This is a genomic window from Sphingomonas kaistensis, from assembly GCF_011927725.1.
Taxonomy (GTDB): Bacteria; Pseudomonadota; Alphaproteobacteria; order Sphingomonadales; family Sphingomonadaceae; genus Sphingomicrobium; species Sphingomicrobium kaistense.
Genome location: NZ_JAATJC010000001.1, coordinates 2,621,415 through 2,730,878, shown reverse-complemented (window position 1 = coordinate 2,730,878; position 109,464 = coordinate 2,621,415). Strand labels below are relative to the sequence as shown.

Genomic DNA, 109,464 nt, shown 5'->3' with positions numbered 1-109,464 from the left:
CTCGACGCCCGAACGAGCATTGCCGCCGAGTCCGGCGAGCGGTTCCCACTCCTCGCCCGCGGCAATGCCGAGCGAGTCGCGGAAGGCAGCGAACTGGGTCGGGTTCATCAGTCCGGCGTGATTGTCCTTGTGACCGGCGAACGGCAGGCCGAACCCCTTGATGGTGTAGGCGATGAACAAGGTCGGCTGATCGTCGCCATTGCGGCGGAAGGCTTCGGTCAGGGTCTCGAGGCAATGGCCGCCGAGATTGGTCATCAGCCTGCCGAGCGCTTCGTCATCGAGGCCGGCGACAAGCTTCAGCGTCTCGGCTTCAGCCGCGAGATCGGCTTGCAGGCGGGTGCGCCACGCAGCGCCGCCGCCGTAGGTGAGAGCGGCATAATCGACATTGGGGCAGCGATCGATCCAGGTCCGCAGTGCCTCGCCGCCGGGTCTTGCAAACAGGTCGCGCTGGAGGCGGCCATATTTCAGCGTCTCCACCCGCCAGCCGCAGGTGGCGAAGATGTCATCGAAACGCTCGAACATGCGGTCGGCACTGGTCGCGTCGAGGCTCTGGCGGTTGTAGTCGACGATCCACCACAGGTTGCGGACGTCGTGCTTGTGGCCCTCGATCAGGGCTTCGTAGATATTGCCCTCGTCGAGCTCGGCATCGCCCATCAAGGCGACGAACCGGCCGCGCTGGTCGTCGCCAAGCGCGCCGCGGGCGGACAGCCAGTCCTGAACCAGGCTGGCGAACAGGGTGATGGCGACTCCGAGGCCGACCGAACCGGTGGAGAAGTCGACCGGGATGCGGTCCTTGGTCCGGCTCGGATAGCTCTGCGCACCGCCGAAACCGCGGAAGTTCTCCAGCGTGGCGCGGTCCTGCGATCCGAGCAGGTAATGGATGGCGTGGAGCACCGGGCCAGCGTGAGGCTTCACCGCGACCCGGTCATTGGGCCCAAGCGCATCGAAGTAGAGCGCCGCCATGATCGCCGTCATCGACGCGCTCGACGCCTGGTGCCCGCCAACCTTCAGCCCGTCCGCGCTGTCACGGACGTGATTGGCGTGGTGGATGATGTTGGCGGCGAGAAAACGAAGGCGTTCTTCGAGGATGCCGAGGGCGGCGAGATCGGTGCTCATGCACCGGCGGTTAGCGCCCTCAGGCCGTCATGGCGAGGTGGTTCGAGACCCCGATCCTTGCCGGCTCGGCGGGCGCGTTGGCGTCGTCGAACCGTTCCTGCGCCGCGCGGATGCAGGCGATGTGCGCGATGGCCCAGCTGCCGAGCGCCTCGACCGGCTCGATCAGGCTGACGCCCAGCTCGGTCAGCGCATAGGTCACGCGGGGCGGGACCGTCGGCTCGACCGTCCGGCTGACGAGTCCATCGCGCTCGAGCCCTCGCAGGGTGAGCGTCAGCATGCGCTGGCTGATCCCGTCGATCTCACGCTTCAGTTCGTTGAAGCGGTGCGGAGCGCGGGCGAGGATCATTACGATCAGCACCGACCATTTGTCGCCGATGCGATTGAGTACTGGCGTCACGTTGCGGCAGCCCGCTGCGCGCAGACCGTTTTCTTCCATCGTTCCAGTATCATGCATGTGCCCTGATACCCTCCATGTGCGTTCTTGGAATGATCCGAAGACCAGTTACCTATGGTGTCCAGGTAATCATTTGTGACTGGAGATACAATGTCAGGGAACACCATCCTTCGGGTCGATAGCTCGATCACCGGCGAGAACAGCGTCAGCCGGCAGATCACGACCCGCATCGTCGAGCAGCAGCTTGCCGCCCGTCCGGACGCGCAGGTCATCGATCGCGACCTGGTCGCCGATCCGATCGCCCACCTCACGCTCGACCAGTTCGCCGACGCGAGCGTGCTCGACGAATTCCTCGCCGCCGACACGGTGGTGGTGGGGGCGCCGATGTATAATTTCACGCTGCCCAGCCAGTTGAAGGCGTGGATCGACCGTCTGGCGGTGAACGGCCGCACGTTCCGCTACACCGCCGAGGGCAAGCCTGAGGGGTTGGCCGGGCCGAAGCGGGTGATCATCGCCCTGTCGCGCGGCGGTTACTACGGGACCGAGCAGGGAAATGCCGATTTCGAGCATCTCGAAAGCTATCTGAAGGCGTTCTTCGGCTTCATCGGCATCGTGCCCGAATTCGTCCGCGCCGACGGCATCAACCTTGGGCCCGAGGTGAAGGCCAAGTCGGTCGAACAGGCCCTGCGCGACGTCGATCTGCTGGCAGCATAGTCGGTAAGCGACGGCCTCCCGCCCGGGCGTGGAGGCCGTCGCTGCGTGCCTATTTGGCCTTTCCGCACTTGCCCTGCTTGGAGGTGTAAGCGGTCGGTGACGGCGCCGAGTAGGTCCAGCCGGCGATCTTCCAGCTGCCGGCAGCCTGGGTCATGACGAAGGTCATGTGGCCTTCGCCCGCCTTGGGTATCCCGGCTTCGGTCATGCAATAGGTGGTCGGCAGGACCACGTAGGCGCGTTCGCCGAAGCTCGATGCCTGGGTTTGGCGGCCGTGGAGCACGCGCCCATTCTCGATCTTTCGAGCCGCGGCATCCTTGGCGTAATCGTCGAGCCAGCGCTTCACCGAACCCTCGCCGCTCCACAGATAGGGCGCGAATTCGTCGGTGATCACCGCGTCGGCGGTGTGCGCGTCGATAAAGGCCTGCACGTCACCGGCATTGAACTTGTCGAGTGTGGTGGCGATGGCCTTGGCCGCCTCGTCGGCCGGAGCCGCTGCAGCGGCGCTGCCGGTAGCGGCGAGCAACGAGGTAAAAGCGATCAACTTGAGCATGGTGTGACCCCCTGGTTGAGCCGGGAAGCGCACAGGCAGGCGCGCTGGCGAAGCGCGGAGGCAGGGGATGGTGCGGCGGGAGCAGGGCGGGGTCAAGCCGCCGCCACCACTCCCGCAGACTGGCTGATCCGGCGTCAGGCGAGCAGGCGCAGCGGGTTTTCGATCAGGGGCTTGAGGCTTGCAAGGAAGCTCGCCGCGTCCCAGCCGTCGACCACGCGGTGATCGCAGGAGAGCGAGAGGTTCATCCGCTTGCGGATTTCAAGCTCGCCGTTCACCGGCACCACTTTTTCCTCGACCTTGTTGACCGCGATCGTGGCGACTTGGGGAGGAGAGATGACGGGGGTGGAGACGACCCCGCCCATCGGCCCCAAAGAGCTGATGGTGAAGGTCGGGTTGCTGAGCTCCTCCCGGGTAGCCTTGCCGGTCTTGGCGGCGTCCGACAGGCGGGCAACCTCGGTAGCAAGCTGCCAGATCGACAGTCGCTCGGCATTGCGGATCACCGGGACCATCAGGCCGTTCGGGGTCTGCGCGGCCATGCCCATGTGGACGCTACCGTGACGGGTGATGACGTTCGCCTCGTCGTCATAGGTGGCGTTGATCATCGAGAAGTCGGCGAGCGCCTTGTTCAGCGCGGTGATCAGGAACGGCAGCAGCGTCAGCTTGGGGTTCGAGCCGCGATCGCGGTTCATCATCGCGCGGGTTTCCTCCAGCGCGGTGACGTCATATTCCTCGACCAGCGCGAAGTGCGGGATGCGGCGCTTGGCCGCCTGCATGTTCTCCGCGATCTTCCGGCGCAGGCCGACGACCTTGATCTGCTCGTCCGCACGAAGGGCAGTGCCGCGGCCCGAAACCTGACCGCCGTTGTACAGCAGGTAGGCGTCGAGGTCGGCGTGGCGGATGTGCTCGCCCTGGTGCTTCACCTGGCCGAGATCGATGCCAAGGTCGCGGGCCCGGGCGCGAACGGCCGGGGTGGTCAGAACCTGGGTCTTGTGGGTGTCCGTAGTCGCGACCGCCGGGACGGGATCGGGCTGCGGCTGGGGAGCCGGTGCGGCGGGCGCGGGCGCGGGCTCGTCCGCTACGTCGAGCGTCGGATTGGCTTCTTCCTGCGCCTGCGTCGGTACCGCGGCGCCGTCGGCGAGAGGGACTTCCTCGACCTCGGCCGGAGCGGCTGCGGCAGTGTCGGCGCCTTCGGTTTCGATCTCGACCAGCACCGAGCCGATCGCGATCTGGTCGCCGACCTCGCCGGCAAGCTTGCGAACCACGCCGGCGACGGGCGATTCCATTTCCACGGTCGCCTTGTCCGTCATCATGTCGGCAAGCTGCTGGTCTTCCTCGACCCGGTCGCCGACCTTGATGTGCCAGGCGACGATCTCGGCCTCGGCAATGCCTTCGCCGATGTCGGGGAGCTTGAAGAGGTAGGTCGCCATTAGTCTGCCATGACCTTTTCTAGGGCTTGTTTCATGCGGATCGGGCCGGGGAAATAGATCCATTCGTAGGCGTGGGGGTAGGGCGTGTCCCAGCCGGTCACGCGCCCGACCGGCGCTTCGAGATGGTAGAAGCAGCGTTCCTGGATCAGGGTCGCAAGCTCGGACCCGAAACCGCTGGTCTTGGTCGCTTCCTGCACCACCAGCGCCCGGCCGGTCTTCTTCACGCTTTCCTCGATCGTCGCGATGTCGAGCGGCACCAGCGTGCGCAGGTCGATCACCTCGGCGTCGATGCCATTCTCCTCCACTGCGGCAAGCGCGACGTGGACCATGGTGCCATAGGCGATGACCGTGAGGTCGTTGCCCGGGCGGACGATCCGCGCCTTGCCAAGCGGCACGGTGTAATGGCCGTCGGGCACCTCGCTGTCAGGGTGCCTGGCCCACGGCGTGACCGGGCGATCGTGGTGGCCGTCGAACGGGCCGTTGTAGATGCGCTTGGGCTCGAAGAAGAGGACGGGGTCCGGATCCTCGATCGCGGCGATCAGCAGGCCCTTGGCATCGTAAGGGGTCGAGGGAATGACCACCTTCAGGCCGGCGACGTGGGTGAACAGCGCTTCGGGCGACTGGCTGTGGGTCTGGCCGCCGAAGATGCCGCCGCCGTAGGGGGAACGGATGACCATCGGCATGGTCCACTCGCCGGCGGTGCGGTAGCGCATCCGGGCGACCTCGGAGACGATCTGGTCGTAGCCGGGGTAGATGTAGTCGGCGAACTGGATCTCGACGACCGGCCTCAGGCCATAGGCAGCCATGCCGACCGCCGCACCGATGATCCCGCCCTCGCTGATCGGCGCGTCGAAGCAGCGGGTCTTGCCGAATTGCTCTTGAAGCCCGGCAGTGGCGCGGAACACGCCGCCGAAATAGCCGACGTCCTCGCCGAACACGACGACGTCGGGATCGGCCGCCATGGTCACGCGGTGGGCGTCGTTGATCGCCTCGATCATGTTCTTGTTGGGCATCAGCTGGCGTCCCGGCCGAGATAGATGCGGGCCTCGCCCAGCGCGGCATCGCGCTGTTCGGCGAGGTGCCACGGGGTGTCGGAATAGACGTCTTCGAACATCGAGCCGATGCGGTCGAACCCCTGGCCTGGGAGGATGCCCATGGCTTCGGCCTGCTTCTGAGCGGCGCGGACATTCTTGTCGGCGTCGGCGACGAGGGCGGCGTGGCGCTCGTCGTCCCATTCACCAAGGCCGACGAGATGCGCCTTCAGGCGCTCGACCGGATCGCCAAGGGGCCATTGCTGCGCCTCGCCGGCCGGGCGGTAGCCGGTCGGATCGTCCGAGGTGCTGTGACCCTCGGCGCGGTAGGTGAAGAACTCGATCAGCGTCGGTCCGGCGTTTGCGCGGGCGCGCTCGGACGCCCACTGCACCGCGGCGTAGACGGCGAGCGCGTCATTGCCATCGACGCGCAGGCCCGCGACGCCATAGCCGACCGCACGCGCGGCGAAGGTCGCCTGCTCGGCCCCGGCGATCCCGGAGAAACTGGAGATCGCCCACTGGTTGTTGACCACCGCAAGGATCACCGGCGCCTGGTAGACGGCGGCAAAGGTGAGGGCGGAGTGGAAATCGCCTTCGGCCGTCGCGCCTTCGCCGATCCAGCCCATCGCGATCCGGCTGTCGCCCTTGATCGCCGACGCCATCGCCCAGCCCACGGCCTGCGGATATTGGGTGCCGAGGTTGCCCGAGATCGAGAAGAAGCCGTGCGGCTTGTCCGAATACATGATCGGCAGCTGGCGGCCGTGGAGCTTGTCGCCGGCGTTGGAATAGATCTGGCACATCATGTCGACCAGCGGATAGCCGCGCGCCACCAGCAGGCCCTGCTGGCGATATGTCGGAAAGCACATGTCGTCCCGGTCAAGAGCATTGGCGGCGGCGACGGCGATCGCCTCCTCGCCAGTGCACTTCATGTAGAAGCTGGTCTTCCCCTGCCGCTGGGCGCGGTACATGCGGTCGTCGAACACGCGCACGGTGACCATGTCCGACAGCATCTTGCGCAGGATGTCGGGCGACAGCCGCGGATCCCACGGGCCGACCGCACGACCGTCCTCGTCCAGCACGCGGACAAGGTGGTTGACCAGCGGGTGACTTTCGGACGCCGGGGCGCTGCTGTCGGGACGCGGGGCGCTTCCGGCAGCGGGCACACGGACGGCGGAGAAGTCGGGCGTGTCGCCGGGCCGGTAGGACGGTTCGGGCACGTGCAGCGCAAGGCGCGGGGCGTTGCGGCGCGTCGGGGATACGGGCTCACTCATCGGCCGCAGCGCTTAGGACGGAGGGTGGCCGCGTGGCAATCCTGCACTGCGGCATGGCGGTTGACTTGAGGGCTGGGCCAAGGGCAGGGCAGTTCCATGTCCGAGATCACCGACACCCCGCCCGACCGCCTCAGCCTCGATCCGCGCAGCCCTTACTTCAAGGAAGAGCTACTGCGCCGCGGAGTCGGCATCCGCTTCAACAATGTCGAGAAGACCAACGTCGAGGAATATTCGGTGTCGGAGGGCTGGATCAAGGTCGCCGCCGGCAAGAGCCGCGACCGGTTCGGCCAGCCGATGACGATCAAGCTCAAGGGCACGGTCGAGCCTTATTACGAGCGCGCCGCCGAGGGCGATTCCGAAGCGTCGGACGAGGGCGCTGACGACAAGTAAGTTGTCATCGGGGGACCTCCCGCCTTCCTTTCCTGCACAGAAAAAGCGCCGCCCGGCACAAAGCCAGGCGGCGCTTTTTCATTGGTGCGATCAGCTCAGAGGCTGTTGGTACGGGCCGCGCGCTGCGACGGCGTGGCGCTCGCCGGATAGCTCGGGTTGGTCTTGCGCTGACGATTCCAGTCGATGAGCTTCTTGGCGCCATAGCCAACGGCGAGCGCGGTCCCGAGCGGGCCGAGGCCGCGTGAAGCGATGCGGGCTGCAGCGGCGCCGAGGACAGCGCCCTTCACTCCGTCGTGACGGCCTGCAATGCGGTTGCCGATGAAGGCGCCGGCGATCTTGCCCAGCATGATGTAACCCTTTCCTGTGTGTAATGATCTCAGTTGTTTCGAGAGACGCGCGAAGGGTCGGCGGGTTCCAGCGGCAGCAGTTGGGACGGCGCACCAACCGGCGTGGGAAAAGTCACCACCAGCCCTGCGAAAATCATCCCCAGTGCACAAGCAATGGCGGAAAACAGGGTTTGGCACACTTGCTGCAACATGAATGGCATGACCGGTTTCGGACCGGCCAACCAGATCCAAGGAGCCAGATCATGAACATCAAGACCACTCTCTTCTCCGCCGTCGCCGCCCTGCTGGTCAGTGGCCTTGCCGTCGGATCCGCCATCGCCCCGGCGAGCGTCGCTGTCGCCGCCCCGGTGAAGATCGCCTTCTATGCTTGAGCCGGTCGTCACCAAGGCCGGTGCCCGGTTCGAATATCTCGGACCGATCGGCACTGCCGCCCAGGCCGAACTCGGACCGGTCGGCCAGGTGCTCGACACCGTCGACATCTGGCTCGCCGGAACGCTGCAAAGCCTGTTCAACCTGATCAAGCGCTAGAAGCCTGATCGTTCCGCTTTCCCTCCCGTGAGGACCACGACCATGAATCGCCCCGCCTTCAGCCTCGATCGCCGCGACCGCAAGCTCATCGGCGTCTGCGCCGGCATCGGCCGCTCGCTGAACATCGACCCGACCTTTGTCCGCGTCGCCTTTGTCGCGGTGCCGCTGCTGACCTTTGTCACCTTCTGGCAGGCGCTGCTGGCCTATTTCGTCTGCGGGCTGGTCGGAGCGGCCGCGATGAGCAAGCTCAAGGGTCGGCGCAGCGAGTATGAGCGGATGGGCGAGGCGCCGCGCGCCAGCGTCAAGGACCTGCGCGAGAAGCTCGACACCACCGACCGCCGGATGATGGCGATCGACCATCACATCAACAACAGCGAAAGCGATGCGCTTGCCCGTGAGATCGAGGCGCTTCGCTCGGAGAAGGCATGATGACCGACCTGTCCCTGATCGCACTGACCGGAGCGCTGGTCCTAGCCGGACTGCTGGTCGCCGGAATGTTCGCCTCCCGCGCCTGGTCCGGCTGGCTCGAGGTCCGCAAGCTGGAACTGGCGACTGGCCGACCCCAGGCCGACGAACCGGTCGCCCCCGCCGGAGCCTCAGGCACCGACCGGATCGAGCTGGCAGACCTCAAGGCCCGCATCCGCAAGCTCGAAGCCATTGCCAGCGGGATCGACCTGTAAGGCGACCGTGGCGACGGAAAAGGGGCTCGGCATCACCGCGATGCCGAGCCCCTTTTTCGTGCCGTCTAGAATGCCAGTCGCGCGGAGAGCCGGAGGTCGCGGCCGGCGATCGGGGCGTAGTCCTTGAGCAGGCTGGTGTGGCGCCGCGCCTCGACATCGAACAGGTTGTTGGCCTGCAGCCCAAGCGTCAGCTGCGGACGTTCCCGCAGTGGGCGCCAATTCACCGAAGCGTTAAGCAGGGTGAAGCCTTTGGTTTCGGTTTCGACCGGCGCGTTGCGGTTCTGGGCGAAGCTGTGCTCGACTTCGAGGCGGCCATCGATCGCGCCGGCCTTGCCCTCGAACCCGCCGAGCAGGCGCAGCGGAGGGATTTGCGGGGCGGGCCCGAAGCCCTTCACGGTCGCCCGGACATAATCGGCCTGCGCATCGGCCGCGAGCTCCACGCCGCCAAACGTGCCGAGCCGGGCGCGGCCTTCCAGTTCGAACCCGGTGAAGCGCGCATCGCTCTGGCGGTAGAAGTAGACCGGGAGGTCGTCTTCGACCTGGTCGGTCGGCTGGAGGTAGATGAAGTCGGTGAAGCGGGTGTGATAGATGTTCGCGCCGAATGTCAGCGGGCCCGAAGAGCGGCGCAGGCTGGCTTCCAGCGACAGGCTGCGTTCCTTGCCGAAGCCGGGGTTGCCGATTTCGAAGGCCTGGGTGCCGGCATGCGGGCCGTTGGCGAACAGTTCGTCGGTCGACGGCGCACGCTCCGAATAGGAGAGATTGAGGCCGGCGCGAATGGCGGGGGCCACCGCGACGCTGCCGCCGACCGAGCCGGCGAGGCTGGTGAAGGTGCGCTTCAGCGCCGGGTTGCCGAGGTCGGAATCGGCCTCGGCGGTCAGACGGCTGCGCTCGACCCTGGCGCCGACTTCGAGGCGAACCGGGCCGGTTTCGTAATTCTGCAGCGTGAAGAGGCCGAGCTGCTTCTGCTGATTGGCAGGCAGATACTTCTCCTCGCCAACCACGTTCACGCGGCGGTCGAGATACTGGACACCGAAGCCGCCGCCCCAGCCGTTCACGGTACGCTGCACGGCCTCGATCCGGCCTTCCTCGCCGCGGCTGCGGAAGGTGGTGCCGATCTCGCCCGTGTCCTCGAGCTCGTCGTGGCGATAGCGGACCGCTCCGCCGCGAACCTTGATTTGGTCGAGGAAGCCGCCGACGGGGATTTCGGCACGGACGTCGTAGCGGGTCTGCTTCTGGTCGAGGCGAACCTCCTCCGCCTCCGCATCGGGATCGAGCGAATAGCGGACCGGGGCGCCGTAGAGATTGTCAAAGCGCGCAATCGACGCGCCGACGTTGAAGCCGCCGTCGATGTAGGCGATGCCGCCTGCGACCTCCGACGACCTAGCGGCGGAATTGGGGAGGTCGCCCTTGAGGGTGGCGAGATCGCGGATCTCGGCATCCGGATTTGCCGCTGCCTCGGCCCGGAGCGCCGGCGAAAGGATGTAGCCGCCGGTGCGGACGTCGTTGCTCCTGAACAGGCTGCCGTCGGCATGAAGCACGATATTCTGGCCGACCGGAACGTCGATGCGGGCATTGGCCGAGCGCTCGTCGGCGGCGCTGCCGAGGGTGCCGAGCGCGTCGATATGTAGCGGGCTCTCCGGCATGGAGCGCGGAATGCGGCTGTCGATGACATTGACCACACCGCCGATCGCCGAACTTCCGAACAGCAGTGCCGCAGGACCGCGCAAGACCTCGATCCGATCGGCGGTCAGCGGGTTGATCGCCACCGCGTGATCGACGCTAGAGGTCGACACGTCGAGGCTGCCGATGCCGTCGGTCAGCACGCGCACGCGCTCACCGCCGAGGCCGCGCAGGATCGGGCGCGAGGCATTGGGGCCGAAGCTGGTCGCCGACACGCCCGGCTGGCGGATCAGGGTTTCGCCGATGGTCGAACGGAGGTCGCGCTGAAGCTCCTCGCCCGACACCACGCTGATCCCGCCAAGCACGTCCTCCCGGTTGCGGCGGATACCGGTGACGACGATGTCCTGGTTCTGCTGGGCGTCATGGTCACTGTTGCGCGGCGCAGGCTGGGCGGCGGTTTCGGCCGACATCAGGACCGTCGGGGAGGTGGTGGCGGCAAGGAGGACGGCCAACGGCAATTCGAACATGGGCAAGGTTAATCCGGCTGGGAAAATCTGCGGCCCAGTTAGAGTGAATGATACAACATCGCAAGAGGAGCATGGCCGTTGGTCGCTGGACGGGGTCGTCTTGTCGAGCGGGTTGGGCTAGGCCCCGGCGATGTTCGTCACCCACCTCGAATGCTCGCTGACCGGCGAAAATTATGCCGCCGGCGAAATCCACAATCTCAGCCGCGCGGGACGCCCATTGCTGGTGCGCTACGACCTCGAGCGGGTCGGCCAGGCGCTGAGCCGCGAGACGCTGGCGGCGCGTGCGCCGGGGATGTGGAAGTGGCGCGAGCTGCTGCCGCTGCCCGCGGGCGCCGAGCCGGTCAGCCTGGGCGAGATCGAGACGCCGCTGCTCCCTCTCACCCGTCTGTCGAGCAAGGCCGGCGTGCGGTCGCTGATGGTCAAGGACGAGGGACGGCTGCCGACCGGATCGTTCAAGGCGCGCGGGCTTGCGATGGCGGTCAGCATGGCCAGGCACTTCGGGACGCAGGCGATGGCGCTTCCGACCAACGGTAATGCCGGCGCGGCGCTGGCGGCCTATGCCGCGGCGGCGGGGATCGAGGCGACGGTGATCTGTCCGGAGGAAACCCCGCCGATCAACATCGCCGAAGCCGAGGCCTATGGCGCGCGCGTGCTGGTCGCCGACGGCCAGATCGACGAGTGCGGTCGGCTGGTCGGCGAAGGTGCCGCGGCGGGGCGCTGGTTCGACGTCTCGACCCTCAAGGAGCCGTATCGCGCCGAGGGCAAGAAGGTGATGGGGCTGGAGCTTGCCGAGCAATATGGCTGGCAGCTTCCGGACGTCATCTTCTATCCCACCGGCGGCGGCACCGGCCTGATCGGGATGTGGAAGGCTTTCGCCGAAATGGAAGCCGCGGGACTCATCGGCCCCGAGCGGCCGCGGATGGTGGCGGTGCAGGCGACCGGTTGCGCACCGATGGTGCGGGCGTGGGAGCAGGGTGACGAATTCGCCGAACGGTGGGAGCAGCCGGCGACCATCGCCACCGGGATCCGGGTGCCCAAGGCGGTCGGGGACTTCCTGATTCTGCGCGCGGTGCGAGAAAGCGGCGGGTTCGCGATCGCGGTCGAGGAAGCGCAGATCGCCGCCGAGCTTGCGGCAGCGGCGCGGGACGACGGGATGCTTCTCTGCCCCGAAGGCGCCGCGGTGCTTGCCGGATGGCGCGCCGCGCTGGAGCGCGGGCTGGTCGGGCGCGACGAGCGGGTGCTGCTGTTCAATTGCGCGGCGGGCAACAAATATCCGCTGGAGCCGACCGCGCCGCACATCCGGCTGGCCGACAGCCATGGGGCCAGCGTCTAGCCGTTGATCCTCGCCTGCAGCCCGTCGGTAGAATGAGCGTGTCGCCGGTCCGGCCGATACCGCCTTTGGGCGATCGCACCTTCACAATTTGGTGCATTATCCCAATCTAAGAGAAGAACGAACGAACGGCGAGGCTGCACAGCGCAGCCAACCATCGGAAAAGCAAGCAAAAGCCTCGGGTGGCACGGTGTGTGCATCCCTGATGTCGAGCGTCGCTTCGCCGACCGCCTTGGAGAGACATGATGAGCCTGATTCCGAGCCGCGATTATTTCACCAACAATGTTGCCCTGCGCAACGACACCATTCTTGGTGTGTGCGAGGCGCTTGGCCACGATCTCGGCTTCAACCCTAATTTCCTGCGCATCCCGCTTGGCGCGGGGATCATCTTCGCGCCGCTGGCGATGGTCGGCATCTACCTCGCGCTGGGCGCGATGGTGTTCGTCAGCCGCACTTTCTTCCCGGATCGCGTGCAGCAGGTCGCCGAGCCGGCCGGCGAAGCGAATGAAGCGGCGGCGGCCAACGAGCAGGTCGAACTGGCCCGCGCGGCCTGAGCCCGCAATAAGCGAGGATCGGATCGCCCCGGCGGTGATCCGATCTCCCCCTAGCCCCGCGACGAACAAACCCCCAGAAGGCCCCTCGTAAACGGGTGCTGGAGGTTTTGATGCTGCGGATCGTTCGCGTGGGTGCGGTGATGACTGGCCTGACGCTGCTTGGCGGCTGCCAGTCGGTCGAGCCGGCTTCGAGCATCGCCATTGCTCCACCCCAGCCGGCAGCTGCCAGTGCGGAGGCGGATAAGGCGCCGGGCATCAGCATGGAGCGGATGTCGGAGATCACCCGCGTGCTTGCCTCCGACGCGTTCGAAGGCCGCTCGATGGGAACGCCGGGAGAAGCCAGGACCACCGCCTATCTGATCGAGCAGTTCAAGGCGGCGGGGCTCGAACCCGGCGGTCAGGACGGCGGCTGGACGCAGGCCGTGCCGATGATCCGGACCAAGCTGCAATCGCCGCAACTTGCCCTCCAGCAAGGCTCGACCCGGACGCCGCTGAGCTTTCCGGGCGACATCTACCTCAGCACCGTGCGCGACACGCAGGCAGCCGAAATCGCCGGCGCGCCGATCGTCTTCGTCGGTTACGGCACCTCCGCGCCCGAGCGTGGATGGGACGACTTCAAGGGCGTCGACCTCAAGGGCAAGGTCGCGCTGTTCCTTGTCAACGACCCCGATTTCGAGGCCGCTTCCGGCGAGCCGGTCGCCGGCAAGTTCGGCGGCAAGACGATGACCTATTATGGCCGCTGGACCTACAAGTTCGAGGAAGCGGCGCGGCGCGGCGCGATCGGCGCGATCATCGTCCACGAAACCGAAGGCGCAGGATATGGCTGGAACGTCGTCCAGAGCGCGGGCGGCGAGAATTTCAACATCGTCCTGCCGAGGGGCGCGACGCAACCGGTCCTGCTGCAGGGCTGGATGCAGCAGGCCGCCGCCGAGGCCATGCTGAAGCGCGCCGGCTATGACTATGCCACGCTGAAGCGGCAGGCCCGCAGCACCGCCTTCCGGCCGATCGACCTCAAGGCGAGGTTCGTCGCGAAGGCGGGGGTGGAGCTCGAGCGGATCCAGAGCCAGAACGTCATCGGCAAGCTGACCGGAAGCCGCTTCCCCGACGAAACCGTCAGCTACAGCGGACACTGGGACGCCTACGGCCTCGGGGCGCCCGACACGCAGGGTCGGACGGTGCGGCCGGGCGCCGCCGACGATGCCCTCGGGCTGGCGGCGATGATCGAGATCGCGCGCCGCTTCGCCGGCGGCAAGCGGCCCGAACGAAGCCTCGTCTTCGCTGCGTGGACGGCCGAGGAACGGGGCCTGCTGGGATCGGAATATTACGCCCAGAACCCGCTCTATCCGCATGAGAAGATGGTCGCGAACCTGACCCTCGACACCCTGCAATGGGCCGGACCGACCCGCGATACGGTGCTGATCGGGCAGGGACAGAGCGAGATGGAGCGCTATCTCGAGGAAGGCGCGCGGGCGCAGGGGCGGACGGTGACGCCCGAAAGCAAGCCCGAGCGCGGCCTGTTCTATCGCGCCGATCACTTCACCCTCGCCAAGCGCGGCGTGCCGGTGCTGCTGAGCATGGCGCTGGCCGGTGCTTACGACCTCCAGGAAGGCGGCCGGCCGGCGGGCGAGCGTTGGCTCGAGGAGTTCACCGGCAAATGCTATCACCAGACCTGCGACGCCTGGGCGCCGACCTGGGACCTGCGCGGGGCGTTGCAGGAGGCCGACCTCTATTACGCGATCGGCGAGCGGCTTGCGAACGGCCGGGACTGGCCGCGCTGGAACCGGGGGTCGGAATTCTGGAAAGTACGCGAGGACAGCGCCGGCATGCGCGGCCAGACGCCGGTGCCGCAGGGTGCCGGCGAGCGGGGCTAGATGCCGCGGCAGTCGCCGGGATGACTGGTGCCGGTTGCAGGATTCGAACCCGCGACCTTCGGTTTACAAAACCGCAGGCTATTGGCCGAAATCTGCTTCTAACACGAGCTGTGTTGCATTTATGTTGCAACTAGCCGAACAGATGAGCTTCGGCAGCGGCCATGATCGCGGCGTCCTGCTGATTGTCCTTCATCAGGTGCCCGTAACGATCTAGTGTCAGTGTCACCGTGCTGTGGCCAAGCCATCCGCTCAGCCGTTTCAGGTCTACCCGCTGGGCGATGAAGCTGCTCGCGGCGAAATGTCGCAAGGTGTGGAAGCTGTAGCGCTTGGCAAAGCCAGCATCCTTCTGGGCGGGATAGTAGCGCCGGGTGAGGACATTCTTGTGGACCTGCACGCCGCCTTTCGTATCGGGAAAGGCGAGGCCGTGCTCGCCCTTGGGACAGCGCAGCTTCCACTCACGCAGGACCTGCACGACCTTGGGCGGAATAGGGATTGTCCTGCGTCCGGCAGCGGACTTTGGCGGACCGAAGTTGCCCCACTGATCCACGCGCTGGTTCACGCTTACGGTAGCAGCCTTTAGGTCGATGTCCGACCAGCGCAGGCCTCGCAGCTCTGAGGCTCGCAAACCCGTAAGGACTGCCACCATGAGCATGGGGTGGAAGTCGGCAGGGGCGGCGGCAAGCAGCGCCCTGATCTCTTCGCGGGTCGGTATCTCTACCTTGTCCTTGTCGCGGCTAGGCCGGCTCACGCGCACCTCCGCTGCCACGTTCTGAGCTACCAGCCCACGCCGCATAGCCTCCTGCAAGATGCTAGCGAGAGCCCGGACGCCTTTAGCCGCCATGGCTCTGGATCGGCTGGCAACCAGCTCGTCACGGAATTGCTCGACCACGGGGCGGGTGAGGCGGCTAAGCTTGATGCGGCCAAGCAGTGGCACCACATGATGATTGGCAAGGCCGCGGTAGGCCTGCACCGTAGCCCTTTCGAGTCCTTCAGCCTCGGCCCGCTTCACCCAGGCATCTGCGGCGCTCTTGACTGTGACCGTGTCCCGGTCTGGTGTGTGGGTGCCTTGAGTGACCTGATAGGCCGCTTCGGTAAGCCAGGTCTCGGCAGCCTTTTTGCGGGCGAACTGCTTGGAGCGGCGCTTGCCAGCAGTGTCGCGGTAATCGACCTGCCACGCCTGTTGCGGCTCGCCTCGAGCGTTCATCCAAGAGCGCTTTCTAATCGCGGCCATTTTCGGGTCTCTTCGGACGATCAAGCAGGTCTACGAGGTCACCTACTCGCTTGTGTTCATCAATGAGGTAGTTCTCGAAAGCCTTCCCAAGATCCTCCGGCCGCAGGTCCGGTCTGACACCAAGGATGGCGCCCAACACCCGTTGCATGAAGGGGCGAAGTTGTATCACGATGTGTCTGTAGACCTCACCGATCACCGGGGTAGGGTCCGTCTTCAGCCGAGAGGGAAGTTCGGCTGTGGGGAAGACAAGAACGGCGAACATGTAAGCCGACTCATGATCACCCTCCTCGGTGAGGTCACGAAGCCCCTCAGGGCTGAGGACCCAAGCCAAGTCATTGTCCTCGACCGGAGGCTTGAACTGCGAAAGCATAGCCTTGGGGAGCATGGCGAAGAACAAGCCTCCCATCTGGTCATGCCAGCTCCAGTTGATCGTCTGCACGATCCGGACTGGGCTCATGCCGGTCTGCATCAGCTCGGTTGCGAGAGCGAGCTGCAGTAGCATTGGAAATGTATAGCGGACCCGCGTTCCCGTGCCCGTGTTTGCTCCACGCGGAAAGCCCAGGCGCTGAAGGTGCTTGATACGCCCACGAAAGGCGACGCGCTTCGACTCCGCGATCCTGTTGAGCCTCTGCAGAACCTCCTCGACCTCTCGGAAATCAAACTCGACAGACAAGCGCACCCCCAAAGAATATTTTTGTTCTTGCACCGGAGCACATGCCATGGCAAGCAAGAAGAAGAATATTCTTGTTACTTGAAGAAGGGAGTGGAAATGCTTGCCGATGATCTCTTGGCCGGTGCTGCCGCAGCGGCCTCATATGTCGGGGTTAAGCCTCGCGCCGTTTATCACATGGCGGAGAACGGCCTACTGCCAGTGACAAGAAAAGGCCGACGCCTCTTCTTTCGGAAGAGCGAACTGGATCGCGCGTTTAGCGCGGAGAGCTAACGAAAACGGCGACGGGGATGGAAGCCCCGCCGCCGCGATCCGGCAAACTGACCTAAGGAAATCAGGATGCAACTGCTACATACCGGCGCCTTTGGCGCCGATCAATCTTGCGCGCCATCTTCGTTCGCCAATATTGCAGTCTTAGGAAGCGCCAACGATCAGGAGGAGCGCTTTCCGACACTGCAGCGACACTTCTTCAGACCTGGCGAACTCGCTGCCTTCCTGGACGAGTGGATGGAGGATGCCGATGCAGCGATCGGATGATCTCGCTTACGACATTCTCTGGGGTGCCAAGGAGATCGCGAGGTTCCTTGGCTGCAGCGAGAAGTCGGTGTGGAACATGCACCACCGCGGTCAGCTGCCCACATTCACTCACGGGCGCCGAGTTTGTGCCCGCCGGAGCACATTGATCTCCGACATCGAGCAGCGCGAGCGCGCTCGGCACTGAGCAGTCCTGAGCAGAACAGCGCAGAGCAGGGCGGAGCGAGCCAAGGATTAAGGCGGAGCCGGCGAGCTACACCTTGAGCGCTGTGCTGGAGGGCTTGATACACTGGCGGCACGGCGTGGCGTTTGCCACCTGCTGCACCAGGGGGGGCCGATCTAGCAGCACCCGAGTCCGAAAGGCTGAGCGGGGATCGGCGGGTGGGGACAGCCCGTAAGCGACAGCCAACTGCGTGAGCCGCCCCGGCATCATGCAGGCCCGTTTGGCTCCGGTGGCTCCGAAGGTCATGCCAGATTGGGTTGGGACTGCCTCCACCTGAGGGTGGGGGTAGTAGTCCTATGCCCATTCTCACCAGTTCACCAAAGGTCAGGACACAGTGAAGGTAGTGAGTCTTCTCGAGACTGAGAGGTAGGATGGCGCGCAAGAACAAGGTCGAGCCCACCGAGGAGCGAGACGCACCGGCGAAGCATTTGGCTCGAGTGGTTGCAGATTCTATCTTCGCCAATTCGGCGGTCATGAGCACCTACGGCAAGCCAACCTTTGGCGGCGAGGTGGACCTAGGAGAGCTGTACGAAACACTGTCTCGCCGCGCTTTGAAGGTGCGCGAAGGTGACCTCTCAAGCGCCGAAAACATGTTGGTGGCACAAGCAGCGACACTGAACCTGCTCTTCCTCGATCTGACCCGACGATCATCCAACAACATGGGCGAGTATATCGACGCGGCCGAACGTTACATGCGGCTGGCGCTGAAGGCACAGGCACAGTGTCGGGCGACCCTTGAGGCATTGGCAGAGATCAAGAAGCCGCCAACGGTGTTCACGCGCCAGGCGAACATTGCGGCCGGCCATCAGCAGATCAACAATGCGGCAGGCACCTGCGCATGCACGCGCGCGGAAATAACAGAAGGTTCGCCAAACGAACTATTGGAGGCCAATAATGGCGCGAGCGAGTGGCTGGAGCGAGGAGCGCCGTCGGAAGCAATCGCTTGCGATCAAGACGTGGGCTCCCTGGTCCCAATCAACAGGTCCACGGACAACAGAAGGTAAGGCAATAGCCGCCCGCAATGCCGACAAGGGCGGAAGAAGAGTAAAGCTTCGGGAGCAATCTAGGCTCATGCGCGCAATGCTGATGCACCTGCAGGAAGACCTCAGGCGCGAGAGCATCGATACGCCAAGTCAAGGCGACCTTGTCAGTCCGCGCGGCAACTAGTTGCGACTGGGTGCGTGCGTTAGCTCGAAGGCTGCCTTGGCACCCTGTGTGTGTTCGATGATTTCCTGACTTAGAACAACCGGACTAGGAGAGAAGCGAAGCCCCGCGAGCTAATCGATACCGGCACTGACAAGCGCTATGTTCGGCGTGGTGAGGGGGGCGCTTCAAGGAGTTAGTCGACGTGGGCCGCAGCCTTGCTGCCGACCAGCGACAGCACGCAAAGACAAAGAGCGAAAAGGGCGAGGGCAGTCGCGGCGACCGCTAAGAGACCTGCAGCGACCTGTAGACGGTCGTGCGGCCTACCTTGAGCTGCTTGGCAATGGCGGACGGTCCCAAACCCGCGGCGTGTAGCTCTCGCACCTTTGCAGCGTCGACAGAAGGCTTACGACCCTTGTAGCGCCCGTCTGCTTTCGCCTTGTCGATGCCCTCGCGTTGCCGTTCCTTGCGGATATCCGTTTCGAACTCCGCCACGGCACCCAGGATAGCGAGAACGAGCTTCCCCATGCCGCTATCCGTGTCGACGCCGGACTGTTGGACGCACCGAAACTTGACGCCCTTGGCCGTAACCTTGGCAATGATATTGTGGAGGTCGTTGGAGGACCTAGCCAAGCGATCAAGGCGAGTGACCACCAGCGTGTCACCTTCCCGCACGAACTCCAGGGCATCCTGGAGAGCTCTCCGAGCCTCTGCCGACGTGCCGCTCTGCTTCTCGGCAAAGACCTTCTCGCACCCGGCCCGCTCCAGATCCCCAAGCTGTAAGTCCAGCGACTGTCCTGCGCTGCTTACCCGAGCATATCCAACCAGCATCGTTCGACACCCCTGTTCCAATAGGTTCTAGATGCTACGACCTTGCTGTTCCATAAACTACAAGTCAATTTAAATGGAACAACCATCCTGCCCCATGTTTTCGTGCCGCTAGGGTATACCTGTGGTGCACTCGCCAAGGTTGTCGCATGCAAGCTCTGAACTTAGGCCTGATGGAAGGCGTGCCGGCACGAAGAGTGAGGAGGGGGGAGTAGCAAACTCTCTGGCTCTTACCCTGGACACCGCGGACCATGCGCACGATCATAAACCGTAACATTCTCACGCGCGTGCGCGAAGGCTCGTCCCCGATGCTGCTGTTGGAGGGCAGCAGTGAGCTCGCGTTAGTGACTGCTATGCGCCCATTACGGTCACTCCGACCAGCGGCGCTGGCACCCGTAACCGGACGTTCGTACTGCTCGGTGACTCGATTGGCTTAACGGGATTGACCACGTCATCGCGCAAGACGAGCGAGGTTGAGCGCTTAAGTGCCTGTCGTCGTTAAGATTGGAGCCAACTCCTCTTCCCAGTATTCCTCACGGAAACTGCAATCGCGGAGATCGTCGAGTTCCAGGTGCGGGAGATCGGCACGCTGCTTTACGACCTCCCAACTCTTTGTGAGCGACTGGTAAGGTTTGCGGGTGGCCAAGTTCGGGAGAACGAACGGGCAGTCACCAAGTTGAGGCAGGTCGCCAAGCATGATTAGCGCGGCGGACGTAAGCCGATGGCGGCGCCGACCGCTGCCGTTCGGTAAGGTGATGTGCCAAGTAGCTTCTTCGAGATTGATGTCACTCCAACGCATGTTCAGGATCTCGCTGGTCCTAGCGCCGGTAAGCATCAGCAAGGCCATGATGAACTTCAGCTGCCGATTGGGACTGCTTCGGCTGGCGATCAGAAGCTGACGGCACTCTTCGGTTGAGATCGGCGCATACGCCTGCGAGCGCCGGGCGAAGACATGCTCGCTGCCCTCAGGTGCCTCGTCTGTCCCAATCAATTGCATATCGACGGCGAGCGACCACATGCGCGCAGCCTGCTTGCGCAAGTGCTGTATATCCTCCTGACGCAGCCCCGGTGAATTCGCGGCGTCGAGCGTGGCGATGAACCTGCTCACGTCTTTCCAACCACTGCCATCCGCCACGCGTTGGCCGAAGCGCGGCAGGAAATGCTGAACCATCGCTTCCTGCGCGGCTGCAAGCGCACCTTCGTCACCCGCGAGGCTCTCAAGGTATTCGCGTGAAAGCTCGCGGAATGTAGCCGGAACCGGGGGGGGTGATGCAGTGTCCGAGCCATCTGCTAAGGCGAGCGGGACAAGCCCAAGCCTCCGCCCAAGTTGGGTCAGGTCCTCTTCGAGTTTGACGCTTGTGAGAACGCGGTCGGGATCCCCTGGCTTGGGCAACTCCAGCGTCGCCATGCTGTAGGCCGAAATGCGCCGGCGCGTGCATAACGTGCCGGAGCCGTCATCCACTAGCTGCTGATCAAACCGGACGCCGATATGGCCTGACTCCGCGCGTACCACTGTCGCGAAGCTTAGCTGCCCTTCGCCGAGATCAACGATTACGAGTGACTGCGCTGGAACCTCGTTGATCCCGTCGATCAGAGCGCCAGTGCGCGACAAATTGCGGATGGTACCCGAGCGATATACGTTGCCATGCACGACGCCCGCCTTGCGGAACATTGACTGACGACTGCTTCGCTGCATGGCCGGCCCATTCGGCTCGATGGCCCATTTGCCGTCCTCAAGCCGAGCGACCAAGTCCTCGCAGGACAAGGCCTTACTGTAGACCCAGCCTTGCACATGGCTGACTCCGAGACGCCGTATCAGTGCCAATTGGTCGAGATACTCGATGCCCTCGGCTGTCGTATCCATGCCGAGCGCTTCTGCGAGGGCGACAATGGCGGCGATGATGGCGCTGTTACGCGATCCGGGAAGCGTGGCTTCGCGAACAAAGGTTTGATCGATCTTGATCTTGTCGAAGGGAGCGCTGCGAAGGTAGCCAAGCGAGGAATAACCAGTGCCGAAATCATCAAGAGCGAGTCGAACGCCTATCTTTTTGAGCGTAGCGAACATGTTCGCGGCGGCAGCCGTGTCGCCAAGGAACACGCCCTCCGTGATCTCAAGTTCAAGCTGATCGGCTGAAAGCCCGCTGGTAGCTAGAGCTGAGACGACCGTATGTGGCAACGTCCCGTCAGAGAATTGCGATGGCGACACGTTGACCGCGACCCGCAGATTGCCGGGCCAGCGCGCTGCATCCTCGCACGCCTTGCGCAGCGCCCAGTCGCCCAATCGGCCGACCAGGCCGGCTTCTTCCGCAATGGGAATGAAGACGGACGGCGATATCGGTCCTTCATTCGGGTGGTCCCAGCGCATCAAGGCTTCTACCCCCGTGATGCGGTTTGATTGGCAGTGCACGAGCGGCTGGTAGACCAACCTTATCTCGTTCCGGACGAGTGCGTCTCGGAGATCCTCCTCAAGCGCGCGCTTTCGCTCTGCAGAGGCGAGCAGGTCGGTTGAGAAGAACTTGGAACGTCCACGGCCATCAGATTTCGAAGCGTAGAGTGCCAGATCGGCATTTCGCATAAGACCGGCCCGTGAGGTGCCGTCCTCTGGGCAGACCGCCATTCCGATCGATGCGCCGATGATGCATCGGCTTCCGCCAATCGAGTATGGCTGTGAGAGCCCATGGATGATGTCGGAGGCCAGCGCGTCAATCTGCTTCCGGTCGGCACAGCTCGGAAGCACGACTTGGAACTCGTCGCCGCCAAGCCGGAATACTCGTTCCTTGTCGCCAACAATGCGAACCAAGCGTCCAGCGACCTGTTTGAGCAGCACGTCGCCTGCAGGATGGCCTAGGGTGTCATTCACTTGTTTGAACCGGTCAAGATCGACCAGCATGACCGTGCATGGCCGTAGATGATGCTCCGCGCCGTCGAGGACTTTATCTAGGAATTCCTCCATCTTCCGTCGGTTCGGAAGCTCGGTCAGCGCATCATAGTCGGAAAGGCGCGAAGCGTGTGCAGACGAGCGGCGTTGGCTGGTAGTATCGATTGCGCTGCCGCGAAAACCGACGAATTCGCCCGAGCGCTCAAACTGCGGCCGGCCTGATGCGACCCAGAAATGCTCGGCTTTGTCGCCAGCGGGCATTAGGGTCACACCGTCGAAGGCCGAACGCTTAGTCAGCAAGAACGGCAGGTTCTTCCGTCCGCTGCCATCCTCTTCGGAGACGAAAATGTCGGAGAAGCGCTCTCCGACAAGCTTCGTCGCCGTTGTGCCAAGCATCTCAGCGACATTCTCACTGATGTAGACCACGCATCCGCCGGCATCTATCGACCAGAACCAGCCCTGCGCCGACTCTTCGAAGGTCTGCATGAGGAGCAAAGCCTCCCCTCGGGGGACGCTTGGCAACTGCGTCTTACGAGCAAGGTTTCCGAACAAAGCGAGTTTCCATCCGTTCCGAAGGGCGTCGGGTGTGACACAATTTGCTTCCCGGTTGCCGGAACAAATACGGGAAGCGTTGACAGAGGATGCCTACGTGCACCTTTCCGCCGCGTTAAAATCGCGAGAACTGAGCCCACGGTAAGCAGAGTTTGCAACGCCCTCGCGATTCTAAATTAGCTTCTCCCTCGCGTTTCGCGCAGCATGCCGCATGGAAGTGCCGCTACGCGGCCGTCCAGGCGAGGCGCTCTCACCTGCACGCGAAAAGCCACGAGCAGGGACACCATCGGATTGCCCGACGCCCAAGCAAAACGGTCTAGAGGACGGTCTTCGCTTTTTGCAGAAAGCTGCCTCCAACTTCCCGACCAACTACCCATTTGACGGTGGCGGGCATACCGTCTCCGCGGCCAATGCGGAGTAACACACGCTCTCCTAGCAAAAGCTCGTCGTCAGCGACTAAGCGGAAGCCAGAAGCAGACAGATCCAGAACGCGCACAGCGACAACAACGCCGTCCTCAGTGGTCAGGTCTCCAGCGAGATTAACGCTGATGCGTTTGTCGCGGTCTAAGATCGTTACCTCCATCGGCCAATAGCGCTCCCTTCACATAGATTAACTAATTTCTAGTTTGTTTTCTGGCAATGCCTCTACGCTGCGCAGCCTTAGAGCGTTCATTGCCGGAGAGAATGTCGTGTCTGCAGATGGCCTTCAGCCCAGATCGCCAAGAGTTGCGAAACGCCTTCAGGGCTTCGCAAGCCGCAGCGGATACGGTGTGGAGCCTGCGGTGTTCGAGAATGTCTCAGAGCAGGGCTGCTGCATCATCGGCGACTTCAAGATCGGTGAGTGCTTCGTGGTGACGTTGCCGAAGATTGGCACCTTTGGAGCGCAGGTGCGATGGGCGATTGGTGGTCGAGCAGGATTACGCTTCGATTATGTGAGCTAAGCAGCTGTTTCGAATGTCCGCCAATCACGCAATGCAGAAGTCAGGAGGGCAGCGGCGCTCTCAAGCAACAGCCGCAAAGTTCTTAGCGATGGCAGCCAGTTAGACCTTCCAAGAAGCCGCTTCTTCCTTACGTGAGTGCCATGAGCCTGCGGTGCCTCTTCAACATCCATCGGCCGATGTTGACCTCGATCGTCCGCAGGGCCAATCGATTCACCGCGCTGTGTGACGACTGCGGATCAATCATCGAGCGCTCGGACGAAAGCCGATGGGCGAGATCAGAGCCATTGGCGTCCCCAAGTGGCCAGGCCAACTCGGTGCACCGCTCCTAGCTCAACTGAACAGAGCGTCGGGCTTCGAACCCGAAGGTTGGGGGTTCGAGCTCATCGGAGCGGGTGAGCCCCAATGTCTAGAATGAATGGTCGGACCTAAGCAGACAGTCCGCAGACTTTGTCCCTTTCCCCTTTTTACAACATTGCACCTACCGCCTGCGGAGACGCTTGCCATTCCTTAGTGATCGACCGCTTACGCCCTCGAAGAATTGTCAAAGAACGGAGGCCGAATGTTATCGCCTATTGATCAATATCGCGCGTTGGCGACGGAAGCTCGCGCGAAGGCAGCGGCATGCGAATTGCCACAAGTTAGATTGCGTCACCTAAGTAGTGCAGAGCATTTCGACGGCTTGGCCGCCGCTCTTGAGGAGGTCGCGCACTGCAAGGTCCGCAACGAGGCAGCCAGAACTGAATCGGTGACCTGAGGAGGGTTCAAGGTCTCAAAGGGTGGTTAGCAGACATCTGAAGCGGTCGGCTGACTCACGCGGCGTGGCCGTAAGGAGAAAAGTGGCTTGCAGGCTCGCAGGCTCCGGCGTTTGCTTGCAGTGCAATCACAGAGAAGGGCCAGTGTCATTAGGATGTAAACTAGCTCTTCCTAAAGCCCCTTTCAGCGCCGCGCTTAGCTCTGCTGCCGAGTAGGGCTTAAGCACGACAGGTATACTACCCAAACCCTGCGCTGCCTGCTCGCTGTAGCCTGTTGCCAAGACCACGGGGACAGAAGGGTGCTCACTGGCGATCTGTTTGGCCAAGTCGATACCGCTCATGCCAGGCATAACGATGTCAGAGAGTACCACATGAGTCCCGAAGCTTCGAAGGCTGCCAAGTGCCTCCTCGGCAGAGCCCACCGGGTGAACCTCGCATCCAAGATCGAGCAGCAGATCAGTAGCGAAGGATCGCACCTGAGGATTGTCTTCAACCAGCAGGACCCGCAAGCCGGACGGCAGCTGAGTCGAGCCGTCAGACAGATCGGCGGCCGTGAGCTCCTTGATCGAGGAGGGAAGAAGGATCGATATTGTCGTACCCTCGCCCTCCTTGGACAAGATCTCCGCATGGCCACCTGCTTGAGCCGCAAACCCGTGGATTTGGGAGAGACCTAGGCCGGTACCCTCACCGACACCTTTGGTGGTGAAGAAGGGCTCGAAGGCGCGAGCAATAACACGCTCAGGCATGCCGAGCCCCGTATCGGTTATAGTGATGCGAACGCGATCACCTTCGAGATAGGCTTCTCGATGAGTGGCGACAGTCAGCGTGCCGCCATTTGGCATCGCGTCTCTAGCATTCACTGCCGCGTTGAGAACCGCATTGTCTAGCTGAGCTGCGTCAACTTCAATCCTGCCGGCACCCGGATCTAGTGCCACCTTGAGGTCAATGCGACTTCCAAGGGTTCTCCGAAGGAGATCGGCAAGGCCGTCAATTGCCTCGTTGGCGTCAATCACCTCCAATTGCAGCGGGCGACGCCGGCTGAAGGCGAGTAGCTGATCAGTGAGCTTTGTGGCTCTGAGCGCCGTGGAGTGGATCGCGTTCACATACTGCTGGCGCTTAGCTTCTGGCAGATCGGGCCGACGCCGCAGGAAGTCCGCCGAGCCCACGACTACGGTCATGAGGTTGTTGAAGTCGTGTGCCACGCCTCCGGCCAGTTCACCAAGCGCCTGAAGCTTCTGGGCTTGAGCGAGGGCGCTTTGTGTTTCCTCCAGCTGCTCTTGTGACCGCTTTCTCTCGGTCACATCCCTTGTGACTTTGGCGAAGCCGACGTGCTTACCGTCATCGTCGAAGATTGGATCGATCAGGACATGCGCCCAGAAGAGCGACCCATCCTTCTTCACACGCCAAGCTTCACGCTCGTACTTGCCTTCACTCAGAGCGGTTCGAAGGGCGTGTTGAGGCTCCCCGGCAGCACGATCTTCCTCGGTGTAGAAGCGGGAGAAATGCTGACCGACGACCTCGTCGTGCGAATAACCCTTAATGAGCTCGGCACCAGAATTCCAATTTGAGATGCGACCTTCGGTGTCGAGCATATAAATGGCGCAGTCTCGAACGCCCTGAACCAAGAGCCTGAAGCGCTGCTCGCTTTCGTAGAGAGCGATTTCCTGTTCGCGGCGCCTGGTGACATCGCGAGTGACCTTGGCGAAGCCCGTCAGCTTCCCCTCATCGTCACGGATGGGGTCAACAACCACGTGCGCCCAGAAACGGCTTCCGTCCTTGCGGACGCGCCAACCTTCCGCCTCGAAGTGACCTTCGCGCGCTGCGATCCTCAAGGCTCGCGACGGGAGGTCAGCTGCACGATCCTCGTCCGTATAGAAGTTGGAGAAATGCTGACCCAGTATCTCGTCGCGGGAGTAGCCTTTGAACCGCTCCGCTCCAGGGTTCCACGTGCTCACTCGACCCTCGCGATCCAGCATGTAGATCGCGTAATCCGTGACGGCATTCACCAGAAGGCGGAGGCGTGTTTCCTCAGCGGTGCTTTCCAGATCCACCGGCAACTCGACATTAGCTGAACTAGTCAGACGACACCCACCCCACGGAGCCTGATACGGCCTTTAGGAGGTATGGCAAGGAGATCACCCTGTAATCAGATCACTTCTGACAGATAGCAGCGAACTGTAACGTGGTTCGGTTGTTTCGCAATGAGCTGCGTTGAACGCTTGGATGATAGATGGACCAGAAGCTTATCGATAACATGAAGCAGCGGTTGATACGGCTTCGCCGTGTCGCCGCCATTGCTCATGACAATTCGGTCGTCGAGCTGGTTACCCAAACTGCCGATGAGATCGAAGCAGACCTTCGTAGCATCGAGGGTGAAGTCGAAACCTCAACGACTTCTGCTATGACCCAAAGCTAGGAGAGCCCTTCCGGTCTCCTACAACTTACATTGCAAAGGCCGTGCTGCATGGGTTTATTGGTCTGCAGCCGACTCGGTCAGTAAGTCGCGTTTGTTGCACCTTTTGGGGAGCTGCGATGAGCCACAAAGATCGGGATTACCTGCTTGCTCGCGCTGCACAAGAGCAGGCCTTAGCCGCTCAGGCCTCAGATGAGGTTGTCCGGCAGATACACGCTCAGCTTGCGCACGAGTATGAGGTTCGCGCCAACGTCCAGGTGATCACCGCCCGAGCTGACAATGACGTGATCGGCCTCACTTCGGGCGGTGATCAATCTTCTTGAAGCGCTCTTGACCCGCTGCTTTGGTAGCCTCGTCGATCAGCCTGCCGCCTGTTTCTAAAGCCGCCTCGGGAGTGAGCGCGACGCCCACGTGATCTGGCCCGTCGACTAAGACCCTGCCGTCCTCTGAGACGACTTCGCTCGGCTTATCATAAGTTGGCTTTGCCATCTGCTTAGAGCGCAGCGGGATATTAAACGTTCCCGGTTGCGCCCGACGCCAATCGAAGGTTTGCTACCACTGAGCTCGAACGGCTAGATGTCCGCATCGGGTCGGAAACGGACATTAGCCCGGCAGCTGAACGAGCGGCCGCTTCCTAAGCTTCGCCACGAAGACCGGACGGTCTCCTGACGGCCATTAGCGGCCATTCGTAAGCGATATGCTAGGGCAGTTTAGAGGTTCTTGGGGACGGGTCGTGACCTAACTCGCCCCGGTGGCGCATGTTAGCTGAAACCACTGCGGAAGCTGCCAAGAGCTCGTCAGAGGCAAGTGGACGATGCAGCCCGAAAGTGCACCGTCCCCTTTTCGTAAGAGCCTGGCTTAACGGGCCTTTTGAACCGGCTGCCAGCCAGGCCGACCGGATCGCCAGAACATGAAGGAAGCTACGTCGGCCTGCAGTTCGTCGGCCTGCTTCTTAGTCGCTCCTCCGCCATGACCACCTTCGATCTCAACCCGCAGTAGAACCGGATTGGGCGAACCTGCAGCTTGCATTCGTGCCGCAGCTTTGGCCGGCTGCCAGCTGTCGACACGGGTATCGTTAAGACCGGTGGTGAACATCACCGGCGGATAGGCTTTTCCATTTTCCACCGTGTAGTATGCATCCATCGCCAGCAAGTTCTTGAAGCCGGTGGGATCCTTGATCGTGCCGAACTCCACTGTGTTGACCGGGCCATTCTGCTGGAACTCGGCGCGGATCGCGCTGGCCATGGGCACGGCCGACACAACTGCGGCGAACAGATCAGGGCGCTCAATCAACGCGCGGCCCACGGTGATGCCACCGGCCGAGCCGCCAATGATCGCAAGCTGGTCGGGCGTAGTCCAGCCATCCCGAACCAGGTGCTCGGCGCAAGCGATCAGATCGCGCCAGGTATTCGGCTTGTTCGCATCCTTGCCGCCAAGCCTCCAGGCTTCGCCAAGCTCGCCGCCGCCGCGCACGTGGCAGACGGCGGCCGTACCGCCCTCGTCGATCAGCGCCAGGCGTGATGTGGAGAAGCCCGGCAGCTGCGAGATGCCGTAAGAGCCATAAGCTTGAAGGAGCATCGGTCGCGGCGCGCGCGGACCGGCCGCGGAGACCACCGACAAGGGGACTTCCACGCCGTCCTTTGCACGGGCGCGAAGGTCATGTGTGGCGTAGCGCGAGAAGTCGATGTTGGGCCGGGCACCTGATGGAAGCGCTTTGAAAGCTTTCCGGCTTCCATCATAGCGGTACAGTGCTGGCGGGGCGGTCCAGCCGGAAACCGACACCACTGCGCCGGGACGTTGCGGATCGGTGAACAGCTCGGCGATGTTGCCCTTGATCGGCAGGTCCATCTCTTCCGCTGCGCCCCCCTTGAGGGGAATGCGCAGCAGCTTGCCGTACACTCCTTCGCGAGCGGCCACGTAAAGCCCGTCCGAAGCGGCTCCCACGAATTGTAGCACCCGATCGGCGCGGGCCGGCAGGATCTCCTGCGCAGTGGCTGCCGATCCGCTGACCGGCATCGAAAGCACCCGGAAGGTCGGAGCGGCCGAATTGGACAGGAGGTAGATGCGCTCTCCCTTGACGGTGAAGTCCGTCACACCTTCCTGACGATCGGCGACCTTTCGCCAGTTGGCCCTGCTTGCCGCCGCGTCAGCCTCTGATGCGACATAAAGATCCACCTCGTTCTTCACGCCTTCGTTCACAAGCATGACGGCCGTCCGGGAGCCCGGCGTGAGGATAAGGTAAGGAGACTCATCGGGGCGGATTTTTGGCGCGGTGGTCACCGGTCCCCCGGCAATCGGCACCGGGCTGCCCTTCATATCCCAGATCACGGCTTGGCGGTTGAGGAACGTGTCGGTCTTGGGCTGGCCAGGCTTCAACTCCTGCGAAATGGTGAAGGACAGGCCGCCTTTGCTCATAAACTGCGGGTTGGCGAAGCGAGCGTTTGGCACGGGCCCGGCAATGCGCTGCCCCGTGGTCACATCCATCACCGTAAGGTCGGCGTTTTCGTTGCCCCCGACCGAAACACCAACGGCGACCCGCTTTCCATCATCGGAAGGCCGGTAATAGTTGATGGCGTGCGGTTTGCCGGTTGATGCCAGAAGCGCGGCGACATCGACAAGGGCACGGCTGCTCCCATTTGATTCCCTGACCATCAGATTGAAGACGTCGGACCCGGGAGCACGCTCCAGGTAGAAAGCTCTGCCGCCCGCTTCGGAATAGCCATTGATGAAGCCGAATTGCGAGCCAAGCGCGCTGACCTTCTGCAGGTAGGCAGCCCTGGCCGGGATAGCGTCGAGCACCGAGCGCGTGTGCTGGCCTTGCGCCTTCATCCAGCCCAGAGTCTCCTGATCGCCTGCTGTTTCCATGTAGCGATAGTTGTCGACAAGCTTGGTCCCGAAAAAGTCTTCGGTGATTGATCGCACCTGCGCCTGTGGAGGCTTTGCTTGCCATTCGGCTGGCCTTTGCCGCTCTTGCCCGTGTGCGACCGCACCCGTGATCAACGCAGCCGATGCACCAAGAAGTGTGCCAAGCTTTCTCATAGCCGTCCCCTCGGAGCGACTCAGGAACATTCCCGCTCGGCCCCCGAACAGGTTGTGCGCTGAAAAGCAGACAAAGCCTAGTCTATTAACTTCTGTTATATTCGGGCTTTGCACGCTCGCGGACCATCGTCGTTGAGCTCCTTTGCTCGAAACGGCCCGTAAAAGCAGAGCGTCTGCTTCTAGCTTCGTCTCGCGTAATCCGGGCCAGCCGCAAACGGCCACAAGCAGTCCTAGGCAGGGGAGAACTGCTTGTCGCCAATCGTAAACCTAAAGCGTTGCTGCAGTGTCACGCAATGTTAGCGTCTGCAGATACTCAGCGCCTAGTTACAGGTGCCAATTGTCACGCCTCGTGAGCGTGAACTTGAAGCATCAGCATCGCCTGCCGTGAGCAGCGGCAGCTCAGGCCTCGACCTGAGCTTTTGACCGCCTTCTCGGCTTTGCTGCTGGCTTTGCATCTGTAGGCTCAGCGGAGGGAGTCTTCTGCCCACCTTTGCGACCCAACCCGATCTTCTTCGCCAGCTCGCGACGAGTCTCCGCGTAAGCAGGTGCCACCATTGGGTAGTCCTTCTTCAGACCGTAGCGTTCCCTGTACTCCTCAGGGGTCATGCCATGGCGTGACAGGTGCCGGCGGAGGGTTTTGTAGGGCTTGCCATCAATCAGCGAAATGATGTGATCGGGGGAGGAGAGTGACTTCCGAACGGTTACAGCAGGCTCGTGCTGCTGAGCAGGCTCAACTTCTGGCTGTTCAACATTCGCTTCACCCAGGCTCACGACCGCTTCGTGCATCGAGCGGAGGAACGCCGGGATGTCTTCTGCCTGAGCACGAGTGTTGGGGTTAGATAGCCAAGCAATCGTGAGCTCAGTTGCAAGTTCCACGGGTGAACTGCTGAGTTCGCTCTGTTCCAAGTATCATTCCAATCATGAAGTGGATCGTACTTCACTGCCCTGCAACGCCATGAGGCTTAAGGCAACAACTCTAGCCCAATTACCGTAACAACGACTTAGTGTCGTGCACCTCATTGATCGTTATCAGCCGCCTCATGTTCGTGCACAGGGTGGTACTCGAAGCCACTTTCCGACATCGTTGCTGCCATGATTTCGAAAGCCGGATCCTTGGGGCCCAGGTCAATGGCAAGTGGCAAGCCTTCAAGCTTGGTCTTAAGCCAAAGGTGCTCATACTGATCCACTACAAGCGAGAAGGTCTCCTCGAGTGAGTTCTGGTTTGTCTCGGTCGGGCTCATCAGCGATGCCTATCTAAATCGGAAACGTAGTCGTGCACTGTCGACAATAGCTTTGCACTATCACGGCAGCCGAAGGCGGACGTTATGATAGTCAGACCGCCTGTGGAAACCAGTCAGGACCCGTGCTGAGCGCCTGCTTGTGGTGGGAAGCGGAAAGGCAGCTTTCGAGCGGCGATCGGCGGAAGCGGACATTCGTTCAGTCGCGCCGCACCGGGCAGCAATGCGCCCATATCAGACTTTCAAGATGCTGGTTGTCGCGCCGAAAATCAGACATTCAACTTGACGAGGTAATGCTTTAGGGAATGCGTTACGGCCAATTGGGATCGGGCCTAGATACTGTCAGCAGTGAACGACGAGCAACTCCGATGGCTCGTCGGCGTCGAAGTCTGAGAGGCTTCCGAGCAAGGCCGCTGCATCACCGGATTGAATCACCTCTCCCTGTAGTCGGCCGCTTCCAGACAGGATGACGATATACGACCTACGGTGATCGCTATTGACCACAGCCCGTCGTTCCCCCGGCTGAAACATGATCCTCTCCACGGTCGCTGGGCTCGTCAACCGCAGGGCGGATCCAGATGCCTGGTCCGAAGCCACGGTCGTGCGGATGCTGGCGCCCGGCGATGCCAAATAGCTGCGACGCGCCGCAGCCGCGTTCGATGACTTGAGCCAAATCTCGGTAAAGATTGCATCCTCGGCTCGCCCCGCTCGCTCGCCAATCAGCGCGCCGCTTCCGGCCTGCACCACTTCGGCCGAACCTTTGACCAGCGCTTCCCTTTGTTCGAAATTGCCGGTCCGGATCAGCCTGCCGCTTTCGACAAGGGTCAGAACGTCGAAGCCGGCGTAATGAGCGGGCTCGCGTTCGCCGCCGGCGGTGAGCCGGTAGCGATGCACGGCCCTTAGCAGGCCCCATTCGATCCATCGGGGATCCTGGAAGCCAGCGAAGCTGAAATGATGAATGCCAACCAATGGGCCCTTGCAGGTTCGGCCAAGGTCGGCCGATCGTCGGATTTCGAGCAATGACCTCATCATCTTCCGTGCTTAGAGGGGGAGTGCGGCCGAACGCTTCTCACCATGATGCCAACGGCCGACCTCGGCGTCGGTCCGTCATTGCCGAGGAGGCGCCGGTGCCGACTCGGTGGGAACGATGACCTCCACCTCGACCCGGCGATTGCGGGCCTGACCGTCGGGGTCGGGCTCTCCATTGTCCTTGGTGTTGGGGGAGACGGGGCGGCCTTCGCCAATTGCGATTACGCTGATGCTGTCGGCGGGCACCCCATGTTCGACGAGATAGTCGCTCACCGCTTCGGCGCGGCGGCGGGAGGTGCGTAGATTGTCGCGGTCACTACCGGCGGAATCGCTGTGCCCCCGCAGGATATATGTGACTCCCAGCACGGGCTTGGCCTTGTCGAGCAATCGGTCGAGCGCAGCCTCGCCTGAAGCGTCGAGAGTAGCGCCGGAGGGAAAGGTGATCGTTATCGACGATGGCAGCGCCGGAGCGGCGTCGGGTTTCATCGCTTGTTCGTGTTCGACCTCGGCGATGACCTCGGGCCGGACGATCGACTGGGCGGCGGTTGCGTTGTCAAAGGTCGCGGCGGGCGGCGCTTCGGGCTCACGCTCGCGCGGCGGTGGCGCACGATTGCAGCCGATGAGCGCCAGCAGGGGCAGCAGGACAAGAAGGCGGCTCATCCGCTGGTCTCCGGGTTGCGGGCAGGTTGATCGTGGAGCAATTGCCAGCCGGCGGCTTGAAGAGCGGGCCGCGGAGCGTAGGCGAGCACCGTGTCCCCCTGGCCGGGGGTCGGCCGCGAGGCATGGGTGAAGAAGCGGGCGCGGCCGCTTTTGGCAATCAGGAGCAGGGGACCGCCCGATTGCGGCATGCCGCTCGTCCGCCGGGCATAATCGGCCGGATTGTCCACCTTCAGGCTGGCGAACACCCAGTCTTCGCGGATGCGGTGGGCGAGTTCCTGCACGCCAAATCCAGATTGGAAGATGGCGCGACCACGCAAGGTCGCGGGCAGGCTGTTTCCGGCGTCGTCGGTTTCGTCGCCGAGTTGGTAGACATTGTCGCGGCCGAGCTCGGGCGCGAATTCCGAACAGACGAGCGTATTGTAGGCTTCGTTGTCGGTGACCGCCGCAAGGATCCCGAACTGCTGGAGATCGAGGCGCTCTTCGGTGGCTTCGGCAAGGATTTCGCCATTGAAGCAGGCGATGTCGCGTGACCGGGCTTCGGCCAACCGCTGCGGGCTGGTGTCGCTGATCACGACCCCGACTCCCAGGCGCTGCAATGCGCCGGCCAGCGCCGTGCCCCATTCCGTGGCGCCAATGACCAGTACCGCCGATCCGCCGGGCGAGGTGAGTCCCAGCACGCGCGCCATCGGTGCGATGGTGAAGCCATGGGCGAGGATGGTCGCGGCAACCACCGCGAAGGATAGCGCAACGAGGGTTCCGCCATCGCCGAAGCCTAGTTCTCCCAGGCGCAAGGCGAACAGGCCGGTAATCGCCACCAGCACGATTCCGCGCGGTGCGATCCATCCGACGAACAGCCGCTCCCGCCACGGAATGCGGCTGCCGAGCAGGCTCAGGAACACGGTTGCGGGCCGCACCAGGAAGAGCAGGGCGAGAATGAACAGGCCGAAGCGGAACTCGAACTGCCGTAGCACCGCAAGGTCGAGCGAAGCCGAAAGCAAAACGAACACGCCCGACACCAGGATGACCGTCATGTTCTCCTTGAAGCGCAGGACGTCGCGGAGCGAGGCCAGTCCCATATTTGCCATGGCGATGCCCATCACGGTGACCGCGAGGAGCCCGGTCTCCTGCTCGATGGCGTTCGACCCGACAAAGGTGGCGATCACCGCGACCAGCAGGACGGGCGCCTTGAGAAATTCGGGAATGTAGCCGCGCGGAAGGGCCCAGCCGAGCAGGCGGGCGACGCCAAACCCCATCAGTCCGGCAACCACGGCCGCGGCCAGCAGCGAAACGCCAGCCTGCACGATGGTAGCGCCGCCACCGGCCTGGCGGAGCACTTCGTAGGTCACCACCGCGCAAAGTGCCCCGATGGGATCGTTGACGATCGCTTCCCACTTCAGGATCGCCCGGGTTCGCGACGACACGCTGGTCTGGCGCAGCAGCGGAATGACGACGGTCGGGCCGGTGACCACCAGGATGCCGGCGAACAGGATGGCGACCGGCCAGACCAGCCCGGCGATATAGTAACAGGCAAGTGCGCCCAGCACCCAGCCGACCGGCACGCCGATCAGCACCAGCCGGTGCACCGCGCCCTCGACGTGACGCAATTCGCGCAGGTTCAGGCTGAGCCCGCCCTCGAACAGGATCACCGCGACGGCGAGCGAGACGAGGGGTTCGAGGAGATGGCCGAAGTCCACCTCGGGGTTGATGATCCCGAAGATCGGTCCGGCAAGCAGACCCGTCACCAGCATCAATGCGATGGCCGGAAGCCCCGTACGCCACGCCACCCATTGCGAACCGATGCCAATCACTCCGATCAGCGCAAGGACAGCGGCAAAATGCTCCATGAAGGTGCGGGGCTAGTTTCGCGATGCTGGCGGTGCAAGCCTAACGCCACGGGGAGAGTTATCGCGTCGGTAAAGCGAAAATTAGCGAGCGGCTGCGTGGCTTTCGAAGTACTTCGCAGGGTTCGCAGATGCTTACTTATTCGACCTTTACGGTCCAGATCGCGACAGTAAGGGCGACGGCGCCGAGCGTGACCAGCCAGGCGAACAGGCGCAGGTTGATCCCCTTAGCGGCGACTACGACATGCGCGTCGAGCCGGCTCAGCATCGCCGCTGCGCGCCGCTCGGCAGCGAGGATGATCAGCACGGCTAGGCACAGAAATCCCGTGGCGATCGCGCGGGGAACCCAGGCCGGTTCCATGGTTGGAAACAGCCCCTTGAAGCCGACCCCAATTGCGATGCAGGCCAGGCTGGTTCGCATCCAGCTGCCGAACGTCCGCTCGTTCGCCAGGATCGTGCGATCCTCGGCGAGGTCTCCGCGCGTGGGTTCGTCGGACGAGGTCATCGGCTATGGCCTACGAAAAGGTGACGGTCGTTCCTTGTTCGACCGCCTTGCCGAGTTCGGCCGCATCCCAGTTCGTCAGGCGGACGCAGCCGTGGCTGGCCGTCTTGCCGATCAACCTCGGATCGGGGGAGCCGTGGATGCCATAGCCTTCCTTGGTGAGATCGATCCAAGTCCCGCCCACCGGATTATTGGGACCGGCAGCAATGGTGAGACGCTTGTCGGGGCCCCATTCGCGTCCCGACGGATCAAAATAATAGGTCGGCGCGGGGGCCACGGCGCGCACTTCCATCTGGCCGTCGGGCGAGGGAAAACGATCGCTGCCGATGGTGCCGGGATAGCTCGCCAGCAGCGTGCCGTCGGCGCCAAAGGCGCGGACCTCGGATCGGCCCTTGTCGATCTCGATGCGGGCGACCTTGGTTGTGATCTCGGTTTCACGCGGACGCACTACGCGGATCGTCTCCCCGGTTACGAAGCTGGCGCCCGGGTTCAGGCTGCGAAGAAAGGCCTGGCTCATGTGAAACTTCTCGGCCAGCGCCTCGGCCGCTGTTTCATAGCCAAGATGGTCGAGCGAGGCCTGCGCTTCCATTCCGCTCGGGACCTTAACAAGATCGGCAATATCCTCGGCGGCGATGGTGTGATCGACCATCAGCGGAGCGGGCGAAGCGGCACGAAGCCGCCGCATCACCTCATCGTCGAGCACGCCGTCGGCAGGGAGGCCAGCCGATTGCTCGAAGGCGCGAACGGCTCGGCGGGTGTTGCTGCCCTCTCGGCCATCGATGACTCCCGGCGACTGATGCTGCCGATCTAGCAAAATCTGCGCTTCGAGGACCCTGTTAGGAGCGCTCGGCTGGGTCGCAGCGGGACTGGTCAGGGCGGTTGCCGCAAGGGCAACGGACGGCAGGAGGAATCTCAAGGTCACGATGATCTCCGATGAGCTTGGGGGGCGCGAACAGGCGCGCCGGTCATAAGAGAACAACGCGTGAACGGCCCAACCGTTCTGCGTAAAATTAATAAATTCAAGCGCTTCCGCCGAGCCAGTCGGCTTGGCGAGAGTCGATTTCTCCGACCCCGCGAGACAGCAATCGTTGCAGCACCTCGGACCGCTCCTGCACGGACCGGCCATTGTGTCCGGCGAGCCGCACCCGAGCCAGCTCGGCGAAGCGGGCGACCTCGGTGCGCAGGGTGTCGATCTGGTCGGGTTTGCGGCAGGCGGCAGCGACTTCGCCGATCACTCGCAGGAAGTGCAGGGCGGCGATGGTGTCGGCGGCGGCATATTGGCGCAGGCGACCGAAGCTGCGATCGACAAAGTGTGGGAAGTCGTCGGGTCTGGCGATCAGCCTGGGGGTGCCTGTATCGTCGGAGCGCACCGCGCCGGGCAGCTCGCGGGTGGCGAATTCGGTGCCGCCGGCGCCAATCCAGTCGAGGCAGGTAACCGCCGTCATCGGATCGTTGACGCCCGGCGACAGGGCACGGGCGGCGATCTCGACCAGCTCGCTGACGAGGAACATGAGGTCGCTGGCGGGGGTGCGCTTGGCGCCCACGGTGAAGCAGTCGCGGAGCCCTTCGTCCTGTTTGTCGGACCAGCGGGAACGCGGTGCGACATCGACCAGTCCGCGGCCTTCCATGACGAAGTCGCCGGGACGGTAGCGAAGCCGGATCAGGACGTCGGCTTCCCTGGCGATGTCGAGCAAGGTGTCGCCGTCCAGGGCCTGGATGTAGCCTGTTCGATCGCTGGTGGTGACGGCAATCTCGCCGCTCAATTCGGTCGACCGAGCCGTTTCCTCCGGTGCATCTTCCCCGATCAGCCTCGGGAAGCGAGCGCGAGCGTCGTCGACGAGCTGGCGGCCGATGCGCTCCACCACATGGTTGATGTGGATGCTCTGCAGCACGTGGTGGATGAAGTAGATCAGCACCCCGATCGAGCAGACCGCGAGCAGCATCGCGACGATGACCGAATATTGCGGGACGAAATCCTCTTCGCCGCCGCGGATCGTGCGCAGGACCATCAGGCTGTAGAGGAAGGTCGCGATGAAGGTGCCGAGGGTGACGGTGTTGCCGCGATCGTCCATGAAATTGGTAAGCACGCGCGGGCCGTATTGGCTGGACGCGTAGGACAAGGCGACGATGGTGATCGAGAAGACCACGCCGGCGACCGTCACCATCGATCCGGCGATCGTGGAAAGCACTTCGCGGGCACCGTCGGTGCGAACCTGCTGATACCAGCCGAGCCCTTCGATCCAGCTCGCGCCGAGGCTCGCGTCGACCCAGATCATGATACCGCCGAGCAGAATTCCGGACAGCGCCATGAGGCTCGGCACGAACCAGTAGCTCGAACGTACGGCGCTGAGGTGGGCGCGAAGCCGGTTCATCCCGCCAGCTGCAGCAAGGCTGCGCCAGAAAATAAGCTGCCCGCCGCGTCGGCTGCGACCAAGCAAGGGCCGCTGATCAGGAAAGCAAAATAATTGGGCGGAAATCCGACCAGCGTGATGCCAACGATTTCGGGCGCGTTACTTGCTGCCAAATTGCTTCTCCTGAATGAAGGAGACGGCCAGGGACGGCGATTGGTTTCATGGCTGAGCGCCGCGTACGCCTTCGAGGAGGCGGGGATCGACATGATCCCCGGTCAAGACGCTGATGTCTCCGGTGGTTTCGAGCACCAGCGCCCTCACATCGGCGACCGAGCTTGCTGGTGATTGACGGATCTTGCCCAGGAGAGTGGCACGAGTGATCCGCGCGTCCCGCATGGCGTCGTCGAGGAAGCGTCCGTCCTGCATCAGGAGGCGCGGCTCATTGTCGATCACTTTCTGGAAGCGAGCGGACAGGAGGCGCCCTCTCGCCAGGATGTACTGAATCAGAAAGACAGCGCCGATCGCGGCCATCGCCTGAAGATATTCCGACCAAACACTGCGGGTCCCGGCCTGCGCGATCAGTGAGCCGGTTGCGATTGTTGCTGCAAAATCGAAGGCGGTCGCTTTGCTGAACGCCCGCAGGCCGATCAGCCTCGCCAGAAGCAGGGTCCACCCGACCGCGCTGGCTGTCAGGACAAGTGCACGGGCGACGGGAGCAAAGCTGCCAAGGCTTTCGAAGAGGGCCATCAACGCTGCTTCGTCAACTGGAAGGCGCGGCCAAGGTCAGGCCGCATCGGCCTGCCCGTTGCTGCGCATTCCCAATCGGCCCGGCAGGTCGGCCGCGATCCGCTCGCTTTCATCCGGATGCTCTGCGAGGAAGCGCTCGAAGTTCCGGCGCAGCGACCGGATCCCCGATTCCTCTGGCTCGAGCCGACGGCGGCAATAGGGTCCGGCCACACCCGCGACGGCAACCGTACTTCCGTTCCTCCGCAAAGGGACGAACAGCCAGTCGGAAGCGCCATGCTGGCTCGATCCGATGCCGGCCGGCTCTCCGGTCTTCATGCAGGCGTCGATCGCCATGGTGTCGATGATCTCGAGATGGACCGGCCATGGCACGCCGGCCACCGGTTTCATGCCGTCGCCGGTTCGTTCGAGGTAGACGACGTGCACGTCGAGCTTGGCTGCGGCCTGACGGCAGATTTGCTGGACGCTGACCAGTCGGCGTCCGGCGAGCCCCAGACGGGCCTCATCGGCGCAGTCGTCGTCACGCGCTTTGAGGTATCGCCAAGAGAAGGAGGCGATGGCCACGGCCAACAACAGTAGGGCGACGAGAGGAAGAGTCATTGCGTCCTTTCTTCCGACGACCAACGCTTTAGGTGTCGGCAAGTTCGGAATTGCGAGAAGCGCGGCTCGAAGGTGAGGACAACGGCAATGGAGTTTGACTGCCACGTTCGTTTGCCCGGCGCCATCGCATGCATCTGACGATCTTCGATGCGGCTGCGATCCTGATCGTCCTGACGGCGCTGTTCGCTTACCTCAACCTGCGTTTCGTGAAACTGCCGCGATCGGTGGGCCTGACGATCATGGGCGCGCTGGGCGCCTTCGCGGTGATCGGCCTCGACCGCCTCCTTCCCGAAAGTCGTCTCGGCGAGGAAGTCATCGGGTTCATCGCCGGCATCGATTTTCATCGCACCCTCATGGAGGGCATGCTGTCCTTCCTGCTATTCGCCGGGGGGCTACACGTCTCATGGAGCGATCTCAGGCGGGCGCGGTGGCCAGTGCTGGGGCTCAGCACCATCGGGGTCCTACTTTCCACCGGCATCGTCGGCGGGGGCTTTTATGCGCTGGCCCAGCTGGTAGGCATTCCGATCTCGCTGATCTGGTGCCTGGTGTTCGGGGCGCTCATCAGCCCGACCGACCCCATTGCGGTGATGGACGTATTGAAGCGCGCAGAGGTCGGCGATACGCTGAAAGCAACCGTAGCTGGCGAAAGCCTGTTCAACGACGGCGTCGGCGTGGTGGTGTTCGGCATCCTGCTGGCGGCCGCGGTTTCCGGCGAAACGCTGTCGCTCGCAAGCGCCGGCGGATATTTCATGCGCGAGGCGGTTGGCGGCCTGGTCCTCGGCCTGCTGACGGGATGGATCGCCTTTCGCGCGATGCGGAGCATCGACGATTACCAAACGGAGGTGCTGATCAGCCTGGCGCTGGTCATGGGCGGCTATGCCCTTTCTCACTGGATCGGGGTCAGCGGTCCGGTGGCGATGGCAACCGCCGGGCTCGTGATCGGCAATGCGGGCGTCGCCCATGCGATGAGTGACACGACGCGAGACTATCTGCTCAAGTTCTGGTCGCTGATCGATGATATCCTGAACGCCATCCTGTTCTTGCTGATCGGCCTCGAGGTGGTGACCATCGATCTCGAGTCTGGCTCGCTCCTCCTGGGATTGCTTGTCATTCCGCTTCTGCTGGCCGCCCGGACACTTTCGGTGCTCGGCCCGCTTACCGCGATGCGCCCGCTGCTCGATCTTGGTCGCCTCGCCCCTCCGATCTTGATCTGGGGCGGCCTGCGAGGCGGGATCTCGGTTGCGCTTGCGCTGAGCCTTCCCTTCACCGAGCAGCGCAGCCCGCTCCTGGCCGCGACCTATTTCGTCGTCCTCTTTGCCGTAATTGTCCAGGGCGGCACCATTGCCTGGCTGATCGAATGGCAGAAGCGCAAGGCGGCCGGCTGAACCCCGAACCGAACCATTCGCGCCCGGCGCCGTCGGCACGGGCAAGGAGAAACAGAATGGATCAACATGCCAGCGGCCGCATGGGACGGGGCCAATTCGCGGCGATGACTCGCAAGCACTGATTGGCGACGTCGATTACATGAAGTCGATGATCCCGCATCATTCGATCGCCATCAACAACTCACGCGAGGCCGACTTACGCGATCCGCGCGTGCGCTACTTCGCTGACCGGATCAGGCGCGATCAGGCCAAGGAGATTGCCGAGATGAAGCTCCTGATCGCCGATATCGAGCAGAACGGGCGCCGCGGCGACCAGCCGCTGCCCGCCGGTCCCGCCGAGTTGCTTCCTGCAGGACGGGACGAAGCAGCGAGCCTCCTGAAAGGGCAGCTTCTCGAACGCGAACCGCTCTGACGAACCGCGTCGCACCGGCAAACTGGCCAAGACGACTATCGACGGCTAGAGCGCTTCCATTCGCATGGACCCGGTGCAAATCCGGGTGGCTATTCCGGCCGCCGATCCGCCGGACAACATCACGCATGCAGACAGACCAAGCGCCCTTCGGGCGCCATGCGTTGTGATGTGGACTTTCAATGACTGATTTCTCTGTTCGCCTTCGCCAGCAATGGCTGGGCGAGAATGGCTCTCCTCGCCACGAATTGCTTGCCGGGATCGTGGTTGCGCTTGCCCTCATCCCCGAAGCGATCGGCTTCTCGATCATCGCCGGTGTCGATCCTCGCGTCGGCCTTTACGCCTCCGTCGCGATTGCCATGGTAATCGCGTTTACCGGCGGTCGACCCGGCATGATCTCAGCGGCGACTGCCGCCGTTGCCGTCCTCGTCGTCCCGCTCGTTCGGGACCACGGCGTCGAATATCTGTTTGCCGCCACCATCCTCATGGGGCTCATCCAGATCGTCGCCGGCTATGCCCGGCTCGACCTCCTGATGCAGTTCGTCTCGCGCTCGGTGATCACCGGCTTCGTCAATGCGCTGGCGATCCTGATCTTCATGGCCCAGCTGCCGCAGCTCACGAATGTCACATGGCAGGCCTATGCGATGATTGCCGCGGGCCTTGCGATCATCTACCTGCTGCCGCGACTGACCAGGGCCGTACCCTCACCCCTGGTCGCGATTCTGGTGCTGTCCGCGATTTCGATCTGGACAGGGGCGCCAGTGAACAGCGTCGGTGACATGGGCCAATTGCCCGAGGGCCTGCCGAGCCTCGTTTTGCCCGATGTGCCCCTCACGCTTGAGACGTTGCAGATCATTCTGCCCTACTCGCTGGCGATGGCAGCGGTCGGTCTGCTCGAGTCCCTACTGACGGCACAGATCGTCGACGACATGACCCACACCGACAGCGACAAGCGTCGCGAATGCGCCGGCCAGGGCGGGGCGAACATCGCCGCCGCGCTGGTCGGCGGCATGGGCGGCTGCGCAATGATCGGGCAGTCGGTGATCAACATCACCTCGGGCGGTCGCGGGCGGCTGTCCACTTTCACGGCGGGCGCGTTTCTCCTCTTCCTGCTGGCCGTGCTCGGACCCTTCGTCGGGCAGATCCCGATGCCCGCGCTGGTTGCGGTGATGATCATGGTCTCGATCGGCACCTTCAGCTGGAACTCGATCCCCAACCTCCGCCACCATCCCTGGCCCTCGTCGGTGGTAATGCTGACAACCGTGGTGGTGGTGGTCGCCACGCACGACCTGTCGATGGGCGTGCTTGCGGGCGTGCTGCTGTCGGGCATCTTCTTCGCCGGAAAGGTGCAGCGGATGTTCGCCGTCGAGCGCTTGCTGTCGCTCGATGGCGCACAGGTAACCTATCGCGTCACTGGGCAGATCTTCTTCGCCTCCGTCGACCGCTTCGTTCGCGCCTTTCAGGACGATGCGGCCGCTAGCAACGTCCTTATTGACCTAACCGCTGCGCATTTCTGGGACATTTCGGCGGTGGCCGCCCTCGACAAGATCGTCGCCCGGCTCCGCCGCGAGGGACGGACGGTGGAGATGGTCGGCACCAACCGCGCCAGCGCCGACCTCGTCGACCGCTTCGCTCTTCACGACAAGACCGGTGTCGAAACCGGTTTAGTCCCGCACTGACATCGCCGGTGTCCGGACTGTCTTAGATGCCATTTGCCGGGCGCGCGCCCGTGCGGTCGCGCAAACCGATTCTACTTCTGGGCCTGGGCCGATAGCGTTTGAAGTTCAGCCGCGCTGACTCCTAGCACAGCGCCCTTGGGCCCAGGCGCAATGCCGTTGCGCGGAATTCGGACCAGCGATCCCGACGTGAGCTTGAGCGTCACTGTTTTGTCGTCGATCGCGTCGATCGTGCCAGCCAGCGTTCCAGCCTGTCCGTAAACGGACGTTCCGGCGACGAGCTTCGCATTGGCCTCGGCGATCGCCTGTTCGGTTTGCGCATTCAACTGCGCTTGGGTGAGCGCAAACAGCAACTTACCCTCGCTCGGCGTAAACGACGTAGCCGGAAGAAGGACCTCGTGCTTGTCCGTCTTCACGATGAGATCCTGGCCATTGACGCTGTAGACCGTTCCGACCGCAGCGCCGCTCGGATCGACAATCTGCATGCCCGGCACAATGGCGCTCGGTGTTTGGGCCACGGCCACCGAAGGGCTTGCGGCGAACATCGCAGCAAAGAAAAGAACAGGCGTAGCTCTGTGACAGGTCATGTCCGGGATATCCTCGCGCATTGTTGGGTCCATGACATAACGCAGGGGGGCCGCCGATGGTTCTGTGGACCTGGAATGATCATCCGGCTGCTTCGTCTGCGTTTTCGCGCAGACCGGACGGTCCGGATACGGCCAATTGCGGACACTAGCTTGCATGAGGAAGGAATCGTTCCCAAGGCCTCAAATAAACCTTCAGACCCATGCGCTCCCATTCGGCCACTGCGCTTTCCTGACCATTCAGAACGCGGGCCACGTGCCAGCGGACAAACTCCTGCTGCTGATCGGGCAAGAGCTTGGCGAAAGCCGCAGGGTCAAAGCCAATGCGGAGAATGGAAGGGCCGCTGGCGATAAGGCTGGGTCGCTTTTCGTCTCTGCTCACCCCGAGAGAGTAAGCGACAGCGAACGATTCGTGAACAAAGATCCTGCGCTGTGTTGCATCTGTGTTGCACGGAGTCGCCGGGAGCGAATTGAATTCGGCGGAAAACTGCCGAACAACACGACCATGGGTCGCAACACGGTTTAACCGCATACCTAGGCCAAGTCGTTGAAAAGATTGGTGCCGGTTGCAGGATTCGAACCCGCGACCTTCGGTTTACAAAACCGCTGCTCTACCAACTGAGCTAAACCGGCCCACGCCAGGGCGTGCGGGGGGCCTCTTGGCTTAGACGATGCCGAAGGTCCAGCCCTCGGTGCGTGCGAGCTCTGGCGACAGGCCAGGTGGAGTGAAAGCGTGCGGATGCCGCAGATGGGCCCGCATGCCGGCGGCGGTGACCAGCGCGTCGGTCTGGTGGTCGTCCGGCTCGAAGCGAAGCCGTGCCGGCGGGCTGCCAAGCGCCTTCAGCGCCAGATTGAGGTCGGTACGGGTGCGCAGCTTGGCGCCCGAGAGGCCGGCGTTGCGGAGGTAGATGCGGGTGTAGATCTCGCTCACGGCGCTTTGCCCCGGCAGGATCGGATCCATCGGCCAGATCGCGACCCGCCCCGAAATGCGGTGCAGCAGGCGCATGCCCGCGAAGCTTGCCTTGGCGACCTGCGCCGCGCCGATCGCGTCATAGGCGCTGGCGGTCTTGCGGCCGCCGGCCTGGTTGAGGCGGTGGTCGCATTGGCGGAAGCGGACGAAGTCGGCCTTCACCCCGTCGGCGATCCCGAAGTAGAAATGGCGGCGATGGACCGCTTCCAGGAAGCTGGCGGCGCCGAGATCCTCGTCGGGCGCCTTGGCATCGACATAGGCCCAGAAATCGCGGGCGTTCTCGGGCACGCCGGTTTCACCCGGGAGATAGGCCCCGCGCTCGGCAAACGGAGGTGCGAAGGAGAAGTCGAAGCCGAACAGGGTCGGTTCGCGCGCGGCTTCGACCACCAGCCAGTCTGCGACCTCGGCACGGCTCCAGACATGGCCGGGACGAACCAGCCGCGGCGGGCCCTCCGGCCCGCAGGCGGCGATGGCAATGCCCTTGTGGCGGCGGCCCTTTGCGCCCGACCAGTCGATCGCGACGGTGCGGGTGAAGGCCGTCAGATCAGCGATCCGCCGTCGCCGGTCGGGGTTTCCTTGGTCCCTTCGAGCCGCGCCGGGCGCCGCGGGGGTGCGGTCGGCGGGCGCGGGCCGGTCACGCGGTCGGCGTAGTGGTTGAGGATACGGCCCGCCGCCTCACGGCCGCCGAGCCCGAAGGCCAGCGCGGTGGCGATCGCCCCGGCGCCGAGGATCAGCCCGAACGCCATGTAGACGATGACATCCGCCAGACCCATGAAGGTGAGGCCGATGGCGGTGAACAGGGCGATGATCGCATAGCGGATCATGGTCTGGGCGAAGCCGCCTTCGCCGGTCGACGAGCCGACCAGCTTGGAGAGGATCCGCGCCAGGAAGATGCCGGCGACGATGATCAGGGTGCCGAAGATCACCTTGGAGCCGAGTTCGGTGACCTGGATCAGGAAGACCGCGACAGTGTCTCCGCCGAGCTGGTGGGCGGCCTCGATCGCGGCCGCCAGCATGATCGCGACAAAGGCGATGTTGGCGACGATCCGGCTCGGGACGGTGGTGACCGGGAGGACGCCGGTCGAGCGCAGCGCATCGTCGAAGCCGGTCGGGGGCAGGATGGCTTCGATGATGGTCTTGAGGAACTTGGCCGCGACGAAGGCGATGCCGAGCCACAGCGCGGCGGTCAGCAGGCGCGGAATGGCCGCGCTGATCTCGTCGAGCATGTTGATGGCCGGGCCGCTGATCGCCTCGATCCCCAGCACCTGAAGCGCGGCAATCGCGACCGGAATGATGATCAGTGCGAAGACCAGGATACCGGCCGCGCGGGCGAGGCTGGCACGGGTCGCGCCCGGTGCAGCGCCCGGGGGCACGGCGGCGGGGTCCTGACGCACCGTGGGCGGATGATCGCCGAGGCCGGCGCGGGCCATGAAGCCGTCGATGTTGGCGGCCGTCAGCACCGTTTCGACCAGCCGGCGGACGATGCGGGCGACGATCAGGCCGACGAAGAAGATGAGGCCAGCGCCGATCAGGCGCGGCAGGAAGGCGAAGATCTCGCTGGTGAGGGTGTTCACCGGGGCGAGGATCTGGCCGATCTGCAGGAAGTTGAGCGCGGCCATGATGCCGACCAGCCAGACCAGCAGCTTGGCGATGGTGCCGATCTGCTGGCCGACCGTCTCATGCTCGCTGCCGGACGTATGGCGTTGCAGCGCGGGCGAGCGGCTGATCGCCTTGGCCAGCGCCCATTTGACCGCACGTGCCACCGCCCAGGTGGCGAGGATGATGACGAGCGCAATGGCGATGCGCGGAGCCCATTCGATGAGCTCGGCCCGCCAGGTGTCGGTGGTGGACGGTGGATACATCAGCCTTGCTCCCCTTGGGCTTCCTGTCGCTTCTCGTTCCACCACGCGAGCCGCTCGGCAAGCCGTTTCTCGAAGCCGCGGTCGGTGGGGCGGTAATAGGTCTTCGGCGTCATCTCCTCGGGCCAGTAATTCTGGCCGGAAAAGGCGTCGGGCGCGTCATGGTCATATTCGTAGCCCTTGCCGTAGCCCTGCTCGCGCATCAGCTTGGTCGGTGCGCCGAGGATGTGCTTGGGTGGGGAGAGCGAACCATGCTCCTTGGCGCTCTTCCACGCATCTTTCTGCGCCATGTAGAGCGCGTTCGATTTGGGCGCGGTGGCGAGATACAGGCAGGCCTGGACGATCGCCAGTTCGCCCTCGGGAGAGCCTAGGAAGTCGTAGGTGTCCTTGGCCGCCATGCATTGCACCAGCGCCTGCGGGTCGGCGAGCCCGATGTCCTCGACCGCCGCGCGGGTCAGGCGGCGCAGGAGATAGAGCGGCTCCTCGCCGGCAGTCAGCATCCGCCCAAGATAATAGAGGGCGGCATCGGGATCGGAGCCGCGGATCGATTTGTGAAGCGCGGAGATCAGCCCGTAATGCCCCTCGCGGTCCTTGTCGTAGACCGGCAGGCGGCGCTGGATGAGGTCGCGCAACGCGGCGGTGTCCAGCGGCTCCGCGATCCCGGCGGCGAACAGCATCTCGGCCTGGTTGAGCAGAAACCGTCCGTCGCCGTCGGCGCTGGTGATCAGCGCGGCGCGGGCGTCGTCGGTCAGGGGAAGGGGAGCTTCCGAAACCGCTTCGGCCCGCTCGAGCAGCGTGCCGAGCGCCGCCTCGTCCAGCCGGTGGAGGACCAGCACCTGGGACCGCGAAAGGAGCGCGGCGTTCAGCTCGAAGCTGGGGTTTTCGGTGGTGGCGCCGACCAGGGTGACCGCGCCCGCCTCGACATAGGGCAGGAAACCGTCCTGCTGGCTGCGATTGAAGCGGTGGATCTCGTCCACGAACAACAGGGTGCGCTTGCCCGAATGGGCCTGCATCTCGGCCTCGGCGAACACCTTCTTGAGGTCCGCGACGCCGCTGAAGACCGCCGAGATGGCCACGTAGCGGTAGCCAACCGCGCCGGCGAGCAGGCGGGCGATCGTCGTCTTGCCGGTGCCGGGGGGGCCCCACAGTATCAGGCTCGACAGGCGTCCGGCCGCGACCATCCGGCCGATCGGTCCCTCGGGACCGGTCAGATGCTCCTGGCCGATGACCTCGTCGAGGCTCGCCGGCCGCAGCCGCTCGGCCAGCGGGGTGTCGGCGGGGGCCGCGGGATCGGGCTCGGCTGCAAACAGATCGGCCATTCTTCGGCTCGTAGAAAGAAGCGGGGCCAAGCGCCATGCCTCTCTTGACGAAAGTCTTCCAAGATATATCTTGAGCGCATCAGACAGGAGACGAATATGCGCTTTCACTTTCACGGCCGGCGGCCCGGTCGCTGCGAGCCCCCGGTTTTCCAGTTCGGCAGCCGGGACTGGAGTTTCCCGTGGGGCAATATCCACTTCGAGCATGGCGGCGGTCCCGTGGGCGGTCACGGGCGACACGGGGGCGGCCGGGATGGTCGGCGGCGGCGGATGTTCAGCTCGGAAGAGCTGCAACTGGTCCTGCTCAAGCTGATCGCCGACGAGCCGCGCCACGGCTATGCGCTGATCAAGTCGGTCGAGGAACTGACCCACGGCGATTACGCGCCCAGCCCCGGCGTGGTCTACACCAGCCTCGAGCTGCTCGAGGACATGGGGCTCATCGAGCGCCATGCCAGCGAAGGGTCCAAGAAGCAGTTCGCCGCCACCGCAGAAGGCCGCGCGCATCTCGAGGAACGGGCGAAAGAAGTCACTGCGCTGTTCGAGCGGCTGGAGGCGACCGGCGAGGGGCGCCGTCGCTCGGCACGGCCCGAACTTGGCCGAGCGGTCGGCAATCTGATGACCGCGCTTCGCAATCGCGCCGCCAATGGCGGCTGGAACGACGAGCTGCTGAATGAGGTGATAGACATCCTCGATGACGCCGCGCGGCGGATCGAGCGCGCCAAGTAACAACGAAAAGGCCGTCCCCGCACTGCCAGGGACGGCCTCATTTTCCTGTCGCGAAGCTCAGCGCTTCTGCGCCGGAACCGTGATCTTGATCGTCTCGCCGTTGCGACCGGGGAAGCCGGTGAACATGGCCTGGATCAGGTTGGGGACCAGCACCTGCGCATTGTCGGTGGTCGAACGCGCCTGCGCCCGGCCGTCGAACAGCTGCTGGTTGTCGACCCGGCGGCGGATGTCGAGGTCGAGCTCCGACTTATACTCGGTATATTCGCGGACGCTCGGCCCACCGAACCAGAACGGGTCGTCCCAGCCGTAGTAGAAGGGCGAGCGGTACGAGCCGTAATAGCCGAAGCGGCTGTAGTAGGGCCGGCCGAAATAGACGCCGAAGCGCGGGTCGAAACGGCTGCCGAAGCGGCCGTAGGGGCTGTAGAAGCCGCTGTAGAAGGGATCGTAGCCGCGCGGCCCGAAACGATCGACCACGCGCCTCTCGGTGCCTTGGTCGACGGTGTAGCCGAGCTGCACGATCATCGTCGCCTGGGCAGGGCTGGCGGCCGGGGCATAGCCCTGCGCCTGCAGCTGCTGGGCGACCAGCGCGGCATATTGGTTGAACTCCAGCCCGCCGCCCTGCGCCCGGCCCTGGCCGGGAACGACGAAGAAGCTCTGGCCCTGCGGAGCGGGCATGGCCTGGAAGCGGGTGACCTTGGCCGGAAGGCCCATGGCGCAAGCCGACAGGCCGACGCTGGCCGCGCCGATCATCGCGGCGGCGGCGATCTTCTTAAGGAACGTCATGATGCGGAAACCCTCGAATCGGGAAAAGTCCCGGTAAACGAAAGGGTTATAGCATGAAGCGAGTTGAACCGTCGATGAAGGGTGCGAACCGGGCGCCCAATCGAGCCGGGGTCAGCGCCCGAGGCCAAGCGCGCGCTTGGCCGCGAGCAGGGTGGGGGCGGCCAATTCGGTCGCCTTTTCCGCGCCCTTGTCGAGCAAGCGGTCGAGCTCGGCATGGTCGCCCTGCAGCGCCTCGTAGCGGGTACGGATGGGGGAAAGCGCCGCGACCAGCGCATCGGCCAGTGCCGGCTTGAACGCACCGAAGCCCTGGCCTTCGAAGCGTGCGAGGATCGCTGTCTCGCTCTCGCCGGTGACCGCAGCCATGATCCCGACCAGGTTGCGCGCCTCGGGCCGCTCCTTGAGGAGATCCGGGTCGCCCGGCAACGGCTCGGGATCGGTGCGGGCCTTGCGGATCTTGGCGGCGATCTCCTCGTCGCTGTCGATGAGGTTGATGCGGCTCATGTCCGACGGGTCGGACTTGCTCATCTTGGCGCTGCCATCGCGCAGGGACATGACCCGGGCCGCGACCCCGCCGCCGATGAACGGCTCTGGCAGGACAAAGGTGTCGGTGCCGGTATCGAGGTTGAACTTGGTCGCGATGTCGCGTGTCAGCTCGATATGCTGCTTCTGGTCCTCGCCGACCGGCACGTGGCTGGGCCGGTACAGCAGGATGTCAGCGGCCTGGAGAACGGGATAGTCGAACAGAGCGACCGACGCGCCTTCCTTGTTCTTGCCCGACTTGTCCTTCCACTGGGTCATCCGCGACAGCCAGCCCATCCGGGCGGTGCCGTTCAGCATCCAGCACAGCTCGGCATGGGCAGACACGTCCGACTGAGCGAACAGGACCGCCTTGTCGGGGTCGATGCCGCTGGCGATCAGCGCCGCCGCCATGCTGCGCACCTGCGCGCGGCGGATGTCGGCAGGAGTGTGGTCCGACAGGGAGTGGAGGTCGGCAAGGAAGAACAGGCACGGCGCTTCGTCCTGCATCCGAACCCAGCGCAGGATCGCTCCGAGCAGGTTGCCGAGGTGCAGGTTGCCGGTCGGCTGGATGCCGGACAGGACACGGGTGACGGGCGTGGCGGTGGCGTCAGGCATTGGCGGCAGGCCTCTTGCGGCGGAGGAGGTCCTTGAACGCCTGCCTATCCACGCCGCCGATCGTCCAGCACAAGGGGAAGTAGATGCCCATGCCGATACCGACCAGGGCGCCAACGGCGACGATGCGGCGGCCGGCGCTGCCGGTGAACCAGTCGGCGAACACCATTTCCAGCCCGTACAGAGCAGCGACCATGACCGCGCCCGCAAGCAGCTGGCGCAGGATCCGGCTGGCCAGCCAGCCCGGCACCCGGAAGTGCCCGCGACGGTGGAGGATGACGTACAGGATCGCGCAGTTGAGCCAGCTGGTGATCGCGATCACGGCGCTGAGCCCGGCGATCCGGAACAGGGGATCGGTCGACATGGCCTGGACCACGAAGTTCAGCACCACGTTCACCACCAGCACCACCGCAGCCGTCTTGACCGGGGTGGCGGTGTCCTGGCGCGAATAGAAGCCGGGGGTCAGCACCTTCACCAGCACATAGGCCGGCAGGCCGAGCACGATGATCGCCAGCACGGTGGCGGTGATGTCGGCGTCGCGGGCGGTGAACTCGCCGCCCTGGAACAGCGCGCCGGCAAGCGGTCCCGCGGCGACGCACAGGGCAAGCGCAGCGGGCAGGGTCAGGAACATGCCAAGGTCGAGCGCCTGGGCCTGGACGTGCGCGGCCTTGTCCGGATCATTGGCGCCGACGTGGCGGCTGATCGCAGGCAGGATGGCGGTGCCCAGCGCCGCTCCGATCACGCCCAGCGGCAGCTGGTTGAGGCGGTCGGCGTAATTGAACCACGACAGCGCGCCGGTGCCGATGCGGGCAAGGAAGAAGGTGTCGATGAAAGCACTGATCTGGTAAACGCCGGCGCCCAGCGTGGCGGGGATCACCACCACCAGGAACTGCTTCACCCCCGGCGTGATCTTCGGCCGGCGCAGGCGCAGCGACACGCCGGCCCTGACCGCGGAGATGATCAACAGCCCGAGCTGGATCACGCCGCCGATCGTCACCGACACGGCAAGCCAGAAGGCGGTGTCCGGGCCGCCCTGCGGGAACAGGATCAGCGCCAGCATCATGCAGACATTGAGCAAGGCCGGCGCGAACGCCGCTGCGGTGAACTTCGCGAGGCTGTTGAGAACCCCGGCCCACAGGGAAACCAGGCTGATCAGGATCAGGTAGGGAAAGGTGATCCGGGTGAGGTAGGTCGCAAGCTCGAGCTTCTCGCCCGAATAGCCGGATATGGCGGCGACGAAGACCGGCATGATGAGCTGGAAGACGAGGGTGAAGAGCACCAGCGTCGGAAGAAAGACGGCAAGCACTTCTTCCGAGAACTTCTTGGCCTCGGCCTCGCCATCCTCGCCCTGCAGCCGCTGGGCGTAGAGCGGAACGAACCCCGCGCTGAACGCACCCTCACCGAACAGTCGGCGGAAGGTGTTGGGAAGGCGGAACGCGACGAAGAAGGCGTCCGCCGCGGCCGATGCGCCCATGATCCGGCTCATCAGCATCTCGCGCGCGAAGCCGAGGATGCGGCTGACCAGGGTCAGCCCGCCGATGGTGCCGGTGGCCTTGAGGAGATTCATGGGCTTGCCGTTCCCTCGCCGCCTGTCCCGTTTCCGGGAAGGGATTGCTTACTGGACGGTGTCGCCCTGCGGAAGCTCACCGGCGTCGGCCATCGCCTGCGCGGCTTCGACCTGGTTCATGTAGACGCTCGCGAAATCGATCGGATCGAGCATCAGCGGCGGGAAGCCGGCATCCTGCGTCGCGGCGGCGACCACCTGGCGGGCGAACGGGAACAGCAGGCGCGGGGCTTCGACCAGGAGGAACGGCGGAAGCTGCTCCTCGGGAATGTTGCGAAGCCCGAAGATGCCGGCATAGCTGAGGTCGAGGACGAACTGCACCCCCGACGCCGAACGCGCCGAAGCGTCGATCTTGAGCACCACTTCGTGGACGTCGTCGGCGACCTTGTTCACGGCAATGTTGAACTGCACGTCGAGCTGCGGCTGCTCGTTCCACTGGAAGACCTGCGGCGACGAGGGGTTCTCGACCGACAGATCCTTCACATATTGCGCCAGCGCGGCGACCTGGGGGCCTTCGGCGGTGGGCTCGGCAGCGCCGTTGGCGCCGGTGGAAACGGGATCGGAAGCGGCCATGATCAAATGCCCTCAAACATGCTACAGTGAAAGGCACGGGAAGACGGCTGCTTCCCGCGGCTTGTTCGGGGCGGGCGACTAGCAGCCGGGCCGAAGCGGTGCAATGGCGCGAGATATGCTCAGTGCCAGGGTTTGCGGCTTGGGCACCAGTGCCTATGTTAGGCGTTGCGGTAATATACTCCCGACGGGAAAGAAGGCGACACTCTTGGTTTCGATCATCATCCTTGCGCTGGTAGCGCTGTTCGTCGGCTTCAGGCTCTACAGCGTGCTTGGCGAACGCACCGGCCATGAGCAGCAACTACCCAGCAACCGGCACGAGCCCGAGCCCCAGCTGGCACGGACAGCCGAGGTCGGGCAGCCGTCGCAGGCGCAGCCGCACGGTGCTGGGGCCGAGCCGCTCGACACGGCCTATCTCCCGACCGCCGGACCCGGCGTCCGCGCGCTGCTGGCGGCGGACCCGAGTTTCGACGTCGCCCGGTTCCTGGAGGGTGCGCAAGGCGCCTACCGGATGATCCTCGAGGCTTTCTGGAAGGGCCAGCTGGACGAGGTGCGCAGCTTCCTCGATCCCGAAATCGCGGGCGCCTTCAACGAAGCGATCGCGGAGCGCGAGTCGGCCGGACAGCGGCTCGACAACCGCCTGATCGCGATCGAGCAGGCGATCATCGCCGCGGCCAACACCAGCGGCAAGGTCGCGACCATCACCGTCCGCTTCGAGGCCGACATCGTGGCGATCACCCGCGACGCGGACGGCAATGTGCTTGCCGGAAGCGTCAGCGATGCGGTGCAGACGCGTGACCGCTGGACCTTCCGCCGCGACCTCGGCAGCAGCGATCCCAACTGGATCCTGGTCGAAACCGACGACGAATAAGGTGACCGCCGTGAAGTTCGGGCTGGGAGCGTTGCTCGCCCTGTCGCTCGCCGCCTGCGCCACGCGCCCGATGCCGCCTGTCGAGCCGGCTCCGCCCGCCTCCACTCCGGAGCCGGTGCCGACCCCGGTCCCGCCCGAGCCGCCCAAGCCGGCAACCGCGGCCCTCAGCGGGATCACCCCCGCCGCGCCGCGCCCGTTCACCGACGAGGCGGCGCTGCGTGCGCTGGCAGCCTTCCGCATATCCTGTCCGTCGGTCGTCCGCCGGCCCGACACCTCGGGCCTGACCCAGGGCGAAGACTGGCGCGCCGCGTGTGACCAGGCCCGGCTGGTGCCGAACACTGCGGCCGACGCCAAGCGCTTCTTCGAAACGGGCTTCGCATGGGTCAAGGTCGGCTCCGAACCGGCCTTCGCGACCGGCTATTGGGAGCCTGAGATCCTCGGCTCGCGCGTGCCTGGCCCGGGCTATGCGCTGCCGATCTACCGCACCCCGCCCGACCTCGTCCGCTGCACCCGGGCCGACGGCACGACCGGACGCGGACGCTTGGACGAGACGGGGCAATGCGTTCCCTACTGGACCCGCGGCGAAGTCTATGACGGGGCGCTTGCGGGGCGCGGGCTCGAGCTGGCTTATGCCGCCGACCCGGTCGACATGTTCTTTCTCGAAATCCAGGGCTCGGGCCGGCTCCGGCTGCCCGACGGGTCTGTGATGCGGATCGGCTACGACAACCAGAACGGCCGTGAATATGTCGGGGTCGGGCGCGTCCTGCGTGACCGCGGCATCCTGCCTCCGGGCGGCGCCGACATGGACTCGATCAAGCGCTGGATGCGGGCGCAGCCCGACGGCGGCATGAGCCTGATGCGCGAGAACCTGTCCAAGATCTTCTTCAAGGAACTGACCGGTCCCGGACCGCTCGGCGCGCTGGGCCTCCCGGTGACCGCGCGCGGCACGGTTGCGACCGATCCGATGTTCGTGCCGCTTGGCGCGCCGGTCTGGCTCGATATGGTCACCAACGATGCGGACGGCCTGTGGGTGGCGCAGGACACCGGTGGCGCGATCAAGGGCGCCAACCGCTTCGACACCTTCTGGGGTGCGGGCGAGGAAGCACGCCGCATCGCCGGTGGCATGTCCTCCAAGGGTGAGGCGCTGCTGCTGCTGCCCAGGGTCAGCGTCGATCGGCTGCTGAGCCAGCGTGCGTTCGCTCAGCCCTGACGAAGCGGCGCTGTGGGCGCGGGTGACCGCGTCCATCACGCCGCTCAGCAGGGAAGGGCCGGCCAAGCTTCGCCAACCGCTTGTGGCCGTGGCCCCGGTGCCCTTGCCCGCCGTCACGCCGCCCGCCCGCTTGCCCAAGGGAAGGGTGCCCCCTCCGCGAGAGATCACCGCCGCGCCGGTTCGCCGCGCCACCATTCACGGCAATCTCGATGGACATTGGGAAAGGCGCCTGAAGAGCGGCAACATCCCCGTCGACCGCACCATCGATCTTCACGGCCACAGTCTCGAACGTGCCTATGATGCGCTCGACGTAGCGCTCGAACGGGCGGTGTCGACCGGCGACCGCGTGCTGCTGCTGATCACCGGCCACCACCGTCCGGGCGAGCCGCCGATCCTGCGCGGCAAGATCCGCGCCGCCGTTCACGACTGGCTGGCGGTGTCGCGCCATGCCGATCGGATCGCCGCCGTCCGCAGCGCGCATCGCCGCCATGGCGGAGGCGGAAGCCTGTACTTGATCCTGCGCCGCTAGGGGCTCACCGGAACAGCTATACTGGTTCTTAACTCCGCATCCTTAATCCAGTGGAGGTGATGAAGGTCGGCACTGCGCAGAAGGTCAGCAACATTCTCCTCTCGGGGCTGGCTGGCGTCGCGTCTTTTGTCTTCTCGCTCTACGTCTTCGTCACGATCACCCAGTTGCCGCAGCAGATCACCGCCGCGGTGGTCGCCGGCGCCTTCTGCCTGGTCGTCTGCTACATCGCGGCCGAGCGCCCCAATAGCGAAGGCGCACGTGCCCTCGCGGCACTTCGCGACCGTCTGCTGGCGGTGGAGGAAGGCGACCTCACCAGCCCGGCGCCCGAAGCGGTGCGGCGGGTCATGCCCAAGGTCGCGGCGGCGGTGGACAGCCTGTTCGCCGAGGTCCGCAGCTCGATCGACAATGCCCAGGCGCTGGGGATGTACGACCCCGTCACCAGCCTCCCCAACCGGCTCAATTTCCGCGCCGAGGCCGAGCGGCTGCTGGCGAGGGCCGACGGTCGCACCGCGGCCATGCTGTTCGTCGACCTCGACCGGTTCAAGGCGGTCAACGACAGTCTCGGCCACGCCCGCGGCGATCAGCTGCTGGTGATGGTCGCCAATCGCCTCCGCGTGCTGATCAACAGCGAGGCCGCTGGAGCCATCCGCCGCCCCTTGCTGGCGCGGCTCGCCGGCGATGAGTTCACCTTGTTCTTCCCCGACGTCGCGGGAGAGCCCGAGGCCGAGCGGATCGCCCGCCGCGTGGTGCTGGCGATCGGTGAGCCGTTCGAGCTCCACGGCCACAGCATTGACGTCGGCGCCTCGGTCGGTCTCGCGCTCGGTCCCCGGCACGGCAACTCGGTGGAAGACCTGATGCGGGCCGCCGATATCGCCATGTATCGCGCCAAGTCGCGCGGCGGTCACCAGCATTGCCTGTTCAGCGACACGCTGGCGGCCGAGCATCAGCACCGGATCGACACCGAAAAGGCGCTGGCCGTCGCGGTCGAACGCGGCGAATTCCGGCTCGTCCTCCAGCCGCAGCTGAGCCTTGCAAGCGGCGCCGTGACGGGCGCCGAAGCGCTGCTGCGCTGGACCCACCCGGTGCGCGGCATGGTCCCGCCCAACCAGTTCATCTCGATCGCCGAGCGGACCGGGATCATCAGCGAGATCGGCGAGTGGGTGATGGCCGAAGTGGCGGCGATGCTCGCCAGCTGGAGCGAAACCGACGAAGGCTCGAAGCGGGTCGCCTTCAACGTCTCCCCGCGGCAGCTGGAGCGGCACGATTTCTTCCCCAAGCTGCGCCAGATCTTCGCGGAGGCAGGGGTCGGCCTTGACCGGATCGAGATCGAGATCACCGAAACCGCGGCGATGGAATGCTCCCAGGCGACACTGGACGAGATGGCCGAGCTGCGCCGCGACGGAGCGACGATCGCGCTGGACGATTTCGGCACCGGCTATTCCAACATCGCCCGGCTGCGCCAGTTGCCGCTCGACCGGATCAAGCTCGATCAGTCGCTGATCCATGACATCACCACCAGCGAGCAGGCACGCAACGTCGTCCAGGCGGTCATCCAGCTCGTCCGCGGGGTCGATTGCGAGTTGGTCGCCGAAGCGGTGGAAACCGTCGCCCAGGCCGACATCCTGCGCACCATGGGCTGCGAGACGATCCAGGGTTACGTCTTCGCCGAGCCGATGATGGAGCGCGAATTCCTCGCCTGGACCTCGCACGCCATCAGCGAAGACCGGAGCGCGGCCTGAACTAGGCCTCGAGGCCGCCCGCGAAGACCCGGCGGTAGATACGGGACAGCGTCTCGATGTCGTCGACGCCGGCGCTTTCCCCGACCTTGTGCATGCTGGCGTTGGGCAGCCCGAAGTCGACGACGGGGCAGAGCTTGATGAGGAACCGGCCGTCCGACGTGCCGCCCCCGGTCGATAGCTCCGGCGCGATGCCGCATTCCGCCCGGATCGCCTCGGTGACCAGCTCGTACAGCTTGCCCGGCGGGGTCAGGAACGCTTCTCCCGAAATCCGCGTCCGCACCTCACAGCCCGGGTCCACCGCCTGAGCCGTTTCCGTCAGCAGGGCGATCAATCGGTCGCCCGTGTGCAGGTTGTTGAAGCGGATGTTGCCCTGCGCGCTGGCCTCGCCCGGGATGAGGTTGCTTGCGGCGGTCGGCGTGCCGAGCGCGACGAATTCGAGGTTCGACGGCGGAAACGCCTCGGTCCCATCGTCGAGGTGCAGCGCCGACAGCGCCGCGACGATCTTCGCCAGGCGGGGTACTGGGTTGTCGGCCTTGTGGGGGTAGGCGACATGGCCCTGCACGCCCCTGGTCCTGATCCAGAAGTTGAGCGAGCCGCGGCGCCCGATCTTGACCGTGTCGCCCAGCCTGGTCTCGCTGGTCGGCTCGCCGATCAGGATCATGTCGGGGCGGATCGCCCGGTCGTTCAGCCAGTCGATGATCCGCGGCGTGCCAAAGGTCGCATAGCCTTCCTCGTCGCCGGTGATCAGGAAGGAGAGGGTGCCGCTCGGCTGTTCGATCGCCGACACGGCGGCGACCGCTGCGGCGATCGCGCTTTTCATGTCGTTGGCGCCGCGCCCGACCAGCCGTCCGTCCGCGATCCGGGCGGTGAAGGCGTCGCCCTCCCAGCCGTCGCCAGCCGGAACGACATCGAGGTGCCCGGCAAAGCCGACGTGCGGCCCCGGCCCGCGCTCGCGGATAGCGACCATGTTCTCGGTCGGGCCGTCCGGCGCCTCGCCGAGGGTGAAGCGGTGGATGGTGAAACCAAGGCCGCTCAGCGCCTCGTCCAGCACGTCGAACACCGCGCCGCTGGCGGGGGTGACCGAAGGGACGGAGATCAGCCGGGCGGCAAGGTCGACGGGATCGATGACGGGCATGGGCCGCTTGCTAGCAGCCTGCGGCGCAGTCCGACAGGCTAAGCGTCGTCCATCTCATACTTGGCCGGGGCAAAGCCCAGGGGCGACAGGTTGCAGCGGCCCGCCGCCTTTGCGACCTCGATGGCGATCCTGGGATCGCGTACCTCGCTTGCGGCACGGAGAAAGTCGTCGATGGTCAGCCGCGAGGGGTCGGGATCACGCGCGCGGGTGGCGCTGGCGACCCGCCCGAGTTCCTGCAACTGGCCGAGCGACAGGCTGCGTTGCAGCTGCGCACCGACGCATTGCGCAGGCGCTTCGGCCACCCCGTAGCCGGTCAATCCTTCGGCGATCCGGTCCTTGGGACTGGCACAGGCGGAAGCGGTAAATACCGCAGCGATAAGGAAAAGTTTACGCACACCCCGGAGACGAACGGGGAGTCAGGCGGTTCCGTGGTCGCCTTCATATTGTTCGATCACCCACGGCTCGTCCTGGGCCGCCTCGATCCACGCCGCGACGTGCGGGTGCCGCAGGACGTCGGACATATATTGCCGGGCGAAGGGCGGGACCGGGATCGAGTAGGTCAGGAAGCGGGTCACCACCGGGGCGTACATCATGTCGACCGCGGTCCATTCACCGAACAGGAAGGGGCCGCTGCCGCCGTGCCGTGCCCGGGACTGCGCCCACAGCACGAGGATGCGGTTGATGTCGGCGATCGTATCGCGCGACAGGTCGGGCTTGGGGACGTTGCGGCGCACGTTCATCGGGCATTCGCGGCGGAGTGCCGCAAAGCCCGAATGCATTTCCGCCGCCATCGAACGGGCCATCGCGCGGGCCGCGACGTCCTCGGGCCAGAAGCGCGCAATCTCGGTCAGGTCGGCGCAATATTCGATGATCGCGAGGCTGTCCCACACCACCAGGTCGTCGTGCCACAGCAGGGGCACCTTGCCCGACGAAGGGGCGAACTCGTCGCCTTCGCGCCGCTCGTTCCAGCCGCTGTCGTAGAGCGGCACGACCAGTTCCTCGAACTCAAGCTCCGACGCCTTCAGCGCCAGCCAGCCGCGCATCGACCAGGAGGAATAGGCCTTGTTGCCGAGAATGAGCTTGAGCAAGTGGGTCTCCGCCAGAGGGTTGAACTAGCTCAACGCATCTTCGAGCAAGGCTGTCCGCAGCTCGGCGATGCCAAGGCCCTTTTCGGACGAAGTGGCGATCAGCCGCGGGAAAGCGGCGGGATGCTTGCGCGCCTCGGCCTCGACCGCGATGCGGACCGCGGCAAGCTCGCTGGCCTTGATCTTGTCGGCCTTGGTCAGGACCAGCCGATAGCCGACCGCCGCCGCGTCCAGCATCGCCATGATCTCGAGATCGACCGGCTTCACGCCGTGCCTGCTGTCGACCAGCACCACCGCGCGCTTCAGCACCTGCCGTCCGCGCAGGTAGTCGTTGACCAAAAAACGCCAGCGCTTGACCATGTCCCTTGGGGCTTCGGCAAAGCCATAGCCGGGCATGTCGACCAGCCGCATGACGAGCGGGCTGCCGACGTCGAAGAAGTTCAGCTCCTGCGTCCGGCCCGGGGTATTCGACGTCCGCGCCAGCTTGTTGCGGCCGGTGATGGCGTTCAGCAGCGAGCTCTTGCCGACATTGGAGCGTCCGGCGAAGGCCACCTCCGGCGCGTCGGCACCGGGCAGGAATTCGAGCCCCGGAGCCGATTTCAGGAACTCGACCGGGCCGGCGAACAATTTGCGCGCCCGCTCCGTCAGCTCGGGATCAGGGCCGTCCATCAGGTCTTCGCCGTCGCCACACCGGCGCGCGCCGCGATCTTCTCCGCATCATATTTGGAGTAGAGATACTTCTGCTGCGCGATGCCGAGGAGGTTGGACACCACCCAGTAGAGCTGCAGGCCGGCGGCGAACGGCGCCATGGCGAACATCATCACCCACGGCATGATCGAGAAGATCTGCTTCTGGATATCGTCCATCGGCGCCGGGTTGAGGCGGAACTGCAGCCACATGGTGATTCCGAGCAGGATCGGAAGCACGCCGAGGTGAAGCAGGCCTGGCGGATCGAAGTTCAAGAGCCCGAACAGGTTGACCGGGGTCAGCGGGTCGGGCGCGGAGAGGTCCTTGATCCACAGCTCCCACGGCTGGTGGCGCATCTCCACCGTCACCGTCAGCACCTTGTAGAGCGCATAGAAGACCGGGATCTGGATCAGGATCGGCAGGCAGCCGGCGGCGGGATTGATCTTCTCGCGCTTGTACAGCTCGAGCAGCTCCTGCTGCATCTTGGTCTTGTCGTCCTTGTGACGCTCCTGCAGCTCCTTCATCTTGGGCTGCATCGCCCGCATCCCCGCCATCGAGCGGAACTGGCGGTCGAAGATCGGGTACATCAGCAGGCGGACGATGAAGGTCAGCGCGATGATCGCCCAGCCGAAGTTGCCGATGGCGTGGAACAGCCAGATCAGCAGCGCGAAGATCGGCCGCATGGCGAACTCGAACCAGCCCCAGTCGATCGAGTCGGAGATCACCGGAACCGCGCCCGAAGCCTCATAGGCGTCGAGCCACTTCTTTTCCTTGGCACCGGCGAACAGGTGGGTGGTGGCCTGCGTGGCCCGGCCCGGCGCGACAATAGTCGGCTCGAGCGCGTAGTCGGCCTGGTAGCTGGTGCCCTGGCCGCGGCGCAGGCTGGCGTTGAGCGGGGTGTTGCCGGCCGGAGCCAGCGCAGTCAGCCAATATTTGTCGGTAAAGCCGACCCAGCCGCTGTTGCCGGCGAAGCGCTTGGAGCCTTCCTCGTCGAGCGTGCCGTAATTGACGTCATAATCGGACCTGCCGTCGATCACGGTCATCGGGCCGACGTGATGCGTCCAGCCATCCGACTTGGCGTCGGGACCGGCGTTGGCGCGGCTGAGCAAGCCGAACGGACGCACCGCGACCGGAGCGCCGGCGAGGTTCGAAACACGCTGGGTGACGGTGAACAGATAGCCATCGTCGACGGCGACGATCAGCTCGAAGCGCTGACCGGTCGGGTTGGTCCATCTCAGCGTGACGGGCTTGCCCGGGGCGAGCGTCGGGGCGCTCGGGGTCCAGACGGAGTTGGCATCCGGCACCGCAACGCCCTGTCCGGTCCAGCCGAAGCGCGCGAAATAGGCGCCGTTCGCGCCGGCCGGGCTGAGCAGGCGGGCGGGTTGCGCATTCCGGCCGACTCGGTCGGTCTGATTGACCATCCGCAGGTCGTCGAACGTCGCACCCTTGAGGCTGAGCGAGCCGGTGAGATTGGGCGTGGCGATCCTGACCCGGGGGACGCCCTGCAGGGCCTGGGCCTGGGACAGCGCGGGTGCCGTCGCGGCGGCTGGAGCGCCGGGGGTCTGGGCCGCCGGAGCCGGTGCCGGAGCGCCGTTCCTGGTCGCCGTGACCGCCGGCTTGGGCGTCGGGAAGAATCGCTCGGACAGCAGCCCCCAGCCGAGCAGCACAGCGGCGCTCAGCACGATGGCGAGGATCATGTTGCGGGTATCGTCGCTCACTTCAGTCCATGTCCTCGTGTCGTTCGTCCCCGTCTCACGGGACCGGATCGTGACCCTGGCCCCCCCAGGGATGGCAGCGGCCGATCCTCCTCAGGGCCAGCCAGCTTCCGCGCAGGGCCCCATAGCGGCTCCAGGCGGTGATTGCATAGGCCGAGCAGGACGGCGTGAATCGGCAGGAAGGGGGCAGGATCGCGCTTGGGCCCAATTGCCAGCCACGCGCCGCCAGGATCAGGAGGCGCGCGATCACCGGGCAACCTTGGCCAGCGCCTTGGTCAGTTCGGAACGGAGCAGCGCATAATCGCGCTCGATCCCGCTTTGGCGCCCGATCAGCACATGGTCGGCACCTAGGATCCCCGCCACGGGCAGCAGTTCGGCGGCGAGCGCGCGCAGGCGCCGCTTCATGCGGTTGCGAACAACCGCGTTGCCGACCTTCTTGCTGACGGTATAGCCGATGCGCATCGCCTGCTCACCGTCGCCACGGGGGCGGACCAGCAGGACGAAACCGGGCATCGGAGCGCGTCGGCCGCTGTTCGCGGCCAGGAAATCGGCGCGCTTCTTGAGGGTGATTAAGCGCTGAGCTTCTTGCGGCCGCGGGCGCGACGAGCCGCCAGCACCTTGCGGCCGCCCACCGTCGCCGAACGCGTGCGGAAGCCGTGACGCCGCTTGCGGACGAGATTGCTGGGCTGGAAAGTGCGCTTCATCGCTCATGGCCTTCGAGTTAAGAACAAAAAGGGCCGCCCAATCAGGGGCAGCCGCATTGCTTGGGGGGGCCGTTACGCAAGGCGGGCTCCCAAGTCAATGCCGCGAGGCTTCGTCGGCGACGGGCGGTTCCGCCGGAACGACCTCCGAGGGGGTCGGGTCGATCGGCATGATCTCCAGCCCGGCCTTGGGCAGCGGGTCGTCGATCCGCGGGACTTCGGAAGGGGGTGGGGCCTCCTGCCGCTCGCGTTCCTTGCGCAGCGCCTCGCGGCGGCGCGCACTGCCGCGGCGCAGGCCCCAATCGAACCAGCTTCCCGCTCGTGGCTGCCAGCGCTTGAACCGGACGTAGCGGCGCTTGGCCCACAGGCTGGTGCGCAGGACCAGGGTCAGCCCGGCCGCGGCGATAACAAGCCCGCCTGGGCCGGGAAGGGGGCTGGCCAGCGGCGCGGCGACGAACATCAGGAACAGGCCAAGCCCGAACAGCAGGCTCTGCGCCAGTCGCGTATCGCGGATCGCGAGAAGGCGGGTGCCGACGGACATCCGCGGTGATGTAGGGAAGTAAGACGCCCGGGCAAGAGGCGCCTTGCCCGGCCGACGCAAACCGCATAGCCTCCGCGGTGCCGAGCTAGGGGGCCAATTGCGTCGTGCATTGCTGGTGACGGGGGCTCGCGGCTGATGGTCGCGATCGTATCCACCGTCGCCTATCTCGGGCTGGAGGCGCGCGCCGTCGAGGTGCAGGTCCAGCTCTCCACCGGCATACCCCGCTTCGTCATCGTTGGCCTGCCCGACAAGGCCGTCGCCGAAAGCCGCGAGCGGGTCCGCGCGGCGCTGACCGCGATCGGCCTCGCGCTTCCGCCCAAGGTCATCACCGTCAATATGTCACCCGCCGACCTGCCCAAGGAAGGCAGCCACTTCGACCTGCCGATCGCCCTGGGGCTGCTGGCTGCGGTCGGCGTGGTCGATGCGGAGATGCTGAGCCACTATGTCGCGGTCGGCGAACTCTCGCTCGACGGCCGGATCAACGCCTCGCCCGGCGTGCTGCTCGCCGCGCTTCATGCCGGGCAAGAGGAGAAGGGGCTGATCTGTCCTGCTGCGCAAGGGTCCGAAGCGGCCTGGGCAGGACAGGTCGAGGTGCTTGCCGCGGCCGACCTGCTGGCGCTGCTGGCGCACCTCAAGGGCACGACCTTGCTGGCCACTCCCAGACTCGGCGAAGCGGAGCCGGTCAGGGCCGGTCCCGACCTCCGGCAAGTGAAGGGCCAGGAAGTCGCCAAGCGCGCGCTGGAGATTGCCGCGGCGGGCGGTCACAACCTGCTGATGAGCGGGCCGCCCGGTGCGGGCAAGTCGCTGCTCGCCTCCTGCCTGCCGGGCATCCTTCCCCCGCTGTCACCGGCCGAGGCGCTGGAGGTGTCGATGGTCGCCTCGGTCGCGGGCGAGATGGAGGGCGGGCAGATCAAGCGGCGGCGCCCGTTCCGCTCGCCGCATCACAGCGCGTCGATGCCGGCGTTGGTCGGCGGCGGGCTGAAGGTGCGTCCGGGCGAGATCAGCCTTGCGCACCTCGGCGTGCTGTTCCTCGACGAACTTCCCGAATTCCAGCGCGCGGTGCTCGACAGCCTTCGCCAACCGCTCGAGACGGGCACGGTCAGCGTGGCGCGGGCCAACAGCCACCTGACCTTTCCGGCGCGCGTGCAACTGGTGGCGGCGATGAACCCCTGCCGTTGCGGACATCTGGGCGATCCCGCGCTGGCCTGCGCCCGCGCGCCGCGCTGCGCCGCCGATTACCAGGCGCGGGTGTCGGGGCCCTTGCTCGACCGTATCGACCTCCACGTCGAGGTCGCCGGGGTCAGCGCCGCCGACCTCTCGCTCCCTCCACCGGCCGAAGGCAGCGAGGCGGTGGCGGCCCGCGTCGCACAGGCCCGCGCCGTCCAGACGACCCGCTTCAACGGCCACGGCCCGCGCACCAATGCCGAGGCCGATGGCGAACTGCTCGATGCCATCGCAACCCCCGACGAGCCGGGCCGCAAGCTCCTCGCCGATGCCTCGGCAGCGATGCGTCTCAGCGCCCGGGGCTATCACCGCGTCCTGCGCGTCGCCCGCACGATCGCCGACCTCGCCGGTGCGGAGACGGTCGGTCGCATCCACGTCGCCGAGGCGCTCAGCTATCGCCGCGTCGCACCGCGCAACTGACGTTCCCGCCGTCTTGCTCGCTGCGCGCCCTTCGCCTACGAACCGCGCCGTTGCCCCCGTGGCGGAATGGTAGACGCGACCGACTCAAAATCGGTTGTCGAGAGACGTGTCCGTTCGAGTCGGACCGGGGGCACCATCCCTAAATCGCTGTTCGAAACAAGTAACTGCGCACGACGCCGAAGAAGTGCGTGGAAAAAGCGAGCAAGTGTCGGCGACCCGACAGTCTGTCATTAGGCGGACCGCTCCAAAATGACGCAAAGTCGCTTCGATTTCGCACAACTTCTGAAATAGCTGTCGCCAGCTACTTGCGTTAACAAGTATTCCTAACTTATGGTTAACACGCTGTTGGCGACCGGGATGCACTTGGTCCGTCGGAAGCAAGACGTTGCTGGGACATCATCCGGTTCTGGCCTTCAGGGGACCTAATCAAACATGCGTAAGATTTTGGCGGCTGCTGTTGCGGCCCTCTTCGTGACGCCTGCAGCGGCGCAGCAATACACGATCACCGATCTCGATTCGCCGGTGCCGGCGGGTGAGAACTGGGGAACGATTCCCGGCGAGAACACCGGCACTGTGTCGATCCAAGGGGCGACATCGAACGATGGCGACGGCGCGCTGATGCTGACCGGCGACCGGACCCGCGTGCAGACCGGCGTCCAATATGGTGGCGGCACGCCGACCGGTGCCACGCTCGATCAGGTCAGCGTCCTGACGTTCGAGTGGATGGTCGCCAATGGCGGTCCGAACGGCAACGCTTCGCCGGCGCTTCGTCTCCTGGTTCAGGACGGCGACCAACGCTCGGAACTGATCTGGGAAGCAGCCTACAACGACGCCAATGGTGCCGGCGCGGGCTTCTACGATCTCAACACCTGGTACGAGAGCAACCCCGAGGCCCGCTTCTGGCGGTTTGTCGCCGGGCAGGGCCCGACCTTCGATCCGGCCAGCCCTGGCAGCTACGTCTTCAACACCATCGCCGGGTGGGGCGCCTCGTCCTTCTACACCGACGCCGCATTCGTCAGCGGTGTCAGCGTCGGTAACGGCAGCGGGTCCGGTGCCAACTTCGTCGGCTATGCGGACAATGTCGCCGCGTCGGGCTCGTTCGGGTCGCGTTCGTTCAACTTCGCTGCGGTCGCGGCCGTGCCGGAGCCTGGCACCTGGGCGATGATGCTCCTCGGGTTCGGGGTCATTGGTGGCGCGATGCGTCGCCAGCGGCGTGCGGCCCATCTGCTTCAGATGGCCTGATTCGAGCCTCGATTGTTGCGTCGAAGGGGAGTGCCGCAAGGCGCTCCCCTTTTTCGTGCGCCGCCGCCCGATAGTTGATGACGCGCAACGACTGCTCACTCCCAAGCATTGGGCGAGCGACATGTTCGGATTTGAAACCTATCACATCGGCCTTGCCGGGGTCGGCCTCGCCATTCTGATCGCCTTCTGGCTCCCGCGCTTCGTCTCGGGGCGGGAGCCGGCGGCCTCCGCCTTGCTGATCGTCGCCGGGCTGCTTGCCTTTCTGCCCTTTCCCGAAGCTCGCGCCGGGCTCGATCCCGTCAGCCAACCGCGTGGGTGGGAGATCATGGCCGAGATTTGCGTCATCGTCGGCCTGTTCGGGACCGGTCTCAGGATCGATCGGCTGGTTGACCGCGGGCAATGGTGGCCGACGCTTCGGCTGCTGCTAATCGCCATGCCGCTGTGCATCGCCGCCTTGGCGCTTTTCGGCTGGTTCGCTGCGGGGATGACCTTTGCCGGCGCGCTGCTGCTGGGCGCGGTGCTGGCACCGACCGATCCCGTTCTTGCCGCCGATGTCGCGGTCGGGCCTCCCCTCGAGGGCGGCGAGCATCCCGTCCGCTTCACGCTCACCACCGAAGCCGGACTGAACGACGGCCTGGCCTTTCCCTTCGTGCACCTCGGCATCCTGGTCGCCGGCGCCGGGATGATCAGCTGGGACATGGCGGGGGAGTGGGTGCTCCGCGATCTCCTCTACCGCGTCGTGGTCGGCGGGCTGTCGGGCGCTGCGGTCGGCTGGCTGCTCGGCAAGTTGCTGTTCGACTGGCCGCGCGAGAACGCGCTCGCCCGCACCGAAAGCGGCGTGATCGCCTTCGCCGGGGTGCTGCTGGCCTATGGCGCGACCGAGCTGGTCGAGGGCTACGGCTTCATCGCGGCCTTTGTCGCGGGGCTCACCCTCCGGCGTTCGGAAAGCACCCACGACTTCCACAAGAAGCTGCACGACTTCTCCGAATCGCTGGAACATGCGCTGACCGCGATCCTGCTGGTCGGCCTGGGCGCCATCCTGCCGGTGCTGTGGCCGCACTTCACGCCCGCCAACGCGCTGATCGCCGGGGTGCTGATCCTGGTGATCCGGCCGGCTGCGGCGTGGCTGTCGCTGACCGGCACCATGCTGCGCGGGCGCGAGCGGGCGGTGGTGGCCTTTTACGGGGTGCGCGGCATCGGTTCGATCTATTATCTCGCCTACGCCGGGCACCATGTGAAGCTGACCAACGAATATGAGCTGTGGGCGACAATTGTCGGCACCATCCTGCTGTCGACCCTCGTCCACGGCCTGACCGCCGGCCTCGCCCTCGATCAGGTCACCGGGGAGGAGCCACCGGAGCCGGGCGAGGCAGCACCGGAACGGGTTGAGGGGGCCGGGGCGCGGGGCTAGTCTGCCGCCATGGCAGAGCGCAGCTACAAGACCTTTGGCGAATTCTGGCCCTATTACCTGCGGGAGCATTCGGGCCGGCGCACACGCCTGATTCACTATGTCGGAACCGCGCTGGTGCTCGCCGCCTTCGTCGCGCTGCTGGTGACCGGCAATGCGTGGTGGGCGCTCGCCATGCCGCTCGCCGGCTACGGCTTTGCCTGGTTCGCGCATTTCTTCGTCGAGAAGAACCGGCCGGCGACCTTCACCTATCCCCTGTGGTCGCTGTTCAGCGATTTCCGAATGTTCTTCCTGGCGATCAGTGGGCGGCTCGGCCCCCATCTCGATGCGGCCGGAGTGAGCGCTGGCGGAGCGACCCGGGGCTGACTAGAGTGGCGCCATGGACGCGCCCACCTCACGACCCGATCATGCCGAAGACGAGGCGGCCGTCCTTGCCGAGCACATCACGATCAAGCGCGATCGGCTGCTCGCCTCGCTGACGTTGATCGCCGGCATCGGCCTCGTTTTCGCCATCCCCTTCGCGCTTCGAGCAGGGGCCGAGTTCTTCTTGCCGGTGACCGCCGCGCTGGTGATCGCCATCGCCCTGGTCCCGATGCTGGAATGGTTCGAGCGGCGCGGATTGCCCTCGGCGCTGTCCGCGCTGTCGTGCGTGATCCTGTTCCTTGGCGTGATGGCCTTTGCGCTGCTGTCGATCGTCATCCCGGCGATCGACTGGGTCGCCCTGCTGCCGGAGCGGATCGGCCGAGTCCGCGAGGCGCTGGAGCCGATCCTGGCTTTGGTGAAGGATCTCGAACGCTTCGTCGACCGGATCCTCAACCAGTTGCCGAGCGCCAGTACCGGCGGCGCCCGCACGGTCCAGGTCGAGACGCCCAATTCGATGTTCGACCTGCTGACCAGCAGCGCGCCGCACGCGCTGATCCAATTGTTCTTCGCGCTGCTGGTGATCTACTTCTTCCTGTCCGGCTGGACCGCGATGCGCAAGCAGACGATCACCAGCCGGGGCAGCTTCGAAGGGGCGCTGACCACCGCCCGCGTCATCCAGCAGGTGGTGGCGGCGACCTCCACCTATCTTGGGACCATCACCCTCATCAACGTGACCCTGGGCGCGCTGGTGGCCGGCATCCTGTGGTGGATGGGGATGGATTCGCCGCTGATGTGGGGCGGTATCGTCGCGGTGCTGAACTACATCCCCTATCTCGGCCCGATCGCCGCCGCGCTTCTGCTGGCGCTGGGCGGGCTGATCAGCTTCTCCGATCCGTGGACCGCGCTTCTGCCGCCGTTGATCTTCGTCGGCATGCACATGGTCGAGGCCAATGCCATCACGCCGCTGGTGGTGGGCAAGCGGGTCAGGATCAATCCCTTGCTCATCCTGCTGTCGCTCAGCTTCTGGGCCTGGGTGTGGGGAACGACGGGCGCCTTGCTGGCCATTCCGCTGCTGATCATCCTCAAGACCGTGTTCGCCGCGGCCGGAACCCCTGACATCGCCGGCTTCCTGTTTGAACAGGGCACGCTGACCCATGCCGGGGAGGAGGAAGAGGAGCATTCCGCCACCGCGCAGGGGGCCTGAGGGGCGTCACGACACAAAAGTCCGCGCGGTCGGTCGATATTGCGGTTGACGCTCCCGCGCTTGTCTCCTAGTTGGCCGCCCACACCAAACGCGGGTGTAGCTCAGTTGGTTAGAGCGCCGGCCTGTCACGCCGGAGGTCGCGGGTTCGAGCCCCGTCACTCGCGCCATTTCCTGTCATCGATAAAGCCGTCAGGCCGCCCCCCGGGGCCGGCCGGTGCGCCTGCCTATTCGGCTGCGCTCGGCGCGGCTCCGGCGCTGTTCGCGGCGGTGGTTGGCGCCGGCTTGCGGCCAAGCGGTGCCTGCTCGGCTTCCTCCACCGGCGTGCCGGTCAGGCCCCAGTTGAGGCTGCTCGACCCGCTTGCGGCCGGCCGCGGCTCACGCGTGGCTTCCTCGACCCGGCGACGCGCTTCGAGGCGCAGAGCGACGCGCTTGGCGCCACCAGCGGCGATTTCGGGCTCGACCAGCTTGGCAAGCTCGGGCGGGAGGTTCTGGCGGGCCTCGGCCACCGTCGAGCCGACGCTGGGCAGGGTGGCTGCGTAGCGGGCTTCGGCGGCAAGCGCCGCGCTGCGCAGGAAGGCAGGATCGGACTCGCGCTTCGCCCACTTCTGGGTGAAGGCGCCCGACTGGCCCCAATTGCCCCGCCAGCGATAGAAGATGTGCGCGCCGATCACCGCATTCTTGGTCAACGTCGGTGCCCAGTAAGGCGCGACATAATCGGCATGGTAATGGGTGGCGTTGCCGACCGACGCGGCGACATAGCCCTTCAGCGCCTCGTCGGCGATGCGGCGGGCACGGTCCCAGTAATCGCGCATCGGCGCTCGGGCGAGAGAGCCGTCGCAGGTGAAGCTGAACTGGCAGCCCGTCGGACGCTCGGCACCCTGGTAGACGACCGCGCAGACGCTGGCCGGATAGGCGGGGTGGCGCATCCGGTTCAGGACCACCTGCGCAACGCCGCGCTGGCCGTCTTCGCTTTCGCGCGCGGCTTCGTAATAAATCGCCTGGGTGAGGCATTCGAGCGCCCGGCCATAGGTCTTGCTGTCCGCCTTCAGCACGAACGGCGCGGCAGCGGGATTGGGCCCGCCGGCGAGCGGCATCGCCGCATTCAGCTTCTGCGCTTCGCCCGGAGCGATCTGCCGGACGGCGAACGGAGTAATGTCCTGGACCGCGGGCGCGGCCGGCGCGGCGACCGCCTCGGCACGCACCGGAACCGCACCGCTGTCGTTCGCCACCGCCGCCACCGACAGGCAGGCCGCAAGCAGCAGCAGACCGGCGCCGGCGCTTTCGCGCGGACGGGCACGGAGCAAGGCTGCGGCCTGCTGGACCGGGCCGGGCCGGCTGGAGGGGAGGGTCAAAGAGGTCATGGGAGAGTGTATGAGGTAGCTAAATCACTCGCGATTTTCAAGGTTTCGGCGGGTCCGCCCGCCACCGGCCGGTCTCGCTCCAGCGCAGGATCGGCCGCAGTGGCAGGATCCAGACAACACCCGCGACGATATAGAAAAGCAGCTGAACCAGGGCTGGCCAGCGGGTCACGATGTCCGACACCGAAGCGACCAGGATCGACCAGATGATGATGATCCCGATGATCATGAACACGCCGGCGGTGGGTCGCGGACGAGGCTGTTCTTCGTGGTTCACTTGGTGTTGAACTCCGTGATTCCGGCGGGTGAGGCGAAGGCGTCGAGGGGCTGGTCCCAGGGATCGGCGCCGATTTCCGCGTCCAGCAACTGGAACTCCCAGCCGATCCCGACCAGCCGGGCGTTGTTCCGTAGCCCTTCCAGCGCGCGGTCGTAATGGCCCTGGCCCATGCCGATGCGGTTGCCGAGGGGATCACAGCCGACCAGCGGGACGAGGATCAGGTCGGGCTGCACCGGCGGCGCGGACAAGGGCGGCTGAAGCAGTCCCCACGGGCCCGCCTCGCTCGCCTCGCCGCTGCGAAAGGTCATTCGCGAATCGCGCGCCGCAAAGGCGGGAAGGGCGGTCGCCTTGCCCAGCGCCCGCGCCCGGGCGAGGGCTCCGAGTGGGCTGATCTCGTCTTTCATCGGCTGATAGGCTGCGACGATCCGGGCGGCGAACAGCAAGGGTTCGAGCGCTGCCGTCAGATAGTCTTCCAGCAACGTGCGGGTCTCTGGCGGCAGACTTGCGGCATAATCCCTGCGCCGCGCACGTAGCGCGGCCCGCAGCGCGGTCTTGTCGGCGGGAGAGGAGGTTGACGGGACCACCATAGGTCGGAGCCTTGTAATCCTCTGACGCCTGTAACGTCAGGTGGGAGCCATGTGTGCCGGACCTCTAAGAGACCTTAGCGAACCAGCCAGGGACAGCCCCCATGGATCGGGAATAGCCTCAGGGATTTCATGAGGCGCGTGCCAGGCAGTACCCGTCTTGTCTTACTTAGGCGCTTGCGACCTCTTTCTCAAGCTTGGACGCGAGAAGCTCGAGCCGCTCGGCCAGCGCATCGACCCGGCGCACGACCTGCGGGTCAGGCGGCATGGTCGGCAAGGGCGTGGCGACGCCGCGCTTGTCGATCAACTGGTCGGCCAGCAGCAGGGAGGCGAACAGCAGGGTGCGGCTTTCGGACAGGGCGCCAAGCCCGGCCAGTGCCTCGCGGCCCTTGGCGTCCACCATCTCGGCGGCGTGGCGCAGGTTCTGCTCCTCGCCGTCGCGGCAGGCGACCTTGTAGCGCCGCCCGGCGATCTCGATGTCGATTTCGGCCATCGGTCAGGCCTCCACCTTGCGAATGATCTGGTCGAGTTCGGCGATTGCCGTGCGGACCCGCTCGCGCAGCCGTTCCTCGCCATCGCCACGCCGGCCGACCTGCTCGGCCACCCGTTCGATCCGGGCGAGCGCGCGTTCGGCCCGCGTCAGTGCCGTTTCCAATGCTTCCTGTGTCATGGCCCTGACCTATGCCTCTTGATGGGACCTGCCAAGCGGCGCGGGTGTTGACGCTCAACGGCTCACCGCCCAAAGGGGCCGCACTACCGGCGCGGCCGACTCCGGTGCGTCGCCGTTACGAACAGCGGAGTGATGATGCAGCCGACCCAGCGCCGTCTTGCCAATGCCATCCGGGCACTGGCCATGGACGCGGTCGAGGCCGCCAATAGCGGCCATCCGGGCATGCCGATGGGCATGGCGGACGCCGCTACCGCGCTTTTCACCAAGGTGATGAAGTACGATCCGGCCGATCCCAAGTGGCCCGACCGCGACCGCTTCGTGCTGTCGGCCGGCCACGGCTCGATGCTGATCTACGCGCTGCTGCACCTCACCGGTTACGAGCATCCCACGCTTGATGAGATCAAGCGCTTCCGCCAGCTCGGCTCGCCCTGCGCCGGCCATCCGGAGAATTTCGAGCTCACCGGGGTCGAGACGACCACCGGCCCGCTCGGGCAGGGCCTTGCGACCGCGGTCGGCATGGCGATCGCCGAACGCCATCTCAATGCCCTCTACGGCGACGATCTGGTCGACCACCGCACCTATGTCATCGCCGGCGACGGCTGCCTGATGGAGGGCATCAATCACGAGGCGGTGGGCCTTGCCGGTCACCTCAAGCTCGGCCGGCTGATCGTCCTTTGGGACGACAACAAGATCACCATCGACGGATCGACCGAACTCAGCCGCTCCGAAGACGTCATGGCGCGTCACGCGGCGAGCGGGTGGCACACCATCGAGTGCGACGGCCTCGATGCGGGCAAGGTCGCGCAGGCGCTTGAAAAGGCCCATGCCGACCACCGGCCGAGCCTGATCCGCTGTAAGACGATCATCGGCTACGGCGCACCCAACAAGCAGGGCACCTCGGCCACTCACGGTGCCGCGCTCGGCAAGGCCGAAGTCGAAGCCGCCCGCAAGGGCCTCGGCCTCGAACCGCAGGAATTCACGATCCCTGCCGACGTCCGCGATGCCTGGCTCAAGGCCGGCAGCCGCGGCGCTGCCGAGCGCGCCGCGTGGGAGAAGCGCCTCGCCGCCAGCGGCAAGGCCGACGAATTCACCCGCCGCATGGCCGGTGAGGCCGACGGACGCTGGCTGCAGCCCTATCTCGACGCGCTGCTCGACAACCCGCCCACCGTCGCCACCCGCAAGGCGAGCGAGATGGCGCTGGAAGTCGTCAATGTCGCGGTGCCCGCCACCATCGGCGGTTCGGCCGATCTTACCGGCTCCAACAACACCAAGACCAAGTCGACCGGCCCGCTGACCGCCGACGATTATTCGGGCCGCTATGTCTATTACGGCATCCGCGAGTTCGGCATGGCCGCGGCGATGAACGGCATGGCGCTGCACGGCGGTGTCATCCCCTATGGCGGCACCTTCCTGGTCTTCTCCGATTATTGCCGCGCCGCGATGCGCCTGTCGGCGCTGCAGAACGCCCGGGTCGTCTATGTCATGACCCACGATTCGATCGGGCTTGGCGAGGATGGTCCGACGCACCAGCCGGTGGAGCATATCCAGAGCCTGCGCCTGATCCCGAACCTCGAGGTGTGGCGGCCGGCCGACGCGGTCGAGACGGCGGAAGCGTGGGCCGATGCGCTCGAGCAGGACGGTCCGTCGGTATTGTGCCTGTCGCGCCAGAACCTCCGCCCGGTGCGGACCGGCAAGGCGGACTCCAACCTGTCGGCGCGCGGCGGCTACGTCGTGCGCGAGTGCGCCGATCCCAAGGTGATCCTGATCGCCACCGGGTCCGAGGTCGAATTGGCGCTCGACGTTGCCGACAAGCTGGACGGGGAGGGCGTCGCGGCCCGTGTCGTCAGTCTGCCCAACTGGCGCCGGTTCGAGGCGCAGGAGGAGAGCTACCGCGAATCCGTGCTGCCGAGCGCCGCGCCCGAACAGATACTGCGCGTCTCGATCGAGGCCGGGACGACCTTCGGGTGGGAGCGCCTGACAATGGTGCAGGGGCTGCGTTTCGGTCTCGACGGCTTCGGCGCAAGCGCCCCTGCCAAGGATCTTTACGATCACTTCGGCCTGACGGTGGAGAAGATCGTGCCGCAGGTGCTGGCGCGGTTGGACGAGATGGCCCCGGAGCCGCGCCACGAGACCGCCCGCCCGGCCGACCAGGCCGAGGTCGAAGCGCACCCCAGTTGATCACCCGCGCCATTGGCGTCGAGCCAGGGCGAGAGCGCCTCTCGATGATGATCGGGGCGAACGAAGAAGAGGAATGAAGACACGATGACAAAGGTCGCCATCAACGGTTTCGGGCGCATCGGCCGCCTCGTCGCCCGCGCCATTCTCGAGCGTCCGGACTGCGGGCTGGAGCTGGTCGCGATCAACGACCTGGCGGACGCCAAGAGCAACGCCTGGCTGTTCCAGCGCGACAGCGTGCACGGCAAGTTCCCGGGCGAAGTGACCGCCGAGGGCGACGCCATCATCGTCAACGGCAAGCGTATCGCTGTCACCGCCGAGCGCGACCCGGCGAACCTGCCGCACAAGCAACACGGCGTCGAAATCGCGCTCGAGTGTACCGGCTTCTTCACCGACAAGGATGGCGGCGAGAAGCATCTCGCGGCCGGCGCCACGCGCGTCCTGATCTCGGCCCCGGCCAAGGGCGCCGACCTGACGGTGGTCTATGGCGTCAACCACGACAAGCTGACCGCCGAGCACAAGATCGTGTCCAACGCGAGCTGCACCACCAACTGCCTCGCCCCGATCGCCAAGGTGCTGAACGACACCATCGGCATCGAGCGCGGGCTGATGACGACCATCCACGCCTACACCAACGACCAGAAGATCCTCGACCAGATCCACTCCGACATGCGCCGCGCGCGCGCTGCGGGCATGAGCATGATCCCGACCACCACCGGCGCCGCCCGCGCGGTCGGCGAGGTGCTGCCCGAGCTCAAGGGCAAGCTCGACGGATCGGCGATCCGGGTGCCGACGCCCAACGTCAGCATGGTCGATCTCACCTTCACTCCCAAGCGCGACACCAGCCTTGACGAGGTGAACGGCGTCTTGAAGGCGGCGAGCGAGAGCGGTCCGCTCAAGGGCATCCTCGATTATTCGACCGATCCCCTTGTCTCGATCGACCTCAACCACACGCCAGCCAGCTCGACCGTCGACAGCCTCGAAACCGCCGTGCTCGAAGGCAAGCTGGTCCGCGTGGTCAGCTGGTACGACAATGAATGGGGTTTCTCGAACCGCATGGTCGACACTGCCGCGGCGATGGCCAAGCTGGGCTGACCGTCCTCCCTCCCGCTTGCGGGAGGGGCCGGCGGGCAGGGCGTCCGCTTTCCGCCGGTACACCCACCCCTCACCCCTCCCTCGAGCGGGAGGGGAACTGGAGCGCCACTTGCCCGACTTCCACACCCTCGACGACCTGCCGAACGACCTGACCGGCAAGCGTGTCCTGGTCCGCGTCGACCTGAACGTGCCGATGCAGGATGGCGCGGTGTCGGATGCGACGCGGCTCAAGGCGGCGTTGCCGACGGTCCTCGAACTGTCGGACCGCGGCGCCATCGTCCTGCTGCTGAGCCATTTCGGCCGGCCAAAGGGGCAGGTCCGCCCCGACATGTCGACCGCGCTGCTGGTGAAGCCGCTGACCGACCTCACCGGTCGCTCGGTCCGCTTTGTCGAGGATTGCCAGGGCGAGCATGCGGCGCGGGCGATCTCGACCATGACCGCGGGCTCGATTGCGGTGCTGGAGAACACCCGCTTCCACGCCGGCGAGGAGAAGAACGACCCCGAGCTCAGCCGCGGAATCGCTGCGCTCGGCGACTATTACGTCAATGATGCATTCTCCGCCGCCCACCGCGCCCACAGCTCGACCGAGGGCGTCGCCCACCTGCTGCCGAGCTTCGCAGGGCGCGCGATGGAAGCCGAGCTGAAGGCGCTGCAAGCGGCGCTGGGTTCGCCCGAGCGGCCGGTCGCGGCGGTGGTTGGGGGGGCCAAGGTATCGACCAAGCTCGCCGTTTTGCTGCACCTCGTCGGCAAGGTCGACCACCTGATCATCGGCGGCGGCATGGCCAATACCTTCCTCGCCGCGCGGGGCGTGAATGTCGGCAAGTCGCTGTGCGAGCATGAGCTGACCGGGCAGGCCGAGGCGATCCTCGACGCCGCCGACAAGGCCGATTGCACCGTCCACCTGCCGTACGACGTGGTGGTCGCCAGGGAATTCGCCGCCAACCCGCCGTCCTTGCGCACCGTCAACGTCCATGAGGTCGCCGCGGACGAGATGATCCTCGATGTCGGGCCGTCGGCGGTCGAGGCGCTTGGCGACGCGCTCAAGACCTGCCGGACCCTGGTCTGGAACGGTCCGCTCGGCGCGTTCGAGACGCCGCCGTTCGACACCGCCACCGTGGCGCTCGCCCGCATCGCCGCCGCGCTGACCACCGACGGCAGTCTGGTTTCGGTCGCCGGCGGAGGCGATACGGTGGCGGCGCTCAACCATGCCGGCGTGGCGGACGATTTCACCTTTGTCTCAACCGCCGGTGGGGCATTCCTGGAGTGGATGGAGGGACGCGACCTTCCGGGCGTCTCCGCACTCCTGCAGCCAAGAGGATAATCGATGCAGTTCAACGATATGCGTGACAAGATCGCCGCCGGCCAGGGCTTCATCGCGGCGCTCGACCAGTCGGGTGGGTCCACCCCCAAGGCGCTCAAGGGCTATGGCGTCGAGGAAGACGCCTATTCGGGCGACGAGGAGATGTTCGGCCTGATCCACCAGATGCGCAGCCGGATCATCACTTCACCCTGCTTCTCGGGCGAAAAGGTGATCGGCGCGATCCTGTTCGAGAAGACCATGGACGGCGAGGTGGACGGGCGTCCGACCCCGACCGCGCTGACCGAGCGCGGGATCGTTCCTTTCATCAAGATCGACAAGGGCCTTGAGGACGAGCGCGACGGCGTCCAGCTGATGAAGCCGATCCCCGGCCTCGACGAGCTGCTGACCCGGGCCAAGGGCCTCGGCGTGTTCGGGACCAAGGAGCGGTCGGTCATCAACCAGGCCAATGAAGCGGGCATTTCCGCGGTCGTCGGACAGCAGTTCGAAGTGGCGATCCAAGTCCTGCGCCACGGCCTGGTGCCGATCATCGAACCGGAAGTGAACATCAAGAGCGCCGACCGCGGCGCGTCCGACGTGATCCTGCGCGAGGAAATCCTTCGCCACCTCGACCGCTTGCCCGAGGGCGAGCAGGTCATGCTCAAGCTCTCGATTCCGGCCAAGGCCGGTACGTTCGAACCGCTGACCAATCATCCGCGCGTGCTTCGCGTCGTCGCCCTGTCGGGCGGGTTCAGCCGCTCGGAAGCCTGCGAGCAGCTGGCGCAGAACCCCGGCATGATCGCCAGCTTCAGCCGCGCACTGCTCAGCGACCTTCGCCACGGACAGTCGGATGAGGAATTCGACAAGACGCTCGGCACCGCGATCGACGAAATCCACGCCGCTTCGGTGGCCTGACTTTAGCGCCCGGCGGCGCTTCGGCTCCGCATTACCAGCGCAAAGGCAAGGGTGAGGGCGGCGATGAAGATCGCCCCCTCCACCGCCCCGGCCACCAGCAGCAAAGGTGGCGACAGTTCCGCCAGCAAGCGCCCGAGCGGCGCGTCCGGGTGAACCGCGGCCAGCCCAGCGAGGCTTCCCGCCATCATCTTGCCGCCGCCCAGCGTCACCAGCAGCCCCGCACCCGCGCCTAGCAGGGCGCCCTTGGCGGCAGTGGCCGAGGGAAGGGCGGCGACATCGCGCTCGGCCAGCCACAGGCCTGCGCCGGCAATCGCGCCGATGATCAGCCCTTCGCTTCCACCGGTGATCGCAAGCGGGCGGCTGCCGATCAGCAGCGAAAAGGCATCCAGCCCGATCAGCCGGCCCAATGACCCCACGACCAGCCCGCCGAGCGCGCCGCCGACCATCAGCGGAAGCAGCCGCCCGCGGGCGACCAGCCGCCCGAGCGCGCTTCCACCGCCCACGCCGAGACCGCCGATCAGGCCGATCAGGACGCACAGGCAGGTCATCACCAGCAGGATCGAGATCGCCCCGGTGCCGGGAGGCGGTTCCGTCGCCGCGATCAGGCCATAGCCGATGCCCCCGACCAGCCCGGCGCCCGCCCCGCCGACCAGCCCCGCAGCGCCAAGCAGCAACACCTGCGATCGGGGTGATTGTGATGTGAAAGAGGAGGCAGATGGATCCGTCTGAGGCTGGCGGGCTATCGGCTCGCCAGCAGGATGTCCGGGTGGACTGGCGCCGGTAGCTTTATCACGATCCGGGCCAGGCTCGCGGCCGGCTCCCGACCCGCGCACTTCGGCAACGAAGCGATAGCCATGCCGCGGGACGGTTTCGATGAACCGCGGTCGCCCGGCCTCGTCGCCCAGCGCCTTGCGCAGGGTGCGGATGCACTGGGTCAGCGCCTCGTCGGTGACCGGCACCCCGCGCCACACCTCGGCCATGAAGCGATCCTTGGTGATGAGCTCGCCCGCACGCCCGGCCAGCAGCAACAGCGCGTCGAGGTAACGGCCGCTGATCTCCACCGCGGCGCCATCGCGGGTCAGGCGCCGCTCGGACGGCTCCAGTCGGAAGCCGCCGAATTCCAGCACCTCATTGCTCATCCCGCTCAGCAAATGCTCACCCCTTCCTCATGCCTTTGAGCAGAAGGGCAGGGCAGGGTTCAAGCATCGCAACCTTTCCCCGGAGTGACGAAGATGAGCAATTCGACCGGCCGACGCCCTGCCCTGTGGCGCCTCGCCATGTGGGGGACCCTCGCGACCCTGCTCTCGCTACCAGCCATCTTTCGCTTCCCCTGGACCGCCTCTGATTTCATTCTCATGGGGATCATGCTCGGCAGTGTCGGGCTTGGAATCGAGTTTCTGGTGCGGCGTTCGGGGAGCAACGCCTTCCGCCTGGGCTCCGTAGTGGCGGTGCTGACCGCCTTCATGACCGTCTGGGCCAATCTGGCGGTCGGCATGATCGGGTCGGAGGACAATCCCTACAATCTGTTCTTCATGGGCGTTCCGCTGCTGGCGTTCACCGCCGCGGTCGCCGTCCGGTTCGATCCGCGCCGGACGGCGATCATCATGGCGTTGGCCGCCGCGGTGCAGCTCGGCCTCGCGCTCGGCGGCATGGGCGTCGACCTGCGCGGCGCCCGCTTCAGCTCCTTCTTCGCTTTCCTGTGGCTGATCGCCGCCGCGCTGTTCTGGAGCGCAGCCGTTGGAGACCGCCGCCTGGTCCGCTAGGGCGGCGCGATGATCTACCATGATGACGACTTGACGGTGGAAGGCTTTGCCGAGCGCTTCCACGGAGAATCCCGGGGCGACGCGTCCCTCTACCTGATCAGCCCGCAAGAGGTGGGAGGCGATTTTCCCGACCGTCTGAGCGCTGCGCTGGTGAAGGGCGGGGTGGCGGCGTTCCAGTTGCGGGTGAAGGGCGTCGACCAGCACGCCCTCGCCAAGGCGGCCGAGCCGCTGCAGCGGATCTGCGCCGACCATGAGGTAGCCTTCATCGTCAACGACGACATGGGGCTGGCCAAGCGGCTTGGCGCGGACGGCGTCCACCTCGGGCAAAAGGATGGCGACCCGCGCGAGGCACGGGCGTTGCTGGGGCCGACCGCGCAGATCGGCGTCACCTGCCACGACAGCCGCCACCTGGCGATGGAGGCGGGCGAGAAGGGCGCCGACTATGTCGCGTTCGGGGCCTTCTACCCGACGGCCACCAAAACCGTCAGCCACGTGCCGGAGCTTGGCATCCTTGGCTGGTGGGGCACCCTGTTCGAACTGCCCTGCGTGGCGATCGGCGGGATCACGCCCGACAATGGCCGGCCGCTGGTGGAAGCGGGCGCAGACTTCCTCGCGGTGTGCAGCGCGGTGTGGGGATCGGCAGACCCGGCGCAGGTGATCGCGGCGTTCCAGCCGCTGCTCAAGCGGAGCCGCTAGGGCCGGGCAACCTGCCCGCCGGTGGCTGACCGGCCGCTGAGCGGGCTTTCATCGAAGCGGTCGAGCAGGTCGCCGACATTGTCGTAGATCGCGATCGCGCCCGCCAGCGCCTCGTCGTCGAACAGCCCGGAACGGACCGCGACGGCGCGGATGCCAGCCGCGCCGGCGGCCCGGATGTCATAGGGCGAGTCGCCCACGACCAGTGCCTCGTCCGGTGCGACGCCGATCCTTTGCGCCGCCGCTTCGAACAGGTCCGGACAAGGCTTGGAGTGACCGACGTCGTCGGCGCTGGTCCAGCCGTCCACGATTCCCCGCGCGTCGAGCACGTCGAGGTGCCGTTCCAGTTCGCGCCCGCTGGCCGACGTCGCGAGCATCACCTTCAGCCCTTCGTCGCGGCAACGCTGGAGCAATTGGCGCGCACCGGGGAAGGGCTTCAGCCGATGCATGTAGAGCCTGGCGAACAGCGCCCGGTGCGCAGCGGCCAGCTTCTCGATCTCCTCCGCACTGGCGTCGGGAAGCAAGGCGGGCACGAAATTGTCCGTGCCCTTGCCGATCTGGGCGTGGATGTCGGCCAGCCGGAAATCGTGCCCCGCGGCATGGAAGGCTTCCGCCCAGGCGAGGACATGAAACTGGTTGCTGTCGACCAGGGTGCCGTCGACGTCGAAGAGAATGGCCCGAAACATCACCGCCCAACGAGAAAGCCGGCCGGCGTTTCCGTGGACAATGGGAAAGAAGCCGCGCCTTGGTCGTTACGGGCTGCAACCCTATTGCTCATCGAGGTGCCTGTTCATGCGTAAGCTCGTCCTTCTTCTCGCTGCCGGCGCCGGGCTTGCCGCCGCCGGTCACGCCCTTGCGCAGCAGCCTTCGGCCGCCCCGGCCAACGGCCAGGCCGCCGCCCGCCCGTGGGTCGCTCCGGGGACTCCCGGCTCGCCGATCGATGGCACCATCTTCCACGCCCAGGTTCTGCTCGACGCCGCCGGTTTCCCGAGCGGGGTGATCGACGGCAAGAAGGGCATGGTGTTCGCGCAGGCGGTCAAGGGCTTCCAGCAGAGCCGCGGCCTGCCGGTGACGGGGGAATTGGACGGCGCCACCCGCGCAGCGCTGCTTCAGCTGAGCCGGCCCTCGACCCGGATGCTCCGGCTTGGCGCCAACGACCTGAGCGGCCCGTTCACCTATCCCTTCCCGGAGGAAGCCGCCGACCAGGCCAAGCTCGACGGGCTGCATTACCGCAATGCGCTGGAGCAACTGGCCGAGCGGTTCCACACCACGCCGCGGACGATCGTCGCCTTGAACGGCCCGGACAAGGCGATCGGGCAGGGAGCCGTGCTGCGGCTGCCCAATATCCTTCCGTCCTCGCGGGACTATGCCGGTGCGGTCGACGACAAGCAGAGCCGCCTGCTCAATTTCTTCAACGTCGACGCGAGCCAGCCCAGGGGCGACTTCATCGTGGTCGACAAGTCGGAGGGCGTTCTCCGGGTCTATCAGGGCGAGGTGCCCAAGGGCGAGTTCAGCACAAATTCCAACCCCGGGCCGGCGCCGAAGCTCGACGACAATCCCGGCAAGCTGGTGGCGCAGTTTCCGGTGACCATGGGCTCGTCCAAATATCCGCTTCCGATCGGGCGCTGGAAGGTGACAACCTATGCCTTCGAGCCGCCGTTCAAGTTCCAGCCGGAACTGCTCAACGGCACCGACGCGAACGACAAGGAGGAGCTGCTGCCCCCCGGACCGAACGGTCCGGTCGGGATCGCCTGGCTCGACCTCACCAAGGAGCATTACGGCATTCACGGCACCAATTCGCCCGAAACCATCGGCCGGGCCGAGAGCTCGGGCTGCATCCGGCTCGCCAACTGGGACGTAATCCGCCTCAGCCGGATCATGAAGCCCGGCTTCACGGCGATCTTCCAGGCCTAGCGGGATGAGGGTCAGCCGCTTTAGCCTGTTCGGCAATGCGGTGGTATTCGCCTTGCTGGCGTTTGGTGCCTGGCTGTGGTGGCGCAACGTGTCGCGGACGGCGGATCCGCCCAATGCCGCGGTCGCGATCCTCGCCGAATCCGCCGAAAAGGTCGGTGTCGACAGCAGTCGCGGCGTCCCGCGGCGGGCCGGCGGGCCGTCAGGGCCCCTGATCGTCGCCCCGTCCGGATTGGCGATCCCGGTGGCCGGGGTCCGCGCCGACCAGCTGACCGACACCTACACCGCCAGCCGGGGTGGAGGCAGCCGCGTCCACAATGCGATCGACATCATGGCGCCGCGCGGCACCCCGGTGGTGGCGGCGACCGAAGGCACCGTCGAGAAGCTCTATTTCTCGCACGGCGGAGGCGGAATCACCGCCTACGTCCGCTCGCCCGATGGGCAGTGGCTGCATTATTACGCCCACCTCGATTCCTATGCGCCGGCACTGAAGGAAGGGCAGCGGGTCCGCCGCGGGGACCCGATCGGCACCGTCGGGATCAGCGGCAACGCCAGTCCGTCGGGACCCCACCTCCATTACGCCATTTACCGGATGAGTCCGGGCGAGCGCTGGTGGCAGGGTGCCCCGATCAACCCCTACCCGCAGCTTGCCGGAAAAGCAGAACGCGGGTAGGGGCGGCGCCTCGACCGGGCTCGTTCCGGCCAAGCTCTTTCAACCTGTAGAAGCGGAAAAGCGGGTCCATGAAGATCAGCGGTGTGGAAATTCGTCCCGGCAACATCATCGAGTATGAAGGCGGCATCTGGCGTGCGGTGAAGATCCAGCACACCCAGCCCGGCAAGGGCGGCGCCTATATGCAGGTCGAGCTCAAGAACCTGCGCGATGGCCGCAAGAACAACGTCCGCTTCCGCTCGGCCGAAAGCGTCGAGCGCGTACGCCTCGACACCAAGGATTTCCAGTTCCTGTTCGCCGAGGGCGACGGCCTGGTCTTCATGGACAAGGAAACCTACGACCAGACGACGCTTCCGCGCGACCTGCTCGGCGACGCCGCGGCGTTCCTGCAGGACGGCATGGACGTCGTCATGGAGCTGTACGACGAGGAAGCGATCAGCGTGCAGCTGCCCGACACCGTCGAGGCGACCATCGTCGAGGCCGACGCGGTGGTGAAGGGGCAGACCGCCTCGTCCAGCTACAAGCCCGCCGTGCTCGACAATGGCGTGCGTGTGATGGTGCCGCCGCACATCGGCGCGGGCACCAAGATCGTGGTCGACGTCTACGAGCAGACCTACGTCCGCCGCGCGGACTGATCGAACAAGAACCGAGGTAGTTCAGTGGTTACCCATTCCGGCCTGATCGCCGTCATGCAAAAGGCCGCCCGCAAGGCAGCTCCCAAGCTCCGCCGCGACTTCGGGGAGGTTGCCGAGCTGCAGGTTTCCAAGAAGGGGCCGGGCGATTTCGTGACCATGGCCGACAAGCAGGCCGAGGAGACGATCCTCGGCGAGCTCAAGGCCGCGCGTCCGGACTGGAACTTCCTGCTCGAGGAAGGCGGCGAGATCGCCGGCAACCCCGCCAAGCCGCGCTTCATCATCGATCCGCTGGATGGCACCACCAACTTCCTCCACGGAATCCCGCACTTCGCCATCTCGATCGCGGTCGAGGAGAAGAAGCCTAACGGGCAGCCGGACATCACCCATGCTTTGGTCTACCAGCCGCTGACCGACGAGACCTTCTGGGCCGAGAAGGGCCGGGGAAGCTGGCTTCACGACCGGCGCCTCAGGGTGTCGGCCCGCCGCTACCTCGACGAGAGCCTGATCGGGACCGGGATCCCGCACCTCGGCCGCTCGGACTCGGCGCAGTGGACCAAAATCTATAATGCGATCGCGCCCGAAGTGGCCGGAATTCGCCGTTTCGGTGCCGCCAGCCTCGACTTCGCGTGGGTCGCGGCGGGACGGATGGACGGTTTCTGGGAACAGGACCTCGACCCGTGGGACAGCGCCGCGGGCATGCTGCTGGTTAAGGAAGCAGGCGGGTTCGTGTCCGACTATCGCGGTCAGGACCGGATGATGGAGCGGCGCGAGTATCTGGCCGCCAACGGCGACCTCCACAGCCGCCTCCACAAGCTGGTCGCGGGAGCACTGCGCGACCGTTAGTCGTCGCGCTCGCGCTTCACGATGCGAAGCGTGCGGGGATCGATCTTGAGGTCGTAACGGACACCGGCCCGGGTGCGGGCGTCGTCCACTTCCCAGCGCGGACCGTCGTCGTCGAGCTCGATCTCTTCCCAGCTGACGAAGCCGGCCTGCCGCAGCACCCGCTCGACCGCCGTCCGCTCGCTCGCCGTCGGGGCGCGGTCGGCCAGGGCGGGGGTGGCGGTTCCAGCCAGGCTGCCAAGCACGGCCAAGGTCCAGAGGGTCCGCATCGCATTCTCCTGTAGGGCGTCTCACGGGGTGAACCCTCATCAAGTCCCGGAGTTTCCCTCTCAAAAGGGGCGATCTCGCCGGTGCAGGATGTTGTCTACTTGTATTGCCTGCTCTAGAGCGCGGCCAAACCAATACCGGAGAGTCTCGCGTGGCCTCAGTTGCCGCACAATATCTGCCGATCCTGCTGTTCCTGGGTGTCGCTCTCGGCCTCAGCCTGCTGTTCGTGATCGCGCCGATCATTGCGTCCAAGTTCACCGGCGCCGACCGGCCCTATGCCGAGAAGCTGACCGAATATGAGTGCGGCTTCCCGGCCTTCGAGGATTCGCGCTCGCAGTTCGACGTCCGCTTCTACCTGGTCGCCATCCTGTTCATCGTGTTCGACCTGGAAGCCGCCTTCCTATTTCCATGGGCGGTCACGCTGGACACCACCGGCTGGCTGGGCTGGGGCGCAATGATGGTGTTCCTCGCCGAACTCGGTCTCGGCCTTGCCTACGCCTGGAAGAAGGGAGCGCTCGAATGGGAGTGATGCTCGACCCCGCGGCGAACCCTTATCCCACCGAGGAAGAGCTCGCCCGCGCCTATGGCCTGGTCCCGGGATCGCCGGAGCATGCCCGCCTGACTGAGATGGGCAAGGACCTCGACGAGAAGGGCTTCCTCGTGACGTCCGCCGAGGACCTGTTCACCTGGGCCCGCACCGGCTCCCTGTGGTGGATGACCTTCGGCCTCGCATGCTGCGCGGTGGAGATGATCCACGTCAACATGCCGCGCTATGACCTGGAACGCTTCGGCGTCGCCCCGCGCGCGTCCCCACGCCAGTCGGACGTGATGATCGTCGCCGGTACCCTGTGCAACAAGATGGCCCCGGCGCTGCGCCGCGTCTACGACCAGATGGCCGAGCCTCGCTACGTCATCTCGATGGGCAGCTGCGCCAATGGCGGCGGCTATTATCACTACAGCTACAGCGTCGTTCGTGGCTGCGACCGGATCGTCCCGGTCGACATCTACGTGCCCGGATGCCCGCCGACCGCAGAGGCTCTGCTCTACGGGATCATGCAATTGCAGCGGAAGATCCGCCGCGAGGGGACGTTCGAACGGTGACCCATTCGGCTCCCAGGACCGCGTCCGACGAGGGCGTGATCGGCGCGGCCCAGGCTGCGCTCGGTGCGCTGATCCTCGACACCAAGGATCATGCGGACGAGATCACGCTGACCGTGCAGCGCGAAGGCCTTGCCGAGGCCTGCCGCCTGCTGCGCGACACGCCGGGCCTCGAATATCAGCAACTGATGGAGATCGCTGGGGTCGATTATCCCGACCATCCCGAGCGTTTCGAGGTCAATTACCACCTCCTGTCGCTGACCCGGAACCGCCGCATCCGCGTCAAGGTCCGCACCGACGAGACGACCCCGGTGCCGACCGTCACCACCCTGTGGCCGGTCGCCGGCTGGCTCGAGCGCGAGGTGTTCGACCTCTATGGCGTGACCTTCGCCGGCAATGCCGACCTGCGCCGGATCCTCACCGATTACGGGTTCGAGGGTCATCCGCTGCGCAAGGACTTTCCGCTGACGGGCTATACCGAGATGCGTTATTCGGAAGCCGAGAAGCGCGTGATCTACGAGCCGGTCAGCCTCGCCCAGGATTTCCGCACGTTCGACTTCCTGACGCCGTGGAACGGGCCCGAATATCGCCTGCCGGGCGACGAGAAGGCTGAACCCGAAGCGCCCGGCGCGCCGTCGCCTGCGCCCGCCAGGACCGATCCGCCCAAGGTTGAGGCTGGCAAGGGCGCCGGCCCGCGCGGCGGCGAGAAGCCGTACAATACCGACAACGAAGACCGGAAGACCGCCGGTGCCGCCGAGGCCCATGCCGAAGCGCGCAAGGATAATGGCGCCAAGTCCGCGCAAGTGGGCGGCAAGGCCACCGATACCGACGAGCCGGTGCCCGTCAGCAAGAACGTGACCCGCGACGGCGGGGAGGCGCAATAATGGCTATCAGCGAAGAGAATGGCGTCGTCGTCGACGAGAAGCGCCAGACCACCCGCGTCGAAGTCGGCGTGATGCCGGAACTGGGCGACCAGAATCCCGGCGACGAATCGATCCAGAACTACACGATCAATTTCGGCCCGCAGCACCCGGCTGCGCACGGCGTGCTGCGCCTGATCATGGAACTGGACGGCGAGATCGTCGAACGCTGCGATCCGCACGTCGGCCTGCTTCACCGCGGCACCGAGAAGCTGATCGAATACAAGACCTACGCGCAGGCGATCCCCTATTTCGATCGCCTCGATTACTGCTCGCCGATGTGCATGGAGCATAGCTTCGTGCTCGCGGCCGAGAAGCTGATGGGCCTCGAGGTGCCGATCCGCGCCCAGTACATCCGGGTGATGATGGCGGAACTCACCCGCATCAAGAACCACATGCTGAACCTTGGCAGCCATGTCATGGACGTGGGCGCAATGACGCCCAACCTGTGGATGTTCGAGCTGCGCGAAGATCTGATGCAGATCTACGAAAGCGTGTCGGGCGCGCGGATGCACGCCAACTATTTCCGCGTCGGCGGCGTCCATCAGGACATTGCTCCCAAGACCTTCGACGAGATCGGCACCTTCCTCGACAAGCGCCTGGGCCTGTTCGAGGACGCGATCAGCCTGGTCGCCGACAATCGCATCTTCAAGCAGCGCAACGTCGACATCGCCACGGTCACCAAGGAAGACGCGATCGCCTGGGGCTTCTCGGGCCCGATGATCCGCGGCTCGGGCATTCCGTGGGATATCCGCAAGAGCCAGCCCTACGAGGTCTACGACCGGATGGAGTTCGACGTGCCGGTCGGCACGCGCGGCGATTGCTACGATCGCTTCATGGTCCGGGTCGAAGAAGTGCGGCAGAGCTGGCGCATCGTCCGCCAGTGCCTGAACGAGATGCCAAAGGGCGAGATCGGCAGCAGCGACCGCAAGGTGTTCCCGCCCAAGCGGGCCGAGATGAAGACCTCGATGGAGGCCCTCATCCACCACTTCAAGCTCTACACCGAAGGCTATCACGTGCCGGCGGGCGAAGTGTATGTCGCGACCGAAAGTCCCAAGGGCGAGTTCGGCGTCTATCTGGTCGCCGACGGTTCCAACAAGCCCTACCGCTGCAAGATCCGGCCGACCGCGTTCAGCCACCTGCAGGCGATGGACTTCATGATGAAGGGTCACATGCTGGCCGATACGACTGCCGTTCTCGGCGCGATGGACATCGTGTTCGGGGAGTGTGACCGCTAATGGCCGAGCGTCACTTCGCCCCCGACGTCCCCGAACTGCGCGAGCGCTGGAGCGCTTTCGCGTGGGACAAGGCGCATGCGCCCGAGGCCGCGCGTGCCCTCGCCAAATATCCCGAAGGCCGCAAGGCGTCGGCGGTGATCCCGTTGCTCGACCTCGCCCAGCGCCAAGTCGGCGCCGAAACCGGCACGCAGGGCTGGCTGCCGATCCCGGTGATCGAGTTCGTCGCGGCGGAGTGCGGCTTGCCGCCGATCCGCGCGATGGAGGTCGCCAGCTTCTACACCATGTTCAACCTGGTGCCTGTGGGCAAATTCCACGTCCAGGTGTGCGGCACCACGCCGTGCATGCTGCGCGGCTCCGACGACGTGCTCAAGGCCTGCTATGCCAAGGGCATGAAGAAGGGCGGGACCTCGCCCGATGGCCTGTTCACCCTGACCGAGGTCGAGTGCCTGGGCGCCTGCGCCAATGCACCGATGGTCCAGATCAACGACGACAATTTCGAGGATCTGACTGAAGAGAGCATGACTGCCGTGCTGGACGCGCTGGCGGCCGGGCGTCCGGTCAAGCCGGGCTCGCAGATCGGGCGGCAGACCAGCTGCCCGGAGGGCGGACCGACCAGCCTCAAGAAGATGACCGAGCGCAACTACGACTATCGCCCGATGTGGGCCGAGGCGGGCGAAGGCGCGTGAGCATCGTCGTCATCCTGGTCGGGCTGCTGCTCGCCTTTCTTGCGTTTCGGTTTATCGCCGGCATCGTGAAGTTTGCCGTCCTCGCGGCGATCGTCATCGCGGTCATCTACTTCCTCAGCCAGGGCTCGCTTTAAGATGGGCTACACAGGACCGCTGTCCGACAAGGACCGCATCTTCACCAACGTCTACGGCTTCCAGTCGCCCGATCTGAAGGCGGCGCAGGCGCGTGGCGACTGGGACAACACCAAGGCGCTGATGGCCGTCGGCCAGGACGCGATAATCGACGCGGTCAAGGCCAGCGGCCTTCGCGGACGCGGCGGTGCGGGCTTCCCGACCGGCATGAAGTGGAGCTTCATGCCCAAGGAGCCCAAGCCGGGTAAGCCCAACTTCCTCGTCATCAACGCCGACGAATCCGAGCCGGGGTCGTGCAAGGACCGCGAGATCATCCGCCACGATCCGCACAAGCTGATCGAAGGCGCGCTGATCGCGAGCTTCGCGATGCGCGCGCGGGCCTGCTACATCTACATCCGCGGCGAATATATCCGTGAGGCGCAGGCGCTCGAGAAGGCGATCGCCGAGGCTTATGCCGCCGGCTTGGTCGGCAAGAATGCAGCGGGGTCGGGCTACGACTTCGACATTTTCTGCCACCGCGGTGCGGGCGCCTACATCTGCGGCGAAGAAACCGCGATGCTGGAAAGCCTCGAAGGCAAGATGGGCCGTCCGCGCCTCAAGCCGCCGTTCCCGGCCGGTGCCGGCCTCTACGGCTGCCCGACCACGGTCAACAACGTCGAATCGATCGCCGTGGTCCCGACCATCCTGCGCCGCGGCGCCAGCTGGTTCGCCGGCTTCGGGCGCGAGAAGAACGAGGGCACCAAGCTCTTCCAGATCAGCGGGCATGTGAACAAGCCTGCGGTGGTCGAGGAGAGCATGAGCATCTCCTTCCGCGAACTGATCGACCGCCACTGCGGCGGCATCCGCGGCGGATGGGACAATCTCCTCGCAGTGATCCCGGGTGGTTCCTCGGTCCCGCTGGTTCCGGCGGCCGAGATCATGGACGCGCCGATGGACTTCGACGGTCTGAAGGCGGTCGGTTCGGGCCTTGGCACCGCCGCCGTGATCGTCATGGACAAGTCGACAGACATCGTCCGCGCGATTTCCCGAATCAGCTATTTCTACAAGCATGAGAGCTGCGGCCAGTGCACCCCGTGCCGCGAAGGCACCGGCTGGATGTGGCGGATCATGGAGCGGCTGCGCGAAGGCGACGGCAGCCCCGAACTGATCGACAAGCTGTACGACGTCACCAAGCAGGTCGAAGGCCACACCATCTGTGCGCTCGGCGACGCGGCGGCATGGCCGATCCAGGGCCTGATCAAGCATTTCCGCCCCGAGATCGAGCGCCGCATGGCGGAGCGTAATGGCGGCGCGATGCTGGAGGCGGCCGAGTGAAACGGGCGCTGCTGACAGGCATGGTGCTGGCATGTTCGGCATCTGCTGCGGCCGGGCAGCAGACCGGCATCGGCTATGCGCCGCCGACCGTGGCCCGCAAGGCGCTCCAGGACTATGCCTGGTGCACCGTGCGACGGGAGCCCGCGCTGGCGCATCGGTTCGTAATTCTGTCGAAGGGCGAGCAGCTGTCGCCCGCCGAATTCCAGCGGCTGCACGATGGCCGTTGCCTGGTTCAGGTCACTGCGCAACTAGGAATGCGACTGTGGCAGTCGCAGGCGGCCCTGGCCGAGGCGCTGCTGATCCGCGACCGCGGGCTGCAGGGATCGACGACGTTTTCTGCTGTTCCAGCGCTTGACTGGACCGCGACGTCGCCCTTCGTGACCGGCCAGAATTTCGACGCTGCCGCGCTGTCGCGCCTTGCCGCTGAAGATGCGCGCAACCACCAGATCGCGCGCCTTGGCGAATGCGTCGCGCGCGCCGACCCGGCAGGGGCGGTCGGCGTGCTCAAGACGAACATCGACACGGATTCGGAGCGGAAGCGCTTTACCGCCTTGGCGCCGCGGATCGCGCTGTGCGTGCAGCAGGGGCAGACCCGCAACTTCAACCGGACCAACCTGCGCGCCGGCATGGCGCTGGCTTATTACCGTCTGGCCGTCGCGACGGCGGCCCAAGGGAAAGTTTGATGCCCAAAGTTACCGTCGACGGCGAAGAGATCGAAGTCCCCGCGGGGGCGACCGTGCTGCAGGCGTGCGAGCTTGCCGGCAAGGAGATCCCGCGCTTCTGCTACCATGAGCGGCTGAGCATCGCCGGCAATTGCCGCATGTGCCTGGTCGAGGTCGCGCCCGGACCGCCCAAGCCGCAGGCGAGCTGCGCGCTTCCGGCCGCCGACGGGCAGACGATCCGCACCGACACCGCGATGGTCAAGAAGGCGCGCGAAGGGGTGATGGAGTTCCTCCTCATCAACCACCCGCTCGACTGCCCGATCTGCGACCAGGGCGGCGAATGCGACCTGCAGGACCAGGCGATGGCCTATGGCCGCTCGTCCAGCCGGTTCGACGAGAACAAGCGCTCGGTCGACGACAAATATATGGGTCCGGTCATCAAGACCGCGATGACCCGCTGCATCCAGTGCACGCGCTGCGTGCGCTTTGCCGAGGAAGTGGCGGGAACGCCCGAGCTCGGCATGCTCTATCGCGGCGAGGATGCGCAGATCACGGCCTATCTGGAACGCGCACTGACCAGCGAGCTGAGCGGCAACCTTGCCGACCTGTGTCCGGTGGGCGCGCTGCTGCAGGCGCCGCAGAACTTCGAATATCGGCCGTGGGAATTGCGCAAGATCCCTTCGATCGACGTGATGGACGCGGTCGGCAGCAACATCCGCCTCGACGTTCGCGGGCCGCAGGTGATGCGGATCCTGCCGCGCATCAACGAGGACGTGAACGAGGAGTGGATCAGCGACAAAACGCGGCATCATGCCGACGCGCTGGTCCGCAACCGCCTCGACCGTCCGTGGCTGCGTGAAGGCGGCAAGCTGCGCGCGGCGACCTGGGCCGAGGCACTCGATGTGTTCGCCTCCAAGCTCAAGGCCGCGGGCTCGAAGGTCGCGGCGGTCGCCGGCGACCTGCTCGACGCCGAGACGATGTTCGCGGCCAGGAAGCTGCTCGAGGGGCAGGGCTCGACCCTGCTCGAAGGGCGCCAGACCGGCCTCGATTATGACGTCACCTCGCTGTCGGCGGTCGCGTTCAACTCGACCCTCGCGGGGATCGAGACGGCCGACGCCATCCTGCTGATCGGCACCAACCCGCGCTGGGAAGCGCCGCTGGTCAACACCCGCTTGCTCAAGGCGTCGCGCCGGGCTGGTGCGGCGGTGTTCAGCGTCGGACCGGCGGTCGACCTGACGTATCCAGTCACCGACCTCGGCGACGACCTGTCGATCCTGGGCAAGCTTCCCAAGGCGGTCACCGAAGCCTTCGCCAAGGCGGAGCGTCCGGCTGTCATCGTCGGTCCCGGCGCGCTTGGCGCAGGGGCGCTCGGCGCCGCGCTGGCGCTGGCCGGGCCGCTGGGCCTGGTCAAGGACGGCTGGAACGGCTTCAACGTCATCCATACCGCCGCCAGCCGAATGGCCTCGCTGATGCTGGGTTACGGCCAGAAGGGCGGCATCGCCGATCTCGAGGCCGCTTCGCCCGAGCTCGTCCTGCTGCTTGGTGCCGATGAAGTCGCTCCCGAGCGCTTCGCCGGGGCCTTCAAGGTCTACATCGGCCACCATGGCGACAAGGGTGCCAAGCAGGCCGATCTCGTCCTGCCGGGCTCCGCCTACAGCGAAAAGCACGGCACCTTCGTCAATCTCGAAGGCCGCGTGCAGCGGGCCGAAAAGGCGAGCTTCGCCCCGGGCGAGGCGCGTGAGGACTGGACTATCCTGCGGGCCGTGTCCGACCTCATCGGCAAGCCGCTTTCGTTCGACCGGTTCGACCAGCTTCGCGCCGCTATGGTCGCCGAAGTTCCGGCTCTGGGCGAGACCGGCCTGATCGACCTGCCGTGGTCGCCGCCGTCGCTTTCCGCCGAGGCCAGCGGCCCGGTCGGCCTGCCGGTCAAGGATTTCTACCTCACCAACGCCATCAGCCGCGCCAGCCCTGTCATGCAGCGCTGCTCGGCCGAGCTGATCCACGGCCAGACCTTTGCCGAGGCTGCGGAATGACCAATTTCTTCCAGACCAATCTGCACCTCAACTACGACTGGTCGTGGTTCCTGGCGACCATCGCCGGTATCCTGCTGATCGCGCTTCCGCTGATGCTGGCGGTGGCGATGATCATCTATGCCGAGCGCAAGATCTGGGCCGCCATGGCGCTTCGCCGCGGTCCCAACGTGGTCGGGCCGTTCGGCCTGCTGCAAAGCTTCGCCGACGGCCTCAAGGTCTTCCTCAAGGAAACCATCGTCCCGACCAGCGCCAACAAGGGCCTGTTCCTGCTGGCGCCGATCATCAGCTTCACCGTTGCGCTGATCGTCTGGGCGGTGGTGCCGTTCGACGTCGGCGTCGTACTGGCGAACATCAATGTCGGCCTGCTCTACATTCTCGCGGCGTCGAGCCTCGGGGTTTACGGCATCATCATCGCCGGCTGGGCGTCCAACTCGAAATATCCGTTCTTCTCGGCGCTCCGTGCGGCCGCGCAGATGGTCAGCTACGAAGTCTCGATCGGGTTCGTCCTGATCTGCGTCGTGCTCTACGCCGGCACCTTCAACATGACCGACATCGTGCTTGCGCAGAAGGGCCACATCTTCGGGCTGCTGAACGGCTTTGGCTTCAATCCGCTGCTGTTTCCGATGGCGGTGGTTTTCCTGATCTCATCGATGGCCGAAACCTTCCGCACGCCGTTCGACCTGACCGAGGCCGAGAGCGAGCTCGTCGCCGGTTTCCAGACCGAATATTCGTCGATGAGCTTCGCGCTCTTCTGGCTCGGCGAATATGGCAACGTCATCCTGATGTGCGCCCTCAACGCCATCCTGTTCTGGGGCGGGTTCCTGCCGCCGCTCAACATCGACCTCATCCCGTGGTTCGACATTCCGGGCATCATCTGGCTGTTCGTGAAGATGATGTTCTTCTTCTTCGTGTTCGGCTGGGTCCGCGCGACCGTGCCGCGGTATCGCTACGACCAGCTGATGCGGCTGGGCTGGAAGATTTTCCTCCCGCTGTCGCTGTTCTTCGTCTTCGCCATCAGCCTGTGGCTGATGCTGACGAGGTACGGCGGATGATGCTGCTCGCCGCCTCGATCTTCCCCGTGATGCTTCGCTGCACGGTGATGGAAACCATCCCGCTGCGGGGTGAAACCCGGGACATGCGGATGATGTTCGCCGACCGTGGGCTGACCTTCGAGCCGGCCCTGGCGGAACGGCTGGGCGTGTCGCGAGCGGACGGAAGCTGGGACGGCCAGCAGTGGAATCTCGAGGCGACTCCCGCTGCGGGAGGGACGTTCGAGGCGGTCTTCATGCCGCACGACACGGCGGAGGGCCGGTTCGGCCTCGACTGGCGGCGGCTCGGTGCCAAGAAGCCGGGGGCGGAGCCAGCGATAATGTCATCGGGCATCGCCGATTGCCGAGCGACCAACATGCCCAAGGAAGGTCAGTCGAAGTGATCGCGCAGTTCGTAAAGTCGTTCACCCTTTGGGAGTTCGTGAAGGCGCACGCCCTCACCTTGAAGTATTTCTTCAAGCCCAAGGCGACGATCAACTACCCGTACGAGAAGACCCCGCAGAGCCCGCGCTTCCGCGGCGAGCATGCACTGCGCCGTTACCCGAATGGCGAAGAACGCTGCATCGCCTGCAAGCTGTGCGAGGCGGTGTGCCCGGCATTGGCGATCACCATCGAGGCCGAACCGCGCGAGGACGGCAGCCGCCGCACCACTCGCTACGACATCGACATGGTGAAGTGCATCTATTGCGGCCTGTGCGCCGAGGCATGCCCGGTCGACGCCATCGTCGAGGGTCCGAACATCGAATTTTCGACCGAAACGCGGGAAGAGCTGTTGTACGACAAGTCCAAGCTCCTCGCGAACGGTGACCGCTGGGAGGCGGCGATCGCGGCGAACCTTGCCGCCGATGCGCCCTACCGTTAAGCGCCCGGCCAACCCATGATCGCCCTTCTCGCCTTCTACCTCTTCGCGACCGTCACCATCACGTCCGCCGTGCTGGTGATCTTCGCCCGCAACCCCGTGCACTCGGTGCTGTGGCTGATCCTCGCCTTCTTCAACGCGGCCGGCCTGATGCTGCTGGTCGGGGCCGAGTTCATCGCCATGCTGCTGGTGATCGTCTACGTCGGCGCGGTCGCGGTGCTGTTCCTGTTCGTGGTCATGATGCTGGACATCGACTTCAGCCAGCTGCGCTCGGGCTTCAACCGCAACCTCCCGTTCGGGCTGCTGATCGCGATCGTGCTGCTGGCCGAGATCGTGATCGCCATGTCGGCCTACAAGGCGGGTCCGGCGATGGCCGGCGCTCCCCCGGTCCAGTCGGTGCCCAACATCGAAGCGCTCGGGGCCGAGCTTTACACCCGCTACCTGCTGCCGTTCGAACTTGCCGGCTTCATCCTGCTGGTGGCGATGATCGGCGCGATCGTGCTGACCCACCGCAGCCGCGGCGACGCCCGCGGGCAGAATGCCAGCCGTCAGATCGGCCGCCGCCCGCAGGACGCTGTGCGCAACGTCAATCAGCCCGTCGGCAAGGGGATCGAGCTGTGATCGGCCTGGTGCATTATCTGACCGTGTCGGCGATCCTGTTCGTGATCGGGGTGCTCGGCATCTTCCTCAATCGCCGCAACGTCATCCTGATGCTGATGGCAATCGAATTGCTGCTGCTCAGCGTCAACATCAACCTCGTCGCTTTCAGCGCCTTCCTGGGCGACATGAAGGGGCAGATCTTCGCCATGTTCGTGCTGACCGTCGCCGCCGCCGAGGCCGCGATCGGGCTTGCCATCCTGGTGATCTTCTTCCGCCGCCGCGGGACCATCGCGGTCGACGCCGCCGACCAGATGCGCGGGTAACATGCAGTCCTCGATCATCCTCATCGTCTTCCTGCCGCTGCTGGCCGCGCTCGTCGCGGGCCTGGGCGGGCGGGTCATCGGCAAGGTGCCGGCCAAGGCCATCACCACCGGCGCCCTGTTCATCAGCTGCGCGCTGAGCTGGCCGATCTTCCTCGGCTTCATGTCGGGCGCCAACGAAGCAACCGTTGTGCCGGTGCTGGAATGGATCCGCTCGGGCAACCTCCAGGTCGACTGGAGTCTTCGCGTCGACACGCTGACGGCCGTCATGCTGGTGGTAATCACCACCGTCTCAAGCCTCGTCCACCTCTACAGCTGGGGCTACATGGACGAGGATCCGAGCCAGCCTCGCTTCTTCGCCTACCTCTCGCTGTTCACCTTCGCCATGCTGATGCTGGTGACCGCCGACAGCCTGATCCAGATGTTCTTCGGCTGGGAAGGGGTCGGTCTCGCCTCCTACCTGCTGATCGGCTTCTGGTATCACAAGCCCTCGGCTAACGCGGCCGCGATGAAGGCGTTCGTGGTCAACCGCGTCGGCGACTTCGGTTTCAGCCTTGGAATCTTCGGCACCTTCCTGGTGTTCGGCACCGTGTCGATCCCGGCGATCCTCGCCGCGGCACCGGACATGGCGGGCTCGACCATCGGCTTTGCCGGCATGCGGGTCGACACCATGACCCTGCTCTGCCTGCTGCTGTTCGTCGGCGCGATGGGCAAGTCGGCACAGCTTGGCCTCCACACCTGGCTTCCGGACGCGATGGAAGGCCCAACCCCGGTCAGCGCGCTGATCCACGCCGCGACCATGGTTACCGCCGGCGTTTTCATGGTCTGCCGCTTGTCGCCGATGTTCGAGGTGAGCCCGACCGCGATGACGGTGGTCACCTACGTCGGCCTTGCCACCGCCCTGTTCGCGGCGACGGTCGGCCTGGTCCAGAACGACATCAAGCGGGTGATCGCTTATTCGACCTGCTCGCAGCTCGGCTACATGTTCTTCGCCGCGGGCGTCGGCGCCTACGGGTCGGCGATGTTCCACCTGTTCACCCACGCCTTCTTCAAGGCGCTGCTGTTCCTTGGCGCGGGCTCGGTCATCCATGCCATGCACCACGAGCAGGACATGCGTTACTATGGCGCGCTCCGGAAGGAGATCCCGCTGACCTTCTGGGCAATGGTGCTCGGGACACTGGCGATCACCGGCGTCGGGATCATCGGGGTGTTCGGGTTCGCGGGCTTCTATTCCAAGGATTCGATCCTCGAGAGCGCGTTCGCCAGCGGCAGCGTGCATGGGACGATGGCCTTTTTCGTCGGTTCCTTCGCGGCGCTGCTGACCAGCTTCTACAGCTGGCGGCTGATCTTCCTGACCTTCTTCGGCCAGGCGCGCTGGGCGGGTTCGGAGCATATCCAGCATGCGGTCCACGGCGATCATCACGATCACCCGGACGACGAGCATGGCGACAGCAGTCATTCGACCGCGAAGCCGGTGACCGGCACCGCCGGCTACCACCCACACGAAAGCCCGTGGTCGATGCTGGTGCCGCTCGGCGTGCTGAGCCTCGGCGCGGTGTTCGCGGGCTTCGGCTTCCACCATTATTTCATCGAAGCCGAGGGCGGCGCCGAATTCTGGCGCGGAAGCCTCGTCTTCAACGAGCATCTGATGCACGCCTCGCACGAGGTGCCTTTGTGGGTGAAGCTGACTCCGGGCATCGTGATGCTGATCGGCTTGGCGCTCGCCTGGAACAACTACATCCGCCGTCCCGACACCCCCGCCAAGTGGGTTGCCGCGACCGGTCCGATCCATGCCTTCCTGATGAACAAGTGGTATTTCGACGAGATCTACAGCTTCCTGTTCGTCCGGCCCTCGCTCGCTCTCGGTCGCTTCTTCTGGAAGCGTGGCGACGTGCAGACCATCGACCGCTTCGGTCCGCATGGCGCGGCGGTGGCCGTCGGCGTCGGCAATCGCATGACCGCTCGGCTGCAGTCGGGCTATCTCAACTCCTATGCCCTCGTGATGCTGCTCGGCCTGGTCGGCGCGGCCACCTGGGTGATGACCCGCTGATATGAGCTTTCCCATTCTCTCCGTGATGATCGCCCTGCCGCTGCTGGCGGCGCTCGGCTGCCTGTTCCTCAAGGCCGACGGTGCGCGCTGGCTGGCGCTGGGCGCGACCCTCGCATTGTTTGTGCTCGGCTGCGTGCTGTGGGCGAGCTACGACGTCGGCGGCGCCCAGTGGCAGTTCCAGGAGCGGGTGAGCCTCGGCACGCCCTACCTCAACTGGGCGCTCGGCATCGACGGCATCGCGCTGATGCTGATCATGCTCAGCGTATTCCTGATGCCGATCTGCATCGGCGCAAGCTGGCGCGCGATCGACAAGCGCGTGCCCGAATACATGGCCGCCTTCCTGCTGATGGAAGCGCTGATGCTCGGCGTGTTCATGGCGCAGGACCTGTTGCTGTTCTACATCTTCTTCGAAGCCGGCCTGATCCCGATGTACCTGATCATCGGCATCTGGGGTGGCGTCGAACGGATCAAGGCGAGCTATAAGTTCTTCCTCTACACCCTGCTCGGCTCGGTGCTGATGCTGGTCGCGATGCTGGTGATGATCGGCCAGACCGGCACCGGCGATATCCCGACCCTGATGGCGACCGACTTCGCGCCGGGCCTCCAGACGTGGCTGTGGCTGGCCTTCTTCGCCAGCTTCGCGGTGAAGATGCCGATGTGGCCGGTCCATACCTGGCTTCCCGACGCCCACGTGCAGGCGCCGACCGCGGGCTCGGTGATCCTTGCCGGCGTGCTGCTGAAGATGGGTGGCTACGGCTTCATCCGCTTCAGCCTGCCGATGTTCCCCGAAGCCAGCGCGCAATTCGTGCCGCTCGTATTCGGCCTGTCGAGCGTCGCCATCGTCTACACCAGCCTCGTTGCCCTCGTGCAGGGCGACATGAAGAAGCTGATCGCTTACTCCTCTGTCGCGCACATGGCGTTCGTCACCTTCGGCCTGTTCGCTTTCAACCGCCAGGGGATCGAAGGCTCGCTGATCGTGATGCTGAGCCACGGCCTCGTGTCGGGCGCGCTCTTCCTCTGCGTCGGCGTGATCTACGACCGCATGCACACCCGTGAGATCGCCAAATACGGCGGGCTCGCCAACAACATGCCGGCCTACGCCCTGCTGTTCCTGCTGTTCACGATGGCCGCTGTCGGCCTGCCCGGCACCAGCGGCTTCGTCGGCGAATTCCTGGCGATGATGGGCACCTACGAAGTGTCGACCTGGGGTGCGATCTTCGCGACCACCGGTATCATCCTCGGCGCGGCCTATATGCTATGGCTCTACTGGCGCATCAGCTACGGCACTGCGCGGACCGAAGAGGCCTCAGCGATGGCCGACCTCGACCGCCGCGAATGGGCGCTCTTGGCGCCGATCGCTGCCGTGGTGCTGTGGATGGGCGTCTATCCCGAAAGCTTCATGGCACCGATGCGGGACGACGTGGGCCGCCTGCTGACCCGGATCGAACGGGTGAAGCCGGCCGGTGACAGCCGTCCGACCGCCGGCAATCCCGCGGCGGCTGCGGCGGCCAAGGCCAACGAACATGGCGCCGGGGAGGCGCACTGATGAACTTCGCTCCGATCCTTCCCGAGATCATCCTGGGCCTCGGCGCCGTGGTGCTGATGATGGTTGCCGCCTTCGTCCGGCGCCCGTCCACCATCACCCATGTCGCCGCCATTGCCCTGCTGGTCGCCGCCTGCTTCGCGCTGATCGGCGCGCCGCAGACGGCCGGATCGGTGTTCGACGGCATGTGGGCTGCCGACGGTTTCGCCGCCTTCGGCAAGGTCATCATCTACCTCGCCGCCGCGGTTGCGATCGTGATGGCGCACGGCTGGTTCGACCAGAATCACGAACATGGCGCCGAATATGCGGTGCTGATCCTGCTGTCGGCGCTCGGCGCGTCGGTGATGGTCAGCGCTTCCGACCTGATGATGCTCTACGTCGGCCTCGAGCTGCAGAGCCTGTCGGCCTACGTCCTCGCCTCCTACCGCCGCCATGACGAGCGGTCGGCCGAAGCGGGCCTCAAATATTTCGTCCTCGGCGGCCTTGCCAGCGGCATCCTGCTGTATGGCATCAGCCTGCTCTATGGCTTTGCCGGGACCACCGGCTTCGAAGGGCTTGCTGCAGCCTTTGCCGGCCCGAATGGGGCAAGCCTTGGCCTGCTGTTCGGCCTTGTCTTCACCCTCGCCGGACTCGCCTTCAAGATCGCGGCCGTGCCGTTCCACATGTGGACGCCCGACGTCTACGAGGGCGCGCCGACCCCGGTCACCGCCTTCTTCGCCGCCGGACAGAAGGCCGCCGCGATCCTGCTCGCCACCCGCGTCTGCCTCGAGGCGATGGGTCCGGCCACCGACCAGTGGCGCCAGATCGTGATCTTCGCGGCGCTGGCCTCGATCGTGCTGGGCGCGGTTGCCGCCTATGGCCAGACCAACGTCAAGCGGCTGCTGGCCTATTCCTCGATCAACAACGTCGGCTTCGCGCTGGTCGGCCTTGCCGCGGGCGGCCGCGAAGGCGCGACGGCGGTGCTGGTCTATTCCGCCGTCTACGTGGTCATGACGCTGGGCGCCTTCCTCTGCATCATGCGGATGCGCGATGCCGAGGGGCGGCCGCTCGAAAGCCTCGCCAGCCTGTCGGGTCTGTCGCAGACCCGCCCGCTGCTTGCGCTCGCCCTCGCGATGTTCATGTTCAGCCTGGCCGGCATCCCGCCCTTGTTCGGTTTCTGGCCCAAGCTGATGGTGTTCCAGGCCGCGGTGAATGCCGGGCTGCAGCTGCTTGCACTGGCCGCCGCCGCGCTGACCGTGATCGGTGCCTATTACTACCTGCGGGTCATCAAGATCATGTACTTCGATGCCCCGGCCGAGCCTTTCGCGCCGGCGCGCGGCAAGGTCGAGACTGCCCTCATCGCCGTCTGCGCGCTGATCATCAGCCCGCTCGGCTATCTCCTCATCAGCCCGCTGACCACCGCCGCAGCGGACGCGGCAAGCGTCTTTTGATGCCGCGCGGGCCGCGCTGTTGACCCGCATCCGCTTCGTCGAGCGAACCGGCTCGACCAACAGCGACCTGCTTGCGGAGCCGCACGCGCCCGAAGGCGAATGGCTGATCGCCGCCCGGCAGGAGCAGGGGAGGGGCCGCCAGAACCGCACGTGGGAAAGCCCCACCGGCAATTTCCACGGTTCGACGCTCGTGCGCCTGGCGCCGACCGACCCGCAGGCGGGATCACTCGCGCTGGCGGCCGGGCTGGCCCTGATCCGCGCCGTCGAGGCGGCGGCGCCGGCAACCGGCCTGATCCTCAAGTGGCCCAACGACCTGCTGCTCGGCCCCGCTAAGCTCGCCGGCATCCTGCTCGAGCGGCAGGGGGACCGCGTGGTGGCGGGCTTCGGGGTCAATCTTGCCCATGCCCCCGAGATCGAGGGTCGCGATACGGTTGCGCTTTCCTCGGTCGTGCTGGTCAGCCCGGAGGCCTTCGCTCCGCTGCTCGCCGCCGCCTTCTCCCGCGAACTACAGCGCTGGCGCGATGATCCGCTCGGCCTCATCGCCCTGTGGCTGGAAAGCGCCCACCCGATCGGTACCCCGCTGTCGGTCCATGTCGCCGCCGACGAGAAGCTCGCGGGCACGTTCGCCGGCCTCGCCCCGGACGGCGCGCTGCGCCTTGCCTTGCCGGGCGGGGAGGAACGGCGCATCCATGCCGCCGACGTGATGCTCGGGAGCGCCTGACATATGTTGCTCGCGGTCGATGCCGGGAACACCAACGTCGTCTTCGCCCTGCTGGCGGAGGACGGCAGCATTGCCGCACGCTGGCGGATCGCCACCGACCCGCGCCGGACCGCCGACGAATATGCGGTGTGGCTGCACCAGCTTCTCAGCCTCGAAGGCTATGCTCGCGGCGATGTGACCGGGGTCATCATCGGCACCGTGGTCCCGCGCGCGCTCCACAACCTGCAGGTGCTCGCGCACAAATATTTCGGCCAGGAAGCGATGGTCGCGGGGCAGGGCGCAGCCGGCTGGGGTATCCGCCTCGACGTCGACGAGCCGCACAATGTCGGTGCCGACCGCGTCCTCAACGCCATCGCCGGCCATGCCGCCTATCCGGGCGACCTGGTGGTGATCGATTTCGGCACCGCCACCACCTTCGACGTGGTCGACTATGACGGCGCCTACAAGGGCGGGATCATCGCGCCCGGGATCAACCTCAGCCTCGATGCACTGGTCGCCGCCGCCGCCAAGCTGCCGCGCATCGCGATCGAGGCGCCGACCGACCCGACCGTCATCGGCCGCACCACCGCAAGCCAGATGCTGTCCGGCATCTACTGGGGCTATGTCGCGATGATCGAAGGCCTGCTCGCCCGCGTGAAGGCGGAGATCGGCCGTCCGGTCACCTGCATCGCCACCGGCGGCCTTGCCACCCTGTTCCAGCAGCACCACCTGTTCGATGCGGTCGAGCCCGACCTCACGATCCGTGGGTTGGCGCTGCTCCACCAGCGGAGCCGCAAGCCCGCCTGAACGAAATTCGAGGAGCCAAGCGGCACAGCCAGTCCAGCCGCTTCTCCTGACCTCACCAATGGACTGCATTGTTTGACTCGCACGGCGGGCCCAGAACAGGAATTATCGTGACACCAGGTAACGAACTGCTCTTCCTCGCGCTTGGCGGCTCGGGCGAGATTGGCATGAACGTCAATCTCTACGGTGCCGACGGCAAGTGGCTGATGGTCGATTGCGGAATGACCTTCGGCGAGGCCGATTATCCCGGCATCGACCTCGTCCTTCCCGATCTCGAATTCATCGAGAAGCGCCGCAGGGATCTCGTCGCGCTCGTGCTGACCCACGGCCACGAGGATCATATCGGCGCCATCCCCTATCTCGCCGCCGACCTCCAGGTGCCGCTCTACGCGACGCCCTTCACCGCCGGGCTGATCGCCCACAAGCTGGAGGAGGAAGGGCTGACCGGGCAGGTCAAGCTCAAGCTCATCCATCCGGGCGACGTGCTCGACCTCGGGCCGTTCAAGGTCACCCCGGTGCCGCTCGCCCACTCGATCCCCGAGGCCAACGGGCTGCTGATCGAAACCCGCCATGGGCGGGTGTTCCACACCGGCGACTGGAAGCTCGATCCGACGCCGGTGATCGGCAACCCGACCAGCCCCGACAAGCTGCGGGCGATCGGCGACCTCGGCATCGACGTGATGATCTGCGATTCGACCAACGCCTTCACCGAAAAGGCGTCGGGCTCCGAAGCCGAACTGTTCGACGGCCTGCGCCATGCGGTGGAGGAATCGCCCGGCCGCGTGCTGGTCACCACCTTCGCCTCCAACGCCGCGCGGCTGCACACCATCGGCAAGGTCGCGGAAGCGACGGGTCGGCGGGTGGCGGTGGCCGGCCGCTCGATCGAACGCTACCTCAAGGTCGCGCGCGCTACCGGCTACCTGACCGATTTCCCCGAGACGATCCGCTACGACGAGGCGATGCGGATTCCGCGCCGCGATCTGCTGGTGGTCGCCACCGGTGGGCAGGGCGAGCCGCGCGCGGCGCTGGGCCGGATCGCTGCCGGCCAGCATGAGATCAAGTTCGGCGAGGACGACACGGTGATCTTCTCCTCGCGCCAGATCCCCGGCAATGAGAATGCCGTCGGGCGGGTGATGAACCAGCTTGCGGTGCTTGGCGTCCGTACCGTCACCGAGCGCCAGGCACACGTCCACGTGTCGGGGCACCCCGGCCGTCCCGAGCTCAAGCAGATGTACGACTGGATCCGGCCGCGGCTGCTGGTCCCGGTCCATGGCGAGCGCCGCCACATGCTCGAACAGGCACGCCTCGGCACCGAGAGCGGGATCCCCGCCGCGCTGGTCCAGGAGAATGGCGACCTCATCCGCCTCGCACCCGGCACGCCGAAGAAGATCGGCGAGGAGCGGGTCGGGCGCCTGGTGCTCGACGGCGACGTCATCCTTCCGGCAGACGGTTCGACGATCAATGAGCGCCGCCGGATCGCCCAGCAGGGCGTGATTGCGGTCAGCCTGGTCCTTCGCGGCAATGGCTCGCTTGCCGCCGATCCGGTGGTGCGGGCGGTCGGCGTCCCGGTCGAGGAGGATCGCGACGACTTCATCCGCGATGCGCAGGCCACCGCCGCCAAGGCGGTCGAGCCAATCCGCGACGAGGATAAACTGCGCGAGAATGTCCGCCTGGCGGTCCGCCGCTGCGCCACCCTGTGGACCGGGAAGAAGCCCAACGTGGAAGTGCTGGTGACCCGCCTGTGAACCCCGGAAGCGCCCTTGCCGTCTTCTTCCTGATCTTCGTCTTCACGGCCTTCCTGATGCTGCCGTTCGGGATTCGGACGGACGAGGAGGCGGGGGCGCCGAAGATCGCCGGCCAGGCTGACAGCGCACCGCACCGCTTCGACCTCAAGCGGCACTTGCTGCGGGCGGCGGCGGTGTCGGCGCTGTTGTTTGCCTTGTTCTACGTCAACTGGACGCAGGGCTGGATCACCGCCGAAACGCTCGACTTCTACAACTAGCCTGTCCCCGGCCTAGAACGAGCGGCGCCGCTCCAGCACCTGCGCAAGCGCGGCGTAAAGCCGTCCCATGTCGCTCGACAGCAGGGTCACGGCCATCATGCCGCCTTCCTGCTCGGCCGACGCGCGGCGCAGCATGCTCTCGAAATCCTGCACATAGCGGGTGACCGACGAGGCGAATTCCGGATCGCTCGAAACCTGCTGCTCGACCAGGCGCAGCTCGCCCGCCGACAGCAGCCGCACGGCCTTGCGGGTGAACACCCCGCGATCGCCCTTGAGGTAAGCGGCCCAGGCCCGGTCGTCGACCTCGTCGCTGAGGATCCGGCCGACGTCGATCGAGGCCGAGTGGAGCGAATCGATCAGCACCGCGGCGCGGCGGGCAAAGGCCTCGCTGTCGGCCATCCGGTCGTCCTCGCGGACCTTCTCGATATGCTGTTCGAGCGCACTTGCGGTACGGCCGATGTTGAGCATCTGCTGCGACAGCCCGGTCGAGGCATGCCGCGCCGCTTCCAGCGCCCGTGCGGCAACCCGCTCGACCTCGCCAAGCTGCTGCGCCACGCTCTGTTCCACTGCGCGGCTCAGCGCTGCCTGCGCTTCGATCGACAATTGCTGCGCGGTCTCCGGCACGACCGAGGCAAGCGCCTCGCGGGCCCGGGTCGCTGCCTGTGCCGCGGCCTCGCGGACCTGGACCATGGCCTGGACCAGCGCCGGGCCGGTTTCGGCCTGGAGCCGGGTCGCTTCCTCGCCCGCCGCGGCCAGCGCGGCGCGAAGCTCGCCGAGCCGCTGCTCGGCGCCGCCGACCCCGCTCTCGACGCTCGCCAGCAAGCCGGCGAGCCGCTCCTGCTGGCCCGACAGGCCGGACGTCCCCTGTTCGAGACGGCTGGTCACGCTGGCCGCCGCCTCGTTCATCCACTCGACATCGGGCCGCGCGGCCTGGACTGCTGCAAGCAGGCGTTCGGCGCCGCTTTCGGCGGTTTCCAGGGCGCCGCTCAGATCCTCGCCGCACTCGCGCTGCAAGGAGGCGATGGCGGTGCGCAGATGTTCGGTCCGATGGCTGAGATCCTCCAGCGTGCCGCCGCTCGCCGCCTGCTGTGCCCCAAGCCCATCTAGTTCACGCCGCACCCGGTCGATCGCCGTTGCCACCGCTTGTGCGCGAAGGTCACCCTCGGCTGCGAGGTCGACGAAGCGCTGGTCGACATCGCCGAGCTGGCGTTCCAGGCTGGACACCAGGGCGGTGACCGCCCGGTCCTGCTCGGCAATGCGCGAGGACAGTCCATCGAGCGCCTGGCCCGCGGTGCTGAGCCGGCCGCCAAGCTGGATCGCCGCTTCCTGTCCGGCGACGCCCAGTGCCGCGGCGCTCTGGTCGACCAGGCCGCGCACCGCCGCTGCCTGTTCGTCGATGCCGGAGCGGATCAGGCCAAGCGCCTCGGCCGTGCGCTCGAGCAGCGAATCGACCTGTGCAGAGGCGGTGGTTCCGGTTTCGCCGACCCGCAGGGCTGCCGCAGCGCCGGCGCTTTCGATCTGGGTGAGATGCGCGACCAGCCGCTGCGACGCGCCGCCGACCTGATCCTCGGCCTCCCGCGCGCGGCCGCTGATCGCCGCCAGCTGCGCTTCGAGGCTGGCGGCCTGCGCGCTCGCCTCGCGGCCCGACTGGCGCAGTTCCTCGGCCATCGCCCGGCTGCTCGCCTCCGCCCGAGGCAGGTCGTCGAGGAGGACGCCGATATCCGTCCGTGCGCTTTCCGCGGCACGGTCGAGCACGGCCGCATGCCGGCTCAGCGTTTCGCTTCCGGTCGCCAGGTCGCGGGTGACCTGCCCAAGCCGATGCCCGGCTTCGTCGCCCAGCCGCATCAGCCGGTCGGCATGGCCCGACAGCGCGATCTGCTCGTCATCCAGCCGCTGGCGAAGCACGCCGAGCAATTGCTCCAGGCTGCGCGCCTCCGAGCGCATCATCTGCACCGATTGGGTAAAGCGCTCGGCTTCGCGGCGACGGGTACGACCGAAGATCAACCACCCCAGCCCAAGCAGGACCAGCGGCGCCGCAGCCACCGCCAGCCACTGCGCCACCAGGGGAGCGCTTGCAGCGTCGCCCAGCGCGCGCCCGGCGCTCCACCCGGCAAAGCCGATCCACGCCAGCGCCAACAGGCCCAGCGTCCAGCCGAGCACGCGCCGCCCGTCGGCTCCGCTGTCCACCGCCCGCGCAGGCTCATCTACCCAGGCCGGCTCGGCAGGCTGATAGTCGGGACCGGCGCTGCCGACCGCCTCCGTCAGCTCGAGGGGCTCATCCGATGCGTCATGCATGGAGCGGGGCTGGGACGGCGTCATGGCGCCATGTTTACCACCTTTGCTCGACTACGGAAGCGTGCAAGAGGAGTGGCAAGAGGAAGGGGTGGGAATGGCGCTCGGTGCGTTGATCGCGGCGCATGACGAGGATGATCAGGGTGGGCTCCACGCGCTGGCGCCGCTCGCAGGTCGAACACTCGTCGAATATCAGGCTCGCTGTGCCGCTGCGGTCGGCGCGGCTCCCATCGTCGTGATCGTCGAACGCGTGCCGCCGACGCTCCAGGCGGCGTTCGAGCGGCTGCGGGCCGAAGGCATTGCGGTGGTGCCCGTGACCGACGCGATGGAGGCCGCGGCCCGCTTCGATCCCGAGGGGGCGGTGCTGCAGATGGCCGACGGGATCGCACCCGCCGCGCCGCTGCTGGCCGAACTCGCCGAAGAACCGTCGAGCGCCATCCTCACCGTTCCCGACGACGAGCGGCACCATGCGTTCGAGCGGATCGACAACGACCATCGCTGGGCCGGGCTGGCGCTGATCTCCTCCAAATTGCTGTCCGACACCGCCCGAATGCTGGGCGACTGGGACCTCCACTCGACCCTGCTTCGGCGTGCAGTTCAGGAAGGCGCCAGGTTGGTCCCGGCGCCGGAGGGTCTGCGCCCGTTCCTTGCCGCCAGCGACAGCAGCAGCGCCGCGTTTGATCGCCACCTGGTCGACAGCAGCCGCCACCGCCGCCGGGACTGGCCGAGCCGCTACCTGCTCCCCCCGGTGGAGGATTTCCTCACCCGCCAGCTGATGGGCGCACCGGTGCGCCCCACGGCCCTGCTGTGGGCGGCCCTGGCGATGGTCCTTGGCGCCGCGCTGCTGTTCACGCGCGGGGAGCCCCTGTGGGCGATGGGCCTGCTGGTCGCGGCAAGCCCGCTCGATCGGCTGGCCGAACGGCTCGCGACGGTTCGGCTGCGGCCTTTTTCCCGTCATTCCCTGCTGTTCCGGCTGCTTGCCCCGGCGCATGGGATCGCGCTGCTCGGGCTGGCCTGGTTCGAGACTCGGCATGGCGGCGGGTGGGGCGCCCTGGCCGCGGCTGCGGCGGCGATCGCGTTCGGCGAGGCGGCGCGGGTCGAGCGGCGCGGCCGGGAGCTTGGCCCCGACCTGTGGCTGCTGACCCCGCGCAGCGCGGTGTTCCTCTCGCTCCCCTTCGCCGCGGCCGGCGCATGGAGCCTGTTGACCGTGGCGCTTGCGGTCTACGCCGCCGCCAGTTTCTTCATCGTCCAGCAGATGGTGCTTTCCGATCGCGATTGACGCGGCGTTAAGGCTCCTTTGCTAAACCGCTTCGACATGCCCGCCGAATGGCCCATTGCTGCACTCCCCCCGGGAGAGCGCCCGACCCATCCTTCCTCCGCCCTCCCGGCGGGCGAGGGGCGGCGCATGGCGGCCATCGTGCGCGACCTGTTCCTGTCTCCCGACGATCGCCTGACCGAGCAGGAACGCTCGCTGATGGCGGCCATGCTCCACGGGCTGATCGAACGCGTCGCGGTTGAGCTTCGGGCGCGCCTCTCGCCGGAGGCTGCAGCGGCCTGCGCCGCCAGTCCGGCCGAACTCATCGCCGACCTCACCCGTGCCGGACTGATCCAGGACGAGGTGCTGGTCGGGCTTCTGCTGCGCCGCGCCGACGCCCAGCGCATCGCCTCTTCGGGCCGCGGCGGGCGCTCGACCCTGCAGCGCTGGACTGCCGCCAGGGACGCCGACGTCGCGGCCGCGGCCATGACCCTGGTCGCCGCGCGGGGGCGGGGCCGTGACCGCTTCGGACGCGTCGCCCTCGACCTCCCCGATCTTCCCGCCGGCCTCGCGACCGGCCTGGTGGTCGCGATCGGCGCTGCGCTTGGTCTGCGCTGCGACAGCCCCAGCGACGCCGAGGTCGCCGACGCGATCAGCGACCTCCTGTCCTCGCGGGCCGAAACACCATCGCTTGAACAACTCGAAGCGGCACTGGCCGAGGCACTGGGAAGCGACGGCCGCCGCGAAGCCGGCCTGCTCGTCGCCCTCGCCGACGAAGGCGAAGCGCCGATCCTGTCGGCCATCCTCGCCGCCGAAGCCTGCATTCCTGCCGACGAGGCGTGGGCCGCGCTGTTGGGCGGGGCCGAACAGGTCGCGCTGCTGCTCCGCCTCGCCGGCGCCCCGCGGCCGGAAGTCGCATCCTTGCTCGCTGCCGCCGGCCCTGCGCTCGGGATCGGAGATCCGGTCCGCGCCATCGAAGCCTTCGAGGCCATGAGCGCCGACATGGTCGAGGCCGCGCGCGCCGAGCTGGCGCTACCCGGCGCCTACCGCAACGCCCGGCGGATCATCGGCCGCCATGGCTAGCCTTCCCGTCCAGCCCCCGATTTCCGCGCGCGTTGACGCGGCAGGCCGGCTGGTCGCCGCGGATCCCCCGCTGCTGGCCCTGCAGGAACAGGCCGGATCGCGGCTCGGCGGCTCGCTTTCGGTGCCGCAGCTGGCCGCGCTGGCGCGGCTTGCCGCCCGCCTCGGGGTCGGAATCACGCGCCCGGTCATGGCCGCCAGCGAAGACGAAGATCTCGACCTCCTCGTCCGCGCCGAGCCCGACCGCGACGGCGTGACCCTTTCGATCGAACGCTGGACGGTACGGCCCCAGGCCCGCTCGCGCTGGCTGGGCGGTGGCCGCGGCGGCGAGGAAGCCGAAGCGGAAGTCCGAGCTGCGGCCGAGGATGTCGTCACCGATCACGCCCTGCGTATCCTCAGTGTCAGCCCAGGGCTAGCCCGCCGGGTTGGCCAGGACGAAGCCGAGCTGACCGGTCAGGCCCTGTCACGCCTGGTCCGCCCGGTCGAGGACGAGGACGGCAATCTCCCGCTCCTGGAAGCCCTTGCCGGGCGAACCGCCTTTGCCGACCAGATGGCGCTGCTGCGCGGGGACGAAGCCTCCGTCCTCATCGACGGGGAGCCGCGGCTCGAGGAGGGGCGCTTCGTGGGCTACACCATCCGAGTCCGGGCGCCTGACGGTGCTGCGGCGCGCAAGGGCTCCGACCTGCCGCCCCTCGACGAGCTGTTGCGGGACCCGCTGGCCTCGATCATCAGCCAGGCCGAGGAGATCGCTGCGCGCAGCCAGGGTCCGCTCAGGACCGACTATGCCGGTTATGGCGCCGACATTGCGACCGCGGCCCGGCACCTGCTGGAATTGCTGACCGCGCTGGGTGACGGCGCGTCGGGCGCTTCCGACCCGGGCGCCGGGACCGGAGAGGTCCTCGACCTGGCCGAATTGGTGCTCGACGCGGCCAGCCTGCTCCAGGCCGACGCTTCGAGCCGCCGCATCCTTCTCGACGTCGGGGGGGAGGGGAGCGTCCAGGCACGCGGCCAGCCGCGCGCGATCACGCAGATCCTCGTCAACCTGATCGGCAATGCCGTCCGCTTCTCGCCCGAAGGGGGAACGGTCGCTCTCCAGCTGGAGCGCGGGGCCAAGGCCGCGATCACGGTTAGCGACCAGGGGCCGGGAGTCGCCGCCGCCGACCGCGTCCGCATCTTCGAACGCTTCGAACAAGGGGCGGAGGCGCGCGGCGGAACGGCCGGCCTTGGCCTCGCCATCTCGCGCCGGCTAGCCCGCGACATGGGCGGAGAGGTCGAACTGCTCGACCTCCCCGGACCCGGCGCCGCCTTCCGGCTGACCCTGCCGCTCGCCTAGCGGGCGTTAACGCCCACGTAATCGCGCTGCGTCGCGCCGGTGTAGAGCTGGCGCGGACGACCGATCTTCTGCTCGGGATCGGCGATCATCTCGTTCCACTGGGCGACCCAGCCGACGGTGCGAGCGAGCGCGAACAAGGCGGTGAACATCTCGGTCGGGAAGCCGATCGCGTTCAGGATCACGCCCGAATAGAAATCGACGTTCGGATACAGCTTCTTGTCGATGAAATAGCTGTCGCTGAGCGCGATCCGCTCCAGCTCCTTGGCGACGTCGAGCACCGGATCGGAGATGTTGAGCTCGCGCAGCACCTCGTCCGCGGTTTCCTTCATCACCTTCGCGCGCGGGTCGAAGTTCTTGTACACGCGGTGGCCGAAGCCCATCAGGCGGAAAGGATCGTCCTTGTCCTTGGCGCGGGCGATATACTCCGGGATCCGGTCGACGTGGCCGATCTCGCGCAGCATGTTGAGCGCGGCCTCGTTGGCCCCGCCATGCGCCGGGCCCCACAGGCAAGCGATGCCCGCCGCGATGCAGGCGAAGGGATTGGCGCCCGACGAACCGGCCAGGCGGACGGTCGAGGTAGAGGCGTTCTGCTCGTGGTCGGCATGGAGGATGAAGATCCGGTCCATCGCCTTTTCGATGATCGGGTTCACCACATAATCCTCGGCCGGAACGCCGAAGGTCATGCGCAGGAAGTTGCCGGTGTAGGACAGCGAATTGTCCGGATACAGGAACGGCTGCCCGATGCTGTACTTGTAAGCCATCGCCGCGATCGTCGGCATCTTGGCGATCAAGCGGTGCGAGGCGATCTCGCGCTGCTTGGGATCGGTGATGTCGGTGCTGTCGTGGTAGAAGGACGACAGCGCGCCGACCACGCCGCACATGATCGCCATCGGGTGCGCGTCCCGGCGGAACCCGCGGAAAAAGGTCGCCAATTGCTCGTGAAGCATGGTGTGGCGGCTGATCGTGTAGGTGAACTTGTCGAGCTCTTCCTTATTGGGAAGCTCGCCGTGAAGAAGCAGCGCGGCGACTTCCATGAAGCTCGACTTGTCGGCCAGCTGGTCGATCGGATAGCCGCGGTGAAGCAGGATACCCTGCTCGCCATCGATATAGGTGATCGCGCTGCGGCAGCTGGCGGTCGAAGTGAAACCCGGATCGTAGGTGAACATGTCGGTCGCACCGTACAACTTGCGGATGTCGACCACGTCGGGCCCGACGCTGCCGCTCAGAACCGGCAGGTCGAGGGCCTTGTCGCCCATGGTCAGATTGGCATTCGACATCAATTGCGCTCCTTGAGGTGCAACGTCACGGTAGAGGGGTCGAGCTGGTCGGCGATCCGGGCAAGGCTTTC

General features: G+C 65.8%; 116 protein-coding genes, 4 tRNA genes and 1 other annotated feature (2 of these 121 running past the window's edge). Of the genes, 65 read left to right on the top strand and 55 right to left on the bottom strand.

The window, feature by feature from the left end; all coding sequences use genetic code 11:
- Together GGQ97_RS13505 and GGQ97_RS13500 are read right to left on the bottom strand one after the other, a co-directional pair.
- Window positions 1-1,116: the 5' portion of a transketolase gene (locus GGQ97_RS13505; protein WP_168070357.1), read on the bottom strand. The gene continues 1,194 nt to the left of window position 1, outside the view; the window shows 1,116 of its 2,310 coding nt (coding positions 1-1,116); the start codon lies at window positions 1,114-1,116; its stop codon lies beyond the left edge, outside the window.
- A gap of 19 nt (window positions 1,117-1,135) precedes the next feature.
- Window positions 1,136-1,570: a winged helix-turn-helix transcriptional regulator gene (locus GGQ97_RS13500; protein WP_342448542.1), complete on the bottom strand. Its 435-nt coding sequence runs from the start codon at window positions 1,568-1,570 to the stop codon at window positions 1,136-1,138.
- 90 nt (window positions 1,571-1,660) lie between these two features.
- On the opposite strand from GGQ97_RS13500, the gene GGQ97_RS13495 reads away from it, so the two are divergent.
- Complete coding sequence (locus GGQ97_RS13495) at window positions 1,661-2,224, top strand: FMN-dependent NADH-azoreductase (protein ID WP_168070355.1); 564 nt, start codon at window positions 1,661-1,663, stop codon at window positions 2,222-2,224.
- Between the two features lie 49 nt (window positions 2,225-2,273).
- Here the strand turns inward: GGQ97_RS13495 and GGQ97_RS13490 are convergent, their stop codons facing one another.
- The 4 genes from GGQ97_RS13490 to GGQ97_RS13475 form a co-directional block, all read right to left on the bottom strand.
- A complete protein-coding gene (locus GGQ97_RS13490; RefSeq protein WP_168070354.1) occupies window positions 2,274-2,774 on the bottom strand; it encodes a nuclear transport factor 2 family protein in 501 nt (166 codons plus the stop codon).
- 134 nt (window positions 2,775-2,908) lie between these two features.
- The gene (locus GGQ97_RS13485) at window positions 2,909-4,201 is read right to left on the bottom strand and encodes a dihydrolipoamide acetyltransferase family protein (protein WP_168070352.1); all 1,293 of its coding nucleotides are present in this window, start codon (window positions 4,199-4,201) and stop codon (window positions 2,909-2,911) included.
- Window positions 4,201-5,214 (bottom strand): alpha-ketoacid dehydrogenase subunit beta, encoded by a 1,014-nt coding sequence (locus GGQ97_RS13480; RefSeq protein ID WP_168070350.1) that lies wholly within the window; start codon window positions 5,212-5,214, stop codon window positions 4,201-4,203. Before GGQ97_RS13480 ends, GGQ97_RS13485 begins: the two co-directional genes overlap by 1 nt.
- Window positions 5,214-6,503, bottom strand: coding sequence for a thiamine pyrophosphate-dependent enzyme (locus GGQ97_RS13475; RefSeq protein ID WP_168070349.1), 1,290 nt, complete (start codon window positions 6,501-6,503; stop codon window positions 5,214-5,216). The genes GGQ97_RS13480 and GGQ97_RS13475 overlap by 1 nt, the downstream gene beginning before the upstream one ends.
- A 105-nt stretch (window positions 6,504-6,608) precedes the next feature.
- Between GGQ97_RS13475 and GGQ97_RS13470 the strand changes: the two genes are divergently transcribed.
- Window positions 6,609-6,893: a DUF3297 family protein gene (locus tag GGQ97_RS13470; protein ID WP_168071081.1), complete on the top strand. Its 285-nt coding sequence runs from the start codon at window positions 6,609-6,611 to the stop codon at window positions 6,891-6,893.
- Window positions 6,894-6,988: 95 nt separating this feature from the next.
- Here the strand turns inward: GGQ97_RS13470 and GGQ97_RS13465 are convergent, their stop codons facing one another.
- Window positions 6,989-7,240 (bottom strand): hypothetical protein, encoded by a 252-nt coding sequence (locus GGQ97_RS13465; protein ID WP_168067060.1) that lies wholly within the window; start codon window positions 7,238-7,240, stop codon window positions 6,989-6,991.
- A 242-nt stretch (window positions 7,241-7,482) separates the two neighbouring features.
- On the opposite strand from GGQ97_RS13465, the gene GGQ97_RS14605 reads away from it, so the two are divergent.
- Genes GGQ97_RS14605 through GGQ97_RS13450 form a run of 4 tightly spaced genes read left to right on the top strand, consistent with a single transcriptional unit; the run spans window position 7,483 to window position 8,448 of the window.
- Complete coding sequence (locus GGQ97_RS14605; RefSeq protein WP_257794173.1) at window positions 7,483-7,611, top strand: hypothetical protein; 129 nt, start codon at window positions 7,483-7,485, stop codon at window positions 7,609-7,611.
- Window positions 7,604-7,768 (top strand): hypothetical protein, encoded by a 165-nt coding sequence (locus GGQ97_RS13460; RefSeq protein WP_168070347.1) that lies wholly within the window; start codon window positions 7,604-7,606, stop codon window positions 7,766-7,768. Before GGQ97_RS14605 ends, GGQ97_RS13460 begins: the two co-directional genes overlap by 8 nt.
- Before the next feature lie 42 nt (window positions 7,769-7,810).
- Window positions 7,811-8,197 (top strand): PspC domain-containing protein, encoded by a 387-nt coding sequence (locus tag GGQ97_RS13455; protein WP_168070345.1) that lies wholly within the window; start codon window positions 7,811-7,813, stop codon window positions 8,195-8,197.
- Window positions 8,197-8,448 carry a hypothetical protein gene (locus GGQ97_RS13450; protein ID WP_168070343.1) on the top strand — a complete coding sequence of 84 codons (252 nt, stop codon included), beginning with the start codon at window positions 8,197-8,199 and terminating at the stop codon, window positions 8,446-8,448. Before GGQ97_RS13455 ends, GGQ97_RS13450 begins: the two co-directional genes overlap by 1 nt.
- 65 nt (window positions 8,449-8,513) lie before the next feature.
- On the opposite strand, the gene GGQ97_RS13445 is transcribed toward GGQ97_RS13450, so the two are convergent.
- Window positions 8,514-10,595, bottom strand: a complete 2,082-nt coding sequence (locus GGQ97_RS13445) for a TonB-dependent receptor (protein ID WP_168070341.1) — start codon at window positions 10,593-10,595, stop codon at window positions 8,514-8,516.
- A gap of 130 nt (window positions 10,596-10,725) precedes the next feature.
- On the opposite strand from GGQ97_RS13445, the gene GGQ97_RS13440 reads away from it, so the two are divergent.
- The 3 genes from GGQ97_RS13440 (at window position 10,726) to GGQ97_RS13430 (ending at window position 14,350) form a co-directional block, all read left to right on the top strand.
- Window positions 10,726-11,928, top strand: a complete 1,203-nt coding sequence (locus GGQ97_RS13440; RefSeq protein WP_168070339.1) for a threonine synthase — start codon at window positions 10,726-10,728, stop codon at window positions 11,926-11,928.
- Between the two features lie 242 nt (window positions 11,929-12,170).
- Window positions 12,171-12,479 (top strand): PspC domain-containing protein, encoded by a 309-nt coding sequence (locus tag GGQ97_RS13435; protein ID WP_168070337.1) that lies wholly within the window; start codon window positions 12,171-12,173, stop codon window positions 12,477-12,479.
- A gap of 110 nt (window positions 12,480-12,589) precedes the next feature.
- The gene (locus GGQ97_RS13430) at window positions 12,590-14,350 is read left to right on the top strand and encodes a M20/M25/M40 family metallo-hydrolase (protein WP_168070335.1); all 1,761 of its coding nucleotides are present in this window, start codon (window positions 12,590-12,592) and stop codon (window positions 14,348-14,350) included.
- Window positions 14,351-14,480: 130 nt separating this feature from the next.
- Here the strand turns inward: GGQ97_RS13430 and GGQ97_RS13425 are convergent, their stop codons facing one another.
- Both GGQ97_RS13425 and GGQ97_RS13420 read right to left on the bottom strand, forming a co-directional pair.
- Window positions 14,481-15,554, bottom strand: coding sequence for a tyrosine-type recombinase/integrase (locus tag GGQ97_RS13425; protein WP_245197963.1), 1,074 nt, complete (start codon window positions 15,552-15,554; stop codon window positions 14,481-14,483).
- Between the two features lie 13 nt (window positions 15,555-15,567).
- Window positions 15,568-16,254: a hypothetical protein gene (locus GGQ97_RS13420; protein ID WP_168067059.1), complete on the bottom strand. Its 687-nt coding sequence runs from the start codon at window positions 16,252-16,254 to the stop codon at window positions 15,568-15,570.
- 96 nt (window positions 16,255-16,350) lie between these two features.
- Here GGQ97_RS13420 and GGQ97_RS14600 point away from each other — a divergent pair, with 96 nt between their 5' ends.
- The 3 genes from GGQ97_RS14600 to GGQ97_RS13405 all read left to right on the top strand — a co-directional run bounded on the left by GGQ97_RS14600 (window position 16,351) and on the right by GGQ97_RS13405 (window position 18,012).
- Window positions 16,351-16,524: a helix-turn-helix domain-containing protein gene (locus GGQ97_RS14600; RefSeq protein ID WP_168071079.1), complete on the top strand. Its 174-nt coding sequence runs from the start codon at window positions 16,351-16,353 to the stop codon at window positions 16,522-16,524.
- A gap of 66 nt (window positions 16,525-16,590) precedes the next feature.
- Window positions 16,591-16,788 carry a hypothetical protein gene (locus GGQ97_RS13410; RefSeq protein ID WP_168070331.1) on the top strand — a complete coding sequence of 66 codons (198 nt, stop codon included), beginning with the start codon at window positions 16,591-16,593 and terminating at the stop codon, window positions 16,786-16,788.
- 591 nt (window positions 16,789-17,379) lie between these two features.
- A complete protein-coding gene (locus tag GGQ97_RS13405; RefSeq protein ID WP_168070329.1) occupies window positions 17,380-18,012 on the top strand; it encodes a hypothetical protein in 633 nt (210 codons plus the stop codon).
- Window positions 18,013-18,436: 424 nt separating this feature from the next.
- Here GGQ97_RS13405 and GGQ97_RS13400 read toward each other — a convergent pair whose 3' ends face one another.
- The 3 genes from GGQ97_RS13400 to GGQ97_RS13390 form a co-directional block, all read right to left on the bottom strand.
- Window positions 18,437-18,982 (bottom strand): recombinase family protein, encoded by a 546-nt coding sequence (locus tag GGQ97_RS13400; protein WP_168070328.1) that lies wholly within the window; start codon window positions 18,980-18,982, stop codon window positions 18,437-18,439.
- Window positions 18,983-19,460: 478 nt separating this feature from the next.
- Entirely contained in the window at window positions 19,461-22,343 is a 2,883-nt protein-coding gene (locus GGQ97_RS13395; RefSeq protein WP_168070326.1) for an EAL domain-containing protein, read from the bottom strand.
- Between the two features lie 382 nt (window positions 22,344-22,725).
- Window positions 22,726-22,992 (bottom strand): PilZ domain-containing protein, encoded by a 267-nt coding sequence (locus tag GGQ97_RS13390; RefSeq protein WP_168070324.1) that lies wholly within the window; start codon window positions 22,990-22,992, stop codon window positions 22,726-22,728.
- 199 nt (window positions 22,993-23,191) lie between these two features.
- Here GGQ97_RS13390 and GGQ97_RS13385 point away from each other — a divergent pair, with 199 nt between their 5' ends.
- The gene (locus GGQ97_RS13385; RefSeq protein ID WP_168070322.1) at window positions 23,192-23,350 is read left to right on the top strand and encodes a hypothetical protein; all 159 of its coding nucleotides are present in this window, start codon (window positions 23,192-23,194) and stop codon (window positions 23,348-23,350) included.
- Between the two features lie 319 nt (window positions 23,351-23,669).
- Window positions 23,670-23,743: transfer RNA gene (locus GGQ97_RS13380), tRNA-Arg, on the top strand.
- 487 nt (window positions 23,744-24,230) lie between these two features.
- Here GGQ97_RS13380 and GGQ97_RS13375 read toward each other — a convergent pair.
- Complete coding sequence (locus tag GGQ97_RS13375; protein WP_342448541.1) at window positions 24,231-26,153, bottom strand: hybrid sensor histidine kinase/response regulator; 1,923 nt, start codon at window positions 26,151-26,153, stop codon at window positions 24,231-24,233.
- A 179-nt stretch (window positions 26,154-26,332) separates the two neighbouring features.
- Here GGQ97_RS13375 and GGQ97_RS13370 point away from each other — a divergent pair, with 179 nt between their 5' ends.
- The gene (locus tag GGQ97_RS13370; RefSeq protein WP_168070320.1) at window positions 26,333-26,518 is read left to right on the top strand and encodes a hypothetical protein; all 186 of its coding nucleotides are present in this window, start codon (window positions 26,333-26,335) and stop codon (window positions 26,516-26,518) included.
- A 116-nt stretch (window positions 26,519-26,634) separates the two neighbouring features.
- The gene (locus tag GGQ97_RS13365; RefSeq protein ID WP_168070317.1) at window positions 26,635-26,838 is read left to right on the top strand and encodes a hypothetical protein; all 204 of its coding nucleotides are present in this window, start codon (window positions 26,635-26,637) and stop codon (window positions 26,836-26,838) included.
- Window positions 26,839-27,373: 535 nt separating this feature from the next.
- Here the strand turns inward: GGQ97_RS13365 and GGQ97_RS13360 are convergent.
- The 12 genes from GGQ97_RS13360 to GGQ97_RS13305 all read right to left on the bottom strand — a co-directional run bounded on the left by GGQ97_RS13360 (window position 27,374) and on the right by GGQ97_RS13305 (window position 38,519).
- Window positions 27,374-29,554: a prolyl oligopeptidase family serine peptidase gene (locus GGQ97_RS13360; RefSeq protein ID WP_168070315.1), complete on the bottom strand. Its 2,181-nt coding sequence runs from the start codon at window positions 29,552-29,554 to the stop codon at window positions 27,374-27,376.
- A 399-nt stretch (window positions 29,555-29,953) separates the two neighbouring features.
- Entirely contained in the window at window positions 29,954-30,460 is a 507-nt protein-coding gene (locus GGQ97_RS13355; RefSeq protein WP_168070313.1) for a Ros/MucR family transcriptional regulator, read from the bottom strand.
- 110 nt (window positions 30,461-30,570) lie between these two features.
- Entirely contained in the window at window positions 30,571-30,795 is a 225-nt protein-coding gene (locus GGQ97_RS13350) for a hypothetical protein (protein ID WP_168070311.1), read from the bottom strand.
- 339 nt (window positions 30,796-31,134) lie between these two features.
- Window positions 31,135-31,824, bottom strand: coding sequence for a pirin family protein (locus tag GGQ97_RS13345; protein WP_168070309.1), 690 nt, complete (start codon window positions 31,822-31,824; stop codon window positions 31,135-31,137).
- Window positions 31,825-31,899: 75 nt separating this feature from the next.
- Window positions 31,900-32,481 carry an OmpA family protein gene (locus GGQ97_RS13340; RefSeq protein ID WP_168070307.1) on the bottom strand — a complete coding sequence of 194 codons (582 nt, stop codon included), beginning with the start codon at window positions 32,479-32,481 and terminating at the stop codon, window positions 31,900-31,902.
- Window positions 32,478-34,325 carry a cation:proton antiporter gene (locus GGQ97_RS13335; protein WP_168070306.1) on the bottom strand — a complete coding sequence of 616 codons (1,848 nt, stop codon included), beginning with the start codon at window positions 34,323-34,325 and terminating at the stop codon, window positions 32,478-32,480. The genes GGQ97_RS13340 and GGQ97_RS13335 overlap by 4 nt, the downstream gene beginning before the upstream one ends.
- 136 nt (window positions 34,326-34,461) lie before the next feature.
- Window positions 34,462-34,827, bottom strand: a complete 366-nt coding sequence (locus GGQ97_RS13330) for a YidH family protein (protein WP_168070304.1) — start codon at window positions 34,825-34,827, stop codon at window positions 34,462-34,464.
- Between the two features lie 10 nt (window positions 34,828-34,837).
- The gene (locus tag GGQ97_RS13325; RefSeq protein WP_342448540.1) at window positions 34,838-35,746 is read right to left on the bottom strand and encodes a L,D-transpeptidase family protein; all 909 of its coding nucleotides are present in this window, start codon (window positions 35,744-35,746) and stop codon (window positions 34,838-34,840) included.
- A gap of 97 nt (window positions 35,747-35,843) precedes the next feature.
- A complete protein-coding gene (locus GGQ97_RS13320) occupies window positions 35,844-37,196 on the bottom strand; it encodes a DUF2254 domain-containing protein (protein ID WP_168070301.1) in 1,353 nt (450 codons plus the stop codon).
- Window positions 37,193-37,348, bottom strand: coding sequence for a hypothetical protein (locus tag GGQ97_RS13315; protein ID WP_168070299.1), 156 nt, complete (start codon window positions 37,346-37,348; stop codon window positions 37,193-37,195). The genes GGQ97_RS13320 and GGQ97_RS13315 overlap by 4 nt, the downstream gene beginning before the upstream one ends.
- A gap of 46 nt (window positions 37,349-37,394) precedes the next feature.
- Window positions 37,395-37,922, bottom strand: a complete 528-nt coding sequence (locus GGQ97_RS13310) for a DUF421 domain-containing protein (protein ID WP_168070297.1) — start codon at window positions 37,920-37,922, stop codon at window positions 37,395-37,397.
- A 36-nt stretch (window positions 37,923-37,958) separates the two neighbouring features.
- A complete protein-coding gene (locus GGQ97_RS13305) occupies window positions 37,959-38,519 on the bottom strand; it encodes a hypothetical protein (protein WP_168070295.1) in 561 nt (186 codons plus the stop codon).
- Between the two features lie 128 nt (window positions 38,520-38,647).
- Between GGQ97_RS13305 and GGQ97_RS13300 the strand changes: the two genes are divergently transcribed.
- From GGQ97_RS13300 to GGQ97_RS13290, 3 genes are all read left to right on the top strand, one after another.
- Complete coding sequence (locus GGQ97_RS13300) at window positions 38,648-39,904, top strand: cation:proton antiporter (RefSeq protein WP_168070293.1); 1,257 nt, start codon at window positions 38,648-38,650, stop codon at window positions 39,902-39,904.
- Window positions 39,905-40,043: 139 nt separating this feature from the next.
- The gene (locus GGQ97_RS13295; protein ID WP_168070291.1) at window positions 40,044-40,316 is read left to right on the top strand and encodes a DUF305 domain-containing protein; all 273 of its coding nucleotides are present in this window, start codon (window positions 40,044-40,046) and stop codon (window positions 40,314-40,316) included.
- Window positions 40,317-40,379: 63 nt separating this feature from the next.
- Window positions 40,380-40,435: a sequence feature (sul1 is cis-regulatory element that is thought to sense ions involved in sulfur or methionine metabolism; They are found in Alphaproteobacteria), on the top strand.
- 60 nt (window positions 40,436-40,495) lie between these two features.
- Window positions 40,496-41,992 (top strand): SulP family inorganic anion transporter, encoded by a 1,497-nt coding sequence (locus GGQ97_RS13290; protein WP_168070289.1) that lies wholly within the window; start codon window positions 40,496-40,498, stop codon window positions 41,990-41,992.
- A gap of 71 nt (window positions 41,993-42,063) precedes the next feature.
- Here GGQ97_RS13290 and GGQ97_RS13285 read toward each other — a convergent pair whose 3' ends face one another.
- The 5 genes from GGQ97_RS13285 to GGQ97_RS13265 all read right to left on the bottom strand — a co-directional run bounded on the left by GGQ97_RS13285 (window position 42,064) and on the right by GGQ97_RS13265 (window position 46,721).
- Entirely contained in the window at window positions 42,064-42,597 is a 534-nt protein-coding gene (locus GGQ97_RS13285) for a preprotein translocase subunit YajC (RefSeq protein WP_168070287.1), read from the bottom strand.
- A 533-nt stretch (window positions 42,598-43,130) separates the two neighbouring features.
- Window positions 43,131-43,206: transfer RNA gene (locus GGQ97_RS13280), tRNA-Thr, on the bottom strand.
- 31 nt (window positions 43,207-43,237) lie between these two features.
- Window positions 43,238-44,086 (bottom strand): hypothetical protein, encoded by an 849-nt coding sequence (locus tag GGQ97_RS13275; protein WP_168071077.1) that lies wholly within the window; start codon window positions 44,084-44,086, stop codon window positions 43,238-43,240.
- A complete protein-coding gene (locus GGQ97_RS13270) occupies window positions 44,083-45,405 on the bottom strand; it encodes a mechanosensitive ion channel (RefSeq protein ID WP_168070285.1) in 1,323 nt (440 codons plus the stop codon). The genes GGQ97_RS13275 and GGQ97_RS13270 overlap by 4 nt, the downstream gene beginning before the upstream one ends.
- Entirely contained in the window at window positions 45,405-46,721 is a 1,317-nt protein-coding gene (locus tag GGQ97_RS13265; protein WP_168070283.1) for a replication-associated recombination protein A, read from the bottom strand. The genes GGQ97_RS13270 and GGQ97_RS13265 overlap by 1 nt, the downstream gene beginning before the upstream one ends.
- A gap of 96 nt (window positions 46,722-46,817) precedes the next feature.
- Here GGQ97_RS13265 and GGQ97_RS13260 point away from each other — a divergent pair, with 96 nt between their 5' ends.
- The gene (locus GGQ97_RS13260) at window positions 46,818-47,444 is read left to right on the top strand and encodes a PadR family transcriptional regulator (RefSeq protein ID WP_168070281.1); all 627 of its coding nucleotides are present in this window, start codon (window positions 46,818-46,820) and stop codon (window positions 47,442-47,444) included.
- 57 nt (window positions 47,445-47,501) lie between these two features.
- On the opposite strand, the gene GGQ97_RS13255 is transcribed toward GGQ97_RS13260, so the two are convergent.
- From GGQ97_RS13255 to secB, 4 genes are all read right to left on the bottom strand, one after another.
- Complete coding sequence (locus tag GGQ97_RS13255) at window positions 47,502-48,227, bottom strand: DUF4136 domain-containing protein (RefSeq protein ID WP_245197958.1); 726 nt, start codon at window positions 48,225-48,227, stop codon at window positions 47,502-47,504.
- Between the two features lie 111 nt (window positions 48,228-48,338).
- Window positions 48,339-49,361: a tryptophan--tRNA ligase gene (gene trpS / locus GGQ97_RS13250; RefSeq protein ID WP_168070279.1), complete on the bottom strand. Its 1,023-nt coding sequence runs from the start codon at window positions 49,359-49,361 to the stop codon at window positions 48,339-48,341.
- Window positions 49,354-50,925 (bottom strand): murein biosynthesis integral membrane protein MurJ, encoded by a 1,572-nt coding sequence (murJ, locus tag GGQ97_RS13245; RefSeq protein ID WP_168070277.1) that lies wholly within the window; start codon window positions 50,923-50,925, stop codon window positions 49,354-49,356. Before murJ ends, trpS begins: the two co-directional genes overlap by 8 nt.
- 48 nt (window positions 50,926-50,973) lie before the next feature.
- Window positions 50,974-51,495 (bottom strand): protein-export chaperone SecB, encoded by a 522-nt coding sequence (secB, locus tag GGQ97_RS13240; protein WP_168070275.1) that lies wholly within the window; start codon window positions 51,493-51,495, stop codon window positions 50,974-50,976.
- A gap of 205 nt (window positions 51,496-51,700) precedes the next feature.
- Between secB and GGQ97_RS13235 the strand changes: the two genes are divergently transcribed.
- The 4 genes from GGQ97_RS13235 to GGQ97_RS13220 all read left to right on the top strand — a co-directional run bounded on the left by GGQ97_RS13235 (window position 51,701) and on the right by GGQ97_RS13220 (window position 55,841).
- On the top strand, window positions 51,701-52,363 hold the full coding sequence (locus tag GGQ97_RS13235; RefSeq protein WP_168070273.1) for a Tim44/TimA family putative adaptor protein: 663 nt from the start codon (window positions 51,701-51,703) through the stop codon (window positions 52,361-52,363).
- A gap of 70 nt (window positions 52,364-52,433) precedes the next feature.
- Window positions 52,434-53,573 carry a murein transglycosylase A gene (mltA, locus tag GGQ97_RS13230; RefSeq protein ID WP_168071073.1) on the top strand — a complete coding sequence of 380 codons (1,140 nt, stop codon included), beginning with the start codon at window positions 52,434-52,436 and terminating at the stop codon, window positions 53,571-53,573.
- A complete protein-coding gene (locus tag GGQ97_RS13225) occupies window positions 53,554-54,102 on the top strand; it encodes a Smr/MutS family protein (protein WP_168070271.1) in 549 nt (182 codons plus the stop codon). The genes mltA and GGQ97_RS13225 overlap by 20 nt, the downstream gene beginning before the upstream one ends.
- 59 nt (window positions 54,103-54,161) lie before the next feature.
- Window positions 54,162-55,841 (top strand): putative bifunctional diguanylate cyclase/phosphodiesterase, encoded by a 1,680-nt coding sequence (locus GGQ97_RS13220; RefSeq protein WP_168070269.1) that lies wholly within the window; start codon window positions 54,162-54,164, stop codon window positions 55,839-55,841.
- Window position 55,842: 1 nt separating this feature from the next.
- On the opposite strand, the gene dapE is transcribed toward GGQ97_RS13220, so the two are convergent.
- The 9 genes from dapE to GGQ97_RS14205 form a co-directional block, all read right to left on the bottom strand.
- Window positions 55,843-56,976 carry a succinyl-diaminopimelate desuccinylase gene (dapE, locus tag GGQ97_RS13215; RefSeq protein WP_168070266.1) on the bottom strand — a complete coding sequence of 378 codons (1,134 nt, stop codon included), beginning with the start codon at window positions 56,974-56,976 and terminating at the stop codon, window positions 55,843-55,845.
- 38 nt (window positions 56,977-57,014) lie between these two features.
- Window positions 57,015-57,371 (bottom strand): hypothetical protein, encoded by a 357-nt coding sequence (locus tag GGQ97_RS13210; RefSeq protein ID WP_209022864.1) that lies wholly within the window; start codon window positions 57,369-57,371, stop codon window positions 57,015-57,017.
- Between the two features lie 21 nt (window positions 57,372-57,392).
- Window positions 57,393-58,064 carry a glutathione S-transferase family protein gene (locus GGQ97_RS13205; protein WP_168070264.1) on the bottom strand — a complete coding sequence of 224 codons (672 nt, stop codon included), beginning with the start codon at window positions 58,062-58,064 and terminating at the stop codon, window positions 57,393-57,395.
- 24 nt (window positions 58,065-58,088) lie between these two features.
- Complete coding sequence (yihA, locus tag GGQ97_RS13200; protein WP_168070262.1) at window positions 58,089-58,730, bottom strand: ribosome biogenesis GTP-binding protein YihA/YsxC; 642 nt, start codon at window positions 58,728-58,730, stop codon at window positions 58,089-58,091.
- A complete protein-coding gene (yidC, locus tag GGQ97_RS13195) occupies window positions 58,730-60,466 on the bottom strand; it encodes a membrane protein insertase YidC (RefSeq protein ID WP_342448538.1) in 1,737 nt (578 codons plus the stop codon). Before yidC ends, yihA begins: the two co-directional genes overlap by 1 nt.
- A gap of 34 nt (window positions 60,467-60,500) precedes the next feature.
- Window positions 60,501-60,713, bottom strand: coding sequence for a membrane protein insertion efficiency factor YidD (yidD, locus tag GGQ97_RS13190; RefSeq protein ID WP_168070261.1), 213 nt, complete (start codon window positions 60,711-60,713; stop codon window positions 60,501-60,503).
- Window positions 60,710-61,033, bottom strand: coding sequence for a ribonuclease P protein component (gene rnpA / locus GGQ97_RS13185; protein WP_168071069.1), 324 nt, complete (start codon window positions 61,031-61,033; stop codon window positions 60,710-60,712). The genes yidD and rnpA overlap by 4 nt, the downstream gene beginning before the upstream one ends.
- Window positions 61,033-61,167, bottom strand: coding sequence for a 50S ribosomal protein L34 (rpmH, locus tag GGQ97_RS13180; protein ID WP_085219331.1), 135 nt, complete (start codon window positions 61,165-61,167; stop codon window positions 61,033-61,035). The genes rnpA and rpmH overlap by 1 nt, the downstream gene beginning before the upstream one ends.
- A 94-nt stretch (window positions 61,168-61,261) precedes the next feature.
- A complete protein-coding gene (locus GGQ97_RS14205; RefSeq protein WP_209022863.1) occupies window positions 61,262-61,705 on the bottom strand; it encodes a hypothetical protein in 444 nt (147 codons plus the stop codon).
- Window positions 61,706-61,840: 135 nt separating this feature from the next.
- On the opposite strand from GGQ97_RS14205, the gene GGQ97_RS13170 reads away from it, so the two are divergent.
- From GGQ97_RS13170 to GGQ97_RS13140, 7 genes are all read left to right on the top strand, one after another.
- Entirely contained in the window at window positions 61,841-63,349 is a 1,509-nt protein-coding gene (locus GGQ97_RS13170; RefSeq protein WP_168070259.1) for a YifB family Mg chelatase-like AAA ATPase, read from the top strand.
- A 52-nt stretch (window positions 63,350-63,401) separates the two neighbouring features.
- A tRNA-Leu gene (locus GGQ97_RS13165) sits at window positions 63,402-63,485 on the top strand.
- Between the two features lie 296 nt (window positions 63,486-63,781).
- Complete coding sequence (locus GGQ97_RS14465) at window positions 63,782-64,591, top strand: PEPxxWA-CTERM sorting domain-containing protein (protein WP_245197956.1); 810 nt, start codon at window positions 63,782-63,784, stop codon at window positions 64,589-64,591.
- Between the two features lie 121 nt (window positions 64,592-64,712).
- A complete protein-coding gene (locus tag GGQ97_RS13155; RefSeq protein ID WP_168070257.1) occupies window positions 64,713-66,002 on the top strand; it encodes a cation:proton antiporter in 1,290 nt (429 codons plus the stop codon).
- A gap of 9 nt (window positions 66,003-66,011) precedes the next feature.
- The gene (locus GGQ97_RS13150) at window positions 66,012-66,365 is read left to right on the top strand and encodes an Mpo1-like protein (RefSeq protein ID WP_168070256.1); all 354 of its coding nucleotides are present in this window, start codon (window positions 66,012-66,014) and stop codon (window positions 66,363-66,365) included.
- Window positions 66,366-66,378: 13 nt separating this feature from the next.
- Complete coding sequence (locus tag GGQ97_RS13145) at window positions 66,379-67,566, top strand: AI-2E family transporter (RefSeq protein WP_168070254.1); 1,188 nt, start codon at window positions 66,379-66,381, stop codon at window positions 67,564-67,566.
- Between the two features lie 90 nt (window positions 67,567-67,656).
- Window positions 67,657-67,733 (top strand) — tRNA-Asp (locus GGQ97_RS13140).
- A gap of 57 nt (window positions 67,734-67,790) precedes the next feature.
- On the opposite strand, the gene GGQ97_RS13135 is transcribed toward GGQ97_RS13140, so the two are convergent.
- From GGQ97_RS13135 to GGQ97_RS13115, 5 genes are all read right to left on the bottom strand, one after another.
- Window positions 67,791-68,927 carry a cell wall hydrolase gene (locus tag GGQ97_RS13135; protein ID WP_168070252.1) on the bottom strand — a complete coding sequence of 379 codons (1,137 nt, stop codon included), beginning with the start codon at window positions 68,925-68,927 and terminating at the stop codon, window positions 67,791-67,793.
- A 37-nt stretch (window positions 68,928-68,964) separates the two neighbouring features.
- Window positions 68,965-69,201 (bottom strand): DUF2842 domain-containing protein, encoded by a 237-nt coding sequence (locus GGQ97_RS13130; RefSeq protein WP_342448537.1) that lies wholly within the window; start codon window positions 69,199-69,201, stop codon window positions 68,965-68,967.
- On the bottom strand, window positions 69,198-69,788 hold the full coding sequence (locus tag GGQ97_RS13125) for a 5-formyltetrahydrofolate cyclo-ligase (protein ID WP_168070250.1): 591 nt from the start codon (window positions 69,786-69,788) through the stop codon (window positions 69,198-69,200). Before GGQ97_RS13125 ends, GGQ97_RS13130 begins: the two co-directional genes overlap by 4 nt.
- Before the next feature lie 166 nt (window positions 69,789-69,954).
- Window positions 69,955-70,278: a cell division protein ZapA gene (locus GGQ97_RS13120; protein WP_168070248.1), complete on the bottom strand. Its 324-nt coding sequence runs from the start codon at window positions 70,276-70,278 to the stop codon at window positions 69,955-69,957.
- 3 nt (window positions 70,279-70,281) lie between these two features.
- Entirely contained in the window at window positions 70,282-70,455 is a 174-nt protein-coding gene (locus GGQ97_RS13115; protein ID WP_168070246.1) for a hypothetical protein, read from the bottom strand.
- A 135-nt stretch (window positions 70,456-70,590) separates the two neighbouring features.
- Here GGQ97_RS13115 and tkt point away from each other — a divergent pair, with 135 nt between their 5' ends.
- The 4 genes from tkt (at window position 70,591) to GGQ97_RS13095 (ending at window position 75,937) form a co-directional block, all read left to right on the top strand.
- On the top strand, window positions 70,591-72,633 hold the full coding sequence (gene tkt / locus GGQ97_RS13110) for a transketolase (RefSeq protein WP_168071066.1): 2,043 nt from the start codon (window positions 70,591-70,593) through the stop codon (window positions 72,631-72,633).
- 84 nt (window positions 72,634-72,717) lie between these two features.
- The gene (gene gap, locus GGQ97_RS13105) at window positions 72,718-73,725 is read left to right on the top strand and encodes a type I glyceraldehyde-3-phosphate dehydrogenase (protein WP_168070244.1); all 1,008 of its coding nucleotides are present in this window, start codon (window positions 72,718-72,720) and stop codon (window positions 73,723-73,725) included.
- Window positions 73,726-73,834: 109 nt separating this feature from the next.
- A complete protein-coding gene (locus tag GGQ97_RS13100; RefSeq protein ID WP_168070242.1) occupies window positions 73,835-75,046 on the top strand; it encodes a phosphoglycerate kinase in 1,212 nt (403 codons plus the stop codon).
- Between the two features lie 3 nt (window positions 75,047-75,049).
- Complete coding sequence (locus GGQ97_RS13095; RefSeq protein WP_168070240.1) at window positions 75,050-75,937, top strand: fructose bisphosphate aldolase; 888 nt, start codon at window positions 75,050-75,052, stop codon at window positions 75,935-75,937.
- A gap of 2 nt (window positions 75,938-75,939) precedes the next feature.
- Here GGQ97_RS13095 and GGQ97_RS13090 read toward each other — a convergent pair whose 3' ends face one another.
- Window positions 75,940-77,076: a winged helix-turn-helix domain-containing protein gene (locus tag GGQ97_RS13090; RefSeq protein ID WP_168070238.1), complete on the bottom strand. Its 1,137-nt coding sequence runs from the start codon at window positions 77,074-77,076 to the stop codon at window positions 75,940-75,942.
- A 93-nt stretch (window positions 77,077-77,169) separates the two neighbouring features.
- Here GGQ97_RS13090 and GGQ97_RS13085 point away from each other — a divergent pair, with 93 nt between their 5' ends.
- Together GGQ97_RS13085 and thiE are read left to right on the top strand one after the other, a co-directional pair.
- A complete protein-coding gene (locus GGQ97_RS13085; protein ID WP_168070237.1) occupies window positions 77,170-77,700 on the top strand; it encodes a hypothetical protein in 531 nt (176 codons plus the stop codon).
- Window positions 77,701-77,709: 9 nt separating this feature from the next.
- Window positions 77,710-78,396 (top strand): thiamine phosphate synthase, encoded by a 687-nt coding sequence (thiE, locus tag GGQ97_RS13080; protein WP_168070235.1) that lies wholly within the window; start codon window positions 77,710-77,712, stop codon window positions 78,394-78,396.
- Here thiE and GGQ97_RS13075 read toward each other — a convergent pair.
- A complete protein-coding gene (locus GGQ97_RS13075) occupies window positions 78,393-79,079 on the bottom strand; it encodes an HAD family hydrolase (RefSeq protein WP_168070233.1) in 687 nt (228 codons plus the stop codon). The genes thiE and GGQ97_RS13075 overlap by 4 nt on opposite strands.
- A gap of 106 nt (window positions 79,080-79,185) precedes the next feature.
- Here GGQ97_RS13075 and GGQ97_RS13070 point away from each other — a divergent pair, with 106 nt between their 5' ends.
- The 4 genes from GGQ97_RS13070 to GGQ97_RS13055 all read left to right on the top strand — a co-directional run bounded on the left by GGQ97_RS13070 (window position 79,186) and on the right by GGQ97_RS13055 (window position 82,452).
- On the top strand, window positions 79,186-80,307 hold the full coding sequence (locus GGQ97_RS13070; protein WP_168070231.1) for a L,D-transpeptidase family protein: 1,122 nt from the start codon (window positions 79,186-79,188) through the stop codon (window positions 80,305-80,307).
- Window positions 80,308-80,311: 4 nt separating this feature from the next.
- A complete protein-coding gene (locus tag GGQ97_RS13065; protein ID WP_168070229.1) occupies window positions 80,312-80,977 on the top strand; it encodes a M23 family metallopeptidase in 666 nt (221 codons plus the stop codon).
- Between the two features lie 68 nt (window positions 80,978-81,045).
- Window positions 81,046-81,609 carry an elongation factor P gene (efp, locus tag GGQ97_RS13060; protein ID WP_168070227.1) on the top strand — a complete coding sequence of 188 codons (564 nt, stop codon included), beginning with the start codon at window positions 81,046-81,048 and terminating at the stop codon, window positions 81,607-81,609.
- A gap of 24 nt (window positions 81,610-81,633) precedes the next feature.
- Entirely contained in the window at window positions 81,634-82,452 is an 819-nt protein-coding gene (locus tag GGQ97_RS13055) for an inositol monophosphatase family protein (protein WP_168070225.1), read from the top strand.
- On the opposite strand, the gene GGQ97_RS13050 is transcribed toward GGQ97_RS13055, so the two are convergent.
- Entirely contained in the window at window positions 82,449-82,718 is a 270-nt protein-coding gene (locus tag GGQ97_RS13050; RefSeq protein WP_168070223.1) for a PepSY domain-containing protein, read from the bottom strand. The two genes, GGQ97_RS13055 and GGQ97_RS13050, sit on opposite strands and share 4 nt — an antisense overlap.
- Window positions 82,719-82,867: 149 nt before the next feature.
- On the opposite strand from GGQ97_RS13050, the gene ndhC reads away from it, so the two are divergent.
- The 21 genes from ndhC to GGQ97_RS14595 all read left to right on the top strand — a co-directional run bounded on the left by ndhC (window position 82,868) and on the right by GGQ97_RS14595 (window position 102,156).
- Complete coding sequence (gene ndhC / locus GGQ97_RS13045; RefSeq protein ID WP_168070221.1) at window positions 82,868-83,245, top strand: NADH-quinone oxidoreductase subunit A; 378 nt, start codon at window positions 82,868-82,870, stop codon at window positions 83,243-83,245.
- Window positions 83,246-83,343: 98 nt separating this feature from the next.
- Window positions 83,344-83,817 (top strand): NuoB/complex I 20 kDa subunit family protein, encoded by a 474-nt coding sequence (locus tag GGQ97_RS13040; protein WP_168071064.1) that lies wholly within the window; start codon window positions 83,344-83,346, stop codon window positions 83,815-83,817.
- Window positions 83,814-84,698, top strand: coding sequence for an NADH-quinone oxidoreductase subunit C (locus GGQ97_RS13035; RefSeq protein ID WP_168070219.1), 885 nt, complete (start codon window positions 83,814-83,816; stop codon window positions 84,696-84,698). The genes GGQ97_RS13040 and GGQ97_RS13035 overlap by 4 nt, the downstream gene beginning before the upstream one ends.
- A gap of 71 nt (window positions 84,699-84,769) precedes the next feature.
- Window positions 84,770-85,972 (top strand): NADH-quinone oxidoreductase subunit D, encoded by a 1,203-nt coding sequence (locus GGQ97_RS13030; RefSeq protein ID WP_168071062.1) that lies wholly within the window; start codon window positions 84,770-84,772, stop codon window positions 85,970-85,972.
- Window positions 85,972-86,658 carry a complex I 24 kDa subunit family protein gene (locus GGQ97_RS13025; RefSeq protein WP_168070218.1) on the top strand — a complete coding sequence of 229 codons (687 nt, stop codon included), beginning with the start codon at window positions 85,972-85,974 and terminating at the stop codon, window positions 86,656-86,658. The genes GGQ97_RS13030 and GGQ97_RS13025 overlap by 1 nt, the downstream gene beginning before the upstream one ends.
- Window positions 86,655-86,792, top strand: coding sequence for a hypothetical protein (locus tag GGQ97_RS13020; RefSeq protein ID WP_168070216.1), 138 nt, complete (start codon window positions 86,655-86,657; stop codon window positions 86,790-86,792). Before GGQ97_RS13025 ends, GGQ97_RS13020 begins: the two co-directional genes overlap by 4 nt.
- Window position 86,793: 1 nt before the next feature.
- Complete coding sequence (gene nuoF / locus GGQ97_RS13015; RefSeq protein WP_168070214.1) at window positions 86,794-88,104, top strand: NADH-quinone oxidoreductase subunit NuoF; 1,311 nt, start codon at window positions 86,794-86,796, stop codon at window positions 88,102-88,104.
- A complete protein-coding gene (locus tag GGQ97_RS13010; RefSeq protein WP_168070213.1) occupies window positions 88,101-88,787 on the top strand; it encodes a hypothetical protein in 687 nt (228 codons plus the stop codon). The genes nuoF and GGQ97_RS13010 overlap by 4 nt, the downstream gene beginning before the upstream one ends.
- The gene (gene nuoG, locus GGQ97_RS13005) at window positions 88,787-90,799 is read left to right on the top strand and encodes an NADH-quinone oxidoreductase subunit NuoG (protein ID WP_168070211.1); all 2,013 of its coding nucleotides are present in this window, start codon (window positions 88,787-88,789) and stop codon (window positions 90,797-90,799) included. The genes GGQ97_RS13010 and nuoG overlap by 1 nt, the downstream gene beginning before the upstream one ends.
- On the top strand, window positions 90,796-91,851 hold the full coding sequence (gene nuoH / locus GGQ97_RS13000; protein ID WP_168070209.1) for an NADH-quinone oxidoreductase subunit NuoH: 1,056 nt from the start codon (window positions 90,796-90,798) through the stop codon (window positions 91,849-91,851). The genes nuoG and nuoH overlap by 4 nt, the downstream gene beginning before the upstream one ends.
- Complete coding sequence (locus tag GGQ97_RS12995; protein WP_168070207.1) at window positions 91,821-92,231, top strand: hypothetical protein; 411 nt, start codon at window positions 91,821-91,823, stop codon at window positions 92,229-92,231. The genes nuoH and GGQ97_RS12995 overlap by 31 nt, the downstream gene beginning before the upstream one ends.
- The gene (nuoI, locus tag GGQ97_RS12990) at window positions 92,228-92,710 is read left to right on the top strand and encodes an NADH-quinone oxidoreductase subunit NuoI (protein ID WP_168070205.1); all 483 of its coding nucleotides are present in this window, start codon (window positions 92,228-92,230) and stop codon (window positions 92,708-92,710) included. Before GGQ97_RS12995 ends, nuoI begins: the two co-directional genes overlap by 4 nt.
- 15 nt (window positions 92,711-92,725) lie before the next feature.
- Window positions 92,726-93,328 carry an NADH-quinone oxidoreductase subunit J gene (locus GGQ97_RS12985; protein WP_168070204.1) on the top strand — a complete coding sequence of 201 codons (603 nt, stop codon included), beginning with the start codon at window positions 92,726-92,728 and terminating at the stop codon, window positions 93,326-93,328.
- Window positions 93,325-93,630 (top strand): NADH-quinone oxidoreductase subunit NuoK, encoded by a 306-nt coding sequence (nuoK, locus tag GGQ97_RS12980; RefSeq protein ID WP_168070202.1) that lies wholly within the window; start codon window positions 93,325-93,327, stop codon window positions 93,628-93,630. The genes GGQ97_RS12985 and nuoK overlap by 4 nt, the downstream gene beginning before the upstream one ends.
- Before the next feature lies 1 nt (window position 93,631).
- Complete coding sequence (gene nuoL, locus GGQ97_RS12975) at window positions 93,632-95,677, top strand: NADH-quinone oxidoreductase subunit L (RefSeq protein ID WP_168070200.1); 2,046 nt, start codon at window positions 93,632-93,634, stop codon at window positions 95,675-95,677.
- 1 nt (window position 95,678) lies between these two features.
- Window positions 95,679-97,223, top strand: coding sequence for an NADH-quinone oxidoreductase subunit M (locus tag GGQ97_RS12970; protein WP_168070198.1), 1,545 nt, complete (start codon window positions 95,679-95,681; stop codon window positions 97,221-97,223).
- The gene (nuoN, locus tag GGQ97_RS12965; protein ID WP_168070197.1) at window positions 97,223-98,650 is read left to right on the top strand and encodes an NADH-quinone oxidoreductase subunit NuoN; all 1,428 of its coding nucleotides are present in this window, start codon (window positions 97,223-97,225) and stop codon (window positions 98,648-98,650) included. The genes GGQ97_RS12970 and nuoN overlap by 1 nt, the downstream gene beginning before the upstream one ends.
- A 19-nt stretch (window positions 98,651-98,669) precedes the next feature.
- Window positions 98,670-99,371 carry a biotin--[acetyl-CoA-carboxylase] ligase gene (locus GGQ97_RS12960; protein WP_209022858.1) on the top strand — a complete coding sequence of 234 codons (702 nt, stop codon included), beginning with the start codon at window positions 98,670-98,672 and terminating at the stop codon, window positions 99,369-99,371.
- Between the two features lie 3 nt (window positions 99,372-99,374).
- Window positions 99,375-100,157 carry a type III pantothenate kinase gene (locus GGQ97_RS12955; RefSeq protein ID WP_168070195.1) on the top strand — a complete coding sequence of 261 codons (783 nt, stop codon included), beginning with the start codon at window positions 99,375-99,377 and terminating at the stop codon, window positions 100,155-100,157.
- A gap of 107 nt (window positions 100,158-100,264) precedes the next feature.
- Window positions 100,265-101,899 (top strand): ribonuclease J, encoded by a 1,635-nt coding sequence (locus tag GGQ97_RS12950; RefSeq protein WP_342448536.1) that lies wholly within the window; start codon window positions 100,265-100,267, stop codon window positions 101,897-101,899.
- Window positions 101,896-102,156 carry a DUF1467 family protein gene (locus tag GGQ97_RS14595; protein ID WP_168070193.1) on the top strand — a complete coding sequence of 87 codons (261 nt, stop codon included), beginning with the start codon at window positions 101,896-101,898 and terminating at the stop codon, window positions 102,154-102,156. The genes GGQ97_RS12950 and GGQ97_RS14595 overlap by 4 nt, the downstream gene beginning before the upstream one ends.
- Window positions 102,157-102,168: 12 nt before the next feature.
- Here the strand turns inward: GGQ97_RS14595 and GGQ97_RS12940 are convergent, their stop codons facing one another.
- Window positions 102,169-104,451 (bottom strand): coiled-coil domain-containing protein, encoded by a 2,283-nt coding sequence (locus GGQ97_RS12940; RefSeq protein WP_168070191.1) that lies wholly within the window; start codon window positions 104,449-104,451, stop codon window positions 102,169-102,171.
- Between GGQ97_RS12940 and GGQ97_RS12935 the strand changes: the two genes are divergently transcribed.
- The 3 genes from GGQ97_RS12935 to GGQ97_RS12925 all read left to right on the top strand — a co-directional run bounded on the left by GGQ97_RS12935 (window position 104,450) and on the right by GGQ97_RS12925 (window position 108,116).
- Window positions 104,450-105,727: a hypothetical protein gene (locus GGQ97_RS12935; protein ID WP_168070189.1), complete on the top strand. Its 1,278-nt coding sequence runs from the start codon at window positions 104,450-104,452 to the stop codon at window positions 105,725-105,727. The two genes, GGQ97_RS12940 and GGQ97_RS12935, sit on opposite strands and share 2 nt — an antisense overlap.
- Before the next feature lie 126 nt (window positions 105,728-105,853).
- Window positions 105,854-106,786: a hypothetical protein gene (locus tag GGQ97_RS12930; RefSeq protein WP_168070187.1), complete on the top strand. Its 933-nt coding sequence runs from the start codon at window positions 105,854-105,856 to the stop codon at window positions 106,784-106,786.
- A complete protein-coding gene (locus GGQ97_RS12925; protein WP_168070185.1) occupies window positions 106,779-108,116 on the top strand; it encodes a sensor histidine kinase in 1,338 nt (445 codons plus the stop codon). The genes GGQ97_RS12930 and GGQ97_RS12925 overlap by 8 nt, the downstream gene beginning before the upstream one ends.
- Here the strand turns inward: GGQ97_RS12925 and GGQ97_RS12920 are convergent.
- Together GGQ97_RS12920 and gltX are read right to left on the bottom strand one after the other, a co-directional pair.
- Window positions 108,113-109,393, bottom strand: coding sequence for a citrate synthase (locus GGQ97_RS12920; RefSeq protein ID WP_168070183.1), 1,281 nt, complete (start codon window positions 109,391-109,393; stop codon window positions 108,113-108,115). The two genes, GGQ97_RS12925 and GGQ97_RS12920, sit on opposite strands and share 4 nt — an antisense overlap.
- Window positions 109,393-109,464, bottom strand: the 3' end of a protein-coding gene (gene gltX / locus GGQ97_RS12915) for a glutamate--tRNA ligase (RefSeq protein ID WP_209022857.1). The gene runs 1,359 nt beyond the window's last position; only the last 72 of its 1,431 coding nucleotides appear in the window; its start codon lies off the right edge, out of view — the gene reads right to left on this strand; the stop codon is at window positions 109,393-109,395. Before gltX ends, GGQ97_RS12920 begins: the two co-directional genes overlap by 1 nt.

What these genes read in the sequence shown, in the direction of transcription:
- GGQ97_RS13500 (WP_342448542.1), bottom strand. Translation starts at nt 1,570, where the DNA reads ATGCATGATACTGGAACGATGGAAGAAAACGGTCTGCGCGCAGCGGGC.
- GGQ97_RS13495 (WP_168070355.1), top strand. Translation starts at nt 1,661, where the DNA reads ATGTCAGGGAACACCATCCTTCGGGTCGATAGCTCGATCACCGGCGAG.
- GGQ97_RS13490 (WP_168070354.1), bottom strand. Translation starts at nt 2,774, where the DNA reads ATGCTCAAGTTGATCGCTTTTACCTCGTTGCTCGCCGCTACCGGCAGC.
- GGQ97_RS13485 (WP_168070352.1), bottom strand. Translation starts at nt 4,201, where the DNA reads ATGGCGACCTACCTCTTCAAGCTCCCCGACATCGGCGAAGGCATTGCC.
- GGQ97_RS13480 (WP_168070350.1), bottom strand. Translation starts at nt 5,214, where the DNA reads ATGCCCAACAAGAACATGATCGAGGCGATCAACGACGCCCACCGCGTG.
- GGQ97_RS13475 (WP_168070349.1), bottom strand. Translation starts at nt 6,503, where the DNA reads ATGAGTGAGCCCGTATCCCCGACGCGCCGCAACGCCCCGCGCCTTGCG.
- GGQ97_RS13465 (WP_168067060.1), bottom strand. Translation starts at nt 7,240, where the DNA reads ATGCTGGGCAAGATCGCCGGCGCCTTCATCGGCAACCGCATTGCAGGC.
- GGQ97_RS14605 (WP_257794173.1), top strand. Translation starts at nt 7,483, where the DNA reads ATGAACATCAAGACCACTCTCTTCTCCGCCGTCGCCGCCCTGCTGGTC.
- GGQ97_RS13460 (WP_168070347.1), top strand. Translation starts at nt 7,604, where the DNA reads ATGCTTGAGCCGGTCGTCACCAAGGCCGGTGCCCGGTTCGAATATCTC.
- GGQ97_RS13455 (WP_168070345.1), top strand. Translation starts at nt 7,811, where the DNA reads ATGAATCGCCCCGCCTTCAGCCTCGATCGCCGCGACCGCAAGCTCATC.
- GGQ97_RS13450 (WP_168070343.1), top strand. Translation starts at nt 8,197, where the DNA reads ATGACCGACCTGTCCCTGATCGCACTGACCGGAGCGCTGGTCCTAGCC.
- GGQ97_RS13445 (WP_168070341.1), bottom strand. Translation starts at nt 10,595, where the DNA reads ATGTTCGAATTGCCGTTGGCCGTCCTCCTTGCCGCCACCACCTCCCCG.
- GGQ97_RS13440 (WP_168070339.1), top strand. Translation starts at nt 10,726, where the DNA reads ATGTTCGTCACCCACCTCGAATGCTCGCTGACCGGCGAAAATTATGCC.
- GGQ97_RS13435 (WP_168070337.1), top strand. Translation starts at nt 12,171, where the DNA reads ATGAGCCTGATTCCGAGCCGCGATTATTTCACCAACAATGTTGCCCTG.
- GGQ97_RS13430 (WP_168070335.1), top strand. Translation starts at nt 12,590, where the DNA reads ATGCTGCGGATCGTTCGCGTGGGTGCGGTGATGACTGGCCTGACGCTG.
- GGQ97_RS13425 (WP_245197963.1), bottom strand. Translation starts at nt 15,554, where the DNA reads ATGAACGCTCGAGGCGAGCCGCAACAGGCGTGGCAGGTCGATTACCGC.
- GGQ97_RS14600 (WP_168071079.1), top strand. Translation starts at nt 16,351, where the DNA reads ATGCTTGCCGATGATCTCTTGGCCGGTGCTGCCGCAGCGGCCTCATAT.
- GGQ97_RS13410 (WP_168070331.1), top strand. Translation starts at nt 16,591, where the DNA reads ATGCAACTGCTACATACCGGCGCCTTTGGCGCCGATCAATCTTGCGCG.
- GGQ97_RS13405 (WP_168070329.1), top strand. Translation starts at nt 17,380, where the DNA reads ATGGCGCGCAAGAACAAGGTCGAGCCCACCGAGGAGCGAGACGCACCG.
- GGQ97_RS13400 (WP_168070328.1), bottom strand. Translation starts at nt 18,982, where the DNA reads ATGCTGGTTGGATATGCTCGGGTAAGCAGCGCAGGACAGTCGCTGGAC.
- GGQ97_RS13395 (WP_168070326.1), bottom strand. Translation starts at nt 22,343, where the DNA reads ATGCAGACCTTCGAAGAGTCGGCGCAGGGCTGGTTCTGGTCGATAGAT.
- GGQ97_RS13390 (WP_168070324.1), bottom strand. Translation starts at nt 22,992, where the DNA reads ATGGAGGTAACGATCTTAGACCGCGACAAACGCATCAGCGTTAATCTC.
- GGQ97_RS13370 (WP_168070320.1), top strand. Translation starts at nt 26,333, where the DNA reads ATGGACCAGAAGCTTATCGATAACATGAAGCAGCGGTTGATACGGCTT.
- GGQ97_RS13365 (WP_168070317.1), top strand. Translation starts at nt 26,635, where the DNA reads ATGAGCCACAAAGATCGGGATTACCTGCTTGCTCGCGCTGCACAAGAG.
- GGQ97_RS13360 (WP_168070315.1), bottom strand. Translation starts at nt 29,554, where the DNA reads ATGAGAAAGCTTGGCACACTTCTTGGTGCATCGGCTGCGTTGATCACG.
- GGQ97_RS13350 (WP_168070311.1), bottom strand. Translation starts at nt 30,795, where the DNA reads ATGAGCCCGACCGAGACAAACCAGAACTCACTCGAGGAGACCTTCTCG.
- GGQ97_RS13345 (WP_168070309.1), bottom strand. Translation starts at nt 31,824, where the DNA reads ATGATGAGGTCATTGCTCGAAATCCGACGATCGGCCGACCTTGGCCGA.
- GGQ97_RS13340 (WP_168070307.1), bottom strand. Translation starts at nt 32,481, where the DNA reads ATGAGCCGCCTTCTTGTCCTGCTGCCCCTGCTGGCGCTCATCGGCTGC.
- GGQ97_RS13335 (WP_168070306.1), bottom strand. Translation starts at nt 34,325, where the DNA reads ATGGAGCATTTTGCCGCTGTCCTTGCGCTGATCGGAGTGATTGGCATC.
- GGQ97_RS13330 (WP_168070304.1), bottom strand. Translation starts at nt 34,827, where the DNA reads ATGACCTCGTCCGACGAACCCACGCGCGGAGACCTCGCCGAGGATCGC.
- GGQ97_RS13320 (WP_168070301.1), bottom strand. Translation starts at nt 37,196, where the DNA reads ATGAACCGGCTTCGCGCCCACCTCAGCGCCGTACGTTCGAGCTACTGG.
- GGQ97_RS13310 (WP_168070297.1), bottom strand. Translation starts at nt 37,922, where the DNA reads ATGGCCCTCTTCGAAAGCCTTGGCAGCTTTGCTCCCGTCGCCCGTGCA.
- GGQ97_RS13305 (WP_168070295.1), bottom strand. Translation starts at nt 38,519, where the DNA reads ATGACTCTTCCTCTCGTCGCCCTACTGTTGTTGGCCGTGGCCATCGCC.
- GGQ97_RS13300 (WP_168070293.1), top strand. Translation starts at nt 38,648, where the DNA reads ATGCATCTGACGATCTTCGATGCGGCTGCGATCCTGATCGTCCTGACG.
- GGQ97_RS13295 (WP_168070291.1), top strand. Translation starts at nt 40,044, where the DNA reads ATGAAGTCGATGATCCCGCATCATTCGATCGCCATCAACAACTCACGC.
- GGQ97_RS13290 (WP_168070289.1), top strand. Translation starts at nt 40,496, where the DNA reads ATGACTGATTTCTCTGTTCGCCTTCGCCAGCAATGGCTGGGCGAGAAT.
- GGQ97_RS13285 (WP_168070287.1), bottom strand. Translation starts at nt 42,597, where the DNA reads ATGCGCGAGGATATCCCGGACATGACCTGTCACAGAGCTACGCCTGTT.
- GGQ97_RS13270 (WP_168070285.1), bottom strand. Translation starts at nt 45,405, where the DNA reads ATGTATCCACCGTCCACCACCGACACCTGGCGGGCCGAGCTCATCGAA.
- GGQ97_RS13265 (WP_168070283.1), bottom strand. Translation starts at nt 46,721, where the DNA reads ATGGCCGATCTGTTTGCAGCCGAGCCCGATCCCGCGGCCCCCGCCGAC.
- GGQ97_RS13260 (WP_168070281.1), top strand. Translation starts at nt 46,818, where the DNA reads ATGCGCTTTCACTTTCACGGCCGGCGGCCCGGTCGCTGCGAGCCCCCG.
- GGQ97_RS13255 (WP_245197958.1), bottom strand. Translation starts at nt 48,227, where the DNA reads ATGACGTTCCTTAAGAAGATCGCCGCCGCCGCGATGATCGGCGCGGCC.
- trpS (WP_168070279.1), bottom strand. Translation starts at nt 49,361, where the DNA reads ATGCCTGACGCCACCGCCACGCCCGTCACCCGTGTCCTGTCCGGCATC.
- murJ (WP_168070277.1), bottom strand. Translation starts at nt 50,925, where the DNA reads ATGAATCTCCTCAAGGCCACCGGCACCATCGGCGGGCTGACCCTGGTC.
- secB (WP_168070275.1), bottom strand. Translation starts at nt 51,495, where the DNA reads ATGGCCGCTTCCGATCCCGTTTCCACCGGCGCCAACGGCGCTGCCGAG.
- mltA (WP_168071073.1), top strand. Translation starts at nt 52,434, where the DNA reads ATGCCGCCTGTCGAGCCGGCTCCGCCCGCCTCCACTCCGGAGCCGGTG.
- GGQ97_RS13220 (WP_168070269.1), top strand. Translation starts at nt 54,162, where the DNA reads ATGAAGGTCGGCACTGCGCAGAAGGTCAGCAACATTCTCCTCTCGGGG.
- dapE (WP_168070266.1), bottom strand. Translation starts at nt 56,976, where the DNA reads ATGCCCGTCATCGATCCCGTCGACCTTGCCGCCCGGCTGATCTCCGTC.
- yihA (WP_168070262.1), bottom strand. Translation starts at nt 58,730, where the DNA reads ATGGACGGCCCTGATCCCGAGCTGACGGAGCGGGCGCGCAAATTGTTC.
- rpmH (WP_085219331.1), bottom strand. Translation starts at nt 61,167, where the DNA reads ATGAAGCGCACTTTCCAGCCCAGCAATCTCGTCCGCAAGCGGCGTCAC.
- GGQ97_RS14205 (WP_209022863.1), bottom strand. Translation starts at nt 61,705, where the DNA reads ATGTCCGTCGGCACCCGCCTTCTCGCGATCCGCGATACGCGACTGGCG.
- GGQ97_RS13170 (WP_168070259.1), top strand. Translation starts at nt 61,841, where the DNA reads ATGGTCGCGATCGTATCCACCGTCGCCTATCTCGGGCTGGAGGCGCGC.
- GGQ97_RS14465 (WP_245197956.1), top strand. Translation starts at nt 63,782, where the DNA reads ATGCGTAAGATTTTGGCGGCTGCTGTTGCGGCCCTCTTCGTGACGCCT.
- GGQ97_RS13155 (WP_168070257.1), top strand. Translation starts at nt 64,713, where the DNA reads ATGTTCGGATTTGAAACCTATCACATCGGCCTTGCCGGGGTCGGCCTC.
- GGQ97_RS13150 (WP_168070256.1), top strand. Translation starts at nt 66,012, where the DNA reads ATGGCAGAGCGCAGCTACAAGACCTTTGGCGAATTCTGGCCCTATTAC.
- GGQ97_RS13145 (WP_168070254.1), top strand. Translation starts at nt 66,379, where the DNA reads ATGGACGCGCCCACCTCACGACCCGATCATGCCGAAGACGAGGCGGCC.
- GGQ97_RS13135 (WP_168070252.1), bottom strand. Translation starts at nt 68,927, where the DNA reads ATGACCTCTTTGACCCTCCCCTCCAGCCGGCCCGGCCCGGTCCAGCAG.
- GGQ97_RS13125 (WP_168070250.1), bottom strand. Translation starts at nt 69,788, where the DNA reads ATGGTGGTCCCGTCAACCTCCTCTCCCGCCGACAAGACCGCGCTGCGG.
- GGQ97_RS13120 (WP_168070248.1), bottom strand. Translation starts at nt 70,278, where the DNA reads ATGGCCGAAATCGACATCGAGATCGCCGGGCGGCGCTACAAGGTCGCC.
- GGQ97_RS13115 (WP_168070246.1), bottom strand. Translation starts at nt 70,455, where the DNA reads ATGACACAGGAAGCATTGGAAACGGCACTGACGCGGGCCGAACGCGCG.
- tkt (WP_168071066.1), top strand. Translation starts at nt 70,591, where the DNA reads ATGCAGCCGACCCAGCGCCGTCTTGCCAATGCCATCCGGGCACTGGCC.
- gap (WP_168070244.1), top strand. Translation starts at nt 72,718, where the DNA reads ATGACAAAGGTCGCCATCAACGGTTTCGGGCGCATCGGCCGCCTCGTC.
- GGQ97_RS13095 (WP_168070240.1), top strand. Translation starts at nt 75,050, where the DNA reads ATGCAGTTCAACGATATGCGTGACAAGATCGCCGCCGGCCAGGGCTTC.
- GGQ97_RS13090 (WP_168070238.1), bottom strand. Translation starts at nt 77,076, where the DNA reads ATGAGCAATGAGGTGCTGGAATTCGGCGGCTTCCGACTGGAGCCGTCC.
- GGQ97_RS13085 (WP_168070237.1), top strand. Translation starts at nt 77,170, where the DNA reads ATGAGCAATTCGACCGGCCGACGCCCTGCCCTGTGGCGCCTCGCCATG.
- thiE (WP_168070235.1), top strand. Translation starts at nt 77,710, where the DNA reads ATGATCTACCATGATGACGACTTGACGGTGGAAGGCTTTGCCGAGCGC.
- GGQ97_RS13075 (WP_168070233.1), bottom strand. Translation starts at nt 79,079, where the DNA reads ATGTTTCGGGCCATTCTCTTCGACGTCGACGGCACCCTGGTCGACAGC.
- GGQ97_RS13070 (WP_168070231.1), top strand. Translation starts at nt 79,186, where the DNA reads ATGCGTAAGCTCGTCCTTCTTCTCGCTGCCGGCGCCGGGCTTGCCGCC.
- GGQ97_RS13065 (WP_168070229.1), top strand. Translation starts at nt 80,312, where the DNA reads ATGAGGGTCAGCCGCTTTAGCCTGTTCGGCAATGCGGTGGTATTCGCC.
- efp (WP_168070227.1), top strand. Translation starts at nt 81,046, where the DNA reads ATGAAGATCAGCGGTGTGGAAATTCGTCCCGGCAACATCATCGAGTAT.
- GGQ97_RS13050 (WP_168070223.1), bottom strand. Translation starts at nt 82,718, where the DNA reads ATGCGGACCCTCTGGACCTTGGCCGTGCTTGGCAGCCTGGCTGGAACC.
- GGQ97_RS13040 (WP_168071064.1), top strand. Translation starts at nt 83,344, where the DNA reads ATGGGCAAGGACCTCGACGAGAAGGGCTTCCTCGTGACGTCCGCCGAG.
- GGQ97_RS13030 (WP_168071062.1), top strand. Translation starts at nt 84,770, where the DNA reads ATGCCGGAACTGGGCGACCAGAATCCCGGCGACGAATCGATCCAGAAC.
- GGQ97_RS13025 (WP_168070218.1), top strand. Translation starts at nt 85,972, where the DNA reads ATGGCCGAGCGTCACTTCGCCCCCGACGTCCCCGAACTGCGCGAGCGC.
- nuoF (WP_168070214.1), top strand. Translation starts at nt 86,794, where the DNA reads ATGGGCTACACAGGACCGCTGTCCGACAAGGACCGCATCTTCACCAAC.
- nuoG (WP_168070211.1), top strand. Translation starts at nt 88,787, where the DNA reads ATGCCCAAAGTTACCGTCGACGGCGAAGAGATCGAAGTCCCCGCGGGG.
- nuoH (WP_168070209.1), top strand. Translation starts at nt 90,796, where the DNA reads ATGACCAATTTCTTCCAGACCAATCTGCACCTCAACTACGACTGGTCG.
- GGQ97_RS12985 (WP_168070204.1), top strand. Translation starts at nt 92,726, where the DNA reads ATGATCGCCCTTCTCGCCTTCTACCTCTTCGCGACCGTCACCATCACG.
- nuoL (WP_168070200.1), top strand. Translation starts at nt 93,632, where the DNA reads ATGCAGTCCTCGATCATCCTCATCGTCTTCCTGCCGCTGCTGGCCGCG.
- GGQ97_RS12970 (WP_168070198.1), top strand. Translation starts at nt 95,679, where the DNA reads ATGAGCTTTCCCATTCTCTCCGTGATGATCGCCCTGCCGCTGCTGGCG.
- nuoN (WP_168070197.1), top strand. Translation starts at nt 97,223, where the DNA reads ATGAACTTCGCTCCGATCCTTCCCGAGATCATCCTGGGCCTCGGCGCC.
- GGQ97_RS12955 (WP_168070195.1), top strand. Translation starts at nt 99,375, where the DNA reads ATGTTGCTCGCGGTCGATGCCGGGAACACCAACGTCGTCTTCGCCCTG.
- GGQ97_RS12935 (WP_168070189.1), top strand. Translation starts at nt 104,450, where the DNA reads ATGGAGCGGGGCTGGGACGGCGTCATGGCGCCATGTTTACCACCTTTG.
- GGQ97_RS12940 (WP_168070191.1), bottom strand. Translation starts at nt 104,451, where the DNA reads ATGCATGACGCATCGGATGAGCCCCTCGAGCTGACGGAGGCGGTCGGC.
- GGQ97_RS12930 (WP_168070187.1), top strand. Translation starts at nt 105,854, where the DNA reads ATGGCGGCCATCGTGCGCGACCTGTTCCTGTCTCCCGACGATCGCCTG.
- GGQ97_RS12925 (WP_168070185.1), top strand. Translation starts at nt 106,779, where the DNA reads ATGGCTAGCCTTCCCGTCCAGCCCCCGATTTCCGCGCGCGTTGACGCG.
- GGQ97_RS12920 (WP_168070183.1), bottom strand. Translation starts at nt 109,393, where the DNA reads ATGTCGAATGCCAATCTGACCATGGGCGACAAGGCCCTCGACCTGCCG.